The sequence below is a fragment of the Streptomyces sp. NPDC093795 genome (assembly GCF_044764665.1).
In the GTDB taxonomy this organism is placed as follows: domain Bacteria; phylum Actinomycetota; class Actinomycetes; order Streptomycetales; family Streptomycetaceae; genus Streptomyces.
The window spans coordinates 123,166-235,874 of the sequence record NZ_JBIWIO010000006.1 but is presented as its reverse complement, the minus strand read 5'-3'; the positions used below and the strand labels follow the sequence as shown (position 1 = coordinate 235,874).

Here is a 112,709-nt window from a genome sequence, read left to right as displayed (position 1 = left end):
CGCTGGAGCTGTCGAACCTCGCCACCCTGCCGATCAAGCTCTGGCCGGGCATGAAGATCGGGCAGCTCTGCATGTTCCGGCTGAGCTCGCCCGCCGAGTTCCCGTACGGGAGCGAGCGGTACGGCTCCCGGTACCAGGGCCAGCGGGGGCCGACGGCCTCCCGGTCGTTCCTGAACTTCCATCGGACCCAGGTGTGAGGCGGTCGCAGTCATGAGTGAAGTACGCGAGAACCTGACGTACGAGGGTTTCGGGCGCGCGATCCGCGAGCTGGCGCAGACCGTCGCCGACGACGGCTACGAGCCCGACGTCGTGCTGTCCATCGCCCGCGGCGGCGTCTTCGTCGCCGGTGGACTTGCCTACGCCCTCGACTGCAAGAACATCCACCTGGTGAATGTGGAGTTCTACACCGGGGTCGGCACCACGCTGGAAATGCCGGTCATGCTCGCGCCCGTCCCGAACGCGATCGACTTCAGCGACAAGAAGGTCCTCATCGCCGACGACGTCGCCGACACCGGCAAGACCCTCAAGCTCGTCCACGACTTCTGTGTCGACCACGTCGCCGAGGTCCGCTCGGCCGTCATCTACGAGAAGTCGCACTCCCTCGTGAAGTGCGAGTACGTGTGGAAGAAGACCGACGAGTGGATCAACTTCCCCTGGTCCGTCGAGCCGCCCGTCGTCAAGCGCGAGGGTCAGGTCCTCGACGCCTGAGCCGAGCCGAGCTGATCGGTGCGCGTACGGAGAAGGCCCCCACCTTGTGCGGTGGGGGCCTTCCTCGTGTCTCTCTCCCGCTACAGCGTGCCCAGCTTGATCAGGCTAAGGAGTGCCACCAGCTGGATCGCCGACGCGCCCAGGGCCTTCGGCCACGGCAGGTCGTGCGAGCGGCTCACCATGACGGTGAAGAGCGCTCCCGCCGCCAGCCAGGTCAGCCAGCCGATCACCTGCACGAGGCCGTTCTCGCCGCCCAGGAACAGCGCGAAGATCAGCCGGGGCGCGTCCGTGATCGACATGATCAGCATCGAGAGGCCCACGGTCGGCTGCCAGGACCCGTCGCCGCCCAGCTGGCGCGCCAGGGTGTGGGTGACCGCGCCCAGGATGAGTCCGCCGACGACGAAGCCGAGAGCGGTCATCAGGACGTACGGGATCGCCGTCGACAGGGTCGCGTTGATCGCCTCTTCGCGCGCCTTGTCGAAGCCGAAGATCGCGAGCAGCCCGTAGAGGAAGGTCACGATCAGCGCCGGGCCCCAGACCGCGTGGTCCCGCATCCGCAGGAACGTGTCCGCCGGGCGCAGCACGATGCCGCTCAGGAGGGCCTTCCAGGGCAGCCGGGGGCCGATGGGGGCGGGCGGTGCGGCCTGGTGGCCCGCGCCCGGGCCGCCCTGGCCGTACGGGTCGTCGATGCTGAACATCTGGGTGTGGCCCGGGTTGTTCGCCGTCGCCGCGTGCTGCTGCTGGTGCGGGTCGCCGAAGTACTCCGGCTCGCCGTACGGCTGCTGCTGTTGCCCCTGCTGCCCGTACGACTGCCCCTGCTGGCCGTACTGCTGCTGTCCCTGCCGCCCGTACGGCTGGCCCTGCTGCCCGTACTGCTGTCCCTGCGGTGGCTGCTGTTGCCACTGCTGCTGCGGGTACGGCGGCGGGGCCGCGCCCGGCCCGTACGGCGCCTGCTGCGGTTGTTGTTGCGGGGGGCGGTTGTCCCGGCCGCGTCCGTTCCTGAATCCAGCCACGTCGTCGAACGTACCCGCTTTCGCCGTGCCGGCGCTCCTCCGGCGGATGCTTGCCACTGAGCTGTGACATCCCCTAGGGGGCGGACGACCTCCTGAGGCGCATGCGGGCGTACGGGAAAGGGCCGCCCCGCGGTCATCGCGGGGCGGCCCTCTCTCACGTACCGGTCTCTACTGCGCCGGCTCCGGTTCCGGCTCCCCCGCCGGCTGCGGCTCCGGGTCCACCGGGGTCTTCACCGAGTCGAGGAGCAGCTGGGCCACGTCCACGACCGTGACGGACTCCTTGGCCTTGCCGTCGTTCTTCTTGCCGTTGACCGAGTCGGTCAGCATGACCAGGCAGAACGGGCAGGCGGTGGAGACGATGTCCGGGTTGAGGGACAGGGCTTCCTCGACGCGCTCGTTGTTGATGCGCTTGCCGATCCGCTCCTCCATCCACATCCGGGCACCACCGGCGCCGCAGCAGAAGCCGCGCTCCTTGTGGCGGTGCATCTCCTGCTGGCGCAGGCCGGGGACGGCGGACATGATCTCGCGCGGCGGCGTGTAGACCTTGTTGTGACGGCCCAGGTAGCAGGGGTCGTGGTACGTGATCAGACCGTCGACCGGGGTCACCGGGACCAGCTTGCCCTCGTCGATGAGGTGCTGGAGCAGCTGCGTGTGGTGGATGACCTCGAACTCGCCGCCCAGCTGCGGGTACTCGTTCGCGATCGTGTTGAAGCAGTGCGGGCAGGTCGCGACGATCTTCTTCGCCGACTTCGGCTTCTTCGTCGACTCGTCCTCGTCATCCTCGCCGAACGCCATGTTCAGCATCGCGACGTTCTCCTGGCCGAGCTGCTGGAACAGCGGCTCGTTGCCCAGGCGGCGCGGGGAGTCACCCGTGCACTTCTCCTCGCCGCCCATGATCGCGAACTTGACGCCCGCCATGTGGAGGAGTTCGGCGAAGGCCTTGGTGGTCTTCTTGGCCCGGTCCTCCAGGGCGCCGGCGCAGCCGACCCAGTAGAGGTAGTCGACCTCGGTGAGGTCCTCGACGTCCTTGCCGACGATCGGGACCTCGAAGTCGACCTCCTTGGTCCACTCGACGCGCTGCTTCTTCGCCAGGCCCCAGGGGTTGCCCTTCTTCTCCAGGTTCTTGAGCATCGTGCCCGCCTCGGACGGGAACGCGCTCTCGATCATCACCTGGTAGCGGCGCATGTCGACGATGTGGTCGATGTGCTCGATGTCGACCGGGCACTGCTCGACGCAGGCGCCGCAGGTGGTGCAGGACCACAGGACGTCCGGGTCGATGACGCCGTTCTCCTCGGCGGTGCCGATCAGCGGGCGCTCGGCCTCCGCGATCGCCGACGCGGGCACGTCCTTGAGCTGCTCCGCCGTCGCCTTCTCGTTGCCTTCCATGTCCTTGCCGCCGCCCGCGAGCAGGTACGGCGCCTTGGCGTGCGCGTGGTCGCGCAGCGACATGATGAGGAGCTTCGGGGAGAGCGGCTTGCCGGTGTTCCAGGCGGGGCACTGCGACTGGCAGCGGCCGCACTCGGTGCAGGTGGAGAAGTCGAGGATGCCCTTCCAGGAGAACTGCTCGACCTGGGAGACACCGAAGACGGCGTCCTCGGCCGGGTCCTCCCAGTCGATCTCCTTGCCGGCCGTCGTCATCGGCTGGAGCGCGCCGAGGGCGGTGGAGCCGTCGGCCTCGCGCTTGAACCAGATGTTCGGGAAGCCGAGGAAGCGGTGCCAGGCGACACCCATGTTCGTGTTGAGCGAGACCGTGATCATCCAGGTGAAGGACGTGACGATCTTGAGCGCCGCGACGAAGTACGTGAGGTGCTGGATCGTGCTCAGGTCGAGGCCGTCCAGGAGCGCGATCAGCGGGTACGAGGCGAAGAACCCCGGCTCCCAGCTCGTCACGTGGTGCTGGACGCCTTCGAGGGCGCGCAGCGTCATGATGCAGAGGCCGACGATCAGGATGACGGCCTCGACGAAGTAGGCCTGGCCCGTCTTGGAGCCGGTGAAGCGGGACTTGCGGCCTGCTCCGGTCGGCCTGTTGAGCTGCCGGATCACGATGAGGGTCACGATGCCGAGGACCGTCATCAGGCCGAGGAACTCGGTGAAGATCTCGTACGGCAGCCAGTCGCCGATGATCGGGATCAGCCAGTCGGCCTGGAAGAGCTGGCCGAAGGCGTTGACGATCGTCAGGAGCAGCGAGAAGAAGCCCACCGCGACGAACCAGTGCGCGAAGCCGACGATGCCCCAGCGGTTCATCCGTGTATGGCCGAGGAACTCCTTGACCAGCGTGATGGTGCGCTGCGTGGGGTCACCGGTACGCGTGCCTGCGGGCACCGGCTGACCGAGCCGCACGAAGCGGTAGATCTGCACGGTGGCGCGGCCGAACAGCGCGACGGCCACCACCGTGATGGCGATCGACACGATGATCGCTGCGAGTTGCATGAAGGGCTCCTCGGGCGGGCCTACTAAGCGGTAACTTATCGAGTTCCTGCTGAGATTACCCGGTCACGGCCCCGCGCTGTAGCGGCGCTGGCGGTGATATGTGTCGCTCAGGCAAACCTTGCCGCGCGACGCCTGCGTACAGCTGGAAGCGTACGCGCCAGGATCCTCAGATCCATCCCCAGCCAGTGGTGGTCCACATAGTGGAGGTCGAGCAGCTCGCGCTCCTCCCACGGCAGGTCGGAGCGCCCGCTGATCTGCCACGGGCCGGTGAGGCCGGGGCGTACGGAGAGCCGGCGGCGTCCCTCGCCCGCGCACTCGCGGTGGGACGGGGCCAGCGGGCACGGCCCGACCAGCGACATCCGGCCGCCGACGACGTGCAGCAGCAGGGGCAGCGCGGCCAGCGGGCTCCGGGTGCGGAAGGTCAGCATCGTGAAGGGGCGACCGTCGAGGCCGGCCACCGTGCGGCGGCGCAGGAGGCCGTGGCCGGGGGGTGTGGCGGCGAGGGCGACGGAGACGGCGACGGCGGCGAGCAGCGGGGACAGCAGCACCAGGAGGGCGAGTCCGCCCACGATGTCGAACGTGCGCTTGGCCGTCATTCCCCACACCCTTCCGAGCGGCGACCGAGGGCCGGAGAAGCAGGGGGTGACCGAGAATCATGGGATATTCGTGGAATATGCCTGCTTTGCCCGGCAAGGAGCACCCGGACTCTCTCATGTCGCACCCGGCCCGGTCCTGGAACGACGCGCACGCCCGACCCCGAGCGACCTGCACGCCCGGCCCGAGCGACCCGCGCCCGACCCCGAGCGACCTGCGGGGCTGCCCGGCATGAGCGCGTCAGCGGGCGAAGAGTTGAGTCGGCTCCACTCAGGTCTGTTGACGCGATCCGGGTCGTCATGCATCCTTGAGTCAGATCCACTCAAGTACGTCAGCTGGAGGAATCGAAATGGCACGTGCGGTCGGCATCGACCTGGGCACGACTAACTCCGTCGTCAGCGTTCTGGAAGGCGGCGAGCCCACCGTCATCACCAACGCCGAGGGTGCCAGGACCACGCCGTCCGTCGTCGCCTTCGCGAAGAACGGCGAAGTGCTCGTCGGCGAGGTGGCCAAGCGTCAGGCCGTCACCAACGTCGACAGGACCATTCGGTCGGTCAAGCGCCACATGGGCACCGACTGGAAGATCGAGATCGACGGCAAGAACTTCAACCCGCAGCAGATGAGCGCCTTCATCCTGCAGAAGCTGAAGCGCGACGCCGAGGCGTACCTGGGCGAGAAGGTCGTCGACGCGGTCATCACCGTCCCGGCGTACTTCAACGACTCCGAGCGTCAGGCCACCAAGGAGGCCGGTGAGATCGCGGGCCTCAACGTCCTGCGCATCGTCAACGAGCCGACGGCCGCCGCTCTGGCGTACGGCCTCGACAAGGACGACCAGACGATCCTCGTCTTCGACCTCGGTGGCGGCACCTTCGACGTGTCCCTCCTGGAGATCGGCGACGGCGTCGTCGAGGTGAAGGCCACCAACGGTGACAACCACCTCGGTGGTGACGACTGGGACCAGCGCGTCGTCGACTACCTGGTGCAGCAGTTCCAGAACGGTCACGGCGTGGACCTGGCCAAGGACAAGATGGCTCTCCAGCGTCTCCGCGAGGCCGCGGAGAAGGCGAAGATCGAGCTGTCGTCCTCGACCGAGACCTCGATCAACCTGCCCTACATCACGGCGTCCGCCGAGGGCCCGCTGCACCTGGACGAGAAGCTCACGCGCGCCCAGTTCCAGCAGCTGACCTCGGACCTGCTCGACCGCTGCAAGGTGCCGTTCCACAACGTCATCAAGGACGCGGGCATCCAGCTCTCCGAGATCGACCACGTCGTCCTCGTCGGTGGCTCGACCCGTATGCCGGCCGTCGCCGAGCTCGTCAAGGAGCTGACCGGCGGTCAGGACGCCAACAAGGGCGTCAACCCGGACGAGGTCGTCGCCATCGGCGCCGCGCTCCAGGCCGGTGTCCTCAAGGGTGAGGTCAAGGACGTCCTGCTCCTCGACGTGACCCCGCTGTCCCTCGGTATCGAGACCAAGGGCGGCATCATGACCAAGCTGATCGAGCGCAACACCACGATCCCGACCAAGCGGTCCGAGATCTTCACGACGGCCGAGGACAACCAGCCGTCCGTGCAGATCCAGGTCTACCAGGGCGAGCGCGAGATCGCGGCGTACAACAAGAAGCTCGGCATGTTCGAGCTGACCGGTCTGCCGCCGGCCCCGCGTGGCGTCCCGCAGATCGAGGTCGCGTTCGACATCGACGCCAACGGCATCATGCACGTGACCGCGAAGGACCTGGGCACGGGCAAGGAGCAGAAGATGACCGTCACCGGTGGCTCCTCGCTGCCGAAGGACGAGGTCGACCGGATGCGCCAGGAGGCCGAGCAGTACGCGGACGAGGACCACCGTCGCCGCGAGGCCGCCGAGTCCCGCAACCAGGGCGAGCAGCTCGTCTACCAGACGGAGAAGTTCCTCAAGGACAACGAGGACAAGGTCCCCGGTGACGTCAAGACCGAGGTCGAGGCGGCGCTCGTCGAGCTGAAGGAGAAGCTCAAGGGCGAGGACACCGCGGAGATCCGTACGGCCACCGAGAAGGTCGCGGCCGTCTCCCAGAAGCTCGGCCAGGCGCTGTACGCCGACGCCCAGGGCGCCCAGGCCGCCGGCGGCGACGCTGGTCAGGCCCAGGCCGACGACGATGTCGTCGACGCCGAGATCATCGACGACGAGCCCAAGAAGGGTGGTCAGGCGTGACCGAGGAGACCCCGGGCTTCGAGGAGAAGCCCGACGTCCCCTCCGGCGCCACCCCTGACGACGCCGCCGAGACCGTCGAGTCCTCCGCCAAGGAGGACCCGACGGCCCCGGCCGGGGACGCAAGCAGCCAGAAGTCGGCCGGTACCGCGGGCCTCACCGCCCAGCTGGACCAGGTCCGTTCCGCGCTCGACGAGCGCACCGCGGACCTCCAGCGGCTCCAGGCCGAGTACCAGAACTACCGCCGCCGCGTGGAGCGGGACCGGGTCACGGTCAAGGAGATCGCCGTCGCGACCCTCCTGACCGAGCTCCTTCCCGTGCTCGACGACGTCGGCCGGGCCCGGGAACACGGCGAGCTCGTGGGCGGGTTCAAGTCGGTCGCCGAATCGATGGAGACCGTCGTCGCCAAGATGGGTCTGCAGCAGTTCGGCAAGGAGGGCGAGCCCTTCGACCCGACGATCCACGAGGCCCTGATGCACTCGTACGCGCCGGACGTCACCGAGACGACCTGCGTGGCGATCCTGCAGCCCGGGTATCGGATCGGCGAGCGGACCATCAGGCCCGCCCGCGTGGCCGTCGCCGAGCCCCAGCCGGGCGCGGCCCCGGCCAAGGAGGACGGTACGCCGGCCGACGAGGAGAGCGGTGCCCCCGAGGAGGGGTAGCGCGACGATCACCGGAGCAGTCCGGAAGGAGGGACGTCGATGAGCACGAAGGACTTCGTCGAGAAGGACTACTACAAGGTCCTCGGCGTCCCCAAGGACGCCACCGACGCCGAGATCAAGAAGGCGTACCGAAAGCTCGCCCGCGAGAACCACCCGGACGCCAACAAGGGCGACAGCAAGGCGGAAGCGCGCTTCAAGGAGATCTCCGAGGCGAACGACGTCCTCGGCGACCCCAAGAAGCGCAAGGAGTACGACGAGGCCCGTGCCCTCTTCGGGAACGGCGGCTTCCGGTCACCCGGTGGCCCCGGCGGCGGCTCGTTCAACTTCGACCTGGGCGACCTCTTCGGCGGCGCCCAGGGCGGCCACGCCGGAGCGGGTGGTTTCGGCGGCGGTGGCGGGATCGGGGACGTCTTCGGCGGCCTCTTCAACCGCGGCGGGGGTGCGGGGGCCCGTACCCAGCCGCGGCGCGGCCAGGACATCGAGTCCGAGGTGACGCTCAGCTTCACCGAGGCCATCGAGGGCGCGACCGTACCGCTGCGGATGTCGAGCCAGCAGCCGTGCACGGCGTGTTCGGGCACCGGCGACAAGAACGGCACCCCCCGGGTGTGCCCGACCTGCGTCGGCACCGGGCAGGTCTCGCGCGGCAGCGGCGGCGGCTTCTCGCTCACCGACCCGTGCGTGGACTGCAAGGGCCGCGGCCTGATCGCGGAGAACCCCTGCGAGATCTGCAAGGGCAGCGGCCGGGCCAAGTCCTCCCGCACCATGCAGGTCCGCATCCCGGCGGGCGTGAGCGACAACCAGAAGATCCGGCTGCGCGGCAAGGGAGCGCCGGGCGAGCGCGGCGGGCAGAACGGCGATCTGTACGTCGTCGTGCACGTCGACGTCCACCCGGTCTTCGGCCGCAAGGACGACAACCTCACCGTCACCGTGCCGGTCTCCTTCACGGAGGCGGCGCTCGGCGGCGAGATCAAGGTGCCGACCCTCGGCGGCCCCGCGGTCACCCTCAAGCTGCCCGCGGGCACCCCGAACGGCCGGACCATGCGCGCCCGCGGCAAGGGCGCGATCCGCAAGGACGGCACCCGCGGCGACCTCCTCGTGACGGTCGAGGTCGCGGTGCCGCAGGAGCTGGACGACAAGGCACGTGACGCCCTGGAGACCTACCGCGAGGCGACCGCCTCCGAGGACCCGCGGGCGGAGCTGTTCCAGGCCGCGAAGGGAGCGTGACCCGTGGACGGGCGCCGACGACAGCCGGGATTCGGCAGCAGGGCGTACGAACTGACCGACGAGTCGCCGGTGTACGTCATCTCGGTGGCGGCCCAGCTCTCGGGCCTGCACCCGCAGACCCTGCGGCAGTACGACCGGCTCGGCCTGGTCTCCCCGGACCGTACGGCCGGCCGGGGCAGGCGCTACTCGGCCCGTGACATCGAGCTGCTCCGTCAGGTGCAGCAGCTGTCGCAGGACGAGGGCATCAACCTGGCCGGGATCAAGCGGATCATCGAGCTGGAGAACCAGGTCGCGGCGCTGCAGAGCCGGATCGCCGAGCTGTCGGCCGCGGTCGACGGCGCGGCGGCGGCGATGCGGCAGCGCGAGGCCCAGGTGCACGCCTCGTACCGGCGCGACCTGGTGCCGTACCAGGACGTGCAGCAGGCGAGCGCCCTCGTGGTGTGGCGCCCCAACCGCGGCGAGTAGTGCGCAGTGCGTACGTGAGGCCCCTTCCGTTCCGGCGGAGGGGGCCTCAGGTGCTTGAGGCGTCGGGTCGAGGGACCCCTGTGGGTCAGGGGATCAGCTCGGACACGATGTCGCCCACCGTCTCCCACCAGGGCGCGGCGCCCGTCCCGAAGGCAGCGGCGAGCGCGGTGCCGAGGGCGATGTCGCGGGGTGTCGCGCCGGGTTCCCAGGTGTCGATGACCCGGCCGTCGCCCGAGCTCTGGAGGGTGCCGATCCGCCGCCTGCCCCGGGTCAGGCGGCTCTCGGCGTACCCGCAGGGGATCAGCCGGTAGCGCGTGCCGCCGGTCCGCACGTCGACCCGGTAGGAGCGCCGCAGGAGCCGTCCGCGGGCCGGCCGGATGGTGGCGGGGGCCCCGTCGACGGTGAGCGTGAGCAGGGCGGCTCTGCGGGTCCCGAGGGGGATGTGGGTGTCGGGGCGGGCCCCGGGGGCCCGTACGAGCTCCACGGTGGGCAGCCCGTGCCCGGAGACGCGCAGGGTTCCGGCGGGGCCGTCGAGGTCGATCTGTACGTACACGGTGGTCAGTCGTTCCGTCCGATGCCGGTCAGGTGTCTCGCCGGCCGGTTGTCCCCTTCGAGGATGCCCGACCGGGAGATGAGGTAGCCGAGCTGGGCCCGGCTGCCGCTGCCGAGGGCGGCGGCGAGTTTGGCGATGTGGGCGCGGCAGGTGCGCACGTTCATGCCGAGGCGGCGGGCGATGGCCTCGTCGACGTGGCCCTCGACGAGGAGCTTGGCGATGGAGCGCTGGACGCCCCCTATGCCGTCCACGGAGGGGCTGTACGGGATCTCCTCCTCCCAGGGCACGCCGTGCAGCCAGAACTGGTCGAAGACGCCGACGAGGTACTGGACGAGGCCTTCGTGGCGCAGTTCGAGGGCGACCTGGCGGTCGCTGCGCGCGGGCACGAAGGCGACCTTGCGGTCGACGATGATCAGCCGGTCGACGATCTCTTCCAGGGTGCGCAGTTCGAGCCCGTAGGGGGCGACCCGTTCGACGTAGGCGAGGGTGGCGGGGTGGTGCCGGGCGGTGTGCTGGTAGAGCGTCCGCATCCGGACACCGCGGTCGAGGAGCGGCTCCATGCGGCGCAGGGCCGCTTCGAGGGTCTCGGGGCGGCGGCCGCTGCCGGGCTGGATGGTGAGGAGTTCCTCGGTGCACTCGTTGATGGCGCGGTCGAGGGCGGCGTTGATGACGCTGAGGCCTTCGAGGACGGTGATCGCCTGGGTGCCGGAAGGATCCTGCGTGTGGAGGGCCATGAACGGCTCGAACGCGTCGGCGAGCGCGATGGCGTGCTGCCGGCGGGCCTGTATCTCCCGCTCGATGGGGTGCACGAGCTGGCTGAGGGCGATCGACGGCGGTACGGGACGCAGCCACTGGCTGTCGTCCGGGTCCGGGTGCAGGAGGGAGAGCGCCCTCAGACAGGGGGCGGCGTCGGCGTCGGCGCGGGCTATGCGGCCGGTGCGGAGAGCGTTCGCATAGAGCTCCTTGCCCACGTCGCATAGGTCACCGTGACTGTGCTTATGACCGGACTCGTCGCATTCTCGCCTCATTTGCACCCCCCTCAGGGTCATGAATTACAGGAACATGATGCCCGGCGTGGCTGGTGAAAGGGGGCGTGCGTGAGCCATCGTCTTACTCGCGGGGGGGAGGTAGTGATCAAAAGAGGTGGAGATCGGTCATGACCAGGATCGTTCGTGCACTTGGCGCCATAGCCGTCGCGGCGGCTGCTCTCGGCGCACTCGCCGTCGGCGAGCCCTCGTGGGAGGTCGCCCCGGCGCACTCCGTGGCGGGGCCGGACGAGCCCTCGTGGGAGATCGCTCCGGCGAGCTCCGTGGTGGCGGCCCCTGAGGAGCCCTCGTGGGAGAGCGCTCCCGCGGACATCGTCCTGGCGGCCCCCTACGAGCCGTCCTGGGAGATCCCTCCCCGGGGCGCGGGCGCGTGACCGTGCCGCCGGACGACCCCAGGTTCCGCCGGGAGATGGCTTCGGCCTACCGATCCGGATGGCACTTCGTCGACCTCGCCACGGCCATCCCCCACCGTGGCGACTCGCTGAAGGTCACCCTCTTCGGGGAGCCGATCGTCGTGGCACGGGAGCAGGACGAGGACGTCCGCGCCTACCGCTGCCTCCGTCGGCCCCGCGGCGCCCCACAGCCCATCCGCTGTGCCATCCGGTACGGCATGATCTTCGTCAATCTCGACCAGCGGGACCACCAGCTGATCGAGCCCGAGACCATCACCGCCACCCCCCGCAGTGCCTGAGCGATTCCCCCGTCGTTGTAGATCGCTCCGGCACTTCCCCCACACAGCGGCGCCATCGCGGACCTGAAACGCGATGGCGCCGCTGTGCTGCGTCCGGAACGGGCTTCCTCAGGCGCGGCCCACAGCCTGCGCCCGCCCGCCGGTCAGGCGCGGCCCATCGCCCGCGTGAGGGCGATCTCGATGACGACCCGGTCCGGGTTCGGGGCCGGCGTACGCCCGTAGCGGTCCGCGTAGCGGCCCACGGCGTCCGCGACGACCTCCGCCTCCGTACGGATGCGGGCGACGCCTTCCAGGGTGGCCCAGCGCCCCTTGTCGACCTGGCAGACCGCGACCCGCGCGCCGTCCGCGCCCGCCGCCAGGACGTTGGCGACCTTCCGGCTGTGCTTGTTGGTGATGACCCGCGCGTACCCGTTCTCGGGGTCGTACGTGACGCCGACCGCCACGACGTGCGGGGTGCCGTCCGGGCGCGGGGTGGTCAGGGTGCACATGTGGTACTCGCGCCAGAAGCTGAGGTACGAGTCGGAGGGGTTCCTCGGATCAGTCGCCATGCCCGGAAACTACCCGGGCCCCGGCACCCTCCGACACCTTGAGCGGAATAGGCTCAACTTTGTGTACCTTGGAAGGGTCATAGAACGAGAGAGTGACCACGACCCCGAGGAGGAGCACCGACCGTGGACGCCGAACTGACCAACCGGAGCCGGGACGCGATCAACGCGGCCAGCAGCCGTGCCGTGTCCGAGGGACACGCGGACATGACACCGGCCCACCTTCTCCTGGCGCTGCTCACGGGTCAGGAGAACGAGAACATCACCGACCTGCTCGCCGCCGTCGAGGCCGACCAGGCGGTCGTCCGCGCCGCCGCGGAGCGGCTGATCGCCGCCCTGCCGAGCGTCACGGGGTCCACGGTCGCGCCCCCGCAGCCCAGCCGCGACCTGCTCGCGGTCATCGCCGACGCCGACCGGCGGGCGAAGGAGCTCGGCGACGACTACCTGTCCACCGAGCACCTCCTCATCGCGCTCGCGGCCAAGGGCGGCCAGGCCGGTGAGATCCTCGACCGGCAGGGCGCGAGCGCATCGAAGCTGCTCGACGCCTTCGAGAAGAGCAGGGGAGGACGCCGGGTGACCACACCCGACCCGGAGGGTCAGTACAAGGCGCTGGAGAAGTTCGGTACGGACTTCACGGCCGCCGCACGCGAGGGCAAGCTGGACCCGGTCATCGGCCGCGACCACGAGATCCGGCGGGTCGTGCAGGTGCTGTCCCGCCGCACCAAGAACAACCCGGTCCTCATCGGTGAGCCCGGCGTCGGCAAGACCGCCGTCGTCGAGGGCCTCGCCCAGCGGATCGTGAAGGGCGACGTGCCCGAGTCGCTGAAGAACAAGCGGCTGGTCTCGCTCGACCTCGGCGCGATGGTCGCCGGGGCCAAGTACCGGGGCGAGTTCGAGGAGCGACTGAAGACCGTCCTCTCCGAGATCAAGGCGAGCGACGGCCAGATCATCACCTTCATCGACGAGCTGCACACGGTCGTCGGCGCGGGCGCCGGCGGCGACTCCGCCATGGACGCGGGCAACATGCTGAAGCCCATGCTGGCCCGGGGCGAGCTCCGCATGGTCGGCGCGACCACGCTCGACGAGTACCGCGAGCGGATCGAGAAGGACCCCGCCCTGGAGCGCCGCTTCCAGCAGGTCCTGGTCGCCGAGCCGACGGTCGAGGACACCATCGCGATCCTCCGCGGCCTCAAGGGCCGGTACGAGGCCCACCACAAGGTGCAGATCAACGACTCCGCCCTGGTGGCCGCCGCGACCCTCTCCGACCGGTACATCACCTCCCGCTTCCTCCCCGACAAGGCCATCGACCTCGTCGACGAGGCCGCCTCCCGGCTCCGGATGGAGATCGACTCGTCCCCGGTCGAGATCGACGAGCTCCAGCGGTCCGTCGACCGGCTCCGGATGGAGGAGCTGGCCCTCAAGAACGAGACGGACGCGGCGAGCAAGCAACGCCTGGAGAAGCTGCGCCGCGACCTCGCCGACCGGGAGGAGGAGCTGCGCGGCCTCACCGCCCGCTGGGAGAAGGAGAAGCAGTCCCTCAACCGGGTCGGTGAGCTGAAGGAGCGCCTCGACGAGACCCGCGGCCGGGCCGAGCGCGCCCAGCGCGACGGCGACTTCGACACCGCGTCCAAGCTGCTGTACGGGGAGATCCCGGCCCTGGAGCGGGAGCTGGAGGAGGCGAGCGAGGCCGAGGCCCAGCAGGAGTCGTCCAAGGACACCATGGTCAAGGAGGAGGTCGGCCCCGACGACATCGCGGACGTCGTCGGCGCCTGGACCGGAATCCCCGCCGGGAGGCTCCTGGAGGGCGAGACGCAGAAGCTGCTGCGGATGGAGGACGAGCTCGGCAGGCGGCTCATCGGCCAGTCCGAGGCCGTCCAGGCGGTGTCCGACGCCGTGCGCCGCACCCGCGCCGGCATCGCCGACCCCGACCGGCCGACCGGCTCGTTCCTGTTCCTCGGCCCGACGGGCGTCGGCAAGACCGAGCTGGCGAAGGCGCTCGCCGACTTCCTCTTCGACGACGAGCGGGCCATGATCCGCATCGACATGTCGGAGTACGGCGAGAAGCACAGCGTCGCCCGCCTGGTCGGCGCGCCTCCCGGCTACGTCGGCTACGAGGAGGGCGGCCAGCTCACGGAGGCGGTCCGCCGCCGCCCGTACAGCGTGGTCCTGCTCGACGAGGTGGAGAAGGCGCACCCGGAGGTCTTCGACGTCCTGCTCCAGGTCCTGGACGACGGGCGGCTCACCGACGGCCAGGGCCGGACGGTGGATTTCCGCAACACCATCCTGGTCCTGACCTCGAACCTCGGCAGCCAGTACCTCGTCGACCCCCTGACCTCGGAGGAGGTCAAGAAGCAGCAGGTCATGGACGTGGTCCGGGCCAGCTTCAAGCCGGAGTTCCTCAACCGGCTCGACGACCTGGTGGTCTTCTCCGCCCTCGACCGGGCCGAGCTGGGCCGGATCGCGCGGCTCCAGATCGACCGCCTCGCGAAGCGGCTCGCCGAGCGCCGGCTCACGCTCGACGTCACCCCGGAGGCCCTGGAGTGGCTCGCCGAGGAGGGCAACGACCCGGCGTACGGCGCCCGCCCGCTGCGCCGCCTGATCCAGACGGCGATCGGCGACCGGCTCGCCAAGGAGATCCTCGCCGGCGAGGTCCAGGACGGCGACACGGTCCGCGTGGACCGCTTCGAGGACGGCCTGATCGTGGGGCCCGCGGGACGCTGACCATCACGCTCGGCTCATCCGACCGGCCCGGGGTTGCCACAACCCGCCCGGCATGGGGGAGGATGGCGAGCATCCGTACGAAGGGAAATACACGGTGAGCATCGACCCGTCCTCGATTCCGAATTTCGGGGGCCAGCCCCAGCCTCAGGCCGCAGGACCGGCGGGCCCCGTCGTCCCCGACCAGGACCTCGTCAAGCAGCTCCTCGAGCAGATGGAGCTGAAGTACGTCGTCGACGACGAGGGTGACCTCGCGGCGCCGTGGGAGGAATTCCGCACGTACTTCATGTTCCGCGGTGAGGACGAGCAGCAGGTCTTCTCGGTGCGGACGTTCTACGACCGCCCGCACTCCGCCGACGACCGCGCGCGGATCCTCGACGCGATCGACGACTGGAACCGCCGCACCCTGTGGCCCAAGGTCTACACGCACCTGCACGAGGAGGAGGACGGCTCCGCCACCCTCCGTCTCATCGGTGAGGCCCAGATGCTGATCGGCACCGGCGTCGCCCTGGAGCACTTCGTGTCCTCCACGGTCAGCTGGGTCCGCGCCTCCATCGAGTTCGACAAGTGGATCGTCGAGCAGTTCGGTCTGGAGACCCCCGAGCAGAAGGCGGGCGACGAGGAGGCCTGAGCCTCCCCGCCCTCCCGATCGTCACGAGAGCCCGGCCCCCCTTCCGAGGGAGGTCGGGCTCTCGTACGCGTGTCAGCCCAGCCGCTTGAGCCGCGAGACGGCCTCCTCCAGGACCTCGGTCTTCTTGCAGAACGCGAAGCGGACGAAGGGGGCGCCGGCCTCGCGGTGGTCGTAGAAGACGGCGTTGGGGATGGCGACGACCCCGGCGCGCTCCGGCAGCGAGCGGCAGAAGGCGAAGCCGTCGTCGGCGCCGAGCGGGCGGATGTCGGTGGTGACGAAGTAGGTGCCCGCCGGCCGGTAGACCTCGAAGCCCGCCTGCGCGAGCCCCTCGCTCAGCAGGTCCCGCTTGGCCTGGAGGTCGGCGCGGAGGGTGTCGAAGTACGTGGCCGGGAGCCGGAGCGCCTCGGCGATCGCGTACTGGAACGGGCCCGAGGAGACGTACGTCAGGAACTGCTTGGCCGAGCGGACGGCGGAGGTCAGCGCGGGGTCCGCGGTGATCCAGCCGACCTTCCAGCCGGTGAACGAGAAGGTCTTGCCGGCCGAGCCGATGGTCACCGTGCGCTCGCGCATGCCGGGGAGGGTCGCGATCGGGATGTGCTCGGCGCCGTCGAAGACCAGGTGCTCGTACACCTCGTCGGTGACGACGAGCAGGTCCCGTTCGACCGCGAGCTCCGCGACGGCGGTCAGTTCGGCCCGGGTGAGCACGGTGCCGGTCGGGTTGTGCGGGGTGTTGAGGAGGATCAGCCGGGTCCGGTCGGTGACGGCGGCCCGCAGCTCGTCCAGGTCGAGGACGTAGGACCCCTCGTGCGGGCGGAGGGTGACGGGGACCCTCGTCCCGCCGGCCATCGCGACACAGGCGGCGTACGAGTCGTAGTACGGCTCCAGGGCGATCACCTCGTCACCCGGCTCGACGAGCGCGAGCAGCGCCGCCGCGATGGCCTCGGTGGCACCGGCGGTGACGAGCACCTCCGTGTCGGGGTTGTAGTCGAGGCCGTACCGCTCCCGCTGGTGGTCGGCGATCGCCGAGCGCAGCTCGGGGACACCGGGGCCGGGCGGGTACTGGTTGCCGCGGCCGTCCCGCAGCGCGCGGACCGCGGCCTCCCGGATCTCCTCGGGGCCGTCGGTGTCGGGGAAGCCCTGGCCGAGGTTGATCGCCCCGGTCCTGGCGGCGAGCGCGGACATCTCGGCGAAGATCGTCGTCCCGAACTCGGCGAGGCGGCGGTTGAGCGGCGGTCGTGTCATGACGGCCATCCTGGAGCCAAGCTCTGGACTTGCTCAAGTGCGCTTTGACGCAAGGACGGAGTGGGAATCTCCCTCGCACAGAAGAACGGGGGTAGTACAGATGGAATTCTTCATCGTGACCGGCATCGCTCTCTTCGTGATCGCGGTCGTCTTCGGAGTGGCGGCCGCCGTCCACAGCACGCGGGGCGCCGTCCGGCCGCGTGGCGGCCGGTCGAGGCACAGCACCTGGGCCGACGGGGGCGGGGGCGGCGGCTGTGGCGGGAGCAGCTCGTGCGGTTCCGGCGGGTCGAGCTCCGGCGGGTCGAGTTGTGGGGGTGGCGGCGGTTGCGGCGGAGGCAGCTGAAGCACAGGACGTGGGCGGTCCGCACGGACCGGGCGATCGAGTCGGATTGAACAATTGAACTGTGGGGTCCCCGAAGGGGTTGGAAAACACAGCAAGTTGGGTAAAACCGCTGCGAGTCGCTCGGCGTCCGTGGTTCTCTCGCTCCTGACAGAGACAGCCCTCGGACCGTGTGTGGACCCGAGTCGGCGATTCCCCACTGCCGTTGAACCCTCTCCGGGGCGCCCCCGGCCCACCCGTCAAACCGTGTTTGCGGAGCCGACCCATGCTCACCACCCTGAATACCTCCTACACCGACACACGCGCGGCCGATCTGGCCTGGGCCCTCGGGCGTGAGCCGCTGCCCGCCCTCGCCGTGCTCGACGTCCAACTCGACGGTGCCGAGATCCAGTTGCGGCTGCTCGGCGCCTCCCATCAGGTCCTCCTCGAAGAGGAGGGCCGCAGCTGCTCGGAGACCGTCGCCTGTATGCCGGGCAGCAGCACCCCGCTCCCGCTCGGCGTCTCCAAGCGCGTCGGCGAATGGGAGTACGAATTCGCCGCCCGCGTCGAGACGCTCTCGCACGGCTCCTTCGCGGGCCGCGCACAGGAGTTGCTCGCACTCGTCGCGGACCATCCCAACGGACTCGCGGGGACCTTCCCCGGCTCCCCGCACGCCTTCACGGCGATGCTGGCGCAGCGCCACGAAGGCCAGGTGCGCTGGCGCACCTGGCACGCCTACCCGCAGGAGGGGCAGTTGGTGGTGACCAGGACCCGTATCGGCGCACGTATGCCCGCAACGCTCTAATGCGCCCTCCAGGAGCCCCAGGTGCACTCGTGTGGGTGACAAGGGGTGTGAGAATCGTGACGTAGCGTTACGGCCATGATCGAGCCGACCGTGACCATGCCACCCAAGAGGGTGCGGCGGGCGCCCGTGCGGCGGCCCGAGCCGCCGCGCGGGACGGCCGGCGAGGTCAGGGCGGTACGGTTCCCGGTCCTCGCGGTGGTCTTCGTCTGCGCCGCCTGCGGTCTGGTCTACGAGCTCGAACTGGTCGCGCTCGCCTCCTACTTGATCGGCGACTCGGTCACCCAGGCCTCCGTCGTGCTCTCCGTGATGGTCTTCGCCATGGGCGTGGGCTCGCTCCTCGCCAAGCGGCTGCGCTGCCGCGCCGCCGTCGGCTTCGGCCTGGTCGAGGCCGGGCTCGCGCTCGTCGGCGGCTGCTCGGCGATGGTGCTGTACGCGGCCTTCGCCTGGCTCGGCGAATCGCGGTACGTGGTGGTGGCGTTCTCGCTCGCCATCGGGGTGCTCATCGGCGCGGAGATCCCGCTCCTGATGTCGCTGATACAGCGGTCCGCCGGGCAGCCGTCCGGACGCCCCGGGCGCTCCGGGCGGCAGGCCCCGACCGGTGAGCAGGACGACGCCGCCGGGACGGTCGCCGACCTCTTCGCCGCCGACTACGTCGGCGCGCTGGTCGGCGGCCTCGCCTTCCCCTTCCTGCTGCTGCCCTGGCTCGGCCAGCTCACCGGCGCCCTCGTCACCGGCGCGGTCAACGCGGTGGCGGGCGGCGGCCTCGTCCTGTGGGTGTTCCGCCGCGACCTCACCGCCCGCTCCCGAGCCCTCCTCGTCGCCGTGAACATGTCGGTCCTCGCCGTCCTCGCCACGGCGACCGTCCTCGTCGACGACTTCGAACAGGCGGCGCGCCGGGCCGTGTACGGCGAGCGGGTCCGGGTCGCCGTCCAGACCGAGCTCCAGGAAGTGGTCGTCACGGGAGGCCTCGACGGACCGCCCGACCTCTTCCTCGACGGACGCCTCCGGGTCTCCGGGGAGGACGAGTACCGCTACCACGAGGCGCTCGTCCACCCCGCGATGAACGGCACGCACGCGCGCGTGCTCATCGTCGGCGGCGGGGACGGCATGGCCGCCCGCGAGGTGCTGCGCTACCCCGGGGCCCGCTCGGTCACCGTCGTCGAACTCGACCCGGGCGTCGTCCGCCTCGCCCGTACGGACCCGGCGCTCGCCCGGCTGAACGCACAGGCGTTCCGTGACCCCCGGGTCCAGGTGGTCCACGCGGACGCCTTCCACTGGCTCCGGGGCGCCACCGCGCTTGTGCAGGAACGGTACGACGTGGTGATCTCCGACCTGCCCGACCCCGGGATCACCCCCAGCACCAAGTTGTACGCGCAGGAGTTCTACGGCCTCGTGGCCCGGGTCCTCACCCGCACCGGACGCTTCGTCGTCCACGCCGGGTCCGTCACCGACCGCCCCCGCGCCTATTGGACCGTGGACGCCACCCTGCACGCGGCCGGCTTCGCGACCCGCCCGTACAGCGCGAGCGGCCGCACCCCCGGCTTCGCCGCGGGCCCCGACCGCGCCGACCGCGCCGGCGATACGGGGCGGGGGCCCCACGACTGGGGCTTCCTCCTGGCCGTCCCCGGCAGCCGCCCGCCCGCCCTCGGTCTCGCCGCCGACGCGCCCCGGCTGCGTTCGCTCGGCGAGGACACCCTGGACGCGGCGGCCCGCCGCGCCGAGCGGGGGCGGGGCGCGGAGCTGGCCCCGTCGACCCTGGTGCATCCGAGGTACGGCGGCTGACGGAGGCGACGGCGCGGCCCGGCCTGAGTAGGCTCGGTTTCCATGGAGCATGAGGTGTTCGTCCCGGTCCCGGCCGAGGTTCTGCGCGCGACGCTCACGGACCCGGGCCGGGTGGTGCGCTGCGTACCCGGCTTCCAGCGCGACGCCGACGCGGAGGCGGGTCCCCTCACGGGCCGGCTCAAGGTGCGGGTCGGCGGCCACACCATCACCTACCGGGGCGCCCTGGAGGTGGTCGAGCGCGACGGCGCCCTCACCTACGAGGGCCAGGGCGCCGAGGCCCGGGGCAACGGCACGGCGGAACTGACCCTCGCCGTCGTCCTCACCCCGGTGGCCGAGGGCACGAGGCTGAGCTTCACCGGCGCCCTGACGGCGACCGGCCGGCTCGCCGAGGCGACGGACGAGGCACGATCCACGGCCGGCACACGGCTGCTCGACCGCTTCGCGGAGGCTTTGGCGGCCCTGGCGGGGCAGCCGGAGCCGGAGGAGCCGACCCCCGGAGCGCCCGAAGAGGCCGCCGCCTCCGAGCCGGACGCCGAGGCCGAGCCTGTCGCCGCCGCCTCCGAGGCCGCCGACACCGAGTCCGCCTCTGGGCCCGCCACCCAGCCCGACGACGACACAGACGCCGACCCCGACACCGACACCGAGCCCGACACCGACGACGACGGTGTCGACGACGGGGTCGAGGAGCCCCGTCGGGATTCAGGTCTCGACGGGCCCGTCCCCCCGCCCCCCCTCGACCCCCTCCTCGGCGAGGACTTCGGCGACACCCCCCTCGCCTTCCCCGTCCCGCAGCCCGCCGCCGAGGCCGCCCACGCCCGCCGGACGATGATCGGGCGGAGCGCCGAGGAGGTCGACCACGCCCCGCCGCGCGGCCGGTACGCCCCCATGCCCGCCCCCGAGGCGTCGAGCGCCGGTGCCACGCTGCGCTGGATCGCGCCGGCCGCGGCCCTCGCGCTCGCCTCCGCCGTCGTCGTCGGCAGGGCACTGCGCCGACGCCGCTGAAACCTGCCCGGAAAGGGTCGGTCACGTTCGAGGTCTCGCACGATTAGGGTCGGGGCGTGAGCATGCAGACGCGACTGACGGCGGGCGACGCCGAGTTGACCATCAGCCCCGAGAACGGCTGCCGGATCGAGAGCCTGCGCCTCGGCGGCACCGAGGTGCTGCGCCAGGGCGAGCGGTACGGGAGCTTCCCGATGGTGCCCTGGTGCGGGCGGACCGAGAACGGCCGCTTCCGCAACGGTGCGACGACCCATGAACTGCCGGTCAACGCGGCCCCGCACGCCATCCACGGCACCGTCCGCGACCTCGCCTGGAAGACCGCCAGGACCTCCGCCACCGAGGCCGTCTTCACCTGCGAGCTCGGGGACCCGTGGCCGTACACGGGCACGGTGACGCAGGTGTTCGAGCTGGCCGAGGACTCCCTCACCCTGCGCTTCGGGGTGGAGACCTACGACGCCTCCTTCCCGGCGCAGGCCGGCTGGCACCCCTGGTTCCTGCGCAACCTCGGCGGAGGCGGTCAGGACGTGCGGATCGGCTTCACCGCCGCCTGGCAGGAGGAGCGCGGCGACAACCACCTCCCCACCGGGCGCAGGATCGATCCCCTGCCCGGCCCCTGGGACGACTGCTTCGGCATGCCCGACGGTGTCGACGTCACCCTCACCTGGCCGGAGGAGCTGGAGCTCAAGGTCACCAGCCGTGCCGAGTGGGTCGTGATCTACGACGAGCCCGAGGAAGCCGTCTGCGTCGAGCCGCAGTCCGGTCCGCCGAACGGCCTCAACACCCACCCGCGCCTGGTCACCCCGATCGACCCGCTGGAGGTCGAGAGCACCTGGAGCTGGCGGCGCCTCTGACCAGTGCCCTCTAAGCTCAGGGGCATGACTGACGTACGCGCTGAGCTGCTCCAGCAGATCAAGGACAAGGCCGTGGTGCACGGCAAGGTGACCCTCTCCTCGGGTCTGGAAGCCGACTACTACATCGACCTGCGCCGGATCACGCTGGACGGCGAGGCCGCGCCGATGGTGGGTCAGGTCATGCTCGACCTCACGGCCGACCTGGACTTCGACTGTGTCGGCGGTCTGACCCTGGGCGCCGACCCGGTCGCGACCTCGATGCTGCACGCCTCCGCCGCGCGCGGGCAGCGCCTGGACGCCTTCGTCGTACGGAAGGCGCAGAAGGCGCACGGGATGCAGCGCCGGATCGAGGGCACGGACGTCAAGGGCCGTCGCTGCCTCGTGGTCGAGGACACCTCGACCACCGGCGGTTCGCCGCTGACCGCGGTCGAGGCCGTCCGTGAGGCCGGCGGCGAGGTCGTCGCCGTGGCCACGATCGTCGACCGGGGCGCCGCCGACGCCATCGCGGGGGCGGGTCTGACGTACCTCACCGGCTTCCAGCTGGCCGATCTCGACCTGGCGTAACCGGCGCGAAGTCGTGACCTAGGTCCCGGACCCCGGTGGTAACTGTCTTGACCTGCGTTTTTGCCTAGCGGCGGAGTGTTTCACGTGAAACACTCCGCCCCTTCGTCTGCCATGCCCGTGGGAGCCCGGACGAGAGTCTGGAAGGATGGGCGTCGACGATGACGTCGCCCCCAGGTCAGGGACAGCAACGCACACACCCCGCACATCACAAGGAGCGGACGAATGCCCATCGCAACCCCCGAGGTCTACAACGAGATGCTCGACCGGGCGAAGGCAGGCAAGTTCGCCTACCCGGCCATCAACGTGACCTCGTCCCAGACCCTGCACGCTGCTCTGCGCGGCTTCGCGGAGGCCGAGAGCGACGGCATCATCCAGATCTCGACCGGCGGAGCCGAGTTCCTGGGCGGTCAGTACAACAAGGACATGGTCACGGGCGCCGTTGCCCTGGCCGAGTTCGCGCACATCGTCGCCGCGAAGTACGACATCACGGTCGCGCTGCACACCGACCACTGCCCGAAGGACAAGCTGGACAGCTACGTCCGTCCGCTGATCGAGGTCTCCGCCGAGCGCGTCGCCCGTGGCGACAACCCGCTGTTCCAGTCGCACATGTGGGACGGCTCCGCCGAGACCCTGGCCGACAACCTGGCCATCGGCCAGGAGCTGCTCGCCAAGGCCGCCGCCGCCAAGATCATCCTTGAGGTCGAGATCACCCCGACCGGCGGCGAGGAGGACGGTGTCAGCCACGAGATCAACGACGAGCTGTACACCACCGTCGACGACGCTCTCCGCACCGCCGAGGCCCTCGGCCTGGGCGAGAAGGGCCGCTACCTGCTCGCCGCCTCCTTCGGCAACGTGCACGGCGTCTACAAGCCGGGCAACGTCGTGCTCCGCCCCGAGCTCCTCAAGGACCTCCAGGCGGGCGTGGCCGAGAAGTACGGCAAGGCCTCCCCGTTCGACTTCGTCTTCCACGGCGGCTCGGGCTCCACGGCCGAGGAGATCGCGACCGCGCTCGAGAACGGCGTCGTGAAGATGAACCTCGACACCGACACGCAGTACGCGTTCACGCGTCCGGTGGCGAACCACATGTTCAAGAACTACGACGGTGTCCTGAAGGTCGACGGCGAGGTCGGCGTCAAGTCGACCTACGACCCGCGCACCTGGGGCAAGCTGGCCGAGGCCGGCATGGCCGTCCGCGTGACCGAGGCGTGCGCGGCGCTGCGCTCGACCGGCACCAAGCTGAAGTAGTTCACGAGTGGCGTGAGCGCAGGGCCCGGCACCTTTCGAGGTGCCGGGCCCTCGTGCGTGGCCCCCAGCGGGGCGAATGCCCACAACGGATGCACCCGGCCGCCCCCGCGAGGACCATGGCAGGCATGGACATCCGGATGAGCTCGGGGACCGGGCGGTGGATCGTCTTCACGACCGTCCTCGGGTCCGGGATGGCGCTGCTCGACTCCACCGTCGTCAATGTCGCCCTGCCGCACATCGGCGAGGACCTCGACGCCGACCTCGGCGCGCTGCAATGGACGGTCAACGCCTACATGCTGACGCTTGCCGGGCTGATCCTGCTCGGCGGGGCGCTCGGTGACCGGTACGGGCGGCGTCGTGTCTTCGTCATCGGGGTGGTGTGGTTCGCGCTCGCCTCGCTGCTGTGCGGGCTCGCGCCGAACGCCGAAGTGCTGATCGCCGCCCGCGCCCTCCAGGGCGTGGGCGGGGCGCTGCTCACGCCCGGGTCGCTCGCGCTGATCCAGGCCAGTTTCCACGAGGACGACCGGGCGAAGGCGGTCGGGCTCTGGTCGGGTTTCGGCGGGGTGGGCGCGGCGATCGGGCCGTTCGTGGGCGGCTGGCTGGTGGACGGGCCCGGCTGGCGGTGGGTGTTCCTGCTGAACGTGCCGCTCGCCGTCCTCTGCGTGCCCGTCGCGCTGCGGCACGTGCCGGAGTCGCGGGACGAGACCGCGCGCGGCCGGTTCGACGTCCTCGGCGCGGTCCTGGGTGCGGCGGCGCTCGCGTTCGTGACGTACGCGCTGATCGGAGCGGCCTGGTGGGCGGGGGCGGTCGGGGTCGTCATCGGGGCCGGGTTCGTGGTGGTGGAGCGGCGGCGCGGCGGGTCCGCGATGGTGCCGCCGTCGATCTTCGCGTCCCGGATCTTCACGGCGGTCAACCTGGTCACGCTCTGTGTGTACGCGGCTTTCGGCGGCTTCTTCTTCCTGGCGGCCCTCCAGCTCCAGGTGGTCTCCGGCTACTCGGCCCTCGGCGCCGGTACGGCCCTGCTGCCGACGACCGTCCTGATGCTGCTGCTCTCGGCGAAGTCCGGGGAGCTGGGGGAGCGGATCGGGCCCCGGATCCCGCTCACGGTCGGGCCGCTGCTGTGCGCCGCGGGCATGCTCCTGATGCTGCGGGTCGGTGCGGACGCCTCGTACGTACGGGACGTGCTGCCGGCCCTGCTTGTGCTCGGGCTCGGTATGACGGCCCTGGTCGCCCCGCTGACCGCGACCGTGCTCGCCTCGGTGGACGTGTCGAGGGCGGGTCTCGCGAGCGGCATCAACAACGCGGCGGCGCGCGCGGCCGGGCTGCTCGCGGTGGCGGCGCTGCCGATGCTCGCGGGGATGGGCCCGGAGGCGTACCGCTCGGCGGAGGAGTTCGGGGAGACGTTCCGGCGGGCGATGCCGATGTGCGCGGGGATCCTGGTGGTGGGCGCGGTGCTCGCCTGGACGACCCTGCGCACCCCGGCGACACGGGCGGACTGCCACCCGGGGTGCAAGGTGCACTGCGGAGTGACGTCACCGCCGCTCGAACCGGGGGAGCGGGAGCCGCGTGCGGGGGCTCCCGACTGAGGCAGACTGGGGCCCATGGCCATGCATGAGAACCTCCTGGGGGGACCCGCCCCCACCCACCTGCCCGACGACCCGGGTCCGCGCGAGCTGCTCGCGAACGGTACGGCTCCGGCGGACGTCGCCGCGAAGTACCCGACCTCCTCGCTCGCCTGGGCCCAGCTCGCCGACGACGCGTACGAGCGCGGCTCGGTCGTCGAGTCGTACGCCTACGCCCGTACCGGCTACCACCGCGGCCTCGACGCGCTGCGCCGCAACGGCTGGAAGGGCCACGGCCCGGTGCCGTGGGAGCACGAGCCGAACCGCGGCTTCCTGCGCGCGCTGCACTCGCTCGCCCGCGCGGCCGGCGAGATCGGCGAGAAGGACGAGTACGAGCGCTGCACGACCTTCCTGCGGGACTCCTCGGAGACCGCGGCGGAGACGCTCGGCTGACCTTTCCCCCCTGCCCGCCGGACACTCTTTTCCCCGTTGCGGGGAAAGGGTGTTCGACCGGATCGGTACGATCCCCTGGGGGACCGCAGTACTCAATGGGGGGAAGTCTGACGTGGGCAACCGTGCCGCATCCGCAGGACGGCGACGAACGCCGAGCCGGCGGAGGGGCAGAGACAGACGCGGCCCCGTGCGCCGGCTCGCGCTGCCGACCCTGGTCCTGATGACGGTCGCGCTCGGCGCGGGCGTCGCCCTCGCCCACTTCAACGGCCCGGGGACGGACGACTCGGCGGCTCCGGCCCCCGCCCCCGCCAGCGCCCTGGACCCGGCGACGGGCGCCCCGGCCCCGACGACGGCATCCCCGGCCCCCAAGGCCACGACGGCGAAGCCGAAGCCCAGGCCGACGCCGTCGGCGAAGCCGAAGCCCACCCCGAAGAAGACCACGGTGCCGAAGTCCGGCGCCGGGACCTTCACCACCGCGCAGGCCTCGGGCGACGCGGTCGGTGACAGCGGCGTCCTGCGCCGCTACCGGGTGCAGGTCGAGGACGGCGTCGACCTCTCGGCGCGCGAGACGGCCGCCGAGATCCAGCGGATCCTGGCGCATCCGCGCGGCTGGGCCGCGCACGGCCGGGGCCGCTTCCAGCTGGTCTCGGAGAACGCCGACTTCGTCATCCGGATCGCCACCCCGGACACGGCCGACGCCCTCTGCGCCCGGCAGGGCCTCAACACCCGCGGCGAGCTGAACTGCGAGACCACCGACGGTGTCGTCGTGAACCTCAAACGCTGGATGCTCGGCTCGCCCACCTTCGCCGGGCCGCCCGCCGAGTACCGGCATCTGATCATCAACCACGAGGTCGGGCACGAGATAGGCATCCGGCAGCACATGGGCTGCGGCGGCCCGGGCAAGCTCGCACCGGCGATGATGCAGCAGATCAAGGGCCTGGACGGCTGTCGGTCGAACGCTTTTCCGTATGACGAAGACGGGAACTACATCACCGGCCCGATCGTGTCATGATGCGGTTGGGACGACGCGCGTCGCAGCGCGCCTCCCGAGGGGACCGGGGCTCCCGTGCCGCACGGAACGACGCGGACACGGTGGAGCAGACCGCTACCCGGTAGTTCGTATCGAGGAGACAGAAATGTCACTCTTCCCGGGTTCTCCCGATTCCGGAGCCGGTTCGGTCGCCGACGACCCGAATCTCGACTTCGCCGGCACGACGCCGTACGAGGACTACGTCCAGGCGGACGTCCTCACCCACCTCCAGCACCTCCGCTCGGACGACCCGGGCGAGATGGTCTTCCTGGTCACCACCCAGGTCATGGAGCTGTGGTTCACGGTCATCGTCCACGAGTGGGAGACCGCGAGCCGCGCCCTGCGCGAGGACCGCGTCCCCGTCGCGATGGACGCGCTCAAGCGCTCCGTGCGCGAGCTCGAGGCCCTCAACCACTCCTGGCGGCCCCTCGCGCAGCTCACCCCCGCCCAGTTCAACGCCTACCGGTCCGCGCTCGGCGAGGGCTCCGGCTTCCAGTCCGCGATGTACCGGCGGATGGAGTTCCTGCTCGGCGAGAAGTCCGCGTCCATGCTCGTCCCGCACCGGGGCGCGCCCCGCGTGCACGCCGAGCTGGAGAAGGCGCTCCAGGAGCCGAGCCTGTACGACGAGGTGCTCGCGTTCCTGGGCCGCCGCGGCCTGCCCGTGCCGGCCGCGGTCCTCGGACGTGACCTGTCGCAGCGGTACGAGCCGTCCCCCGAGGTCGAGGCGGTCTGGGCCGGGATCTACGCGGACGCCGACCAGAACGGCGAGCTCGTCCGGCTCGGCGAGGCCCTGAGCGACGTCGCGGAACTGGTCTGGCGCTGGCGCAACGACCACCTGGTGGCGACCCGCCGGGCGATGGGCGCGAAGACCGGCACCGGCGGTTCGGCGGGCGTGGCCTGGCTGGAGAAGCGGGCGCAGAAGAACGTGTTCCCGGAGCTCTGGACGGCCCGCAGCCATGTCTGACGACCTGCGACAGGCGACGCTGCCCGACGACTCGCGACAGACGACGTTCTCCGACGACCTGCGACGCAGGGCTCTGGAGCTCGACGCCGCCGACGAGCTGGCCAAGCACCGCGAGAAGTTCGCCCTCGACGCGGACACCGTCTACCTCGACGGCAACTCCCTCGGCGCGCTGCCCGCCCACGTCCCCGCCCGCATGGCCGACGTCATCACCCGTGAGTGGGGCGAGCTGCGGATCCGTTCCTGGGACGAGTCAGGCTGGTGGACCGCGCCCGAGCGGATCGGTGACCGGATCGCGCCGATCGTCGGCGCCGCGCGGGGACAGATCGTGGTCGGCGACTCGACCAGCGTGAACGTCTTCAAGGCGGTCGTCGCGGCGGCCCGCCTGAGCGGTGACGGCCGGGACGAGATCCTCGTCGACGCGACGACCTTTCCCACGGACGGGTACATCGCCCAGTCGGCCGCCCGGATGACGGGTCACCGGATCGTGGCGTGCGACCCGACCGCGATGGCGGACGCGGTGAGCGAGCGCACGGCCCTCGCGCTCGTCAACCACGTCGACTTCCGCACCGGCCGCCTCCAGGACCTGCCCGGCATCACGGCCGCGCTGCACGCGGCGGGCGCGCTCGCCGTCTGGGACCTGTGCCACAGCGCGGGCGCCCTGCCCGTCGGCCTGGACGCGCACGGGGTCGACCTGGCCGTCGGCTGCACGTACAAGTACCTGAACGGCGGGCCCGGTTCGCCGGCCTACCTGTACGTCGCCGAACGTCACCAGGGCGGCTTCGACTCGCCGCTCCCCGGCTGGAACTCGCACGCCGACCCGTTCGCCATGACCCCCGGGTACGAGGCGGCCGCGGGCGCCGTACGGGGCCGGGTCGGCACGCCCGACATCCTCTCCCTGCTGGCCCTCGAAGCGTCGCTCGACGTCTGGGACGGGGTCGCGATCGAGGACGTACGGGCCAAGTCCCTCGCGCTCACGGACTTCTTCCTGGAGTGCGTGCGGGCGTACGTGCCGGAGGGCCGCGTCCGCTCCGTGACGCCGGAGGCGCACGGGGAGCGCGGCAGCCAGACCGCGCTGAGCTGTGAGGACGCGCCGGCCGTCATGGCGGAGCTGATCCGGCGCGGAGTCGTGGGCGACCTGCGCAGGCCGGACGTGCTGCGGTTCGGCTTCACGCCGCTGTACGTCGGGTTCGAGGACGCGGAACGAGCGGCCCGGACCCTCGCGGAAGTCCTGGCCGACCTCCCCGCCCGAGGTCGTACGGTCTGATCATCGCCTGATCGGCGGGGGCCGTACGCCTGGTACGGTCCCCGCAGGTCAGGCCAATTCGGCCTCGTATCCGAGAGGTTGGAACAACATGCCGGACCCCGCCGCGCGCGGTGCCGCCGAAGAGGCGTCCGCGTTCTCGCACCCGGCCGTCGCCCCCGACGCCTCCGCCGCGTACGGCGAGCACCCGGACCAGGTGATCGACTTCTACGCGCCGCGCGGCGGAGCGACCCGGGCACCGCTCGTCGTCGCCCTGCACGGCGGCGCCTGGCGGGCCCCGTACGACCGCCGGCACCTGACGCCGTTCGTGGACTTCCTGGCCCGCCGGGGCTTCGCCGTGGCGAACGTAGAGTACCGGCGCGGCAGCGACATCCCCCGGCAGGGCGGCGCGGCCCCGGCCGCCGGGCGCTGGCCGGAGACCTTCGACGACGTGGCCGCCGCGCTCGACGCGGTCCCGGCCCTGGCCGCCGCGCACCTGCCGGGGGCCGACACCGGCCGGATCGTGCTCACCGGGCACTCGGCGGGCGGCCAGCTCGCCCTCTGGGCCGCCGCCCGGCACGTGCTGCCGCCCGGCTCCCCGTGGCGCCTGCCCGCCCCGCCCCCGCTGCGCGGGGTCGTCGCCCTCGCCCCCATCGCCCACTTCGGACGGGCCGTCGAACTGGGCGTCTGCGGCGGCGCGGTCACCGAACTGCTCGGCGGCCCGTCCACGTACGAGGAGCGGGCCGCGTACACCGACCCCTCGGCCCTGCTCCCGACCGGGATCGCGACGACGGTCGTGCAGGGGCGCGAGGACCTGGACGTGCCGTACGGCGTGGCGGACGCGTACGCGGAGGCGGCGGCGTGCGCGGGCGAGACGGTGGGCCTGACGCTCCTCGAAGGGGTCGGCCACTTCCCCCTGATCGACCCGTCGGCGGACGCGTGCGCGGTCGTCGCGGAGGAACTCACGCAACTGGCCTGGTGAGGTCGGACATCCCGTACAACCCTTCGAACCGGTCACGGGTCTCATCGGGCACGGCACTCCCGTGTCCGGTTCCTTTCGTGGGGGTTCACCTTGCAGTTCCGCTCCACCCGTCTCGCCCTGGCCGTCACCGCCGTCCTCACGGTCACGGCCGTCGGCGCCGGCACACTGGCCACCGCGCCGGCGGCCTTCGCGGCCACCGCGGCCCCGGCCGGCCAGGTCGCCGCCGCCCTTCCCGTCTTCCCCGAGGGCTCCCAGCTCGCGGGCGTGGGCGCCACCGGTTTCCTCACCTTCTCCTTCGACCGGTCCGGGAACAAGACCCTGCTCTGGACCCCGTTCGACGGGGGGACCGCCACGCGGCTCCAGGCGCCCGAGGGCGGCGGCGTCACCGTGGTGGGCAGCGACGTGGCCGTCATCCGTGAGGCCGGCGGGACCGCCGGGACACGGTCGTTCGCCCTGCGGAACATGGCCGACCCGTCCGCCCCGGTCGTGGACATCGACCTCGGCGCGCTGAACGGGAACTACGTCGTCGCACTGAGCCCGACGAGCGTGCTCGCGCAGGTGACGAAGGAGGACGGCACGGCGGAACTGCACGTCGTGACCAAGAACGGCACCACGACGACCAGCCGCGAGGTCTCGGGCCTGCCGGCGGACGCCACCGAGTTCACCGGCTCGACGGTGCGCGACGGCTCCGTCCTCGTGGGGTACGCGACGGGTCCGGAGTCCGCGCGGACCGGCGGCCGGGCCCTGATCGACGTCGCGGCCGGGACGGTCTCCGAGACGTACTCCGCCGCCGAATCCGGGTACGACTTCACCAGCCTGATGTTCTCCGGTTCGCACGTGGCCTGGCTCGACTACACGGTCGGCACCGGGCTGTACGTCACATCCGTCGACCGTGGCACGGGTGAGGAGAGGAAGAGCGTCCTGGGCAGCCGCTCCCACGAGTGGTACGCCCAGCTCGTGGGCGGCTGGCTGGTGTACGGCGGTTCCGAGACGCCCCTCAGGGCCGTCTCCCTGGCCACCGGCGAGACCCGCCACCTCCTCGACCACGTGTCCGGCACGGCCGGCTCGGGCGACGGCACCGCGGTGGTGAGCGGCGGCCGGGCCACCGACGGCGAAGGACTGTTCCGCGTCGCGGCCGGGGCGGACGGCACCCCGACGGTCACCAAGGTGGCGGAGACGGGCACGGTGGTCATCCCGCTGGAGATCGACCAGACGCACGTCCCCGAGGTGGCGGAACTCGGTAAGACGAGTGCCGGCGTCACCCTGGGCTGGAAGCTGTCGCGCGCCGACGCCTCCGTGGACGTCACGCTCACCCACATCGCCACCGGCGCGGAGTTCACGAAGCGCCTGACGGACCCCGAGAGCGGCACCCTGTTCTCCTTCACGTGGGACGGCGTCATCGAGGAGGTGGACGCCGCGGGCGTGGTCCGGTCCGTGGACGCGCCCAACGGCAAGTACGCCGTCGAGGCCGAGGCGACGCTGCGCGACGGCTCCGGCGAGCCCGCCTACCAGGGCGCGTTCATGAACATCGTCCGCGCGTACAACCCGCACGACTTCAACGACAACGGCTCCACCGACGTCCTGGCCCGGGACGCCGGAGGCGTGCTGTGGCGCGACGACCTGCGGAACCATCCGTACGAAGGCCGGATCGTGACCTCCAAGTCCACCCGTATCGGCGGGGGCTGGGGGGCGTACAAGCAGATCGAGGCCGTCGGCAACGTCGGCGGCGCCGCCCACGGCGATGTGGTCGCGGTCGACGGCTCCGGCGTGCAGTGGCTCTACCTGGGCAAGGGCGACGGCACGTTCGCCCCCCGGTTGAACGTCGGCACCGGATGGCAGGCCTACAACAAGACCGCCGCGGGCTCGGACCTCGACGGCGACGGCCGTCCCGACCTGGTGGCCACGGACGCCGCCGGCTCCTTGTGGTTCTACAAGGGCACCGGCAGCTACGCGAAGCCGTTCGCTCCCCGCGTCCGGGTCGGCGGCGGCTGGCAGGCCTACAACCACCTCACCGCCGTCGGGAACATCGCCGGCATGGCCGCCGGGGACCTGGTCGCGCGCGACACCGCCGGCATTCTCTGGCTGTACCAGGGCGACGGCCGCGGCGGCTTCGCGCCCCGGATGCCGATCGGCGGCGGCTGGAACGCGTTCACCCAGCTGGTCGGCGCCGGTGACCTCGACGGCGACGGACGCCCGGACATGATCGCGTACGGGCCGGGCGGCACGTACGTCTACCGCTCGACGGGCTCCGTCTCCGGCCCCTTCACCCGGCAGGCGACGGACCTGTACGCGCTCCAGGGCACCCGCTACAACAGCGTCGCCTGAGGACCGGCTAGTCCTCAAGAGGGACCCGGAAGGATCCGCATCCAGCGGGACGACCGGGTCCCCCACCCCCCGTACCGTGGTCGGCGTGACCCAGACACAGCCCACCGAGACGAGCCGCAGCCCCGAGTTCCGCCTGGTGCAGGTGGCCCTCGGGGGGCTGCGCCAGGAACTCTTCCACGACGCCTTCGCCTACCGCCCGCTGCCGCGCATGGATGTGAACGGCGGCGTCGGCCGCCGCCTTCCGAAGCGGATACGCCCGTACGTCGGCCTGCTCCCGCACGCGATCGTCGCCTTCTGCGCCTTCGTGATCTTCCTGATCGGGTACGACCGGGTCGACGGCGCCATCGGGCCCGCCGACTTCGTGTTCGCCTCGATCCCGTTCCTGATCGTGCTCGCCACCCTCATCAGGCCCGTCTTCGCCTTCTGGGCCTCGCTCGTCTCGACGCCCTTCCTCGCGTTCCTCGGCGGCTACTGGGGCGGCTGGCCGTGGACGGACAACGCGTTCGCCGCCCACGTGGTCGTCCTCACCGTCGTCGCCGCCCGCACCGGCCCCCGTACCGCCGGATGGATGTGGGCCGGGACGGCGGGCTACGCCCTCTTCGCCGAGATGTTCCTCGGCGTGGGGCACGGCTCCGACTCGATGCCGCTCCTGTTCGTCGCCGCCCTCGCGCTGCTCGCCGTCACCGTGGTCCAGGTCCGCCGCCAGGCCACCCGCGAGGTGACCGCGCAGCAGACCGTCACCGCCGAGGAGCGTTCCAAGCGGACCGTCCTGGAGGAGCGCACCACCATCGCCCGTGAGCTGCACGACGTCGTCGCCCACCACATGTCGGTGGTCGCGATCCAGGCGGAGGCCGCCCCGTACCGGGTGGAGAACCCGCCGCCCGAGCTCGAACAGGCCTTCCTCACGATCCGCGAGAACGCCGTCGCCGCGCTGACCGAGCTGCGCCGCATCCTCGGTGTCGTACGCGCCGAGGACTACGAGGCCCCCGACGCCCCGCAGCCGACCCTCGGCGACCTGGACACCCTCGTCCGCAACGTCACCGAGGCCGGGCTCGTCGTCGAGAAGACGGTCACCGGCGCGGTGCGTGAGCTGCCGCAGGGCGTGGAGCTGTCCGCGTACCGCATCGTCCAGGAGGCCCTGTCGAACGTGCTGCGGCACGCGCCGGGCGCGGCGGCGAAGGTCGAGGTCAGCTATGTCCTCGGCGGTCTCGGGCTGCGGATCGCCAACGGCCCCGCGCGCGGGCTCGTCAAGCCGTCGCCGGGCGCCGGGCACGGCATCACCGGCATGCGGGAGCGGGTGACGATGCTGGGCGGCGAGATGACCGCGGAGGAGACCGCGGACGGCGGCTACGAGGTGGCCGCGTTCGTCCCCGTGAGCCGTGAGGAGAGCGTGGAATGAGCATCAAGGTGCTGATCGTCGACGACCAGATCATGGTCCGCGAGGGCTTCTCGGTGCTGCTCGGCGCGATGCCGGACATCGAGGTCGTCGGAGAGGCCGTCAACGGCCGGGAGGCCGTCGCGCAGGTCGCGGCCCTCCACCCGGACGTGGTCCTCATGGACATCCGCATGCCGGAGCTGAACGGCATCGACGCCACCCGGGAGATCGTCGCCGCCGACGCGGACGCGAAGGTGCTCGTCCTGACCACCTTCGACCTGGACGAGTACGTGTACCAGGCGCTGCGCGCAGGCGCCTCCGGCTTCCTGCTCAAGGACGCCTCGGCCCGGCAGCTCGCGGAGGGCGTACGGGTCGTCGCGGCCGGCGAGGCGCTGCTCGCGCCGACCGTCACGAGGCGGCTGATCACCGAGTTCGCGAAGGCGCCGGGGAGCTCCCCGCGTCCGCCGGCGATGGCGCGGATCGGGGAGCTGACGGAGCGGGAGACGGAGGTGCTCGTCCTGATCGCCCAGGGCCTGTCGAACGCCGAGATCGCCGAGCATCTGGTCGTCGCCGAGTCCACGATCAAGACGCATGTGAGCCGGATCCTGGTGAAGCTGGCCCTGCGGGACCGGACGCAGGCGGCGGTGTTCGCGTACGAGGCGGGTCTGGTGCGGGTCGGGGGCCAGGACCGATCCAAGGGGTAGCGTCCGTTCATGGACGCCACCGAGGCCGCCGCCGCCTTCGACCCCTGGTCCGCCGATTTCGTCGCCGATCCGTACCCCGCGTACGCCCGGCTCCGTGCCACGGGCCGGGCGCACTGGTTCGCCCCCACCCGCCAGTGGCTGATCCCGCACCACGAGGACGTGTCGGCGCTCCTGCGGGACCGGCGGCTCGGGCGTACGTACACCCACCGCTTCACCCACGAGCAGTTCGGGCAGGAGCCGCCGGCGGCCGCGCACGAGCCGTTCCACACGCTCAACGACCACGGACTCCTCGATCTGGAGGCGGCCGACCACACCCGGATCCGGCGGCTCGTGTCGAAGGCGTTCACGCCGAGGACGGTGGAGAACCTGGCGCCGACGGTACGGCGGCTCGCCGCCGGTCTCGTCGGGGACCTGGTCGCGGCGGGCGGCGGCGATCTGCTCGCCTCGGTCGCCGAGCCCCTCCCCGTGGCGGTGATCGCCGAGATGCTCGGAGTGCCGGAGGACGACGAGGAGCGGGGGCGGCTGCGGCCCTGGTCGGCGGCGATCTGCGGGATGTTCGAGCTGAATCCGTCGGAGGAGGCGGCCAGGCGGGCGGTCGGGGCCTCGATCGAGTTCTCGGACTACCTGCGGGAGTTGATCGCGCGGCGGCGCCGGGAGCCGGGGGACGATCTGATCTCGTCCCTGATCGCGGTGGAGGAGCTGACCGAACAGGAGATGATCTCCACCTGTGTGCTCCTCCTGAACGCGGGCCACGAGGCGACGGTGAACACCACGGTCAACGGCTGGTGGACGCTCCTGAAAGAGGGCGTCCGTCCGGATCCCGAAAAGTTGTCCACAGCTGTGGACGAACTTCTGCGTTACGACACCCCGCTCCAGATGTTCGAGCGCTGGGTCCTCGACGACATCGAGCTCGACGGCGTGACGATCCCGCGCGGCTCCGAGGTCGCCCTGCTCTTCGGCTCCGCCAACCGCGACCCGGCCCGCTTCGGTCCCACCGCCGACACCCTCGACCTCACCCGCGCCGACAACCCGCACGTCACCTTCGGCGCCGGGATCCACTACTGCCTGGGCGCCCCGCTCGCCCGCCTCGAACTGACCGCTGTCTTCGGCGAGTTGCTGAGGCAGGCGCCGGGGATGAGGCTCGCGGCCGAACCGGTGTGGAAGCCGGGGTACGTGATCCGGGGCTTCGAGGAGCTGCGGGTGGAGGTGTGAGGGAGGCGCCCGCAAGGCGGCTCAGGGCACCCAGATCTCCTCCTGACGGACCCGGGGGCTCAGAGGCGGGGCGAGCCGGGCGAGCAGCGCGGTGCTCTCGGCCCCGCCCGTCGGCCGGTACGGCTCCGCCGGCCACAGCGCGCGTCCCTCGAACCACGGCACGACGACCGGCAGGCCGTCGGCGGAGTGATCGCGCCAACCGCGCAGCTCGACGGTGCCGGTGGGCTCCGGCGGCAGCCCGAGCCACGGGTGCTTCCGCGTGCCGGGGGACAGCAGCACGAGCAGCCCCTCCGGCAGGGCGTCCGGCCCGCCGTGGGCGTGGAAGAGGACCAGGACGGGCGCCCCGCCGCGCGGATCGTGGAGCAGCACGTACCGCCGGGGGGCGGGTACGGGGGAGCGCGCCGCCCGGGCCATCACCCGGACCGCGGGGAGGCCGGCGGTCAGCATCCGGTGGCCGGAGTGGACGAGCGCCACGAGGGCCAGGATCGCCGCGACGTACAGGTGCATCAGGGTGCCGCCCTCCGGCCGGACGAGCGCGGCCGCGCCCATGGCGACGCAGCCGGCCAGCGTGACGATCACCTGGCCGATCCCGGCGGTCCGCCGCAGGCTCCGCACCCGCCACCACGGCACCTCGCGGGCGTCCGCCTCCGGGCGCCGGACCCGGGTCTGCGGAACGGCCTGCCGCTCGGCGTGCGCCGCGAGCCGCGCGTACGTCGGGGCGCTGCCGGTGTCGGACCGCCGCTTGACCGGACTCACGCGCGGGGCGGGGACCGGGACCGGCTCCGGCACCGGTGTCGGCGTGACCGGCACCGGCGGCACGACCCTCGGCACCTGTCCCAGCGGCTGGGCGAGGGCCGCGCGGTCGAGGATCCCCGACCGTTCGGCCTGCTCCACGATCCGGTGCCGTGCCCGTCGGTGCCGTACCGGCCTGGCCCAGATCAGCGCCCCGCCGCCGGGCGGTGCGAGCACCCCTCCCCGGGCCGGGTCCCCGCACCACCACATCACCCCGTCGGGCCCCGGCCGCAGCAGCTCGTACCGCTGCCGCATCGCCACCGCCTCCAGCGGCCACAGCCCGTCCCCGTCCAGGGACCGCAGGACGACGGCCTCGGTGGTCCGCATGCTCCGTACCGACACCGCCGCGTGGGCCGACCAGCCCCCGGAGCCGAGGGCGCGCCGCATCCGCCGCGCCAGGGCCCAGGCCCCGGCGCCGGTACCGGACGCGAGCACGCCCAGGACGACGAGCGCGCCGATCAGGTCGCCCGTCCACGTCTCTCCCGGCGCCACGAGCGCGACTCCGGCGGCGAGGGCGAACAGGAGGCCACCGGTCACCATCACGTCGCCCGCTCGCCGCCCGTACCGGCGCAGCGCCTCCGCCGTCTCCGGCAGATCCAGCGCACGTGCCATCACGACCCCCCGCCCCGTTACGAAACCCCACCTGCCCCGCCCGCGACGGTAGACCCCAGCGGGGGCGGGCACCAGGCGGATGCGGGGGGGGCAGGGCGTCCCGGGCCCAGGGCGTCCCGGGCCAGGGCCAGCCGGGACCAGGATCAGCTCCGCAGCGAGGCCGGCCCCGCAGCGAGGCCGGCCCCGGGCAAGGCCGGCCCCGGGCAGGGCCAGCCCCGGCCCAGCCCCCGGACAAGGCCCCCCGCCGCCCGATCAACCCCGCGGCAGAACCAACCCCCACGCCCCCGCCCGCACCGTCCACGTCCGGCGGCGGACCGGGCCCGTCAGGCGGCCGTCCGCGCGGTAGCGGAAGGCCGGGCCCGAGACCGTGAGGATGTCGGCGGTGGTGTGCCGGGGCGGGGCGGACACGGGGTGGACGGTCACCTCGGCCGCCCCGGCGACCGAGCGGACCGTCAGGCTCTCCAGCGGGGTGTCCATGTCCGTGAGCAGCACCCCGTCCGCCTCCACCCGCAGCCGGTGGGTGCGGGTGGCGAGGGCCGCGGGGGCGGGGCGGACCAGGGTGCGGACCAGGGAGCGGCAGGTGCCCCAGACGGACGGGGCCGCCGAGGACAGGGCCGCGGTGGCGGGCACCTGGAGGTCGCCGAGGACGACCCCGTCACTGTCGTCGACCAGCAGGTCCAGGCGCCGCTCCGCCCCGCCGAGGACCGCCCGGGCCGCCGCCGGGACGGAGTGCGGCACGCCGAGGGCGTGGGCGACTTCCAGGGCGTCGGGAGGACCGATCGGGACGACGGAGATCACGGCCCCGGCGAGCTCCCGATCCCGGTGGAGCAGCGCCACCGTACGCAGCAGCGCGCGGTCGTCCCCGAGCACCACGGGGCGCCGCGAACCGCGCCTGGCCAGGGCTCGGGAGAATTCCTCCGGAGTGTCCGGCAGGCAGATCTTCGCTTCCGCGCCGGCGGACAGGACATCTTTCGCGATCCGTACGGACTCGCCGTCACTTCGGCGGGCGACCGGGTCGACAATGACCAGCAGCTGGTCGTGATCCGACACCTCGGTCCTTCCTCGGGTAGCATCTTTGTGCAAGAGCCCCTTGCGCTATTGCGCCAGGGGCTTCGTCTATTCCGGGGCACACCGGTGAGGCGGCGTATGCCCCTGACCTTGGACATGCCCCACCCGGAAGGGGTGTACGCCTGTGCCCGCACTTGTGCTGCTCGGTGCTCAGTGGGGTGACGAGGGCAAGGGAAAGGCCACCGATCTCCTCGGTGGATCCGTTGACTATGTAGTGCGCTACCAGGGCGGCAACAACGCCGGCCACACCGTCGTCGTGGGCGACCAGAAGTACGCGCTGCATCTTCTCCCTTCCGGAATCCTCTCGCCGGGGTGTACCCCGGTGATCGGAAACGGTGTCGTCGTCGACCCGGCGGTCCTGCTCTCCGAGCTGAGCGGACTGAACGACCGCGGCGTCGACACGTCGAAGCTCCTGATCAGCGGCAACGCTCATTTGATCACCCCGTACAACGTCACCCTCGACAAGGTGACGGAACGGTTCCTCGGCAAGCGCAAGATCGGCACCACGGGCCGTGGCATCGGCCCGACGTACGCCGACAAGATCAACCGCGTCGGCATCCGGGTCCAGGACCTGTACGACGAGTCGATCCTCGTCCAGAAGGTCGAGGCGGCGCTCGAGGGCAAGAACCAGCTGCTCGCCAAGCTGTACAACCGCCGCGCGATCGACGCCGCGCAGATCGTCGAGGAGATGCTCCAGTACGCGGAGCAGATCAAGCCGTTCGTCGCGGACACCACCCTGATCCTCAACAACGCGCTCGACGAGGACAAGGTCGTCCTGTTCGAGGGCGGCCAGGGAACGCTCCTGGACGTCGACCACGGCACGTACCCCTTCGTCACCTCCTCGAACCCGACCGCGGGCGGTGCCTGCACCGGCGCCGGCGTGGGCCCGACGAAGATCAGCCGGGTCATCGGCATCCTCAAGGCGTACACGACCCGTGTCGGCGCCGGCCCGTTCCCGACGGAGCTGTTCGACGAGGACGGCGAGGCGCTGCGCCGCATCGGCGGCGAGCGGGGTGTCACCACCGGCCGTGACCGTCGCTGCGGCTGGTTCGACGCGGTCATCGCGCGGTACGCGACCCGGGTCAACGGCCTGACCGACTTCTTCCTCACCAAGCTCGACGTGCTGACGGGCTGGGAGCAGATCCCGGTCTGTGTCGCGTACGAGATCGACGGCAAGCGCGTCGAGGAGCTGCCGTACTCGCAGACCGACTTCCACCACGCGAAGCCGATCTACGAGATGCTGCCGGGCTGGTCCGAGGACATCACGAAGGCGAAGACGTTCGCGGACCTGCCGAAGAACGCGCAGGCGTACGTGAAGGCGCTGGAGGAGATGTCGGGCGCGCCGATCTCCGCGATCGGCGTCGGCCCCGGCCGCACCGAGACGATCGAGATCAACTCGTTCCTGTAAGCGGTACGAGAGAAGGGCCCGCACCCCGGCGAACCGGGGGGCGGGCCCTTCGCCGTGTCCGTCAGTCGTCTTGAACTCGCCTTGTGGGCAAGAGGTGTTGGGCGCCTAATGGATCCCCACTGCGCAGGCTCCACGCGCGCGTTGCTCCATCACGGGGGGAAACCATGGGAACGCCAGGTACGCCAGGACCACCGCCCACACCGCCCACGCCGCCACCGCCCTCCCGCCCGCCCCAGGGCGGGTTCGGCACGATGCAGAGACTTCCGCTGGTCATCAGCAAGAGGGTGCTCTGGGTGAACGGGGCGGCCTATCCGCTGGAGAACATCGTCCGCGTCTACACCTTCGTCCTCCGGCCCCGCCGGGCCGAGGCCGTCCTCACGTTCGTGAAACGTGCCGGGCTCACGCTGCTCGCGGCTCTCGGCATCGGCTTCTTCGCCTTCCTGGCCGATGCCTTCGGCCGAGGGGACGAGCCGGGCGGCTTCCTGAGCTTCCTGTACGAGTTCTCCTTCCTGGCTGTCGCCGGTGCCCTGATCTGGTTCGTGGTCGACATGCTGACCGTGCTCACCGCCTCCTCGCACGACGTGCTGGCGATCGAGACGAACGGCCGGTCGACCGCGATGGTCTCCGGTGAACGCGGCTACCTGAACAGCCTCGTCGAGAAGATCGCGGCCACGATCGACGAACCGGACGCGGAACTCACGGTCACGGTGGGCGCGCTCACGATCAGCAGCCCCAGCAACTACTACTTCGGGGATTCCGTGAACATCTACGGCGGCAGTGGCAACACAGGGGTGGCGAAGTGACGACCGGGGACCACTACCACGGCGACGTGGTGCACATGAACCAGCCCACGAACAGCGTCGGCATCGACAAACGGCAGATGACCGCGGCGCCCACGCCCGCGGCCGCCGCCGACCTGGAGCGCGCCGTCCGCCAGCTGCTGCCGCTCCTCCAGGAGCTGCGGGAGCAACTGCCGCCGCTCGCGGCGCGGACCGTCGAGGCCGCGGAGGGGGAGCTCGACGGCTCCGCCGGCCCCGAGGCCCGGCGGACCGCCCTGGAGCGGGTCGGCGGCATCGCCGAGACGGCGGGCACGGTCGGCGCGCCCGCGCTCGCCGTGATCCTCCAGATCCTGGCGCTGCTCGGCGGCTGAGGCGCTTCCGGGCCGGACGCCTCTCAGGACGAGCGGTAGTACTCGTTCGGTTCGCCGTCGAGCATCGGGTAGATCAGGAGCCGGTCCTTGCCCTTCAGTCTGTCGACGACCAGGTAGCGGGAGAGGCCCTCCTGGCATTCGCGGTCCCAGGCGGTGGTGTCCCGCGTGGACGGGCCGATGACCAGCATGTTGCCGACGCCCGCGAGGACGGACGTGGTCCCGCAGGACCAGTCCTCCGTGGTGGTCACGCCGTCGATGGTGCGCGGATACCCGTCGATGACGCTGACCACCGGGGCGCCGACCGGGCCCTGGGTGATCGTCACCTCCGAGGTGTAGCGGTCGTCGTTCTCGCCGTAGATCTCGGGGGCGGGGATGCGCGACCAGTGCCCGAGGAAGCGGGCGGGCACCACCTCGGTGCCGGTGGGGGCCTTGCGGAAGGTGGACTTCGCGGCGCCCGAGGTCCATTCCAGGACGTCGGGCGAGCGCAGGGTGAGGGTCTGGTGCGCGGCGGGGGTGCAGCGCTGCGCGGGCACGCTGGTCGTCACGTCGGACTCGCCGAGGACGACCTTGTCCTCGTCGGCCGAGACGAGCCGGGAGCGGCCCATGCACAGCTCGTTCTCCCTGACCTGGACGTAGACGGCGTTCTTGGCGCCGGCCGCGCCCTGGGCGATCTCGATCCTGGTGGTCTCCCTCGGATGGTCGGGGGAGCCCTGGAGGACGCCCTCCCAGGCGCCGAGGAAGGCGCCCGGGACGATCCCGGCGGGCCGGGCGGAGATGCTGCCCGTGTCGCCCTTCCCCTTGTTCTTCTGCTCGTCGCCGCCGGTGCCCGGGTCGGGCCAGAAGGTGTACGTGACGGTGGCGGCGGCCGCGACCGCGAGGGCCGCGAGGCCGGCGATCAGGGCCGTACGGCGGGGGCGGCGGCCGGGAGACGGGGCCTGGGGCGCGGTGGAGCCCCTGGGGTCCCTGGAGCCCCCGGAGCCGCTCGACCCCGTCGACGGCAGGGGAGTGGACGGCGTCGGGTCCCCGACGGCGACGACGGGAACGGCGCCCCCCGTCCCCGTCTCCGCCGCCGTCTCCGCCTCGAGCAACCGCGCCGCGTGCCGCCCCAGCCGCGCGAGCACGTCCGCCGGCAGCCACGGGTCCGGCACCGGCAGCGTCTCCGCGATCTCGGCGGCCGACGGGCGGGCCGCCGCGTCCTTCGCGAGGCAGGCCCGGATCAGACCGGACAGCTCGGGCGCGAGATCCGTCAGGTCGGGCTCGTCGTGGGCGATGCGGAACATGGTGGCGTGGACGCCGCTGTCCGCCGTACCGAACGGGGAGCGGCCGGTCGCCGCGTACGCGAGGACCGAGCCGAGACAGAAGATGTCCGAGGCCGGGGTGAGGTGCTCGCCGCGCACCTGCTCCGGCGACATGAAGCCGGGCGAGCCGACGACCGCGCCCGTGGTGGTGAGGTTGCCGCCGTCGGCGACCGTGTCGACGGCCCGGGCGATGCCGAAGTCGATGATCCGGGGCCCGTCGACGGTGAGCAGCACGTTCGACGGCTTGAGGTCGCGGTGGACGAGCCCGGCGGTGTGGATGTGGACGAGGGCGCGGGCGAGCCCGCCGGCCAGGGCCTTCACGGTCGCGGGCGGCAGCGGCCCGTACTCGTCGCCGACCACGACCCGCAGCGAAGGCCCCGGTACGTAGCCGATGGCGACCCACGGCGACCCGGCGGCGGTGTCCGAGCCGAGTACGGGCGCCGTGCCCGTCCCGCCGACCCGCTCCAGGGCGGCGACCTCGCGGGCGAACCGGCGCCGGAACTCGTCCTGGGCGGCCAGCTCGGCGTGCACCACCTTCACGGCGACCGTCCGCCCCCCGGCCGAACGCGCCAGGAACACCCGGCCCATCCCGCCGACCCCGAGGCGGCCGAGCAGACGGAACGGGCCGATGCTGACCGGGTCTTCCGCGTTCAATGGCTCCACGTCGAAAGAGGATGCCAGACCCGGCGTCAGCCGTCTCCGCAGATCCGCAGCCCCTTCGGGGTGGCGCAGGGCAGGTGGCCGTGGGTGCGGATGACGTCCTGGCCGCCGCCCCGGCTCAGATAGGTGAGGAAGCTGGAGGTCAGCGAGTCGGCCGGGGGGTCGCCCCAGGTGTAGGCGTACTCGATCTCCCGGTACGGGTAGGTCGACTCGCCGATCTCGTCGAGGACGGCCGTGCGCCCGTCGACGGCCACCCGGTGCAGGCCCTTCAGGCCGCTGCCGGCGCGGAGTTCGGTGTAGCCGATGGCCCCGGGCAGCCGGGCGACGGTCGACAGGACCTGTTCGGTGGAGTCGAGTTCGCAGCGGATGACCTTCGCCTCGGGGTCGTCGAGGTTCTCGCAGTCGCGGGAGGAGTTGGCCGGTTCGTTACGGCCGAGGACCCGGCGCTGGAAGACCTCGCGCGTACCGGAGTTGGCGTCGCGGCTGACGAGCAGGACGGGCTGGTCGACGCTGGGGACGAGCTCGTTCCAGTTGGTGATGTCGCCCCGGTAGAGACGGCGGATCTGGTCCAGGGTGAGGTCGTCGACGGGTATCCCGTCGTTGAGGACGAGGGTGAAGAGGGAGACGGCGACCATGCTCTCGCGCAGCTGCGGGTAGCCGCCGGGCTTGCGCCCGTCGGAGAGCGCGATGACGGCGGGGGAGCCCTTGGGCGTCTTCGCCCCGGCGTCGGCCAGCTTCCGGATCCCGGAGGTCGAGCCGTGCGCGTCGACGATCACCGTCGAGCCCTCGCAGTCCTTCTCGTACGCCGTGGCGACCTTGCGCAGGGCGGGCGCGAAGGCCGTCGAGCCGGTGACGGTGAGCGTGCCCTCGGCGCAGCCGATCGGCGGCGGGGTCCGCTCGCGGACGATGATCGTGGCCAGGACGATCACGCAGGCGGTGAGGATGATCGTGACGTTGCGGGCCGTGGGGCTGAACCTGGCCGCCTTCTCGTCGGGGGTGGTGCTCCTGTTGCGCCAGATCGAGCCGCCCTGGAGGGTGCCCTCGATCTTGATGTCCTTGTCGGCGACCCGGCCGGAGAGCTGCACGAGCAGCTTGTAGTACTGCCCGCGTTCCAGGGCCACCTTGGGGACGAGGACCGCGCTGCCGTTCCGGCCCAGCTTGGGGTCGCGCTCCAGGTCGTCCCGGATCGACACCCCGCCGGCCGGGACGGTCGCGACGACACCCTCGACGTCCCGCCGGCCGAAGGTGATCCTCAGCCCGTGGGGCTGGGCGGAGGGCCCGTAGTCGTCGAGGCTGATGTCGAGGTCCCGGTCGTTCTCGATGCGGAGGAGGACGAGCGTGGACTCGTTGGCGGGCGGGGCGATCCCCACCACCTGGCCCTCCCGCACCGTCATGACCTCGCCGTCCCGGTTCTCCTCCCGGTGGAGCGGGGTGTTGAGCTGCACGCGGTAGCCGAGCCGCTTGCGCGGCGGCGAGATCCGGTCGATCCAGACGACCGCGACCGAGACGAGGACACCGAGGAGCGCCGTCCCCAGGGCGATGACGTTCTCGGCGGTTATCCACTCCATGGCCGGGACGGTACGGACGTCTGTACGAACGCGGGGGTGGCGTAGCGGGCGGTCACCTGGACTTCTCCGTTCGTTCAGGTGGCCGGACAGGGGTTGCCGGGGGTGGGGAGCGTGGGTGTAATGGCGACGAGGGGGCCTTCCGTCTGAGGAGTACCCCATGCGTGTCGTCGAAGTGACCGCCTACGGCGGACCCGAGGTCCTCAGGATGGCCCGCCGGCCCGAGCCGGAGGCCGGGGACGTCCCCGGGCGGGTACGGGTGCGCCTGAAGGCGGCGGGTGTGAACCAGGCGGATCTGCGGATCCGCGCCGGTCTGTACGCGAACGCGGTCGGCGACCTCAGGCCCCCCTTCGTCATCGGTACGGACTTCGCGGGCAGGCTGCTCGATCCCGTGCCCGGGATGGCGGAGGGCACCCGCGTGGCCGGTTACATCCCCTGGTACGAGGAGCTGACGGGCGAGGGCACGTACGCGGAGGTCGTACGGGTCGCCCCCGAGTGGCTGGCCCCGATCCCGGACGACGTGGAGTTCACCGTGGCCGCGTCCGTTCCGCTGGCCTCGGCGACCGCGCTGGAGGGCCTCGACCGGCTCAGGCTCCAGCCGGGCGCGACGCTGCTCGTGACCGGTGCGAGCGCGGTGGTGGGCCGGCTCGCGGTGCAGTACGCCCATGCGGCGGGGCTGCGCGTGGTGGCCGTCGCCCACGAGGGCGACGAGCAGGAGCTGCGGGTCCTCGGCGCGGACCACGTCGTCACGCGTGGCACACCGGAGGAGGTTGTCGCGCGGGTGATCGAGGGCGACCCGTACCGGGTGGACGGGGTCTTCGACGGGGCGCTCGTGGGCGAGGGGCTCCTCCCGGTCCTGAAGGACGGCGGCGTCTTCGTGGCGATCGCCCCCGACCGGGTGCCGACCGGAGAGCGGAACATCCGCGTGGAGGCGGTCCGCGCACGGCCGGACGCGGCGCGGCTCAAGGAGACCCTGGAGAAGGTGGAGGCCCGGGAGCTGATCACCCGGGTGGCGGACGTCATGCCGTTGGAGGAGGTCGCGGAGGCGCACCGCAGGGCGGAGGCGGGGCACCGGCCGGGCCGGATCGTGCTGCTGATCTGACCTCTCCCCTCTGAAGAGGGAGCCGCGCGTGGTCGTCGGAGGACGACCCGCGCGGCTCACCCATGCCGTGCCCTGTTCCGCCCTGCCCTGCCCCGCCCGGCCTCCGCCCTGTCACAAGTCCTGGTCTAGACCTTGACAGGTTCAGACCAATCACGCTTCGCTGTGCTTCCCACCCGGCCCCCCCACCCGGAAGGAAGCACGCATGCTGCGTAAGTTGGTCACCCTGTTGGCCGCGCTCTGTACGGCCGTCGGGCTCGCCGTACTCCTCCCCACCGCCTCGGCGGGCGCCGCCCCCGCCTGCGTGGGCGCCTGGAACTCCGGCAGCGTCTACACCGGCGGCATGACCGCCTCGTACAACGGCCACAACTGGTACGCGAAGTGGTGGACGCAGAACGAGCGCCCCGGCAGCTCGGACGTCTGGCGCGACGAGGGCACCTGCGGCGGCGGTACGACCCCGCCGCCCACCACCGGATTCGTGGTCTCCGAGGCCCAGTTCAACCAGATGTTCCCGAACCGGAACCCGTTCTACACGTACGCGGGCCTCACCGCGGCCCTCAAGTCGTACCCCGCCTTCGCCACCACCGGCGGCGAGACGGTCAAGCGCCAGGAGGCCGCGGCCTTCCTCGCGAACGTCTCCCACGAGACCGGCGGCCTCGTCCACATCGTGGAGCAGAACACCGCCAACTACCCGCACTACTGCGACCGCAACCAGTCCTACGGCTGCCCCGCGGGACAGGCCGCCTACTACGGCCGCGGCCCCATCCAGCTCTCCTGGAACTTCAACTACAAGGCCGCCGGTGACGCCCTCGGCATCGACCTGCTCAACAACCCGTACCGGGTCGAGCGCGAGCCGGCCGTCGCCATGATGACGGGCCTCTGGTACTGGAACACCCAGAACGGCCCCGGCACCATGACCGCCCACAACGCCATGGTCAACGGCGCCGGCTTCGGCCACACCATCCGCGCGATCAACGGCACCCTGGAGTGCAACGGGGCGAACCCGGCCCAGGTCCAGAGCCGGGTCACCAAGTACCAGCAGTTCACCCAGATCCTGGGCGTCCCGACCGGGGCGAACCTGTACTGCTGATCAGTCCTGCCGGCGCTGACGGGCCACACCTGGCCGCCGACGTGGCGCTGCCCGCCGACCGGACCCGACAGGTTCGTCCATCCGCCTCTCCTGCGGAGCGCGGTGCCGGAGCTGCCTGGCCGGTCGGTCGAACATACATCAACCTGGTACATGGAGTACTGTTGGTACATGTCCATGAAGCGCACGAACGTGTACGCCGATCCCGAAGATCTCGCGATCATCAAGGAGGCCGCCAAGCGGCGCGGGGTGAGCGAGGCGGAGATCATCCGGCAGGGGATCCACCTCGCGGCCATGGCCAATCGCCGCTGGGACGAGCCCTTGTTCTCGCGTACGTTCGAGGGCCGTGGGCGGACGCCGGGCAAGACGGAGGTCCGTGCGGTCGTGGCCGACTCCGTCCGACGCGAGAGCGATGTCGAAGAGACAGGCGAACCGCGCGCCACGGGGACGGGCACGGCGGCGTGATCATCGTCGTGGCCGACACCTCGGGGCTGCTGGCCGCCCTGGACTCCACTCACCCCGAGTGTGCGGCGGCCGGCGAGGCCATCCAGGCCGCCGGGCTGCTCGTCATGTCCCCGCTCCTCCTGACCGAGCTCGATCATGTGGCCACACGTGAGCTCGGCCGCGGGGCCGCGATGAGCGCGATGGACGACATCCTGCTCTGGATGCGTCGCGGACGGGTCTCCGTGCCGGAGGTGACCGAGGACCAGCTGAGTGTCGCCCAGGCGGTCCGCCGCCGATACGAGGCGCTCGATCTCGACCTTGCCGACGCCGTCAGCGTGGCCCTGGCGGCCGAGTACGACACGGACGCGATCCTCACGGTCGACCGGCGCGACTTCCGTGCCGTGCGTCCGCTCGGCAGGCACAAGGCGTTCCGGTTGCTGCCCGACGACCTTCCGCTCTGAACAGCACGGCCCGTCCGAATCCCAGGCATCGAGGTCACGAACTGACCTATACGCGACCTAGGTTCGCCCCATGAGCGACAACGAAGCGGTCAAGGCCGTCCCGGACGGCTACACCACCGTCACGCCCTGGGTCATCGGACACGACACGGCAGGGCTCATCGACTATCTGGAGCGGGCGTTCGGCGCCGAGGAGCTGGGTCGGTTCGTCATGGAGGACGGCACGATCGGGCACGCGGAACTGCGGATCGGCACCGGACACATCATGGCCTTCGACAGCCCGCCGGGCTGGGAGCCGACGCCCGCCTTCGTACGGCTGTACGTGGAGGACGCGGAGGCCGCGCACCGGCGGGCGGTCGAGGCGGGCGGCACCTCGGTGACCGAGGTGACGCACCTGTTCTTCGGCGACAAGGTCGGCCGGGTCCGCGACCCGTACGGGAACCTGTGGTGGGTCCAGACCCACATCGAGGACGTCGACGAGGAGGAGGCGGCCCGCCGGCTCACCGACCCGGAGTTCACCCGCGCGATGGAGTACGTGACGGGGGCGCTGCGGAAGGGCCCTGCGGGTCCCGCCCGCTCGCGCTGATCGCCTCCAGGGCCGTCGAGAGGCGGTCCAGGACCCGTACGGTCTCGTCGAAGGCCTCCTGGCCGCCCAGCTCCCGCTGGAGCAGGGCGGCCAGCTCCGCGTGGCCGGGATCGATGCGCTCGACCGCCGCCCGGCCCGCCTCCGTCGGGGCGAGGAGCTTGGCGCGGCGGTGGGCCGGGTTCTGCTCGTACGCCGCCAGGCCCTCCCGTACCAGCAGGTCCGCGATCCGCTGGACGCTCTGGCGGGTGATGCCCATGACGCGGGCGATCCCGGCGACCGGCAGGGGCTCCGGGAGTACGGCTCCGAGGACCTGCCACCAGGCGGCGGTCAGGCCCGCCGGTTCGGCCAGTTTCTCCGAGACGGCGAGGAACTGGCCGTTGAGCCGGAAGACGCCGAGGGCCGTGCGGGACAGGGCGTCCTGCTGCTCGCGGCTCACGCGTTCAGCTCCTCGAAGGCCGCCGGGTCCGAGTCGTGGAAGAGGCGGAACCAGGCGTCCCGCTTGCCCTCGTAGGCGCCGAGCCGGGCGAAGATCTCGCGGGCGAACGCGACCGGCTCCGTCGGACCCGCCGTGATCAGGTCGCCGTCCCGCACCGCGTCCGCGTCGACGTAGTGCTCGCCGCCCTTGTAGCCGGTGGCGGCCAGGTAGAAGGAGACCGCGCTGGTGTGCGGGCGGTCGTCGAGCAGGCCCTCCTTGGCCAGTCCCGCCGTGGCCCCGCAGATCGCGGCGACCGGGACCCCGGCGCCGAGGAAGGCGCGGGCCGTGGCGGTGAACGGGGCGAGTTCGTCGCCCTCGTCGTACTTCTCGGCGCCCGGGAGGATCAGCAGCGCGCTGTCCTCGGGGCGGAGGTCGGCGAGCGCGAGGTCGGGGACGATCCGGATGCCGGCGATGGTCGTGACGGGCTCTCCGGCGACCGGGCCGACGGTCCTGATCGTGTAGCCGGCGCGGGCGAGCCAGGCCGTGGCGTGGCCGGTCTCCCAGTCGGCGAGGGTGTCGTAGACGGCGAGGTGGACGGTCTTGGTCTCAGTCTCGGTTGCCATGACAGAAGACTGTCATGGTGACAGCAAGCTGTCAATGTCGGGAGTGGGTGGAACAACGTGTCGCGTCCGCCCCGGTCTCGGTGGACAAGATGGCCATGGCCCGCCCCACCTGCGGTTCCTTACCCTCGACCCCATGACCCCTCATGTCATCGAACCCGATCCCCAGGCCGGGGCCGCCGTCAAGGCCGCCGACCGCGCGCATGTGTTCCACTCCTGGTCCGCCCAGGGCCTGATCGACCCGCTCGCCGTCGCCGGCGCCGAGGGTTCGTACTTCTGGGACTACGACGGAAACCGCTACCTCGACTTCACCAGCGGCCTCGTCTACACCAACATCGGCTACCAGCACCCGCGCGTGGTCGCCGCCATCCAGGAGCAGGCCGGGAAGCTCGCCACCTTCGCGCCCGCCTTCGCCGTCGACGTCCGCTCGGAGGCCGCACGCCTCATCGCCGAGCGCACCCCGGGTGACCTGGACAAGATCTTCTTCACCAACGGCGGCGCCGAGGCCGTCGAGAACGCCGTCCGCATGGCCCGGCTGCACACCGGCCGTACGAAGGTGCTCTCCGCCTACCGCTCGTACCACGGCGCCACCTCCACCGCGATCAACCTCACCGGCGACCCGCGCCGCTGGGCCTCCGACAACGGCTCCGCCGGTGTCGTCCGCTTCTGGGCGCCCTTCCTCTACCGCTCGCCCTTCTACGCCACCACCGAGGCGGAGGAGAGCGCGCGGGCCCTCCAGCACCTGGAGGACACGATCGCCTTCGAGGGTCCGGCGACGATCGCCGCGATCATCCTGGAGACCGTGCCCGGCACCGCCGGCATCATGACCCCGCCGCCCGGCTACCTCGCCGGCGTCCGCGAGATCTGCGACAGGTACGGCATCGTCTTCGTCCTGGACGAGGTCATGGCGGGCTTCGGCCGCACCGGCAAGTGGTTCGCCGCCGAGCACTTCGACGTCGTCCCCGACCTGCTGACCTTCGCCAAGGGCGTCAACTCGGGCTACGTGCCGCTCGGCGGCGTCGCCATCAACGCCGAGATCGCCGCCACCTTCGACAAGCGCCCCTACCCGGGCGGACTGACCTACTCCGGTCACCCGCTCGCCTGCGCCGCCGCCGTCGCCACCATCCAGGTGATGGAGGACGAGAAGGTCGTCGAGAACGCCGCCCACATCGGCGAGACCGTCCTCGGCCCCGGCCTGCGCGAACTCGCCGAGCGCCACCCGTCCGTCGGCGAGGTCCGCGGCATGGGCGTCTTCTGGGCGCTCGACCTGGTCAAGGACCGCGAGACGCGCGAACCGCTCGTCCCGTACAACGCGGCCGGCGAGGCCAACGCGCCGATGGCCGCCTTCGGCGCGGCGGCGAAGAAGAACGGCCTGTGGCCCTTCGTCAACATGAACCGCACCCACGCCGTTCCCGCCTGCAACGTCTCCGAGGCCGAGGCCAAGGAGGGCCTCGCGGCCCTCGACGTGGCCCTCTCGGTGGCCGACGAGCACACGGTGTAACCGCAGTACGGGGACGTTCCCTCCGTCTGGACTAGGGTGTCCGGAGCCGGACGGAGGGGACCGACCAAGATGCCCGCGAGCGGAGCTGTCACCCGCAACACCTTGCGACAGCAGATCGCGGACGCGCTGCGTGACGAAGTGCTCGCGGGCCGTCTCCAGCCGGGCGAGGAATTCACCGTCAAGCAGATCGCCGAGCAGTACGGCGTGTCCGCGACCCCCGTACGGGAAGCGCTCGTCGACCTCTGCGCGCAGGGCCTCCTCGACTCCGACCAGCACCGCGGCTTCCGCGTCCACGAGTACTCGGTCGACGACTACCGGGGCATGGTCGAGGCCCGGATGCTCGTCGTCGACGGCATCTTCCGCCGCCACGCGCCCGCGATGCCCCCGCCGCCCGCCCCGGCCCCGGCACCCGCCCAGGGACCCGACCTCGGGATCGGGGTCGCGCTCGTCTCCGTACGGCGCCGCGGCGAGGCGGCCGCCCGCGCGGCCCGCGCCGGGGACCTCGACATCCTCGTCGGGTACGACATCCGCTACTGGCGCGAACTGGGCCGCCTGGTCTCCGCCAACGACTACATCGCCGACTTCCTGCACCGCCTCCGCGTCCAGGCATGGGTCTTCTCCGTGCCCTACCTGCGCTCCGAACGGGACATGCTGGGCTGGCTGTGGAGTGGTCACGTGGACCTGGTCGACGCCATCACGCGCGGGGACGCGGACGCGGCCGTCTCGGTCGTACGGGAGTACAACGCGCACTCGATGGAGTGGGCGGACCGGCTGGAACGGCGGGACCCGACGGAGCGCAGGGGCGGTTGAGGGCGGGACTCCGGGGGCAGGTCCACAGCGGGTGGACGGTGCCCGTGGGGCGCCGACTAACCTGGCCGTCGTCCCTGCAAACGCCCGCGAGCGTCCCCCGCAACTGACGGAGAGCGAGCCTCCCTTGGCCTGTGACCTGTGGCTGGTCCCCCTCGTCGACGTGCTGTGCCACAGCCCCGACAACCCCTTCGCCGAAGAGATCGCCGCGTACGACGCCGTGCTCACCGCGTCCGGTCTGCCGACCGTGCCCGTCTACGCGTACATGCCGGGGCTCTCCGGCGACGTCGCCCCGGTCGCCGGCTTCGACTACGAGGCCCTGCACTTCCTGCGGCGCGCCTACCTCCTCCAGATGTGCGGACTGCCGGTCGAACCGGTCGGCGAGCTCGGCGGGGACTACGAACAGCTCCTGGAGATGTTCGAGGCGACCGCGCAGCAGTCGCACCTGGTCTGGCACTACGACCACGCGGGCGCGTACGTGCCGGTCGACTTCCCGGTGCCGCTCGCCAGCGACGAGCTCCTGGAGGGCGGCGGACCGCTCGGCTCCTCGTACGGACTCCTCCGGGAGCTCCAGTACGTGGCCCCCTCGATCGGCATCGACCCGGCGAACCCGCCGGCCGCCCCCGTACCGCCGGAGCGGCCGACCAGCCTGGAGGAACCGGCCGTACCGATTCAGCTGGACGGGAGCCCCTTCGCGCGGGAGCGCCATGTGTGGCTGGGCCTGCACGCGGCGGCGACCCGGAGCCTCGCCCAGGGCTCGATGATCATCCTGAGCTGAGAAGCCGCCCGGTCCGGGCCCCCGGCGTGCCCCCCGGCCAGGCCCTAGCGGGCCTCCGGGGGCCGCTGGCGCGGCATGTTGGGCCGGGTGCCGGGCGGCAGCGGGAAGCGGCCCGAGGGGTGGGAGCTCTCCGCCCTCGCGGGCAGCACGCCGACCGACTGGAGCGCGAGCGGCGCCGGGCCCGAGCGGAACTCGACCATCCAGTCCGCCGTCTCCGCCCGTACGAGCTCCGTCACGTCCTCCGAGAAGCGGCGCAGCACGCCGAGACAGCGCTCGGCCGCCTCGCTCGCGGTGCCCTCCGTGGGCCCGAGCACCTCCCGGACGCTCTCCGAGGCCCAGTCGAACTGCAACGCCTGGAGCCTGCGCTGCACGGCCTGCGCGGTCGCCACGTCCCTCATCCAGCCGGACGTCAGGCCGAAGTACCGGTCGCAGGCCAGGCAGGCGGCACCGAGCAGCAGCGAGAGGTAGCCGAGGCCCGCGGCGCCCTCCGCGACCCGCGTCAGGTCGAGCAGGGGCAGCGCGGCGCCGGCGATCACCCCGGTGGCCGTGCCGATCCGCAGCACGCGGGCGCAGAGACGCTTCCGGTCGCGGTCGGAGAGGTACCACTCGGCGGTGCGCAGGGCGTTGGACTCCACCCAGCGGTACAGCTCGTCGAGCCGCTCGGCGGGCTCGCCCCAGTCGCCCAGGGGGAACGGCGTACCGGTCAGATCGCGGTGGACGTCTCCCCCGGGGGGTCCCGGTGGCTGCATCTCCGGCTGCTGGCTCACCGGGGGACTCCTCTGTTCAGCTCAGCGCGCGTGTACTGCTGTGACGTGCGGTGCACGTGGTGCCTGCCCTTCCTACCGCCGAATGGTGGGCGATGGGCCCGGAATCCCGAGATTTCCGCCCGCAAGAGGGTCTTGATCAGGTAGAGGAGCCCGCAGTTTCTCACTCGAAAGAGTGGTGGGGCAGGGCGGCCGGGGACCACGTAGGCTCGGCGTACCGACATACGGACGTACCGAACCTCAGGAGTGACCGTGATTCCCGGTGGTGGTCAGCCCAACATGCAGCAGCTTCTCCAGCAGGCCCAGAAGATGCAGCAGGACCTCGCGCGCGCCCAGGAGGAGCTCGCCGCGACCGAGGTCGACGGCCAGGCCGGCGGCGGTCTGGTGAAGGCGACCGTGACGGGCTCCGGCGAGCTGCGCGGTCTGGTGATCGACCCCAAGGCGGTCGACCCGGAGGACACCGAGACGCTCGCCGACCTGATCGTGGCCGCCGTCCAGGCCGCCAACGACAACGCGCAGCAGCTCCAGCAGGCCAAGCTCGGCCCGCTGGCGCAGGGCATGGGCGGCATGCCGGGCCTGGGCTTCTGAGCCCCGGCCCCTTCCCGGGCCCCTTTACGGCTCCCGTGGGCTATTAAGGCCCGCCCCCAGCTACTACCGTAAGAATCAAGCACTCCCTCGGAAGGGCGTTCCGTGTACGAAGGCGTTGTTCAGGACCTCATCGACGAACTGGGCAGGCTGCCCGGCGTCGGTCCCAAGAGCGCGCAGCGGATCGCCTTCCACATCCTCCAGGCCGAGCCCACGGACGTCCGGCGGCTCGCGCACGCGCTCCTGGAGGTCAAGGAGAAGGTCAGGTTCTGCGCGATCTGCGGGAACGTGGCCCAGCAGGAGCAGTGCAACATCTGCCGGGACCCGCGCCGCGACCTGACCGTCATCTGCGTGGTCGAGGAGCCGAAGGACGTCGTGGCGATCGAGCGGACGCGCGAGTTCCGGGGGCGGTACCACGTCCTCGGCGGCGCGATCAGCCCGATCGAGGGCGTCGGCCCGGACGACCTGCGCATCCGCGAACTGCTCGCGCGGCTCGCCGACGGCACCGTCACCGAGCTGATCCTCGCGACCGACCCGAACCTGGAGGGCGAGGCCACCGCGACGTACCTGGCGCGGATGATCAAGCCCATGGGGCTCAAGGTCACCCGGCTCGCCAGCGGCCTCCCGGTCGGCGGCGACCTGGAGTACGCCGACGAGGTGACCCTCGGCCGTGCCTTCGAGGGGCGGAGGCTGCTAGATGTATGACGACCTGGCCGGCGCGCTCTCAGGGAGGCTCCTCGATGTCTGACCCCACGCTGCACGCGATCACGCAGAACCCCGACGACTTCGCCGTCCAGATCGCCGACTCCATCGAGAGCTTCATCGTCGCGACCACCGAGGTCGCCAAGGGCGACGAGCCGGACAGCGCGGTCCCCTTCATGCTCCTGGAGATCTCGCAGCTGCTCCTCGCGGGCGGCCGGCTCGGCGCGCACGAGGACATCGTCCCGGACGAGCGGTACGAGACGGACACGGGCCCCGAGCCCGACGTGGACGACCTGCGCGAGCGGTTCGCCGTGCTCCTCGACCCGGTCGACGTCTTCTCCGAGGTCTTCGACCCGTACGAGCCCCGCAAGGCGCCGGTCCCGGCCCGGATCTCCGACAACCTCGCCGACATCGTCAGCGACCTGCGGCACGGCCTCGCCCACTACCGGGCCGGCCGGACCAGCGAGGCCCTGTGGTGGTGGCAGTTCTCGTACTTCTCCAACTGGGGCCCCACGGCCTCGGCCACCCTCCGCGCCCTCCAGTCCCTCGTCGCCCACGTCCGCCTCGACCAGCCGCTCGCGCCCCTGGACGGCCTCGACATCGACGAGGACCTCACCGAGGACGACCTCGCGGAGGAGGCGGGCCGCGTGATGGTGGAGGAGATCGGCGCTCCCCTGGGGATGCGCCCGCTCAGGAAGTGACCACAGGGACCACAAAGGACCACGGTGATCACCCTGTGAGCGCTCTATCTCAGCATCCGGGATCACATGGGCGTTCACGGGTCGCTCGTTAGACTGAGCCGATCGCAGCGCCGGCTGCGGCACACACTGAGCGAGGAGCGCACGTGGGCCTTGTCGTGCAGAAGTACGGAGGCTCCTCCGTTGCCGATGCCGAAGGCATCAAGCGCGTCGCCAAGCGGATCGTGGACGCCAAGAAGAACGGCCACCAGGTGGTCGTCGTGGTTTCCGCGATGGGCGACACGACGGACGAGCTGATCGATCTCGCCGAGCAGGTATCCCCGATCCCTGCCGGGCGTGAGTTCGACATGCTGCTGACCGCCGGAGAGCGGATCTCCATGGCCCTGCTGGCCATGGCGATCAAAAACCTGGGCCACGAGGCCCAGTCGTTCACCGGCAGCCAGGCAGGTGTCATCACCGACTCCGTCCACAACAAAGCGCGCATCATCGATGTCACGCCGGGCCGGATCCGCACCGCCCTCGACGAGGGCAACATCGCCATCGTCGCGGGCTTCCAGGGTGTCTCCCAGGACAAGAAGGACATCACCACGCTGGGCCGTGGCGGTTCCGACACGACCGCCGTGGCGCTCGCCGCGGCGCTCGACGCCGAGGTCTGCGAGATCTACACCGACGTCGACGGTGTGTTCACGGCCGACCCGCGCGTCGTGAAGAAGGCGAAGAAGATCGACTGGATCTCCTTCGAGGACATGCTGGAGCTCGCCGCCTCCGGCTCCAAGGTGCTGCTGCACCGGTGCGTCGAGTACGCGCGTCGCTACAACATCCCGATCCACGTCCGCTCGTCCTTCTCGGGCTTGCAGGGCACGTGGGTCAGCAACGAGCCACACTCCGAAGAAAAGAGCCCCAAGGTGGAGCAGGCCATCATCTCGGGCGTCGCCCACGACACCTCCGAGGCGAAGATCACCGTCGTCGGCGTGCCGGACAAGCCGGGCGAGGCCGCGGCCATCTTCCGTGCCGTCGCGGACGCCGAGATCAACATCGACATGATCGTGCAGAACGTGTCGGCGGCGTCGACCGGTCTGACGGACATCTCCTTCACCCTCCCCAAGGCCGAGGGCCGCAAGGCCATCGACGCCCTGGAGAAGGCGAAGGGCGCGATCGGCTTCGACTCGCTGCGCTACGACGACCAGATCGGCAAGATCTCCCTGGTCGGCGCCGGGATGAAGACCAACCCGGGCGTCACCGCGGACTTCTTCCGCGCGCTCTCCGACGCGGGCGTCAACATCGAGCTGATCTCGACGTCCGAGATCCGCATCTCCGTCGTCACCCGCGCCGACGACGTCAACGAGGCCGTGCGCGCCGTCCACTCCGCCTTCGGTCTGGACAGCGACTCGGACGAGGCCGTCGTCTACGGAGGCACCGGCCGATGACGTCGAAGCCGACGCTCGCGGTCGTCGGTGCGACCGGAGCCGTCGGCTCGGTGATGCTCCAGATGCTCACGCACCACGCGGACGTCTGGGGCGAGATACGTCTCCTCTCCTCCCCGCGCTCGGCCGGCCGCAAGGCCTCCGTGCGCGGGGTGGAGTGCGAGATCCTCGCGCTGAGCGAGGAGGCCCTCGACGGCGTCGACCTGGCGCTCTTCCTGGTGCCCGAGCCGGTGGCCGCCCGCTGGGCGCCCCTCGCCGCCACCAAGGGCGCCGTCGTCGTGGACACCTCCGCCGCCTTCCGCGCGGACCCCGACGTCCCCCTCGTGGTCCCCGAGACCAACCCCCACGCGGCGCGCGTACGGCCCCGGGGCATCATCGCGAGCCCCGGCTGCACCACCCTCGCGCTGATCGTCGCCGTGGGCGCCCTGCACGCCGAGTTCGGGCTCACCGAACTGGTCGTCACCGCCCAGCAGGCCGCCAGCGGCGCCGGCGCCGGACAGGCGGGCGTCGACGCGCTCCGGGGGCAGCTCGGCCTTGTGGCCGCCGACGGCGACCTGGGCACCCACCCCGGCGACGTACGGCGGGCCGTCGGCGAGAACACCGGCCCCTTCCCCGGGCCCCTCGCGTCCAACGTCCTGCCCTGGTCGGGCACGGCGGGCGCCGACGGTGCCTCGTCGGAGGAGGAGCGCGTACGGGACGAGACCCGCCGGGTCCTCGGGCTGCCCGCGCTGCGGGTCGCCGCCACCTGTGTGCGCGTGCCCGTCCTCACCGGGCACTCCGTCTCCGTGCACGCCCGCTTCGAGCGGCCCGTGCCGGTCGACCGGGCACACGAGATCCTGGCGACCTCACCGGGAGTCGTGCTGTACGACGACCCCGAGGCGGGCGACTTCCCCACCCCGGCCGACGTCGTCGGCACCGATCCGGCCTGGGTCGGGCGGGTGCGGCGCTCCCTGGACGACGAGCGGGCGCTCGATTTCTTCGTCTGTGTCGACAATCTCCGCAAGGGCGCGGCGCTCAACGCCCTGCAGATCGCGGAATCGGTTGTCCCAGCTTTGTAGGATCTGTGAACGTCCTGTGAGCAAATAGGCGTCAGATACCTCTTGAACTGCGGTGATGCCGTGGTCGACGATGCTCTTTCCCCTTGCTGCAACCAGTAGTTGGGTGGAGGCGTCTCTGCGTTCACCCACGGCCGTGGGCTGTGGACACGCTGTGAGGGCGGGGCATCGGGGGAGAACGGTTACGCATGAGGACAGAGAAGTCACCGTCGAAAAGGGTGGCGCACGCGTACAACCCTGCCGGGGGGAAGCGTGTCCAACATGCGTGGCAGAGCTACTCGACATCGCGACCATCGGTCCGCCGCGCGGCGCGGGCACCGCGGTGCTCCCCGCGCGGAGCGTCGCCGTCGTCCCCGTACGCGGCACCGCGGTCGGCCCCTATCGCCGTCCGCGTCCTCTCGGCGGCATGCCGGTGATCGCCCCCGTGCCCACATCCCGCGCCGGCTCGGTGGACGGCATCCCGTCGCCCCGGGCGAGCGCCGAGAGCGTGACGGCCGCCGGCACCACCGTCGACCACCTCACCGAGACCTACCGCGCCCACTACCGGTCGCTGCTCGGTCTCGCCGCGCTGCTCCTCGACGACACGGCCTCCTGCGAGGACGTCGTCCAGGAGGCGTTCATCCGCGTCCACTCGGCCCGCAAGCGGGTGCGCGAGCCCGAGAAGACGCTCGCCTACCTGCGCCAGACCGTCGTGAACCTCTCCCGGTCCGCGCTGCGGCGCCGCATCCTCGGCCTCAAGCTGCTGTCCAAGCCGATGCCGGACATGGCCAGCGCGGAGGAGGGCGCGTACGACCTGCTGGAGCGCGAGGACCTGATCAAGGCCATGCGCGGACTCCAGCGGCGCCAGCGCGAGGTGCTCGCCCTGCGGTACTTCTCCGACATGACCGAGGCGCAGGTCGCCGAGGCGCTCGGGATATCGCTGGGTTCGGTGAAGGCGTACGGTTCGCGGGGCATCGCGGCGCTGCGCGTCGCGATGGGAGCGACGTCATGAGTGAGGCGCTCGGCGACAAGGACGACGCCCGAGAAGAACGTGACGACCCGAGTGGACAGCGCATGGTGAACATCGAGCCCGGTGACGGCGACGGCGACGAGGAACTGGCGCTGCGGCGGCTCTTCCAGAGCGCCGTGTCCGGCCTCGAACCGTCCCAGGGATCGCTCGAACACCTCCACCGCGCCGTGCCCGCCCGCCGGGCCCGCAAGCGGCAGGCCATCGTGGGCGCGGCGGCCGCCGCGGTCCTCATCGGCACGGCCGTACCCGCCTTCGTGCACGTCGCCGCCTCGGGTGGCGTCTCCGCCGCCGGCAGCCCGGTGAACGCGGGCCACGGCGAGGAGGCCCAGGGCGGCACCGGTGCCGAGACCGGCATCGAGGGCGGCCGGAGCGCGACGGCCCCCGCGAGCACCGTGTCCCCGACCCAGAGCGCGGCGGAAGGTTCCTCCGGCAAGCCGCAGCGGCCCGGCCCCGGCGTGACCGGCGGCGGCCCCCGGCAGACGCAGGGCGCCGACACCGGCTCCGTGCCGCGCTGCGACGCCGGCCAGCTCGGCGTCAGCTCGGCGGGCGCGGGCGGACCCGACGGCGAGGGCAAGGTGTACGGCTCCTTCCGCATCGCCAACGTCTCGGGCCAGGCCTGTGTCGTGGACGGCAGCGGAGTCGTCAGCTTCGAGGCCCGCGGCGCGGCCGACCCCTCGCGGATCTCGGTGACCCGGCACACCTCGGGCGACGGCAGCGGGCTGCCCGACCCCTCGCAGGAGTCGTCCTCGCTGGTCCTGAGGCCGAGCGGCTCCTACGAGGTGAAGTTCGTCTGGGTGCCGAGCGAGACCTGCCCGACGACCGGGACCACGCCCACCCCGACGGAGCCGACCGAGCCGACCGAGCCGCCGACCACGCCGCCTCCGACGGACACGCCGCCGACCGACCCCACCGTCGACCCCAGCCCCAGCGAGGGCTCGGGCGCCGGCGGCACCGGCACCGGACCGGAGACCGGCGGCGAGGCCGGCTCGGGCGCGGACGCCGGCACGGCACCGCAGCTGCTCCGTGCGGACGGGCCGGCGGACGGCAGCGTCCTGGTCAGCCATGTCGCCGAACCGGGCGGCCCGGCGGCCTCGGCGACCATCCCCAACGCCTGCGCGGGCACCGTCTACCGGACCGGGGTCCTGGCGTCCTGAGGCCCCGGAGAGGGCCCTGAGGGCTGCTACAGCCCCAGGGCCTCGTCGCGGGACGCCTCCGCCTCGCGGCGGACCAGGCGGAACCACATGAAGAGCACGAAGCCCGCGAAGACGAACCACTCCGCCGTGTAGCCGAGGTTCTGGAAGGCCTTCACGTCCAGACCCGTGCCCGCCGCGGCCGTCGCCGGGACCGGGACCAGGCCGGTGGGGGCGTCGGCGAGGGTGATCCACGCGTCGTAGACGTCGTCCGTCACCACGTTCACCAGGGCCGCCGAGCTGATCATGCCGAGCTGCCCCTCGGGCAGCCCGCCGGCCGCGTGGACGCCCTTCGTGCCCGCGGTCTCCGAGGCCTGGAGGGCGCCCACCACCGCCACCTCACCGGACGGCGGGGCGGGCACCTCCGCGCCCGTGGGGAGCCAGCCCCTGACCACCGGCAGGGACCGTCCGTCGTCCGTCCGCAGCATCGTCAGGACGTACGAGCCGGTCCGGCCGTCCAGCTCACGGTCCGGTACGAGGAACTGCTCCCCGTACCGCCCGCGCGCCTCGGCCGACCGGCCCGAGGTCTCCTTGTCCACCGGAAGCAGCGACTCCAGCGGCTCCGCCTTCAGGGAGCTCGGGGCGGGCCGGTCCTCGGCCTCCCGGTGGGAGTCGACGCGATCCTCGAACTTGCCCAGCTGCCAGGTCCCCATGAAGACGCAGAACGGGATCGCGAGCAGGACGAAGACGTTGATCCCCCACCAGCGGGGCGTTCTCAGGAACCGGTACACGCCCCCCACGGTACGCAAGCCGCCTCAGCCGCCCGCCGGCCGGGTCCCCAGGTGCTTCGCGGCGAACGCGAGGTCCAGGGCGACCTGCTTGATCCGCTCCTCCACCACCAGCGAGCCGTGGCCCGCGTCGTACCGGTACACCTCGTGGACCGCGCCCCGGGCCTTCAACCGGTCGACGTAGTTGTCGATCTGCCGGATCGGGCAGCGCGGGTCGTTGACGCCCGCCGAGATGTGCACCGGGGCCTTCACCGCGTCCACGTACGTCAGCGGCGACGAGGCCGCGTACCGCTCGGGCACCTCATCGGGCGAACCGCCGAGCAGCGTCCGGTCCAGCGCCTTGAGCGCCTCCATCTCGTCCTCGTACGCCGTGACGTAGTCCGCGACCGGGACCGCCGCGAGACCCACCGCCCAGGCGTCCGGCTGGGTGCCGAGGCCGAGGAGCGTCAGATAGCCGCCCCAGGAGCCGCCGGACAGCACGAGCCGCGCCGGGTCGGCGAGGCCGCTCGCCACCGCCCACGCGCGGACCGCCTCCACGTCCTCCAGCTCGATCAGACCGACCCGGTGCTTGAGCGCGTCCGTCCACTCCCGGCCGTACCCCGTCGAACCCCGGTAGTTGACCCGCACCACCGCGTACCCGTGGTCCACCCAGGCCGCCGGGCCCGAGGCGAAGGCGTCGCTGTCGTGCCAGGTGGGACCGCCGTGCACCTCGAAGACCGTCGGGAACGGGCCCTCACCCTCCGGGCGCTGCACGAGCGCGTGGACCCTGCCCCCGGGGCCCTCCACCCACACGTCCTCCACCGGCACCGACGGCGGCGCCTTCGGGCCGGGCGGGTCGAGGACGACCCGGCCGTCCGTGGACCGCACCACCGGCGGCTCGGCGGCCGACGACCACAGGTACTCCACGCTGCCGTCAGGACGGGCCGTCGCGCTCGACACCGAACCGGCCGGGGTCTCCACCCGCACCAGGGCGCCCGTCGCGATCTCGTACCGCCACAGCTCACTGCGGGCCTCGAAGCTGTGCACGATCAGCAGCCCGGTGCCGTCCGGATACCACTCGGCCGACACATCGCCCGGCAGGTCGAGCGCCAGGTCCGTCTCCGTGCCCGCCGCCACGTCCCAGAGCATCGGCTCCCAGCGGCCGCGCCGCTGGTGCCCCACGAGCAGTCGGCTGTCCCCGGCCACCGGCGCGAAACCGAGGACCGCGAGGCCCAGCTCCTCCGTACCGCCCTTGGTGTCGTCGAGCTCGGCGACCACGCTCGCGTCCGAGGCGCGCAGCACCCGCAGCGCCGAGTGCATCGCGTCCCCGTGCTCGGTGTGCTCGATCGCGATCAGCGCCCCGTCGTACGACAGGTCCCCGACCCCGGCCGACTCCCGGTGCCGGTAGATCTCGACGGGGTCGCCCGCCCCGGGCCGTACGAGATGGACCGTCGAGCCCTCCTCGTCCGTGGAGCGGCCCACCACGAGCGTGCCCTCCCGGCCGATGGCGAGACCCGCCGGATAGGAGGCGCCGAGGCCGGGCACGGCCGGCTCGTCCGCGCCGCCGCCGAACGGCTGGCGCATCCACACCCCGAACTCGTCCCCGTCGGTGTCCTTGAACCACCAGATCCAGGCGCCGTCCGGGGACAGCGTGCCGTCCGTCGTGCCGTTCGGCCGGTCCGTGACCTGCCGCTGCTCCCCGCTCGCCCGGTCCCAGGCGTACAGCTCGTACGTCCCCGTCGCGTTGGACACGAAGAGGGAGCGGTCCGGGGCCTCCTCGGCCCACTCGGGAAGGGAGACGCGCGGCGCCCGGAAGCGCTGCTCCCAGACAGGGGTGTCGATTGCCTTGCTCTCAGTCATGGCACCCATGATGCTCCGCGCCACGAACGGCCGTGTCAGAACACCGACGCGGGCCGTACGTGGTGCATGCGGCGCCCGTCCGGGCCGAGGACCTGCGCCCCTATCTTGTGGGTGCGCAGCGAGAGCGCGGTGCCCGCGATCCGCAGCGTCGGGGCGGCCCGTACCAGCGCCGCCGTCACGTCGTGCAGTTCGTCGACCGTACGGAGCCACAGCGCGACGGACAGGTTGTGCGGGCCCGTGACCGAGGTGACGAGCCGGGTCTCACGGACCCGGCCGAGCGCCGCCACCGTCGCCGGCACTTCAAGGGGCGGTACGTCGGTCGTGACCATCGCCCACACCGGGCGCCCGGAGAACCTCGGGGCCGGCAGGCAGTGGTGGTGGAGGGCGCCGCCCGCCGCGAGGACGTCAAGCCTCCGCCGTACGGTCGACTCGCTCGTACCGCACTGCCGGGCCAGCTCGGCGGCGCTGCGGCGGGCGTCCCCCGCCAGCTCCGCGACGAGCCGGTGGTCGAGCTCCGTGAGGTTCGGCCCGGTGCCCCCGCGCGCGCGTGGCCGCCGGTCGCCGCCCGTGATCCCCGTGAGGAGCTGGACCTGCCCCGGGGTGAGCTGCTCGATCCGCGACCGGTACGGGCGGTTGTGCAGCCGGGTGACGACCTGGGTGCGGGAGCGGATGACCCCGGGCAGCCGCCGCACCCGCCCGGCGAGGTACGCGTCGAGGGCGAACAGGTCGGGGCAGACCACGAGCAGGACCAGATCGGCGTCGCCGGTCACCTGGTGCACCCCGAGGGTGCAGGGATCGCCCGAGACCTCGATCGCGGTGGCCTCGGTGTCGCCCGCGACGCACTCCAGCTCGATCCACGCGTAGAGCATGGCGTCCGTGCCGCGGCGGGCGGCGAGCAGCGAACTCCAGGCGTATCCGCCGGCCGTGAGGTGCTCCCAGCGCCGGGCGAGGGTGTCCGGGCTCGACCCGAGCACGACCGAGAGCTGGGTCCAGCTGGCGCGCGGGGCTATCTGCAGTGCGTGGATCAGCGAAAGATCCGCTTCTCCCAGGACGGATTCCCCGGTACGCATTTTCCTCCTTGGCCGATACCTGGGAATCCGTGGGTGTGGGTCCCGGAGCGCCCCAGGATGTTGACCAGGGCCTCTGCATTCAAGCCGCAACGGCGATGGTCCGCGATCGACTCCGCCACACGGTACGGATTCCGGCGCGGAACGAAAAGGAACGAACGGGCACGAACGGGGGACGGGGGTACATGGTGACAAGGCAACGACCGAGGACGGAACCGAGGGCGGAACCGAGGACGGGAGCCGGCAGAGGGCCGTGGACGCAACCGTGGACGGACCCGGGGACGGAGCTGCTGTGGGGCGAGCCGGTGAGCCCCGAACAGCTCGCCGCCGCGGAGCGCGGATACGCCCGCTGCGGACTCGCCGAGCAGCTCCTGTGGGAGCGGCTCTCCGTCTTCGAGGGGGCCTTCGGCGGGGACGCCGTCCGTGAGGTGTGCGCCTCCGACGCCCTGCCCCCGGCGGTCGTCCTGGCGGTCCTCGACCGGCTGGCCCCCGCCGCCCTCCTCCCCGTCGACGACCTGTTCGACGGCGAGGACGACAGCCCCCGCTACTGGATGCCGCACCCCATGCGGGCCGTCGGCGCCCGCCGCCTCACCGCACGCGGCGACCGCTGGGCCGTCGTCCTGCGCCACCGCAGGTGGTGCGTGAAGCTCGCCCGGCGGGCCGCCGACTGGTGGCAGAGCGGCCGGCAGATGGACGCCCGTGATCTCGCCCTGCGCGAACTCCCCGACCTGGCCGCCGCCATGGACCCGACGACCGCGCCCCTCTCGCCGAGCGCCGAGGCCGACACGGCGGTCGAGATCGCCGTCTCCCTGTGGTTCCTGTGGGTCGCCTGCGGGCGGGTCGGAGAGGGCAGGACCCGGCTGCGCCACGCCCTCTCCCTGTACACCGGGGAGCCGCCGTCCCGCGCCCTGTGGCTCGGGGCCTTCCTGGAGCTGGAGTCCGGCCGCCCCGAGGACGCCGACCCGCTCCTCGTCCAGGCCTGGGCGGCCGCCGTACGGGAGAGGGACGACCGCACCCTGGGCCTGCTGTCCCATCTGCGCGGCGCGACCGCCCTCTACCAGGGGCGTACGCGCGCGGCGGCGGCCGAGTTCAGGGACGCGCTCGCCCTGATGGGGGACTGCCCGGAGTTCGGGCCCACCCGGGAGCTGTGCTGGGCCGCGCTCGCGCTCAGCCTGACCCGCACCGACCCGGAGGCCGCCCAGGAGGCCCTGGACCAGCTGGTGCTCGACCCGTCGTCGCGGCGGGCCTGGGCGGGGCGCGACCTGTGGGCCGAGGCGTGGACGCACCACGCGCGCGCGGAGCTGCTCGCCTGGGACGGGGAGCGGGAACGCGCCGTCGACCACGCCCGCCGGGCGCTGCGCGGCCACTTGGCGCTCGGGTCGGCGGTCGGAGCGGCCTGCGCGGCGGAACTCCTCGCCCAGCTACGGCTCATGACCGGCCGGGCCGCCTCGGCCGCCCATCTCCTCGGCGCCGTGAACCTGTTGCGGACGTCCGCCTTCGACGCCTCGTACAAGCCGGCGGCGTACTGCGCGCCCACCCGGGACCGCAGCGAGACGGCCCTGCGGGACATGCTCGACGACCCGGAGCTGCGCCGGGCGTACGAAGAGGGTGCGAGGATCGGCCTGTTCGCCCTGGCGGAGACGGCGTAACGGTCGCGCGGGCGGTGGAGCGGCGCGAGTGGCGTTCCGTACCTACTCTTGAGGTACGGAGGTGACCCATGAGCCGACGGCACCACTTCCACATCGACCACCTCGGGCACTCGGTCTCCGTGACCGTCCAGACCGGGCACACCGCCGTCGTCGAGGTCCTCGTCGACGGCAAGGAGACCGGCTACGCCAGGACCCAGGGTGACCGGCCGGTCACCGTACCGGTCGAGCTGCCGACCGACCCGCCGACGACGGTGACCGTACGGGCGACCCCGGGGCCCGGCGAACCGCGCTGCCTGCTGACCACGGAGGCGGACGGGGAGCCGCAGATGATGGCGCCGAGAGCGTACTGAGGGCCCCCGACCGAGGTCAGGGTGAGAGCCAGGCCATCCCGATGATCAGGAAGACGACGAAGGCGATGGCCCCGGCGACCGCGGCCGTCTTACGGGGCCGGCGCCGGGAGAGCTCCGCGAGCCCGCTGCCCGTGGGCGCGGGCCGTTCACGCCGCCGGGGCGAGGTGGGCGCCCCGGCGGACACGGGTCTGTGGGCCTGTCCGGCCGGGGGTCTGTGGGCCTGCCCGGGCCTGGCCGTCGGCATGGCGGCGGGCGCGGGCATGGGGCCGGACATGGACCCGGAGGCGGGCCCGGAGCCGTGCCCTGACATCGGCCCTGACATGGGTCCGGACATCTGCCCCGACATGGGCGTGCCCCGGGTGGCGGCGACCCCCTGCGGCGGGCCCGCGTGGTGGTGCGCCTGGCCCGGCCGGGGCTGCGCCGGGATACCGGGGGCGTAGGTGACGCGCCAGGCGCCGGAGGAGAACCAGTCCGCGATGGCCTGCGCCGAGGGCCGCTGCTCCGGCTGCTTGGCCAGCAGGCTCAGCAGGTACGACTCGAACTCGGGCGGCAGCGCCACCCCGAGGCGGCCGGGGGGCACCGGCGCGGTGTCGATGTGCTGGTACAGCAGGGCCGTCGCCGTGTCCGCGCGGAACGGGGGGCGGCCGGTGAGGAGTTGGTAGAGCACGCAGCCGAGCGAGTACACGTCGGAGGCGGACGAGGCGGGCTGCCCCAGGGCCCGCTCGGGCGCCAGATAGAGCCCCGTACCCACGATCTGCCCCGTCGTCGTCAGCGCCGCCGAGGGGTCGTCGACGAACCGGGCGATGCCGAAGTCGGCCAGCTTCACCGTCCCGTCCCCGTCGATCAGCAGGTTCCCCGGCTTGATGTCCCGGTGCACGACCCCCTGCCGGTGCGCGGCGGCGAGCCCGGCGGCGGCGTGCGCGGCGACCACGGCGACCCGCTCGGGGGGCAGGATCAGCGGATCGGAAGGGCTCCCGGCGAGGCTGTCGCCCTCCACCAGCTCCATGACGAGGAACAGCTTCCCGTCCCACGTACCGAAGTCGAAGACGCCGACCACGTGCGGGTGGCTGAGCCGGGCGGCGGTCTGCGCCTCCAGCCGGAAGCGGTCACCGGCGGAGGGGTCCGTCGACTGCGCCAGCATCAGCTTGACGGCCACGGACCGGCCGAGCACCTCGTCGGTGGCCTGCCACACCTCGCCCATGCCGCCCCGGCCGATACACACGTGAAGCCGATATCGGTCCGCGACCAGCACCTGGAGACCACCCTTTCGACGATCGATCAACTTGACGGAAGGGAACCAGCGTAGAGCCGTACGACCGTGCTCTTCGCCGCGCTCCCCCCGGGGCCCGCCCCGGCCTCCGCGCGGACGCCCGCGGCCGGCCCCTCCGAGGCCGCGATCCCGCGCTCCGCGGCCCTCCCGTATGGACATGGTCTGTGATGCGGGTGAACGAAGGATGGCGCCGTCCGGTTAGCATCGCGGCCCGGAGTGAGTGCCGGCGGTGGCCGGTGAGCGTGGAACGGAGTGGGTCGTGGCACGACCTCGTGTAGGTGTGGCGGTACTGACGATGGGCACGCGACCGGTCGAGCTGCGGGCCCTGCTCGACGCCGTGGCCCGGCAGGACGAACCCGCCGCCCGGATCGTCGTCGTCGGCAACGGTACCGGGACGCTCCCGGAGCTCCCCGAAGGCGTCACCGGAGTCGAACTGCCCGAGAACCGGGGCGTGTCGGGCGGCCGGAACGTCGCCATCGAGACGCTGCGCGCGTTCGGTGACGTCGATGTGCTCGTGGACCTGGACGACGACGGGCTGCTCGTCGACACGGACGTCTTCCGGCGCCTGGCCGACCTGTACGAGGAGGACCCGGCCCTGGGCGTCGTGTCGTTCCGCATCGCCGACGAGACGGGCGAGACGCAGCGGCGCCACATCCCGCGCCTCGGCGCGAAGGACCCGATGCGCGGCGGGGAGGTCACGACCTTCCTGGGCGGCGGACACGGCCTGTCGATGGCGATGCTCGACGAGATCGGCGGCTGGCCGGAGGACTTCTTCTTCACCCACGAGGAGACCGACATGGCCTGGCGCGCACTCGACGCGGGCTGGAAGGTCATCTACGAGCCCGCGCTGCTCCTCCAGCACCCGAAGACCAGCCCGGCCCGGCACGCCGTCTACCACCGGATGACCGCCCGCAACCGCGTCTGGCTGGCCAAGCGCAACCTGCCCGCGCTGCTCGTCCCCGTCTACCTGGGCGTGTGGACCCTGCTCACCCTGGCCCGCACCCGCTCCCTGCCGGGCCTCGCGTCCTGGTTCGCCGGCTTCGCGGAGGGCGTACGGCGCTCGGGCGGGCCCCGCCACCCCATGCGCTGGTCCACGGTCCGCCACATGACCCGCCTGGGCCGCCCGCCGGTGATCTAGGGCGGCCGCGATCCCTTTACCGGGGACGCCAGGCGGGTGATGCCGACCCGGCGTCGAAGGGATGATGATCAACATCATCGGGGCCGGTCGGGGGTGACCGGTCCGTAGGGGGAGGGCCGCCGTGGTGCGCGTAGAGCTGCTGGGACCGATACAGGTGTACGCCGACGAGGAGACGCCGGTCGATGTCGGAGGCGTCCGGCTGCGGATGCTCCTCGCCAGGCTCGCCCTCGAAGAGGGCCGGACGGTCTCCGCCGACTCCCTCGTCGACGGCCTGTGGGGAGAGGAACCGCCCGCCGACGCGGCCAACGCGCTCCAGGCCCTGGTCTCCCGGCTGCGCAGGGCACTGCGCGGGTCCGCGACGGTGGAGACCGCGTCCGGCGGCTACCGGCTCCCGGTACGGCCCGAGGACGTGGACGTCCACCGCTTCGAGGAGCTGACCGGCCGGGGCAGACGGGAACTCGCGGCCGGCCGGGCCGCCGAGGCGTCCGCACTCTTCGGGACGGCGCTCGGGCTCTGGCGGGGCGGGGCGCTCGCCGACGTCCTCGACGCGCCGTTCGCCGGGCCCGTCGCGACCCGGCTCGACGACCTGCGGACCGCGGCGACCGAGGACCACTGGGATGCGGAACTGCGCCTCGGACGGTACGGAGCGGTGCTTGCCGACCTCGAAGCGGCCGGAACCGAGCGCCCGTTGAGCGAGCGGGTCGCGGGACTGCGGATGAGGGCGCTGGCAGCGGCCGGACGGCAGTCCGACGCGCTCGCGGTGTACGAGGCGGTACGGGAGCGGCTCGGCGACGAACTCGGCGTCGATCCGTCGGCCGAGCTGCGCGAGATCCACCTGTCCCTGCTGCGGGGCGAGCTGGAGACGCCCGTCGAGCGGGCGCAGGCGGCGGCCCCGAGCCGCCTCCCGGCCAGGCTGACCAGCTTCATCGGCCGCGACGCCGAACTGGACCGACTGGCAAGGCAGCTGGTCCGCAACCGCCTCGTCACCATCGTCGGCCCCGGCGGCGCGGGCAAGACCCGGCTCTCCCTCGAAGCGGCCACCAGGGACCGCGCCCACGCGCGCGGCCGGGCCTGGTTCGTGCCGCTGGCCGGCGTGAGCGCACCGGACCAGCTGGCCGACGCGGTACTCGGCGCCCTCAGCTCCACCGACGGCGGCCTCTACGACGCCGGCCAGGGGCAGCGGGCCACCCCGGTCGAGCGCATGGCCGGGCTCCTCGGCAGCGGCGACGCCCTGCTCCTGCTCGACAACTGCGAGCACCTCGTCGATGCGGCGGCGGAACTCACGGCCGAACTCCTGGACCAGCTGCCCGAGTTGCGTATCCTCACCACGAGCCGCGAGGCCCTCGCCATCACCGGCGAGTCACTGTGCCACCTCGGCCCCCTCGCCGTACCGACGGGAACACCGGAGCCCGCCGAAGCCGCGCAGTCGCCCGCCGTCCGCCTCTTCGTCGACCGGGCCGCCGGAATCCGGCCGGACTTCACACTCGACGACAGGAGCCTCGACGCGGCGACCCGCAGCGCGGAGTCCGTCGGCACCGAGCCGGCCGGCACCGGACCGGCCGGCACCGGACCGGCCGGGCCCGGGCCCGCAGGCAGCCCGCCCCTCAACCCCCCTTCCCTCAACCCCCCTCCCCTCGACGTCTCGACCCTCGACGCCGTGGTCGAGATCTGCCGGCGACTCGACGGCGTCCCGCTCGCACTCGAACTGGCGGCGGCGAAGCTCCGTTCGATGAGCGTCGAGCAGATCGCGCGCCGCCTGGACGACCGCTTCCGCCTCCTCGCCTCGGGCAGCCGCACCGCCCTGCCCCGCCAGCGCACCCTGCTCGCGCTCGTCGAGTGGAGCTGGGACCTCCTGGACGAACCCGAGCGGACCCTCGCCCGCAGACTGTCGGTGTTCCCGGGCGGCGCGACCGTCCCCGCGCTCGAAGCGGTCTGCGCGGACCCGACGCTCCCGGCCGACGACATCCCGTACGTCCTGGACGCCCTGGTGGAGAAGTCGCTGGTCGGCGTCGTCGACGAAGGGGCGGGCGAGCCGCGCTACCGGATGCTGGAGACGGTACGCGCGTACGCGGCGCGGCAACTCGCCACCGCCGAGCCCGGGGACACCGTCACGCGCCGCTACGCCGCGTACTTCCTGGCGCTCGCGGAGGAGTACGAACCCCGCCTCCGCACCGGCGAACAGCTGCGCGCGATCGAGGTCTTCGACGCCGAACACGACAACCTCGTCCACGCGCTCCGCACGGTCGCCGACGCGGGGGCCGGGGACCTGGCCGCACGCTTCGCCGGGGCGATGTTCTGGTACTGGGGGATCAGGGGCCTGAGCACGCGCCTGGACACGTACCTGCCGAAGGCCGCGGCCGGTGGTGGTGGCGGTGACCGCCCGACGGCCGAGGGCGAGTCGGCGACGGCGCGCGAGTTCCACCCGGCGGCGCTGCTCCTACGGATGTCCCAGGTCTCGCTCCCCGCGGGCTCAGGGCAGCCCGCGGCAGCGAACCAGGAGGACCCGCTGAACTCACCCGACCCCTGGGTGCGGGCCGGCGCCCACCTGGCACGGGACTTCGCGCTCACCGAACAGGGCGACCTGGTCACCGGCGCCGAGTCCCGGATCGAGGCCCTGCGCGGCTTCGAGGAGGTGGGCGACCGCTGGGGGCTCGTGATGAGCCTGCTCCCGATCGGCCGTGACCACTCGCTGCGGGGCGAGTACGCCCAGGCCATCGCCACCTTCGAACGGACGGTGGTGCTCAGCTCCGAACTCGGCACCGAGGACTACCTCTACCTCAGCAAGGCCCGGCTCGCCCGCGAACGCCGGCGCAGCGGCGACCTGGCAGGCGCCTTCCGCGACCTGCACGCCGCACACCGCCAGGCCCGCGAGCAGGGACAGCTCCGCCTGGAGGTCAACATCCTGGTGGGCCTCGCCAATGTGCACCGCAGGGCCGGTGACCTGGCGCAGTCCGACGCGACGCTCGACCGCCTCGAAGCGCTGAGCGCCCGGCGGCCCTCCCTCCGGGGCCTTGCCCGCGACCTGATCGTCAGCACCCGCGTCGAGAACCGTCTCGCGGAGGGGGACGCGGTGCGGGCCCGAGCCCTGCTGCCCGAGGCGGCCGGCTCCCTGTTCGGCCAGGGGGCGGGCGCCGCGCTGGCCTGGGTGGCGGAACTCCTCGGCGGACTGAGGACCTTGGAGGGCGCCCCGGAGGAGGGCGCGAGGGCGCTGGGCATGAGCCAGGTGATGCGCGGCGCCTTCGACTGGGGCGAGCCGGAGTGGCGCGAGCTGGTCGACCGCATCGTGGCGACGCTGGGCGAGGAGGGCTTCCGGAGCGCGTACGACGAGGGGGCCGCGTACTCCCGTACGGACGCGCTGAGGTGGCTGGAGACGGAGACGCTGCGGGGCTGACGGGAGCGGGGGGAACGCCGAAAGCCGGGCGGGCCCCGCACCAAGGGTGCGGACCCGCCCGGCTTTCGGCGTCACATGAGGATCATCCGGCATTCTTCCGATAGGCGCGCATGGCCAGCGGGAAGAAGACCACGATCACACCGGCCATCCAGGCGAAGGTGCCGGCCAGGGAGCCGGCGACGGGGCCGCCGTTGAGCAGACCGCGGACCGCGTCGGCCACCAGGGAGACGGGGTTGACGTCGGACCAGGCCTGGAGCCAGCCGGCCATGTCCTCGCGGGGCACGAAGACGTTGCTGGCGAAGGTGAGCGGCAGGATCAGGATGGTCATGAGGCCCTGCACGGAGGCGGGGTTCTTGATCAGCATGCCGAGGTAGACGGAGATCCACGAGAAACTGAGGGCGAAGCCGACGAGAAGGGCGAGCGCGGCGAGCGAGGCGACCGGGCCGGTCTCGACGCGGTAGCCCATGACCAGGGCGAGGACGACCAGGGTGGCCAGGCAGACGACGTAGCGGACGATGTCGGCGAGGACGGCGCCGATCAGCGGGCCGGAGCGGGCGATCGGCATGCTGCGGAACCGGTCGAAGATTCCTGTACTGGCGTCCGCGCAGAGCGAGGCGCCGATGCCGACGCTGGCCTGGAAGACGGCCATGACCATGACGCCCGGGGTGACGAGCTGCAGGTAGCGGTCGGTGTCGCCGCCGGACATGGCCTCCCCGAAGAGGTACACGAACATCAGGAGGCTGATGATCGGGGTGAGGATCACGTCGACCAGCTGGATCGGCGACTTCATGAACTTGGTGACGCCGCGGCCGGCGAGGGCGAAGCTGTGCTGGGCGGTCTGGGCGAGGCTGATACGGCTGGGAAGCTCGGCGTGGCTCATGACGGGGTCCTCTCGGAAGTCCTGGGGGCGAAGCGGGGAAGCGGCGGTCTCAGACGGCCACGGACTGCGCAGCGGCGTCGGCGGGGGCGACGGTGGGCGCGTGTCCGGTCAGGGCGAGGAAGACCTCGTCGAGGCTGGGCAGCCGCAGGCCGAGTTCGTCGGCGGTGATACCGGCGCCGTCCAGGCGGCGGGCGACGGCCGCGACGATCAGCGGTTCGTCGGCGGGGACGGTGAGCACGCCGGAGTCCTGGGCGGGGGTGTGCCCGGTCAGCTCGGCGAGCATCCCGGCGACGTGCGGCACATCGGCGGCGACGGTGGGCCGGACCTGGAGGATCTGGCCGCCGACGCGGCGCTTGAGCTCACCGGGCCGGCCTTCGGCGACCTTGCGGCCCTTGTCGAAGACGGTGATGGAGTCGGCGAGCTGGTCGGCCTCCTCCAGGTACTGGGTGGTGAGCAGCACCGTGGAACCGTCGGCGACCAACTGCCGCACCACGTCCCAGACTTCCTGCCGGGCGTGCGGGTCGAGACCGGTGGTGGGCTCGTCGAGGAAGAGTACCTGCGGCCGGCCGACCAGGGAGGCGGCCAGGTCGAGCCGCCGCCGCATACCGCCGGAGAAGGTGGCGATCGGCTTGCGGGCCGCCTCGGTGAGGGAGAACTTCTCCAGGAGCTCGGCCCCCCGCGCCTTCGCGTCGCGCCGCGACAGACCGAGCAGCCGCCCGATGAGCACCAGGTTCTCGGCACCGGAGAGGGTCTCGTCCACGGAGGCGTACTGCCCGGTGAGCCCGATCAGCTGCCGCACCTTGACCGGGTCCTTGACGACGTCGTGCCCGCCGATGGTGGCGTGCCCGCCGTCGGGGCGCATCAGCGTGGCAAGAATGCGCACGGTGGTGGTCTTGCCGGCCCCGTTGGGCCCCAGCACCCCGACGACCTTCCCGGCCGGCACCTCCAGATCGACACCGTCCAGGGCGGTGAAGTCCCCGTACTTCTTGACCAGTCCCTCGGCCCGGATCGCGTACCCCATGTCCACCATCTCCTTGTCAGTTCCTCGCCGCTCTCGACGCCCCTGACAATGCCGCCCCCACCTGACACCCCCCGGCCAACCACCTGACAGCCGCCGCAGCCGGCTGTCAGCCCCTGTTAGCGCAGGACGCAACGGGGGGCGGGGGTGGGGAAAACAAAACAGGTGAGCCACCGACCGAAACCGGCAGGTGGCTCACCTGGTGATACAGCTGTCGGGGTGGCGGGATTTGACCCCACGAACTCTTCGCCCCGAAGCAACCCGGGTGGAGGCTCTGCCTTGGGCTGGTGCATCTCTCACCTGCGCTGATGGTTCGCAGCCGTCCGCGCTTGTCCGCCGCTGTTCGGCGGCGTTGTCACGTAGTTGGACACGCACCCGGACGCCCGGGACAGCAACTATGCTCCGCACATGCGCCACTTGGTCGAGTCGTTCGCTGTCAGTGCCCTCAGGCGCGGTCAGGGCATTGAGCAGTTCCTCGGAGCGGCCGGCACCCCATCGACCCCGGGTGTTCGGTGGGTCGGAATCGAGCCGACCAAGAGTGGGTACGTGGTGACACTCCACGAGGCAGAGGACGTAGGTCACGAGCAGTTTTGCGATCTGCTGGAGTTTCCGCCCCTCGACCCCGACGACGAATTCGGTCTGGAACTGACTGTCTGCGATGACGAGGTCGCGGCGATGGCTGAAGCGGAAGCTCAGACGGGTGCACGTCGTAATCGCTGGGTGAACGCTGGCGTCGCTGGTGATGAGTATCTCGACTTCGTCCGCGCGGGCCGCGCCACACCGTGAGGTCGCTGGGGTCGTGAGTGGAGGGCGTTCCATGTCGGCCTCGACCTTGAAAACCGTCGGGGCAGCGATGTCACCGTGGGTTCAAATCCCGCACCCACCGCAGGTAAACGGCCCCTGACCAGGCAGATCGGTCGGGGGCCGTCCTTGCGTGCGTTGCCCGTCAACCACCGTGGTGCCCCGTCAGCTCCCGGCCGCACGGGCATGCCAAGGGCACGGATGCCACCTCGGCAGCAGGCAGGAGTCCTTAGGATGGCGGGCGGGGCGGAGCTGTAGCGCAGAGGTCGTCGCGCGCGGTCTCCAAAATCGCGAGGACGCCGGTTCGAATCCGGCTGGTTCTGCCCTCTGTCCCGCTGGAAGTGATCTCCCGCCTCGTCGGGCACTCGGGGACGGCCGTGACCGAGGAGGTCTACCGGAAGCAGATCCGGCCCGTGATTCAGACCGGGGCTGTGGTCATGGACGGGATCTTCGGCGCCGACCCGCAGCGGCCGTAGACACGCGGGGAGCGGTAGTCACGCAGGTAGACACGCAGAAAGAAACAGGTGAGGCACCTACTCTTGAGAGTAGGTGCCTCACCTGCTGTTTTGGCTGTCGGGGTGGCGGGATTTGAACCCACGACCTCTTCGTCCCGAACGAAGCGCGCTGCCAAGCTGCGCTACACCCCGATGTCGCTGCTCTGCTCTACGCGTCGCGGCGACATCGCTTACTTTAGCCCACGCGCGCGCTGAGGCGAAATCCGGTTTTCGGGGGGTCGCGGCGCAGGTCGGATGCGGTCCAGGCCGACGATCGCCAGGCCCAGGGCGCGGAAGGCCGCCGCGTACGGCCGGCGGGCGGTGGGGACCACGGCGGCGGCCGGAGCGGTCGGTACTCCTCGCACGGTCAGGCGCGGGCCGTCAGGGTGAGCAGGGTGACCTCGGGCGGGCAGGCGAAGCGGACCGGGGTGTAGCGGTTGGTGCCGCAGCCCGCAGAGACGTGCAGGTAGGAGGTGTGGTCGCCCGCCGTGTGGGTGGAGAGGCCCTTGACCCGGTCGGTGTCCAGGTCGCAGTTGGTGACGAGCGCCCCGTAGAAGGGGACGCACAGCTGTCCGCCGTGGGTGTGCCCCGCGAGGATCAGCTCGTACCCGTCGGCCGTGAACGCGTCGAGCGAGCGCAGGTACGGGGCGTGCACCACGGCAAGGGTGAAGTCGGCCGTGGCGTCGGGCCCGCCGGCCACCTGGTCGTACCGGTCGCGCTTGATGTGCGGGTCGTCGAGGCCGGTGAACGCGAGGTCCGCCTGCGGCAGCTTGAGCCGGCCGCGGGTGTTGGTGAGGTTCACCCAGCCCGCCGCGTCGAACGCGTCCCGCAACCCCTCCCAGGGGTTGTGGACGGCGCCGACGGCGGGCTTGTTGCCGTTGAGGCCGTGCCTGCCCTGCGCCTTCTCCAGGAGATAGCGGGCGGGGTTGCGGAGCTTGGGCCCGTAGTAGTCGTTGGACCCGAAGACGTACACCCCCGGGAACTCCATCAGCGGGCCGAGCGCGTCGAGCACCTCCGGCACCGCCTCCGGGTCGGAGAGGTTGTCGCCGGTGTTGACGACGAGGTCCGGGCGGAGCCCCGCGAGGGAGTGGAGCCAGGCCCGCTTCTTGCGCTGGCCGCTCACCATGTGGATGTCGGAGACCTGGAGGACCCGCAGGTCGTTCATGCCCGGTGGCAGCACCGGGACCGTCACGCGGCGGAGCCGGAACGAGCGGGCCTCGAAGCCTGCCGCGTAGACGATTCCGGCGGCGGCCGTCGCCGTGAGGCCTGCCGTGATCTTCAGGGGGATCCCGTAGCGTGCGCGCATCCCCCCATCGTCGCAGACCCGCGGAGCGTAAATGTGCGGGCGGGTGAGGCGGCCCACCTGCCACACTTGACCCCATGACCACGCTCAAGGAGAAGCTCAAGGCCGACCTCAACGCCGCGATCAGGGGACGCGACGAACTGCGTTCCTCGACCCTGCGGCTGACCATCACCGCGATCACCAAGGAGGAGGTCGCGGGCAAGACCAAGCGCGAACTCTCCGACGACGAGGTGCAGAAGGTGATCGCCAAGGAGGCGAAGAAGCGCCGTGAGGCCGCGGACGCCTTCGCCCAGGGCGGCCGTCTCGAGTCCGCCGAGCGGGAGAAGGCGGAGGGCGTCATCCTCGACGCGTACCTGCCGAAGCAGCTCAGCGACGAGGAGCTCGACGGGATCGTCGCCGAGGCCGTCGAGGAGGCGAAGACGGCGGGCGCCGAGGGGCCGCGTGCCATGGGCGCCGTCATGAAGATCGTGAACCCGAAGGTGGCCGGCCAGGCCGACGGCGGGCGTGTCGCCGCCTCCGTGAAGAAGCTGCTCGCGGGCTGATCCGCGGAAGCGGTAGCGGTAGCGGTAGCGGTACGTCCCGCAGAAGTACGAGAGAGGGGGCCCCCCCCCGGGGGGGGCCCCCCTCTCTCGTATCGGTACCGGTACCGGTGTCAGTACGTCAGCGGTTTCCGCCGCGGCCGTTCCCGTTGCCGTTTCCGCCGTCGCCGATCCCGCCGATCAACCCGGGGAACGGGTTGGTCGGGGGCTTCGTGTCGCCAGGCTTGGCGTCGCCCGGCTTACCCGGCTTCCCCGGCTTGTTCGGGCCGGCGCCGCCCTCCTTGTCCTTGGGCTTCTCGGCCCGCGGTACGGCGATGGGGGCGAAGCGCGGCGTCTCGGCGGCGTCCAGGGCGCCCGTCATCGCGATCTTCCAGATCGGCCCGGGGAGGCAGCCACCGCAGACCTTGTCGTAGACCTCGCCGCCGATGGTGATGTTGTACATCGACTGCTTCTCGCCGACGTCGTCACCGACCCAGACGGCGGTGGACAGGTTCGGGGTGTAGCCGACGAACCAGGCGTCCTTGCGGTCGTTCGTCGTACCGGTCTTGCCCGCGTTGTCGCGGTCGCTGAGACCGGCCTTCGTACCCGTGCCGTCCTCGACGACGCCCTTCAGCATCTGGTTGATCAGGTCGGCGGTGCGCTCGCTCATCGCCCGCGTGCACTTGGTCTGCGGCACGTTCAGCTTGTCGCCGTTGGCGGCCTTGACCGAGTCGATGGCGACCGGGGTGCAGTAGATGCCGCGGTTGGCGAAGGTCGAGTAGACGGCCGCCATGTCGAGCGGGGTGCTCTCCTGGGCGCCGAGGGTGACGGACGGCAGCTGCTGGAGCCGCTTGCCGAGCTCGCGCTCGTATCCGACGTTCTTCGCCATCGTCAGCGTCTCGCAGAGGCCGGCCATCTGCTCCAGCTTGGCGAAGTACGTGTTGATGGACTTGCCGAGGGCGCTGGTCATGTCATAGGCGCCCTTCTCCGACTCGACCTCGTTGCCGATCTCCCAGTTGGCGTACCCCGCCGGCTTGCCGTCGCAGCGGGTGTAGTCCTTCTCCGGGATGTTGATCTTCCACGGGGTGTCGAAGCTCGTCGCCGGGCTGATGCCCTTCTCCAGGGCAGCCGCCGCCGTGATCGGCTTGAAGGTCGAGCCGACCTGGAAGCCGTACGTCGTGCCGCCCATCTTGCTGCCGACGGCGAGGTTCAGCGTCGTCTGGTTCTGCTTCTGGTCCAGGCCGTACGGGCGGGACTGGCCCATCGAGAGGATCTTGCCGGTGCGGGGCTGGACCTGCACCACCGAGGCGGCGACCGGGTCGTCCTTGTTGATCTTCGCGACGGCGGCCTCGTTGGCGGCGGCCTGGGCGCGCGGGTCGAGCGTGGTCTTGACGGTGAGGCCGCCCAGGTTCCACAGCTTCTGGCGCTCCTCGGCCGTCTTCCCGAAGACCGGGTCGGTGAGGATCGTCTTGCGGACGTAGTCGCAGAAGAAGCCGGCGCCGTCGACGGCGGTGATGCAGCCGTTCTTCGGGGACTTGACCTTCAGCTTGAGCGGGGCGGCCATCGCCTTCTCCGCCTCGGCCTGGCTGATGTCCTTCACGTCGGCCATCCGCTGGAGGACCACGTTCCGCCGCTTGGTGGCTTCCTGGATGTCGTTGATCGGGTCGTAGCGGCTCGGCGACTGGACGAGACCGGCCATCATCGCCGCCTCGCCCAGGTTCAGGTCGGCGGCGGGCTTGGAGAAGTACCGCTGGGAGGCGGCCTCGATGCCGTACGCCTGCTGCCCGAAGAAGGTGATGTTGAGGTAGTTCTCCAGGATCTTCTTCTTGCCCAGCTCCTCCTCGACCTGGATCGCGAACTTCAGCTCGCGGATCTTGCGGCCGATGGTCTGCTGGGTGGCCTGCGCGACCTTCTCGGGGTCGTCACCGGCCTCCTCGACGAAGACGTTCTTCACGTACTGCTGGGTGAGGGTGGACGCGCCCTGCGCGACCCCGCCCTCCTGCGCGTTGCGGTTGATCGCGCGCAGCACGCCCTTGAGGTCGATCGCCCCGTGCTCGTAGAAGCGGCCGTCCTCGATCGCGACGATCGCCTTCTGCATGTACGGGGAGATCTTCTCCAGCGGCACGACCTTGCGGTCCCGCGAGTACACCGTGGCGAGGAGACCACCCTCGGAGTCGAGGATCGTGGTGCGCTGACTCAGCGGTGGGGTCTTCAGGTTGGAGGGGATCTCGTCGAACCCCTCGACCGTCCCCTTCGCGGCCAGCCCGAGTGCACCGGCGGCGGGCAGGGCGATGCCCGCCAGCACGGCTCCGGAGAGCACACTGACACCAAGGAACTTGGCGGCCTGCTGGGTCCCGGTCAGACCACCGCCCGAGCGCTTCTTTGCCATGGGGGCAGCCTAATCCGTAGTGATGAGCGAACCGCAGGAGCATGGGCTGTTCGGAGCGTTCGAGTACCAGACCGTGACATCCAGAGGCAGCCGGGCCGTCGAGGCCTCCTGTCAGTGGGGAGTGAGACAGGCTTCGAGAGCGGCTCGCTGGTGCGGGGGGAGGTGGTCACCGAGGGGGACCTTGCGGGGGCTGTGATCGCCTTCGCAGATCCAGCTCCGCTCGTCCTCGTCGAACCACCACTCCTCGGCACCCCACATGGGGTGCCCCTGGAGCAGACGCCGGGCCAATGCCTCGCTCCCCTCGCTCGCCTCGGGAGCGCCCTGGGCGACGAGCGCCCGGGCCACGGCCGTCATGGCCTCCGCCGGAACCGCGGCGTCCCCGAGAACCGGCAGTAGGAGAAGGAGGCGGGCGTGAGGGTCGGTGACGCCCGCGGCGCCCGGCGGCGCCTCTATCAGGGCGGCGAGCTCGGGCCAGCACAGTCCGGGGCCGATGCGGTCCTGATCGTCGCCGGCCAGGACGAGATCCTGGCTCCAGTCGGGATGCGTGAGGAAGTAGTCCCTGGTCGTGAACTCCTCGCCGCTGTTGGAGTGCACGACGATCGTGAACCCGCCGGCCAGGGGCACCGTGAACATCGGCCACTCCGATGGTGCGTGGAGCCGGTCCAGCATGGCGTCGGCATCGCCCGCGTCCGAACCGAAGACCTCCGGCCCGAAGCCCTCGGTCAGGTCCGCCAGGTACGCCGGCCAGAAGCCGGGCTCATCCAGGAGCGAATGCCCGTCCACGACGGGCGCCGAGGCGTACGAGTGCCGTGCCATCACCATGCCGGGATTCTCTCCGAGCGGTCGGAACTGTTCGAAGACCCCGGCCCTCGCGGCCGACCGGTTTGACGGCACAGCGACGCGAGGTGTCTACGTTCTCATTCGCCGGACACACGTAGATGCCTTGGCCTAAGCTGCTCCCAACTGTCACAGCAGTGTGGTCTGGCATCAAGACCCGGGTGTGACATCGGCATGAATTCCCGTGACCCCGAATCATGGGGACCTCGTGTCCGATTCCGGCTCATGCGTCACACGGTGTCCGAAGTGACCCCGTCGAGGAAGCGCGTATCCGCTCGGGTATGTCCGCTATCACACGCATGTCCTTCGATCACTCCCCTGGGTGATCTGACGCGCACGCATAGTCCGTTCGGGCCATCCAAGATTGGGCCCGAAGGGGGTGTTGCGCTGTGCCCACCTTCCGTAACGTCCCAACTGGCAGCGGTGAATATGCCGCTGCCGCCGTGGGGGAGCCTCGATTCGGGAGAGGACGGCGCCGGTATGGGCTGGGTAGCTGACTGGAGTGCGCAGGCGGCCTGCCGCACTACCGATCCGGATGAACTTTTCGTGCAGGGAGCGGCACAGAACAGGGCAAAGGCGGTGTGCACCGGATGCCCGGTGCGGACCGAGTGCCTCGCCGACGCCCTCGACAACCGCGTGGAGTTCGGCGTGTGGGGCGGCATGACGGAGCGCGAGCGCCGTGCCCTGCTGCGCCGCAGGCCGACCGTCACCTCGTGGCGGCGGCTCCTGGAGACCGCGCGCACGGAGTACGAGCGGGGAGCGGGCCTGCTGCCCGTGGCGATGGAGGACGACGCGACGTACGAGGCGTACGCCGCGGTGGGCTAGGCCCCGTCAGACCGATGGCCTACGTCAGACCGAGGGTCTTGGTCGAGCCGTCCGTCAGGCCGACGGTGTTCGTCGAACCGTCCGTCAGGCCGACGGTCTTCGTCGAACCGTCCGTCAGACCGACGGTCTTCGTCCGGCCGTGAGCCGGTCACCGATGGTCCGCAGCCCGGCGAGGTCGTGCACATCGCCGGGCAGGGCCGCCACCTCGGTCACCGCCACCTCGGGGTGGAGCGCGGTGAAGCGGTCACGCGTGCGCTGCTCACGCGTGAGCACCCGCATGCGCTCGGCATGCAGGCGCAGAAGTCCCGCGGTGAGATGACGTACGTCCCTATCGGTCGTGCTGTCTGCCGTGCTGTCTGCCGTGTCGTCGGTCGGACTGTCAGCCGTGCTGTCTTGCGGCGTGCCCTGGTCGGCTGTGGGGGCAGCCTCGGGCACGGGATTTGCGGCGGCGGTGGCGAGGTCGGACGGCTCGGGCTCCGTGGTCGGGGAGCCACTCCGCTCAGTCTTCCCGCCCCCCTGATCCACAATCCGCCCCTCGTCAAGATTTTCCGCGGCGGCCCGCGCCCGCTCGGCCGACAGCCGGGCGGCCCCACTGCCGTGGACCCGGTTGAGGACGAGACCGGCCAGCGGCATCTCCTCGGCGGCCAGCCGCTCCACGAAGTACGCGGCCTCGCGCAGCGCGTCCCGCTCCGGCGTGGCCACCACGAGGAAGGCCGTGCCCGGGGCCTGGAGCAGCTTGTACGTGGCGTCGGCGCGGGTCCGGAAGCCGCCGAACATCGTGTCCATCGCCGCGACGAACGTCTGCACGTCCTTCAGGAACTGACCCCCGAGCAGCTTCCCCAGGGTCCCCGTCATCATCGACATGCCGACGTTGAGGAACTTCATCCCGGCCCGGCCGCCCACCTTCGCCGGTGCCATCAGGAGCTTGATGAACTTCCCGTCGAGGAACGACCCGAGCCGCTTCGGCGCGTCCAGGAAGTCCAGGGCGGACCGGGACGGCGGGGTGTCCACGACGATCAGGTCCCACTCGTCGCGCGCCCGGAGCTGGCCCAGCTTCTCCATCGCCATGTACTCCTGCGTACCGGCGAACCCGGCGGACAGGGACTGGTAGAAGGGGTTCTCCAGGATCGCCCGGGCCCGCTCGGGGTCCGCGTGCGCCTCGACGATCTCGTCGAAGGTCCGCTTCATGTCCAGCATCATGGCGTGCAGTTGACCGCCGTCGGAGCCCTTGATGCCGGCGACCTCGCGCGGGGTGTTGTCGAGGGAGTCGATCCCCATCGACTGGGCGAGACGACGGGCCGGGTCGATGGTGAGGACGACGACCCGCCGGCCCCGCTCCGCCGCCCGTACGCCGAGGGCCGCGGCCGTGGTCGTCTTGCCGACCCCGCCGGCTCCGCAGCAGACGATGATGCGGGTGCCCCGGTCGTCGAGGATCGGGTCGAGGTCGAGGACCGGAACCGGGTCGAGGGCCGGAGCCGGAACGTCGAGCTCCAGGTCCGGAACCATGTCGGGCCCGCCCTCGGCGGAGCCCGCAGCCTTCTCCGTCACGCGCCCACCCCTTGCTTCCGCAGTTCCTTCGCCAGCCGGTAGAGCCCCGCGATGTCCGCCCCGTCCCCCAGGTAGGGGAGCTCGTACGAAGGGACGCCGATGTCGTCCAGGACCGCGCGCTGTGTCCGCTCCAGCTCCACCCGCCGGGCGTGCTCGGCCGCCTGGTCGAGCAGCGGCTCGACGAGCGTCGTGCCGCCGGTGACGCCGGCGGAGACCAGGGTCCTGGCGATCGCGTCCCGGTGGTCGCCGGAGGCGGCCCGTACCGCTGCCTCGTCGAGGACGTGCGGCCGGACCATGTTCACCACGACCCGCCCCACCGGCAGTTCGGCCGCGCGGAGCTCCGCGACGCCGTCCGCGGTCTCCTGGACCGGCATCTCCTCCAGGAGGGTCACCAGATGGACCGCCGTCTCCGGGGACTTGAGGACCCGCATGACGGCCTGCGCCTGGTTGTGTATCGGACCGATCCTCGCCAGGCCCGCCACCTCGTCGTTGACGTTGAGGAAGCGGGTGATGCGGCCCGTGGGCGGCGCGTCCATGACCACGTGGTCGTACGTGTGGCCGCCGTGCTTCTCGCGCCGCCGGACGGCCTCGCAGGCCTTGCCGGTCAGCAGGACGTCCCGTACGCCCGGCGCTATCGTCGTCGCGAAGTCGATCGCGCCGAGCTTCTTCAGGGCCCGCCCCGCGCTGCCCAGTTTGTAGAACATCTGGAGGTAGTCGAGGAGCGCGCGCTCGGCGTCGATCGCCAGCGCGTACACCTCCCCGCCGCCCGGGGCGACGGCGATCTTGCGCTCCTCGTACGGAAGGGCTTCCGTCTCGAAGAGCTGTGCGATGCCCTGCCTGCCTTCGACCTCGACGAGGAGGGTGCGCTTGCCCTCCGTCGCGAGGGCGAGGGCGAGGGCGGCGGCGACCGTCGTCTTACCGGTACCACCCTTGCCGCTGACGACCTGGAGCCTGCTCACGTAGTCGAGCCTAACCACTGGCGGCGGCGCCCAATCAGGTGGCCGCCCCGGAGAAGCTCCCTAGGGGGAGCTTCGGGGTGGGCCTCGGTGAGGACTTCGGGGTGAGCCTCGGAGGGGAGCTTCCGGGGCCGCCTCGAAGAGCTGCCCGGCGGCCAGCGGATACAGTCGGGCCCATGACCAAGTGGGAGTACGTCACGGTGCCGCTTCTGGTGCACGCGACCAAGCAGATTCTGGACACCTGGGGCGAGGACGGCTGGGAGCTCGTCCAGGTCGTGCCCGGGCCGAACAACCCCGAGCAGCTCGTGGCCTACCTGAAGCGGGCCAAGTCGTGAGCGGGGCCGTCGAGGCGAAGCTCGCCGAGCTGGGCCTGACCCTGCCGGCGGTCGTGCCGCCCCTGGCCGCCTACCAGCCGGCCGTGCAGTCCGGCGTGTACGTCTACACCTCGGGCCAGCTCCCGATGGTGGACGGCAAGCTCCAGCTGACCGGCAAGGTCGGCGGCGAGGTCACCGCCGAGGAGGCCAAGCAGCTCGCGGCCACCTGCGCGCTGAACGCGCTCGCGGCCGTGAAGTCGGTCGCCGGTGACCTGGACCGGATCAAGCGGGTCGTGAAGGTCGTCGGGTTCGTCGCCTCCGCCCCCGACTTCACCGGACAGCCCGGCGTCATCAACGGCGCCAGCGAGCTGCTCGGCGCGGTCCTCGGCGACAAGGGCGTGCACGCGCGCAGCGCCGTCGGCGTGGCCGTGCTGCCGCTCGACGCCCCGGTCGAGGTCGAGGTCCAGGTGGAGCTCGTCGAGGCCTGACCTCCCGTCGTACGTCAATACGTCACGCAGAGCCGGTTCACCCGTCAGGGAGGATCGGCTCTCGTGCATTCCGGTGCTTGCGCATAGCATCCGGCCATGTCGAATGGTCAGCCGAAGCAGCCGAGCGAGCCGAACGATCGGCCGGAGCGGGCGGGTCAGCCGCCGCGGTCGAGCGCGCCGAGTCCGTCGGAGCCGTCCGGCGAACCCGGTCCGACGGAGCCGTCCGGCGAACCCGGCCCGACGGAGCCGTCGGTCCGGCCCCAGCGGGCGAACGGTCAGTGGTACCCGCCCGAGTGGCCCGACCGCATCCGCGCCCTCGCCGCCGGTGAGCTCACCCCGGTGACGCCCCGGCGCGCCGCGACCGTCCTGCTCCTGCGCGACGGGTCGGCCGGGCCCGACGTCCACATGCTGCGCCGCCGTACCTCCATGGCCTTCGCGGGCGGCGCGTACGCCTACCCCGGCGGCGGTGTCGACCCGCGCGACGAGCACCCGGTGCGCTGGGCGGGGCCCTCCCGTGAGACCTGGGCGGCCCGGCTCGGCCTCGACGACCCCGCGCAGGCCCAGGCCGTGGTCTGCGCCGCCGTACGCGAGACGTACGAGGAGGCGGGCGTCCTGCTCGCCGGCGAGACCGAGGAGGGGGTCGTCGGCGACACGACCGGCGAGGAGTGGGAGCGGGACCGGGAGGCGCTCGTCGCCCGGGAGCTGTCCTTCGCCGATTTCCTGGACCGGCGCGGGCTCGTGCTCCGCTCCGACCTGCTCGGCGCGTGGGCCCGCTGGATCACGCCGGAGTTCGAACAGCGCCGGTACGACACGTGGTTCTTCGTGGCCGTGCTGCCGGCCGGGCAGCGCACCCGGAACGCCTCCACGGAGGCCGACCGCACCGTCTGGATCCGCCCGGCGGAGGCCGCCGCAGGCTACGACCGGGGTGAGCTGACGATGATGCCGCCGACGATCTCGACCCTGCGCGCCCTGGAGGGGTACGGCACGGCGGCCGAGGCCCTCGCGGCGGCGGAGGGGCGGGATCTGACCCCCGTGCTCGCCCACGCGCGCGTGGAGGGCGAGGAACTGGTCCTGAGCTGGCCGGGGCACGAGGAGTTCACGAAGATCATCCCCGTGGAGGGCGAGCGATGAGCGACGCCGCCGCCCTGCCGGGACAGCCGCGCGGACTCGTGGTCACCGGGCCCGCGACCGACCGTGCCGTGAACGTCCTGGCGCCGAACCCCTCCGCGATGACCCTCGACGGCACCAACACCTGGCTCCTGTCCGAGCCCGGCTCCGACCTCGCCGTCGTCGTCGATCCGGGCCCGCTCGACGAGGCCCATCTGCGCCGGGTGATCGAGACGGCCGAGAAGCTCGGCAAGCGGATCGCGCTCACCCTGCTGACCCACGGCCACTGGGACCACGCGGAGGGCGCCGGCCGCTTCGCGGAGCTGACGAGGACGGCCGTACGGGCCCTGGACCCGGCGCTGCGGCTCGGCGACGAGGGGCTCGGAGCGGGGGACGTGGTGACGGTCGGCGGCCTGGAGCTGCGGGTCGTCCCGACGCCCGGCCACACCTCGGACTCGCTCTCCTTCCACCTGCCCGCCGACCGTGCGGTGCTCACGGGCGACACGATCCTGGGGCGCGGGACGGCGATGGTGGCGCATCCGGACGGGCGGCTCGGCGACTACCTGGACTCGCTGCGACGGCTCCGCTCGCTCACCGTCGACGACGGGGTGCGGACGGTCCTGCCGGGGCACGGGCCGGTCCTGGAGGACGCGCAGGGGGCCGTGGAGTTCTATCTGGCGCACCGGGCGAGCCGGCTCGCGCAGGTCGAGACGGCGGTCGCGAGCGGTCACCGGACGGCGGCGGAGGTCGTCGCCCATGTGTACGCGGACGTGGACCGCTCGCTGTGGCCGGCGGCCGAGCTGTCCGTACGGGCGCAGCTGGAGTTCCTGGGGGAGCGGGGCCCCGTGTAGCGAGACGTCACGATCCTGTCCCGAGGCGGCCCCCGGCCCTGCGGCGTTCTTGACCCGTGTTTTACGCTCCGCTTACTTCTGGCCGTAGCTTTCGGGGGGAACGCCCGTGTTCGTCATCGCCATCCTGCTGCTCATCGCCGCAGTGGTGCTCTACTTCGTCGCCCGCTCGAACGACTCGCAGGGGCTGAAGCTCGGCGCCTTCGGCGCCGTGGCCGCCGGCCTCTTCTCGCTGGTCTTCAGCATGACGTACGTGATCAGCGCGTACGAGGTCGGTGTGCCGGTCGCCTTCGGCAAGGTCGGCTCGCCCATGACCTCGGGCATGCACGTGAAGTCGCCCTTCACCGACGTCACGACCTTCTCCACCCGCCCTGTCGACCTCAACCTCTCCGACAAGGACGTCGTCGAGGTCCGCTCCTCGCAGGGCGGCGTCATGTACGTCGAGGTCACCGTCAAGTGGGCCGTCGTCCCGACCAAGTCCGTCGAGCTGTACAAGCTCGCGGGCAGCGAGGACGCCATCCAGCAGCGGCTCGTCTACCCCGACAGCCGGGAGATCGTCCGTAACGTCTTCGCCCGCTACACGAGCGAGCAGGGGTACGCCACCGACCGCGAGAAGATCAACGCCGAGATCGGCGACCTGATCAAGGAGCGCCTGGCCCCGCGCGGTATCGACGTGACCACGGTCAACCTGCGCAATGTGAAGCCCTCGGACGCCCTCCAGGGCCAGATCGACCGCAAGATCCAGCAGCAGCAGGCCACCGAGCGGGCCACCGAGGCCGCCCGTACCGCCAAGGCCGAGTCCGACCGGCGCCGGATCGAGGCGGAGGGCATCGCCCGCGCCAACAAGATCCTCAACGACTCGCTGACGGACAGGGTCCTCATGAACCAGTGCATCGACGCGTTCAAGGAGGCCGCGGCGAAGAACCCGATCTACACCGTGCCCTGCGCGAACGGCGCCTCCGCCCCGGTGATCGTGGACGGTTCGAAGCGCTGACCCGCCCCGCAGGCGGATGTAGCTGGATGTAGGTGGATGCGGAAAGGCCGCCCCGGTCGTCGGACCGGGGCGGCCTTTTCCGTACGTACGCGCGTGCGTACCTCGTGTACGTACGCGCGTGCTTACCGCGAGCGCTTCGCGAGGCGCTCCACGTCGAGGAGGATCACGGCGCGGGCCTCCAGGCGCAGCCAGCCGCGCTGGGCGAAGTCGGCGAGCGCCTTGTTGACCGTCTCGCGGGAGGCGCCGACCAGCTGGGCCAGCTCCTCCTGGGTGAGGTCGTGGACGACGTGGATGCCCTCCTCCGACTGCACGCCGAAGCGGCGCGACAGGTCGAGGAGCGCGCGGGCCACACGGCCCGGGACGTCGGAGAAGACCAGGTCGGACATCTGGTCGTTGGTCTTGCGCAGGCGGCGGGCGACGGCGCGCAGCAGCGCGGTGGCCACCTCCGGGCGGGCGTTCAGCCAGGGCTGGAGGTCGCCGTGGCCCAGGCCGAGCAGCTTGACCTCGGTCAGCGCGGTCGCGGTCGCGGTGCGCGGGCCCGGGTCGAACAGCGACAGCTCGCCGATGAGCTCGCCGGGGCCGAGGACGGCCAGCATGTTCTCCCGGCCGTCGGGCGAGGTGCGGTGCAGCTTCACCTTGCCCTCGGTGACCACGTACAGGCGGTCGCCGGGGTCGCCCTCGTGGAAGAGCGCGTCGCCACGGGCGAGCGTCGCCTCACTCATCGAGGCGCGCAGCTCGGCTGCCTGCTCGTCATCGAGCGCCGCGAAGAGCGGGGCGCGCCGCAGAACGTCGTCCACGAGTTCTCTCCATACTGTCGACCTGCTCAGGGAACCTGTCCCATGATGCCGGACGTACACAACAGTGCGATCAATCACAACAAGTCTGACGCACCGAGTCGCCCGTCCGTACGTCAGGGGCCCGATTGGGGGCTGATCGGCCACGCCCGGGGCGGATGTCGGTGGTGGCCCCTAGGCTGGTCGGGTGTCCAACTCGCCGGTGACAGCGCAGGCCAAGGGGGCTGGAAGAGTGTCGGCCGAAGGTAATTCCGCCGTGGGCGAACACGGTGTGTCGAAGCGGGCAAAAGTGACGAATCGGAAGCCCGGGGAGTCCGTGAAGCCCGTGAGGGCCGTGAAGCCCGCCAAGTCCGCCAAGCCCGAGTCGCGGCTCGCGATGGTCCGCAGAGCGCGCAAGATCAACCGGGAGTTGGCCGAGGTCTACCCGTACGCCCATCCGGAGCTCGACTTCCGCAACCCCTTCGAGCTGCTCGTCGCGACGGTGCTCTCGGCGCAGACCACCGATCTGCGGGTCAACCAGACCACGCCCGCGCTCTTCGCCACGTACCCCACGCCCGAGGACCTCGCCGCCGCCGTCCCCGAGGAGGTCGAGGAGCTCATCCGCCCCACCGGCTTCTTCCGCGCCAAGACGAAGTCGATCATGGGCCTCGCCACCGCCCTCAGGGACGACTTCGGGGGTGAGGTCCCGGGCCGCCTCGACGACCTCGTCAAGCTCCCCGGCGTCGGCCGCAAGACCGCCTTCGTCGTCCTCGGCAACGCCTTCGGGGTCCCCGGCATCACCGTGGACACCCACTTCATGCGGCTGGTCCGGCGCTGGAAGTGGACCGAGCAGGAGGACCCGGTGAAGATCGAGGCGGAGATCGCCGAGATCTTCCCGAAGAGCGAGTGGACCATGCTCTCGCACCGGGTGATCTTCCACGGCCGCCGGATCTGCCACGCCCGCAAGCCGGCCTGCGGCGCCTGCCCCATCACCCACCTCTGCCCCTCGTACGGAGAGGGCGAGACCGACCCCGAGAAGGCGAGGAAGCTGCTCAAGTACGAGAAGGGCGGCTTCCCGGGCCAGCGGCTCAACCCGCCGCCCGGCTACCCGGGCCTCCCGGCGCCGCCGCTGGGCGCGGGCGACTGAGCCCGGCCCGCCCGGCGTGCCCGGCCCCGCCCACCCGGGCCGCCCCGCCCGGCTCGCCCGACCCCGGGAGCCCGGGGAACGAACCCGTCCATCGATGGCGTTGTGAAACACGGGGGTGCCTATGACGCGCACTGACGAAGAGATCCACGACGAGGACGTCCACGAAGGACGGATCCTGCCCGGCACCGGCGGGCTGGTCAGCCGGGACGGTCTGCCCGACTGGCTCGCGACCGTCGACCGGGCCGCCCGCACGGTCGCGCCCGAGCAGCTCAGCCGCTTCCTGCCGCCCGCGAGCGGCGCGGGGCGCCAGTCCGCCGTCCTCGTCCTCTTCGGCGAGGGGGAGCACGGCCCCGAGCTGCTCCTGATGGAGCGGGCCGGCAGCCTGCGCTCGCACGCAGGACAGCCCTCCTTCCCCGGCGGCGCCCTCGACCCCGAAGACGGCGACCCGGCGGACGGCGGTCTCCTGCGCGCGGCCCTGCGCGAGGCCCAGGAGGAGACGGGGCTCGACCCGGCGGGCGTCCAGATCTTCGGGGTACTGCCCCAGCTCTACATCCCGGTCAGCGGCTTCGTCGTCACCCCGGTCCTCGGCTGGTGGCGCTCCCCGAGCCCGGTCGGGGTCGTGGACCCCGGGGAGACCGCCCGGGTCTTCACCGTCCCCGTGGCGGATCTCACGGATCCCGCGAACCGCGCGACGGCGGTCCATCCGAGCGGCCACCAGGGCCCCGCGTTCCTGGTCGCGTCCGCTCTGGTCTGGGGTTTCACGGCCGGTGTGATCGACCGGCTGCTGCACTTCTCCGGCTGGGAGCGCCCCTGGGACCGCGCCAAGCAGGTCCCGCTCGACTGGCGGTCATGACAGGCTGAACCCCGGCGACCGGAAACGAATCTGCGAGGCAATAGACGGTGAACGTGCTGGACATCTTGTTGCTGCTCGCCGCCGTGTGGTTCGCGATCATCGGTTACCGCCAGGGATTCGTGGTCGGCATCCTGTCGGTGATCGGCTTCCTGGGCGGCGGTCTCGCCGCCGTTCTGCTGCTGCCGGTCATCTGGAACCAGCTGACCGACCACAGCGAGGTCTCGACCACGGCCACGGTCGTCTTCGTCATGATCGTCATCGTCTGCGCCTCCGTCGGCCAGGCCTTCACGACCCATCTCGGCAACAAGCTGCGCCGTCACATCACCTGGTCTCCCGCGCGCGCCCTCGACGCCACGGGCGGCGCCCTCGTCAACGTCGTCGCGATGCTGCTCGTGGCCTGGCTCCTCGGCTCACTCCTCGCCGAGACCTCCATGCCCACCGTGGGCAAGGAGGTGCGGAGCTCCAAGGTCCTGCGCGGCGTGGACGTGGTGGTACCGGATCAGGCGGACCGCTGGTTCGACGACGTCAGCTCCACCCTGGCCCGCAGCGGCTTCCCGCCGGTCTTCAACTCCTTCGCCAACGAGCCGATCACCCCCGTCCTGCCGCCCGACCCGGCGCTCGCCGACAGCCCTGTCGCCGCCCGCGCGCAGCGCTCCATCGTGAAGGTCGTCGGCACCGCGCAGAGCTGCGGCAAGGTCCTCGAAGGCACCGGTTTCGTCTTCGCCGACCGCCGCATCATGACCAACGCCCATGTCGTCGGCGGCGTCGACGAGCCGACCGTCCAGATCGGCGGCGAGGGCAAGCTCTACGACGCCAAGGTCGTCCTCTACGACTGGCAGCGCGACATCGCCGTCCTGGACGTCCCGGACCTCAAGGCCCCGCCGCTCACCTTCACCGACGAGGACGCCAGGAGCGGCGACGGCGCGATCGTCGCCGGATTCCCGGAGAACGGCTCGTACGACGTGCGCTCGGCCCGCGTCCGGGGCCGTATCAACGCGGACGGGCCCGACATCTACCGCCGTGGTGATGTGCGCAGGGACGTGTACTCGCTGTACACGACGGTCCGTCAGGGCAACTCCGGCGGCCCGCTGCTAACCGAGGACGGCGAGGTGTCCGGCGTGATCTTCGCCCGGTCCCTCGACGACGCGAACACCGGTTACGCCCTGACGGTCGACGAGATCCGTGGGGACATCGAGCGCGGCCGGACCGCCGGCCAGCAGGTCGACACCCAGGCCTGTGCTCTCTAGAACCTCAGGGGGTGTCGCGGGGGTGCCTGAGCCGGGCCGAGACCCAGCGGGCCCGGCGGCGCAGGATGCGCGAGATGCCCACCTCCTGCATGCCCGAGATCTGCACCTCGCGCATGCCTGACCTCCCTGCCTCCCGCACCGTGTGCGAGGCCTCCTGCACGGCGTGCGAGCCGCCGGAGTCCGGCGGGCCACCCCCTTCGCGGGGACCCGGCCCGGAGGCCGAGCGGCGGTTGCGTGCGGTCGTGTCAGCGTAGTCGTGCGTCCAGCCCATACCTCGACGTCTGCCCGTGGCCCAAGGTCGGTAACCGCCTGAGGGCCCGCCAATCGGAGTATGCGCGAGGCACATGGCCGTTCGGGGAATGCCTGTACGCCCCCGGAGCGGAGGGACCGTCAGCGGTCGGGCTCGGGGTCCTTCAGCCAGTTGACGAGCTCCGTCGAGAAGGCCACCGGGTCCTCCTCGTGCGGGAAGTGACCGAGACCGTCGAACAGCCGCCAGCGGTACGGCGCCTCCACGTACTCGCCCGAGCCCGCCGCGCTCCGGGTCCTCATCACCGGGTCCAGGGACCCGTGCAGATGGAGCGTCGGCACCCGCACCGGCCGCTTCATGCGCCGGTTGAACTGGATGCCGTCGGGGCGCGCCAGGGAGCGCACCATCCAGCGGTACGGCTCGATCGCGCAGTGCGCCGTCGAAGGGACCAGCATCGCCCGCCGGTACACCTCGATCGCCTCGTCGTCCGAGGCACGCCGGGGCTGCGGCCCCGACCAGTCCCGGATCAGTTCGCCGACGAGTTCGGCGTCGTCCGCGACGAGCTGACGCTCCGGCAGCCACGGCCGCTGGAAGCCCCAGACGTGCGAGCCGGCCCGCGACTGCGCGAAGTCGGAGAGCATCGCCGAGCGCCAGCGGCGCGGGTGCGGCATCGAGGAGACCACGAGCCGGCGCACCAGCTTGGGCCGCATCACGGCCGCCGTCCAGGCGAGGTACCCGCCGAGGTCGTGCCCGACGAGCGCCGCGTCCGGCTCGCCCAGGGACCGGATGACGCCGGTGATGTCGAGGGCGAGGTTGGCGGGGTCGTAACCCCGGGGTGTGCGGTCGCTGCCGCCGACGCCCCGCAGGTCCATCGCGACGGCCCGGAATCCGGCCTCCGCCAGGACGGGCAGCTGATGGCGCCAGGTCCACCAGAACTGCGGGAAGCCGTGCAGGAGCAGCACCAGCGGGCCGTCGCCCATCTCGGCGATGTGGAAGCGGGCGCCGTTGGCGGCCACGTCACGATGGGTCCACGGCCCGTCGAGCCGTACGGGCCCGCCGTTGCTGCTCTCGGGGAGGGTCATACGGACGAGCGTGCCACAGCGGCGGGCCTGTCCAGCGCCTTGTCGAGGGCCTTGTCGTACTCGGGGCGCGGGTGGGGCTTGACGTTCTGCATGATCGCGGCCGTCTGCTTGGCGGACGCGATGGTCTTCTCCGGCGGCTTGACCTTCTTGAACTTGGCCACGGCGATCGCCCCGAGGAGGCTCGCGACCAGCACGTTGAAGGCGAACGACAGCAGGAAGCACCAGACGAGGTTCCAGCCCCCGTTGCCGTTGTGCCCGCCGGTCCAGGTGTTGATGGCGTACGCCAGCGCGAAGCTCAGCATCGGCAGCGAGAACAGCAGCACCACGAGGGCGCCAGTTCCCATGATGCTGCCGAGCGCGCCGCGCTTGACGTCCTGTCGCAGTTCGGCCTTGGCCAGGGCGATCTCATCGTGCACCAGCGCGGACATCTCGGCTGTCGCCGAGGCGACCAGCTGGCCGAGGCTGCGCTCGGTTCCGTCGAACGGGTCGCTCATCGGTGCTCCCTCTTCTCTTCTGCGGTCCGACTCAGATCATGCCGGACGGTCGGCGTCGTCGCGCGGTGCCCCCGCCGCTCGGGCGCGCTCCCGGTGTTCGGCGGCCCTTCTCTCGTGGATCGCGGCCATGCGCAGGTGGTACTCCGGATTGTCCTCCTCGTAGATGTCGGGGATGCCGTCCTCGTCGTCGTCGCGGTTCTCCGCCTCGTAGATCGCCTGGTACCTGCGGACCCGCAGCTTCAGCAGAACGGAGGCCAGGACGGCCGCGATCAGCGAGCCGATGAGGACGGAGGCCTTGACCTCGTCGGTGAGGGCGGCGTCCCCGGCGAAGGCGAGTTCGCCGATGAGGAGCGAGACGGTGAAGCCGATGCCGGCGAGGGAGGCGACGGCGAACACGTCCGGCCAGGCCAGGTCCGGGTTGAGTTCGGCCTTGGTGAAGCGGGCGGCGAGCCAGGTGCCGCCGAAGATGCCGACGGCCTTCCCGACGACCAGGCCGAGGACCACGCCGAGGGTGACCGGCTGGGTGAAGACATCGCCGATCGCCTTGCCGGAGACGCTCACCCCGGCCGAGAAGAGCGCGAACAGGGGTACGGCGAGGCCGGCCGAGAGCGGGCGTACGAGGTGCTCGATGTGCTCGCCGGGGGAGTGCCGCTCGCCTTCGCGGGTGGTGCAGCGCAGCATGAGGCCCATGGCCACGCCGGCGATGGTGGCGTGGACGCCGCTGTTGTACATCAGGGCCCAGATGGCCAGGGCGAGCGGCACGTACACGTACCAGCCGCGGACGCCCTTGCGGAGCAGCAGCCAGAAGAGGACGAGTCCGGCGAAGGCGCCGCCGAGGGCGGCGAAGTCCAGGTCGCTGGTGAAGAAGATCGCGATGATCAGGATCGCGAAGAGGTCGTCGACGACGGCGAGGGTGAGCAGGAAGGCGCGCAGCGCGGACGGCAGTGAGGTGCCGATGACGGCGAGGACGGCGAGCGCGAAGGCGATGTCGGTGGCGGTGGGGACGGCCCAGCCGTCCATCGAGCCGTTGCCGGCGGCGTTGACCAGGACGTAGACGAGGGCGGGCGCGGCCATGCCGCAGAGCGCGGCGACGACGGGGAGTGCGGCGGCCCTGGGGTCGCGGAGCTCGCCCGCGACGAGCTCGCGCTTGAGCTCGATGCCGGCGACGAAGAAGAAGATCGCGAGGAGGCCGTCGGCGGCCCAGTGCTGGATCGACAGGTCGAGTCCGAGGGCGGCGGGCCCGAGATGGTAGTCGCTGACGGACTCGTAGCTGCCGCTGAGCGGGGTGTTGGCCCAGGCGAGGGCGGCGGCGGTGGCGACGAGGAGCAGGACGCCGCCCACGGTCTCGGTGCGCAGGGCGTCGGCGAGGTAGCGCCGCTCGGGCAGGGGAAGACGGCCGAGGAACTTGCGGTCGGTCGATGAGGGCGCGGCCACGGGGGAGAACCTCCGGTCGGGTGGGCAGCACAGAGCACATTGCCGACCAGACTTCCCGGCGCACCTAGGTCTTCTTGTCACGTCACTGACGCGATTCTTACTTTACCTAAAGAGCGTGGGTGGTGTCCGGCGAGATTCACTTTAGAAAGCTTTGCCCGGTTCGTCCCGCCGGAGGGGCGCACGGGAAACGGAGACGCCCGCCCCGAGCTGCTCGGGGCGGGCGATCACGTCGTACGGCCGGGCCGCCGCTCAGTCCTCGCTGGAGGCGGCCGGCAGCTGGGTCTGGATGAGCGACATGACCGAGGAGTCGGTCAGCGTGGTGACATCGCCCAGCTCCCGGTTCTCGGCGACATCGCGCAGCAGCCGGCGCATGATCTTGCCCGAGCGGGTCTTCGGCAGCTCCGCCACCGGCAGGACCCGCTTCGGCTTGGCGATCGGGCCGAGGGTCGCGCCGACGTGGTTGCGCAGCTCGGCGACCAGGCCCTCGTCCTCGCTCGCCGTACCGCGCAGGATGACGAAGGCGACGATCGCCTGACCGGTGGTCTCGTCGGCGGCGCCGACGACGGCCGCCTCGGCCACCGACGGGTGCGAGACGAGGGCGGACTCGACCTCGGTGGTCGAGATGTTGTGGCCCGAGACGAGCATGACGTCGTCGACCCGGCCGAGCAGCCAGATGTCGCCGTCCTCGTCCTTCTTGGCGCCGTCACCCGCGAAGTACTTGCCCTCGAAGCGGGACCAGTACGTGTCGATGTAGCGCTGGTCGTCGCCCCAGATGGTGCGGAGCATCGACGGCCACGGCTCGGTGAGGACCAGGTAACCGCCGCCGCCGTTCGGCACCTCGTTGGCCTCGTCGTCGACGACGGTCGCCGCGATGCCGGGCAGCGGGCGCTGGGCGGAGCCCGGCTTGGTCTCGGTGACGCCCGGCAGCGGCGAGATCATCATCGCGCCGGTCTCGGTCTGCCACCAGGTGTCCACGATCGGGGTCTTGCCGGCGCCGATGTGCTCGCGGTACCAGACCCAGGCCTCGGGGTTGATCGGCTCGCCGACCGAGCCGAGGACGCGGAGGCTGGAGAGGTCGAACTTGGCGGGGATGTCGTCTCCCCACTTCATGAACGTGCGGATCGCGGTCGGCGCCGTGTAGAGGATCGTGACGCCGTATTTCTGCACGATCTCCCAGAACCGGCCCTGGTGCGGGGTGTCCGGGGTGCCCTCGTACATGACCTGCGTCGCGCCGTTGGCCAGCGGGCCGTAGACGATGTACGAGTGTCCGGTGACCCAGCCGATGTCGGCGGTGCACCAGTAGACGTCGGTCTCCGGCTTCAGGTCGAAGACGGCGTGGTGGGTGTACGCGGCCTGGGTGAGGTAGCCGCCGGAGGTGTGCAGGATGCCCTTCGGCTTCCCCGTGGTGCCCGAGGTGTAGAGGATGAAGAGCGGGTGCTCCGCCTCGAAGGCCTCCGGGGTGTGCTCGGCGGACTGGCGGGCGACGATGTCGTCCCACCACACGTCGCGGCCCTCGGTGAACGCGGTCTCCTGGCCCGTACGGCGGACCACGAGGACGTGCTCGACCTGCGGGCACTTGGCGACGGCCTCGTCGATGGCCGGCTTGAGGGCGCTCGGCTTGCCCCGGCGGTATCCGCCGTCGGCGGTGACGACCAGCTTGGCGTCGGCGTCCTGGATACGGGAGGCCACGGCATCGGCCGAGAAGCCGCCGAAGACCACCGAGTGGGCGGCGCCGACGCGGGCGCAGGCCAGCATCGTGATGGCCGCCTCGGGGATCATCGGCAGGTAGACGGCGACCCGGTCGCCCTTGCGGACACCCAGCTCGGTCAGGGCGTTGGCCGCCTTGGAGACCTCGTCCTTGAGCTCGGCGTAGGTGATCGCGCGGCTGTCGCCCGGCTCGCCCTCGAAGTGGATGGCGACCCGGTCGCCGTGGCCGGCCTCGACGTGCCGGTCGACGCAGTTGTACGCCACGTTCAGCTCGCCGTCCGCGAACCACTTGGCGAACGGCGGGTTCGACCAGTCGAGGGTCTCGGTCGGCTCGGTGGCCCAGGTCAGGCGCTTGGCCTGCTCGGCCCAGAAGCCCAGCCTGTCCGCCTTGGCCTGCTCGTACGCCTCCGCCGTCACGTTGGCGTGCGCGGCCAGCTCGGCGGGCGGCGAAAATCGACGCTCTTCCCGAAGCAGATTGGCCAGGCTTTCGTTGCTCACGACATCTCCCTTTCCCAGGGCGTCCTCTGTGCGTATGTGTCCCGCGTCATACCTCATCAGTCAGATGCCCGGGTGACAAGAGTCTCCGGACAATTGGTTTAGACCTGTTGGGTGAGGGGTGCGCGCGGAGGCCCCTTCCTCCGGGGCCCGGAGGGTGTTCCTGAGCGCTGGGAGAAGGGGCCACACAGTCTCACGGACGGGAGGGACGGAAGGTTCAGGACGCGCGGGCCGGCTCCAGGGGGCCCGGCGCCGGCAGGCCCCGCTCCAGGGGGCCCGGCGCCGGCGGACTCGGCTCCAGTGGGCCCGTCGGCATGACCTGGGTGAACACGTCGTCGTAGCTGTGCACCTCGTCCGCCCCGGCCAGCAGGTACGCCTGCGCCTCGCCCACGTGGAAGTACATGCCGTGCAGCGTGAGCGTGCCCTCGGCGAGCCGCCGCGCCACCGACTCGTACGCCCGCAGGTGCTCCAGCTGCTGGACCACGTTGGTCAGGCAGAGCTGCTCGACCGCGTCGGCCGGAAGCCGCCCGGAGATCCGGGCCCAGGCGTGTCTCCGGCTCGCCATCCGCTCCAGGCTGGGCCGGCCGTGGCGCAGCCAGCGGCGGAGCGGGGTCGGCGGGTCGTCGGGCCCGCCGCTGAGAAGGGCCTGCATCGCGCCGCAGCCGGAGTGACCGCAGACGGTGATCGACTCGACCCGCAGCACCTCCACCGCGTACTCGATCGCCGCCGCCACCGAGTCGTCGCCGCTCTCCTCGCCGGGCAGCGGGACGAGGTTGCCGACGTTGCGCACGGTGAACAGGTCACCGGGGCCGCTCGACGTGATCATGCTGGTGACGAGTCGGGAGTCGGCGCAGGTCAGGAAGAGCTGCGAGGGGCGTTGGCCCTCCCGCGCGAGTCGCGCCAGCTCCTCCCGTACGAGCGGGGCCGTGTTCCGCTGGAACTTGCCGATGCCGCTCGCCAGGTGCAGACCGGGTGAACGCCGGGGCTCGGCGGGCTCCGTGGCCTCGTCGGGCCGCTCGGCCGGCTGCTCCCCGCACTGGTGGTTGTGCCACGGCGTCCACGGGCGGCAGCAGGTGTGCCCGGCGGGGGAGGCGGTGGCGGTGGCGGGGGTCGGCTCGGCGATCCGGGTTCCGGGCGGGCCGGTCGTCTCGACCGTACCGCCGTGGGCGAGGTGCCCCGCCATCCAGTCGCTCAGCGTCTCGTACGCCGCGTGGTCCATGAAGGACCCGTCCAGCTCGACCACCACGTCGGAGCCGTGCGGCAGTTGGTGCAGGGCGCGGCTCAGCCGGGGGACGGCGAGGAAGGTCAACTGGCCCCGTACGTGCAGCAGGTGGCGTCCGTCCCGCTCCTCGCGGGTGATCCGGGTGCGGGCGAGCCGGTGCAGGGAGACCGCGATCGCCACGGCGATGCCGAGGGCGACGCCCTCCAGGATGCCGACGAGGACGACACCGGACAGCGTCACCACGTAGACGACGACCTCGCGGTGCCGGGTGACGGTACGGATGTGGGTGATGCTGACCATCTGCACGCCGACCACCATGACCAGGGCGGCGAGCGCGGGCAGCGGGATCAGGTCGAGCACGGGGACGAGCACCAGGGCCGCGAGCACGATCCACAGGCCGTGGAGCATCGTGGAGGCACGACTCACCGCGCCCGCCGACACGTTGGCGACGCTGCGGACCGCGACCCCCGCGACCGGCAGCCCGCCGAGCGCCCCCGAGACCATGTTGGCCGCGCCCTGACCGGCGAGTTCGCGGTCGAGGGCCGCGCGCGGCACGCCCCGGCCGCCGTCCGGGCGCGCGGCGACCAGCTTGTCGACCGCGACGGCCGAGAGCAGCGACTGCACGCTCGTGACCAGGGTGATCGTCAGCACCCCCGCCGCGATGCCGAGCACCGGACCCTCGGGAAGTCCGGGCAGCGCGTGGCTGCTCCAGGACGGCAGGTCGACCCGGGGCACGGCGAGCCCGGCGAGCGCCGCCACCGCCGTCGCCCCCGCCACCGCGACGAGCGCGGCCGGGACCTTCCGTACGAGCCGGCCGGCGCGGCCCGGCAGGCGGGGCCAGCACAGCAGCACGACCACGGTGAGGGCGCTGATGGCGAGCCCCGCCGCGTGGATGTCGGCCAACTGGGCGGGAAGGCCAAGGACGTTGTCGACGGCGGAGCTCTGCGGGTTGCCGCCGAGCACGATGTGGAGCTGGGCGAGAGCGATGGTCGTGCCGATGCCGGCCACCATGCCGTGCACGATCGCGGGCGACACGGCGAGCGCCGAGCGGGCCACCCGGAGCACGGAGAGGCCGAGCTGGGCGAGCCCCGCGAGCACGGTGATGGCGCAGGTGGTGCGCCAGCCGTACAGCTGGATGAGCTCGGCGGTCACGACGGTGAGGCCGGCGGCGGGGCCGCTCACCTGGAGCGGGGAGCCGCCGAAGCGGCCGGCCACCAGACCGCCGACGGCGGCGGCGACCAGGCCGGACTGGAGCGGGGCTCCGGTGGCCAGCGCGATGCCGAGTGAGAGGGGCAGCGCGATCAGGAAGACGGCGACGGATGCGGAGAGGTCGGCGCCGGCGATACGGAAGCGGCGGGGCCCCTCCGGCGGGCTGTGGGGCCGCTGGACTCGGGGCCGGGTGGTGGTGCGGGCGGGGGTGCAGAGGGTCATTCCCGTCTCCTCCGGGGCAGCGCGGTCGCGGTTCGTGCGGGACGAACGTGGGGGCTCGCGGCCGTGGGTCACGGCGTGCAGCGGCGGGATCCGAGCGGGGGCCCCGCCTGGACGAGGATCAACGCTCGGTAAATGGATCGTAATGGAGAGTAAAGACTCCGGCATTATTTTCGGGGCAAACAGGGCAATGATTCACCGGTTCCGGTGATAGGTGCGCGGATTGCCGCTTGTCGTTTCATCTCTCCGGTCGTGGTGGTGCGACGTTGACGCCGCTCGTACGGAACCGAGGAGAGGTGGGCGGATGACAGCCGCCGGGAGAAGGACCACTGCCCAGAGGAAGGCGCTCGCCGCCGGTGCCCTCGCCGTCGCCCTGATCACCGGCCTCGCCGGCTGCTCGGGCTCCGACGGCACCGCCACGAAGGGCATGCCGGGTGGCGCGGGCTCCAAGAAGGGACCGAACGCGGCCCCGCCGAACGCCGTCCGCCTGATCGGCGACGGCTCCACGGCCTCCACCGGCGCCCAGCCCCACCAGCCGGTCTGGCAGCGACTCAAGCCGGGCGAGACCCCGCCGCAGTTCGTCGTCTTCTCGTGGGACGGCGCCGGCGAGGACAGCCAGAAGCTGTTCTCGCACTTCCGCTCCGTGGGCAGGAAGTACGACGCCACCATGACGTACTTCCTCAGCGGCGTGTACCTGCTGCCCGAGGAGAAGCGGAATCTCTACGACCCGCCGCAGCACAGCCCCGGACGCTCCGACATCGGTTTCAACGACACCGAGGGCATCCGCGCCACCGTCCGCGAGCTGCGGGCGGCGTGGCAGGAGGGCAACGAGATCGGCACCCACTTCAACGGGCACTTCTGCGGGAAGGAGGCGGGCGTCGGCAACTGGTCGGTCGAGGAGTGGAAGAGCGAGATCAACCAGGCCAAGTCCTTCGTCAAGAACTGGAAGACCAACGCCGGCCTGCGCGCGGAACAGCCGCTGCCCTTCGACTACGACAAGGAACTCGTCGGCGCCCGCACCCCCTGCCTCGAAGGCCGGAAGAACTTCGTCCGGGCGGCGGCGCAGATGGGCTTCCGCTACGACACGAGCGGCGTGAACGACCAGATCTGGCCCAAGAAGGACCTGGGCCTCTGGGACCTGTCGATGCAGCTCGTACCCGTCCCCGGCCGCTCCTTCCAGACGCTGGCCATGGACTACAACTTCTTGGTCAACCAGTCACCCGGCACCACCCAGGGCGACCCGTCCCAGCACCGGTACTGGGGCGACCAGATGCGGGACGGCCTGGTGGAGGCCTTCGAGCGCTCCTACCGGGGCAACCGCGCGCCGCTCATCATCGGCAACCACTTCGAGTCCTGGAACGGCGGCACGTACATGCGGGCCATCGAGGAGACCATCGCCACGGTGTGCGTGCAGAAGGACGTCAAGTGCGTGTCCTTCCGCCAGCTCGCCGACTGGCTCGACGCCCAGGACCCGGACGTCATCGCCAAGATGCGCACCCTGAAGGTCGGCGAGGCCCCGCCGGCCGGCTGGAAGGCCTTCCTCGCCCCCCAGCCGGCGGCCCCGGCCGCGCCGCCCGCTCCGGCCGGCCCGGCCGCCCCGGCCGCCGCTCCGGCTGAGCAGGCTGCACAGCGCTGAGTCCTTCGGACAGGTGTGAACCCGGGGTCGACCTGCGCCGCCAGGTCGGCCCCCGGCCCCTCTTTCTTTGCCCCTCTCGCGCCGGTCGGCGCCTGGGGCGCCTGCCGGGCTTCGCGGTGCTGCGCCGGACTCCGTCCGCCGTGGGACTGCGGGTGTCGTCAGCCGAGCTGCGGCACGGCCATGGGTTCGCCCAGCACGAACCCGGGGTCGACCTGCGCCGCCAGGTCGGCCCCGGTCTTGGCGTTGCCCCAGCTCTCCGCGTTGCGCAGGTGGAAGTGGACCATCTGGCGCGTGTAGCGCTCCCAGTCGCGGTCGGCGTACGAGTCGTCCGCCGCGTCCTGGAGGGCCTGGAGCGACATCCGGTTCTCCGCCTCAAGGAGCTCGAAGCGCGGCGGGCGGCCCTTCTCCATCGCGCGGACCCAGTCCGAGTGGCCCACCGTCACGAGCAGGTCGTCGCCGACCTCCGCGCGCAGGAAGTCGAGGTCGTCCGCGCCCTGCACCTTGTTGCCGACGACCTTGAGCGCGACGCCGAAGTCCCGGGCGTACTCCTTGTACTGGCGGTAGACCGAGACACCCTTGCGGGTCGGCTCCGCGACGAGGAAGGTCATGTCGAAGCGGGTGAAGAGGCCGGAGGCGAAGGAGTCCGAGCCCGCGGTCATGTCGACGACCACGTACTCGTCGGCGCCGTCGACCAGGTGGTTGAGGCACAGCTCCACCGCGCCGACCTTCGAGTGGTAGCAGGCCACCCCGAGGTCCGACTCCGTGAAGGGGCCGGTCGCCATCAGGCGGATATCGCCGTCGTCGAGCCGGACCGGCCGTGCGCACGCCTCGTACACCGGGTTCTCCTCGCGGACCCGCAGCAGCCGTGAACCCTCCCCGGGCGGCGTCGTCTTGATCATCGTGTCCGCGGAGACGATCCGCGGGTTGGAGCCCCGCAGGTACTCCTTGATGAGCGGCAGGTGCGCGCCCATGGCGGGCAGCGCGGCGGCCTCCGCGTCGGGCAGCCCGAGCGCGGCGCCCAGATGCTGGTTGATGTCGGCGTCGACGGCTACGACCGGGGCTTCGTTGGCGGCGAGGTGGCGGATGAAGAGCGAGGACAGCGTGGTCTTACCGCTGCCGCCCTTCCCCACGAAAGCGATCTTCATGTTCACCTAGCGTAGTGGCACGGACGCGGGCCGTGGTCAAGGTGCGTGAAGAAGACCACTCCATCGTGGGGCGGGGCGCCGGGCCGCGTAGCCTCCCTACTTATGAGTACGCACGCCTCTGACCCCTTGGCCGCCCTCGGCTCCCTGCCGGGCGTCGCCGACGCGGTGGACTCCGTACGCAAAGCCGTCGACCGGGTCTACGGCCACCGTGTGATGCGCCGCCGCAGCAACGAGATCTCGTCCGAGGCGGCCCTGCGCGGCGCCCGCGGCTCGGCCGCGCTGTCCGGCGCCGACTGGGCCCTGGAAGAGGTCCGACGACGCACCGATTTCGGCTCCGAGCCCGAGGCCCGCGCGGTCGGAGCCGCCCTGCGGCTCGGCGCCGAGGCCGGGCAGCTCCTCTCCATCTGGCGCCAGTCGCCGCTGCGGGTGCTCGCCCGGCTCCACCTGGTCGCCGCGGGCGAGCCGGGCGAATCGGTGGGGCGGCCCCGGCTGGACGGCGAGGCGGTCGACGAACCGCTGATCGAGGCTCCGGCGCCGTCTCCCACCGAGGTCGCCGGCCGGCTCGACGGGCTCGCGGAGCTGATCGTCGCGGGCGGCGATGCCCCCGCGCTCGTGACGGCCGCCGTGGTGCACGGCGAGCTGCTCGCGCTGCGGCCCTTCACCTCGTACAACGGCCTGGTCGCGCGGGCGGCCGAGCGGATCGTCCTGGTCGGCAGCGGTCTCGACCCGAAGGCGATCTGTCCGGCGGAGGTCGGCCACGCGGAGCAGGGCCGGGCCGCCTACCTCGCCGCGTTCGAGGGGTACCTGGCGGGGACGCCCGAGGGCGTGGGGGGCTGGATCGCTCACTGCGGGCGTTCGGTCGAGCTGGGCGTCCGGGAGTCGACGGCCGTCTGCGAGGCGCTTCAGCGCGGCGCGGCCTGACGCGAGGGTCGGGCTGACGCAGGGGCGGCCTGGCGGGAGGGTCGGCCGGACAAAGGGTTGCGGCGGTACCAACTTTCGGTACCGCCGCTGGCACGTCCACCCAGTTACCAAGCGTCCTCGATATGTGCCCATCAGGCCGGGAACTTTGCCCGTGGCCTGGTGCGGCTGGCCCGTAATCGACGGGTCGACGTCGCGTGGGTGCCCGGTTTCGGTGCTAGGTCCGTGGGGCCTTCATGCTCAACAGGTGATCCTCTCGGATGTCCTCGGTCTCGCGGGCCTGATTCCTTTCTACTCCTCTCGGAGTAGAAGCGAAAGTGCTGGCTCCACTTCTCTGCTCATTGCTCAAATTCGGGCAAAGTCATCCGCGAGCAAAGTCATCCGCGAGCCGATAGGGCGAGGGCGGCCTGCCGCCGCCGTGAGGCGTACCAGACGAGTCCGGCGCCCACTGCGGCCGCACCGACGGCCGCCGCCGCGACGAGCGTGGGCCGGGGCGGCATCCGGAACTCGGGCAGGCGCTGCTTGAGCCGTACCGGCTTCTCGAAGGCGAGAACCGGCCATTCCCGGGCCGCGGCTTCACGGCGCAGCGCCCGGTCGGGGTTGACCGCGTACGGGTGGCCCACGGCCTCCAGCATGGGGATGTCGGTCGCCGAATCGCTGTAGGCGTAGCAGCGCGAGAGGTCGTACCCCTCCGACTCCGCCAGCTCCCGTACCGCCTCGGCCTTCGTCGGCCCGTACGCGTAGTACTCCACCTCACCGGTGAAGCAGCCGTCCTCGCCGACCACCATGCGGGTGGCGACGACCCGGTCGGCCCCGAGCATCTCGCCGATCGGCTCGACGACCTCGGCGCCGGAGGTCGAGACGATCACGACGTCCCGGCCGGCGGCGTGATGGTCCTCGATGAGGGAGGCCGCCTCGTCGTAGATGATCGGGTCGATCAGGTCATGAAGGGTCTCGGCGACGAGTTCCTTCACCTGGGCGACGTTCCAGCCTTTGCAGAGCGCGGAGAGATATTCGCGCATCCGCTCCATCTGGTCGTGGTCGGCCCCGCCCGCCAGGAAGACGAACTGGATGTAGGCCGTCCGCAGGGCGGCGCGGCGGCTGATCAGTCCGCCCCGGTAGAAGGACTTGCTGAAGGTGAGCGTCGAGGACTTCGCAATGACCGTCTTGTCCAGGTCAAAGAAGGCGGCTGTGCGCGGCAAGGAGTGGTTTTCCACAAGCCTGAGCATAGGTGGCGGCCATTCGGCGTACGCTGGGGCGCGTGGGTTTGCCTGAGAAGGCTCTCGGGTACACCATGGAAGTCACGGATCGTTCGCGACCGTGCTAACCCGGCCCGGCTCCTCCCCCCCCGAGTCGGCCGGAAAGACGACCCCCGCTCTCCCCCCCGGCGGGGGTCGTCGCATGTCCGGAGCCGTTTCGGCGCTGTGGGACATCGTCCGCTCCCTTCCTTCCGGCCGTCGGCCGCGATTCGACCGAGGCCCGACCGGACCCTCGATTCATCACTCACAGTAACCGGCAGGCTGCGTTCCGGGCAGTCCCCGGGACGGGTGACGAAGTTATTCACAGGGCTTCGGATATCCCCAGTTTTTCGGCAAGATCCCCAGGATTCTCGGCACGGCCCCACGGTGATTCCTGTCGCGAAGTTCGCGAACGGAAGGAATCACGAGAGGGGTGTGCGGCATGGAGGCAACCAGGACTTCGGGGGCCGGTGGGAGGGCCCGGACTGCGCCGCAGAGCGGACCGGAGGCGGCCGGCGGCGGAGAGCCGCGCCGGACAGGGCCGCTGATCGTCACGGAGGATCTCGGGCTGCTCGACGACCTCCTCCGGCTCTGCGCCGCCGCCGGGGTCGAGCCCGAGGTCCACCATCGGGTGCCGGAGCGGCGGGCGAGCTGGACCGACCCCCCGCTCGTCCTGGTCGGCGATGACGCCGCGGCCCGCTGCCGGGGAGCGGCGCGCCGCCCGGGGACCGTCCTCGTCAGCCGTGACCGGGACGACCCGGGAGTGTGGCGGCTTGCCGTCGAGATCGGCGCCGAGTGCGTGCTGCGGCTGCCGGACGCCGAAAGTCTGCTCGTCGACCGTATCGCCGACGCGGCCGAGGGTGTGGGCCGGCAGGCGCTGACCGTCGGCGTCGTCGGCGGGCGAGGAGGCGCGGGCGCCTCCACCCTGGCCTGCGGGCTCGCGCTCGCCGCCGGGCGGACCGGGCGGCGGACCCTGCTCGTCGACGGCGACCCGCTCGGCGGGGGACTCGACGTGTTGCTCGGCGGCGAACGCGAGGAGGGCAGACGATGGCCCGACTTCGCCGCGTCCAAGGGCCGCCTCGCCGGCGGCGCCCTGGAGGAGTCCCTGCCGTCCGTGCGGGGGGTCCGGGTGCTCAGCTGGGGCAGGGAGCCCGCGGCCCCTGTGCCGTCCGAAGCCGTCCGGTCCGTGCTCGCCGCGGCCCGCCGCCGTGGTGGGGTCGTGGTGGTCGACCTGCCGCGCGGAGCCGACGCGGCGGCCACCGAGGCCCACGCCCAGCTCGACCTCGGACTGCTCGTCGTTCCCGGCGAGCTGAGGGCCGTCGCGGCCGCCCACCGGGTGGCCTCGACGCTCTCCACGCACGTGCGTGACCTGCGGGCCGTGGTCCGGGGGCCGTACGCGGCGGGGCTCGACGAGCGATGGGTCGCCGACGCGCTGCGGCTGCCGCTCGCCGGTGAACTCCCGTACGACCCGGGGATCGTGGCGGACCAGGACGCGGGCGTGCCGCCGGGCGCGGAGGCCCGTGGACCGCTCGGCCGGTTCTGCGACGCCTTCTGGGCGTGCGCCCTCGGCCCCGGTGGTGCGGCATGACAGGGGCAGGAGTCACGGGTGGCGGCGCGGGGCTGCTCGACGCCGTACGGCAGCGTCTCGCGGCCAGCGGATCCGAGCCCACCCCGGCGCGGGTCGCGGCGGCCCTGCGAGCCCAGGGGCGGCTGCTCGGCGACGCGGAAGTGCTCGGAGCCGCAGAGGCGTTGCGGTGCGAGCTGATCGGCACCGGACCGCTCGAACCGCTGCTCGCCGACCCGGCCGTCACCGACGTCCTGGTCTCGGCGCCCGACCGGGTGTGGGTCGACCGCGGAGCCGGACTCGAACGGGCCCCGGTGTCCTTTCCCGACACCGCGGCGGTACGGAGGCTCGCCCAGCGGCTCGCGGCGGTGGCCGGACGCAGGCTCGACGACGCCCGGCCCTGGGTGGACGCACGCCTGCCCGACGGCACCCGGATGCACGCCGTGCTGCCGCCGGTGGCGGTCGGCTCGACCTGCCTGTCGCTGCGGGTGGTGCGGCCCCGCGCCTTCACGCTCGAGGAGCTGGCGGCGGCGGGCACGGTGCCGCCGGGCGGTGCCCCGATCCTGCGCGCCCTGATCGACGCCCGGGTGTCGTACCTGGTCAGCGGGGGCACGGGGAGCGGGAAGACGACGCTGCTCGCCTCCTTGCTCGGCCTGGTGGGAGAGCGGGAGCGGATCGTGCTCGCCGAGGACTCGGCGGAGCTGCGGCCGGACCACCCGCACGTGGTGCGCCTTGAGGCGCGGCCCGCGAACCAGGAGGGCGCCGGGCTCGTGACCCTCCGGGACCTGGTCCGTCAGGCGCTGCGGATGCGGCCCGACCGGCTGGTGGTCGGCGAGGTCCGGGGCGGCGAGGCCGTGGACCTCCTCGCCGCCCTCAACACAGGCCATGAAGGCGGCTCGGGAACTGTTCACGCCAACACCGCGGCTGACGTACCGGCGCGGCTCGAAGCCCTGGGGACGGCCGCGGGGCTCGACCGGGCCGCCCTGCACAGCCAGTTGGGAGCCGGCCTTTCGGTCGTGCTGCACCTGGCCAGGGACCGGGACGGGCGGCGGCGGATCGCGGAGGTGCACGTCCTGGAGCGGGACCGGGACGGCCTCGTACGGACGGTTCCCGCGCTGCGGTGGGGCGCGGCCGGGTTCGAGCGGGACCGGGGCTGGGAGCGGCTGCGGTCGCTGATCGGAGGGGGAGCGTGGTGACGGCGGAACCGGTACCGGTGCGGGCCCTGGCCCACGGGCTGGCGGCGCTCTGCGCGGCGCTCGCGCTGTGGGGCGCGGTCGAGCGGCGGCGCGCGGTGAGCAGGGCGAGGGCCGTGCTCGTACGGGGCGGACCTCATGAGCGTGGCGTTCCCGGCGGCCCCGGGGTGGTGTGGCGGGCCGTGGTCGCGCGCTGGTGGGCGGTGGCCCGCGGTCGGCGTGCGTGGCTGTGCCTGCCCGTGGCGGGGGTCCTCGCGCTGCTCGGTGAGTCGCCGCTGCCGCTTGTGGCGGGGGCGGTCGCGGTGCCGCTGGTGGGGCGGCGGCTGCGGGCGTCCGAGCGCCGGAAGGGGCGTGAGGCGCGGGCCGAGCGGGTGGCGGCCCTGTGCGGGGCGGTCGTCGGGGAGCTGAGAGCCGGGTGGCAGCCCGCGCAGGCGTTGGCCTTCGCGGCCCGGGAGACGGGCGCGCTGGACGGTGAGGAGGTGGCGGTGCTCGCGGCGGCCCGCTTCGGCGGGGACGTGCCGGACGCGCTGCGGAAGGCCGCGGGACAGGACGGCACCGAGGGACTCGCGGGCATGGCGGCCTGCTGGCAGGTGGCCGTGGACGGGGGCGCTGGCCTGGCCGCCGGGCTCGACCGGCTCGAAGCGGCCCTGCGGGACCACCGTGAGCAGCGGGAGCGGCTGCGGGCCGAACTGGCCGGTGCCTGGGCGACGGTGGCGGTGCTCGCGCTGCTCCCGGTGGCCGGTGTCGCCCTCGGCGCCGCGCTGGGTGCCGACCCGCTGCGGGTGCTGCTGCACACGCCGGCGGGCCTTGGCTGCCTGGTCGTGGGCGGGGCTCTGGAGGCGGTCGGGCTGTGGTGGGCCGCGCGGATCGTACGAGGAGGGGAGCGGGCGTGATCGGGGCGTTTCAGGTGGCGGGACTCGTGGTCCTGGCATTGGTCTGCGGTGTGCAGGCCGCCCGGGAGGTGGTCGGCGGGCGCCGGGCGAGAGGGATGCGGCGGCGGTTGGGAGGCCTTCTCCCGGCGCCGGTCTCACGGGCCCCGAAGGGCCGGTCCGGGTTGCCTTCGTGGGTGGGGCGCTGGGTGGCGCCGCTCGGGGCGGTCGGCCTCGGGTGGGTGATGTTCGGATGGTTCGGTGGCCTGTTCGCCGGTGTTTTGGTGATGGCCGGGGTGCGGCAGGGCGCGGTGAGGAGAGCCTCACGACCGGTCGACGGCGAGGAGCTCGCACGCCATCTTCCGCTCGCCGCCGATCTGTTGGCGGCCTGCGCCTCGGCGGGAGCCGGGCCCGGGGAGGCGGCGGAGGCCGTCGGCCGGTCCCTGGGCGGCCCGCTGGGCGAGCGCCTGACCCGAACGGCGGCCGAGCTTCGGCTCGGTGGTGAACCGGCCGAGGTGTGGCGGAGGTTCGGCGCGTTACCGGGCGCCGCGGCGCTGGCCCGCTGCATGGAACGGGCCGGTTCCTCGGGGGCGCCCGCCGCTGAGGCCGTCGCCCGGCACGCGGCGGCGCTGCGGTCGGCGCGTGCCCGGGCGGCGGAGGCCCGAGCGCGCCGGGCGCAGGTGCTGATCAGTGCACCCGTGGGGCTCTGTTTCCTGCCCGCCTTCCTGGCGGTGGGGGTGGCCCCGGTGGTGATCGGCCTCGCGACGGGACTCCTGGACGGATGAACGGCGAGGCAGGACGAGATGCGGAAGACACACGACGATTCGAGGAGGTCGGCATGACAGGCAGGGCGACGGTACGCGGTTGGTGGCGGGTGCGACGGGAGGCCGCGCGTCGCGACGCGGGGATGACCACGTCCGAGTACGCGGTGGGAACCATCGCGGCGGCGGGGTTCGCCGCGGTGCTGTACAAGATCGTGACGAGTGGGGCGGTCTCGGGCGCGCTGGAGTCGGTGATCGGTAAGGCTCTCGATGCGCCGTTCTGACCGGGGGTTCGTGACCGTGGAGGCGGCGATGGTGTTGCCGGTCCTCGCGCTGTTCACGGTGACGCTGCTCTGGGCGCTCGCGGCGGCCGCCGCGCAGATCCGGTGCGTGGACGCGGCACGGGCCGGGGCGCGAGCCGCGGCCCGCTCCGAGCCGGCGCCCGCCGCCGAGGCGGCGGCCCGGACCGCGGCGCCCGAGGGCGCCCGGGTGTCGGTGACGCGGTCGGGGGAGCTGTGGCGGGTGACGGTGGAGGCCGCCGCCCCGGGCCCCGGCGGCATGGGGCTCACCCTGAGGGCGGACGCGGCGGCCCTCGCCGAGGACACGGCGTTCGGTGGCGGGGCGGCCGGGGGCCCGGAGCCAGGGGGCCCGCCGTGACGACCGACCGTCGCACTGGCTCTCCCGGCCGGTGGCCCGGAGCCAGGGGGCCCACCGTGACGGCCGACCGTCGTGCCGGCCTTCCCGGCCGGGGGCCCGAAGCCAGGGGGCCCGCGGTGACGGCCGACCGTCGTGCCGGCCCTCGCACCCGCCGTCCCACCCGCCTTCGGGCCGACCGGGGTGCGGCGACGATATGGGTGGCGTTCGCCGCCTGTGCGCTCTGTGTGGTGTTCGGGGTGGTGCTCGCGCTCGGGCAGGCCGTGGCGGCCCGGCACCGGGCCGGCGGGGCCGCCGACCTGGCCGCCCTCGCCGCCGCCGACCGTGCCCTGTGGGGCGAGGCCGAGGCGTGCGCCGCCGCATCCCGGGTGGCCGCCGCGCAGCGCGCCGAGGTGGTGCGGTGCGCGGTGCGGGGCGAGATCGCGGAGGTGACCGCCCGGGTCGCCGCCGGCCCCTACCGGCCCGAGGTCAGATCGCGGGCGGGGCCTCAGGGGTCTCAGGGGCCACAGGGGCCCCGGCAGCCTCCGGGCCCCCCGGGGCCTCCCGCAGGATCTCCGTGAGGAGGCGCACCGCGCCCCGCTTGTGGAGCGGATCGTTGCCGTTGCCGCACTTCGGGGACTGGATGCAGGAGGGGCAGCCCGCCTCGCACTCGCAGGAGGCGATGGCCTCCCGGGTGGCTGCCAGCCAGGCGCGGGCCGTGTGGAAGGCACGCTCGGCGAAGCCCGCGCCGCCGGGGTGGCCGTCGTACACGAAGACGGTGGGCAGCAGGGTGTCGGGGTGGAGCGGTACGGAGACGCCGCCGATGTCCCAGCGGTCGCAGGTGGCGAACAGCGGCAGCATGCCGATGGAGGCGTGCTCGGCGGCGTGCAGGGCGCCGCCGAGGATCTCCGGAGTGATCCGGGCGGCGTCGAGCTGGTCCTCGGTGACCGTCCACCAGACCGCCCGGGTGCGCAGTGTGCGGGGCGGCAGGTCGAGCTTGGTCTCGCCGAGGACCTCGCCCGTGATCAGGCGGCGGCGCAGGAAGGAGACGACCTGGTTGGTGACCTCGACGGAGCCGAAGCAGAGACGGCCGGCCCCCCAGGGGATCTCGGTCTCGGTGTCCAGGACGGTGATGGAGGTGGTGTCGCGGGCGGTGGTCGAGTACGGCGGGACGGCCTCTTCCACGAGGGCCACGGAGTCCTTGAGGTCGAGCTCCCGCACCAGGTAGGTGCGGCCTTGGTGGAGGTGGACGGCGCCCTCGTGGACGGCGGTGTGGGAGGCGGCCTCGTCGACGGTGCCGAGCAGTCGGCCGGTGCCTGCCTCGACGATCCGGACGGGGCTGCCGCCGCCGCCCCTGATGTCGGTGAGGTCGGCGGCCCGCTCGCGGCGGGTCCAGTACCAGCCGGTGGAGCGGCGGCGCAGCAGACCGGCGGCCTCCAGCTGCGGCAGCAGTCCCGGGACGGCCGGGCCGAAGAGGGCCAGGTCCGGCTCGGTCAGCGGGAGCTCGGCGGCGGCGGCGCACAGATGGGGGGCGAGGACGTACGGGTTGTCGGGGTCCAGGACGGTCGACTCGACCGGCTGGTCGAAGATCGCCTCCGGGTGGTGGACCAGGAAGGTGTCCAGCGGGTCGTCGCGGGCGATGAGGATCGCGAGGGCGCCCTCGCCCGAACGGCCGGCGCGGCCCGCCTGCTGCCACAGGGACGCCCGGGTGCCCGGGTAGCCGGCGATCAGGACCGCGTCCAGGCCGGAGACGTCCACGCCCAGCTCCAGGGCGGTCGTGGCGGCAAGGCCGAGGAGCTCGCCGGAGTGCAGGGCCCGCTCCAGGGCCCGGCGCTCCTCGGGCAGGTAGCCGCCCCGGTAAGCGGCGACACGCCGGGCGAGGGAGCGGTCGGTCTCGGCGAGCCGTTCCTGGGCGATCACCGAGATCAGTTCGGCGCCGCGCCGGGAGCGGACGAAGGCGACCGAGCGGACGCCCTGCCGGGTCAGGTCGGTCAGCAGATCCGCGGTCTCGGCGGTGGCGGTGCGGCGCACGGGCGCGCCGCGCTCGCCGTGCAGCTCGGTCAGCGGCGGCTCCCACAGGGCGAAGACCAGCTCGCCGCGCGGGGAGGCGTCGTCGGAGACCTCGGTGATCGGGAGCCCCGTGAGGCGCCCGGCGGCCAGGGCGGGTTCGGCGGAGGTGGCGGAGGCGAGGAGGAAGACCGGATCGGAGCCGTACCGGGCGCAGATCCGGCGCAGTCGCCGCAGCACCTGGGCGACGTGGGAGCCGAAGACGCCCCGGTAGGTGTGGCACTCGTCGATCACGACGTAGCGCAGGGAGCGCAGGAAGGAGGACCACCTGGAGTGGGACGGGAGTATGCCCCGGTGCAGCATGTCGGGGTTGGTCAGCACGTAGTTCGCGTACTGCCGGACCCATTCGCGCTCCTCGACCGGGGTGTCGCCGTCGTAGACGGCGGGGCGGATCCGGTTGCCGAGCGGGGCGGCCAGCTCCCGCACGGCGCGCCGCTGGTCGGCGGCGAGGGCCTTGGTGGGCGAGAGGTACAGGGCGGTGGCGCCGCGCCCGTTCGGGGCCTCGGCGCCGTCCAGGAGGGTGCTGAGGACCGGGGCGAGGTAGGCGAGCGACTTGCCCGAGGCGGTACCGGTGGCGATCACCACGGACTCGCCGTCCAGGGCGTGCTCCGCCGCCTCCGCCTGATGCGCCCAGGGGTGCTCGATCCCGGCCGCCTCGATGGCCGCGATCACCTCCGGACGGATGCGGTGCGGCCAGACTGCATGACGGCCCGCCCGGGCGGGCATGTGCTCCGTATGAGTGATGCGCGCGGCCCGGCTCTCGCCCGACGAGAGCCGGTCGAGGACCATGCCGGGGGAGGGTCGGTTGCCCGTGTTCCCGGCTGGACGACTGGGGCGGTGATTCTTGGCCATCGGCACCGAGTGTGTCACTGCCATGACGGACAATGCTTCCAAGGCGTCGTGCATGGCTGCTGGTAAGTGATTGAATGCCATCGCGGCTGACGATCAGTTCCCTGACTCCGTCCGGGAGACCCCGGGGGACGATCGTTCGATAGCAAGGTGCTGGAGGATCCGTGGACCTGTCCCTGTCGACTCGCAATGTGTCCGGCGCTGGTGGCGACCGTACGGTCGTCGAGGTCGGTGGCGAGATTGATGTGTATACCGCGCCCAAGCTGCGCGAGCAGTTGGTCGAGTTGGTGAACGACGGCAGCTACCACCTGGTCGTCGACATGGAGGGCGTGGACTTCCTCGACTCCACCGGCCTCGGCGTGCTCGTCGGCGGGCTGAAGCGCGTCCGCGCGCATGAGGGCTCGCTGCGTCTGGTCTGCAACCAGGAGCGCATTCTGAAGATTTTCCGGATCACGGGTCTCACCAAGGTGTTCCCGATCCACACCTCGGTCGACGAGGCCGTCAACGCCGTCGACTGAGCCCAGGGGGTTCGCATGGCCACCGTTGAACTCCGCTTCAGCGCTCAGCCCGAGCACGTCCGCACGGCCCGCCTGGTGGCGGCCGCGGTGGCGCGCCGGGCCGGTGTCGACGAGGCGGTCCTCGACGAGGTGCGTCTCGCCGTGGGTGAGGCCTGTTCCCGTGCGGTCGGGCTGCACCGCAGCAACGACGTCGCGACGCCCATCCGGGTCGTGCTGACCGAGGAGGAGAAGACGTTCTCCATCGAGGTCGGCGACGAGGTGCCCGGTGCGGGGGTCGCGGCGGCCGATGCCGCCGGTGTCCCCGGCGCGCGGTCCGCGGCTCCGGTCGAGGACTTCGACGACGCCGACGGCGAGGACGAGATGGGGCTCGCGGTGATCCGCGGGCTCGTCGACGATGTCGAGGTGAGCGCCGGCGAGGACGGCGGGACGATCCGGATGACCTGGCCGGTGAGTTCGGCGGACATCCTGTCCTGACCCGAACAGAGGAACGAAGCGCGACGAGAAGAGGCCCTGCTCCCGCAGGGCCTCTTCTCGTTCTGTCGCAAACCCCCGGGATTGGTGCATCCGCGCGCGGGGTCCACAGGGTCCCCGTCTGTACTGGTTCGTCTCCCTATGATCCGTCCCCATGTACCCCACTTCTCTCGCCGCGGCGGTGCTCACGAGCGGGAACCGGACGATCGTGTACGTCGTCGGCGCCGTCGCCCTCGCCGCGCTGGTCGTCGCCCGGCTCCTCGTCCACCAGGTGCTCAGGGCCGGTGAGGGCACCGAGAAGATGAGGGAGATCGCCGCGGCCGTGCAGGAGGGGGCCAACGCCTACCTCGCGCGGCAGCTGCGGACCGTCGCCGTCTTCGCGGCCGCCGTGTTCTTCCTGCTGATGCTGCTGCCCGCCGACAACTGGTCGCAGCGCGCCGGACGATCCCTGTTCTTCCTGGTCGGAGCGCTGTTCTCGGCGGTCACCGGGTACATCGGCATGCGGCTCGCCGTACGGGCCAACGTGCGGGTCGCCGCGGCGGCCAGGGAGGCCACTCCCGCGCCGGGCGAACCGGAGAAGGGCCTGACGGAGGTCGCGCACCGGGCCATGCGGATCGCGTTCCGTACCGGAGGCGTCGTCGGCATGTGCACGGTCGGCCTCGGGCTGCTCGGCGTCGCCTGTGTCGTCCTCGTCTACGCCGCCGACGCGCCCAAGGTCCTTGAGGGATTCGGCCTCGGCGCCGCGCTCATCGCCATGTTCATGCGGGTGGGCGGCGGCATCTTCACCAAGGCCGCCGACGTCGGCGCCGACCTCGTCGGCAAGGTCGAGCAGGGCATCCCGGAGGACGATCCGCGCAACGCCGCCACGATCGCCGACAACGTGGGCGACAACGTAGGCGACTGCGCGGGCATGGCCGCCGACCTCTTCGAGTCGTACGCCGTGACCCTGGTCGCCGCGCTCATCCTCGGCAAGGCGGCCTTCGGCGACCACGGCCTCGCGTTTCCCCTGATCGTGCCGGCCATCGGCGTGGTCACCGCCGTCATCGGCATCTTCGCGGTCTCCCCGCGCCGC

General features: G+C 71.9%; 105 protein-coding genes and 2 tRNA genes (2 of these 107 only partly in view). 72 read left to right on the top strand and 35 right to left on the bottom strand.

The window, feature by feature from the left end:
• A protein-coding gene (dcd, locus tag ACIRB7_RS18475) for a dCTP deaminase (RefSeq protein WP_403599379.1) crosses the window boundary here: on the top strand, nt 1-197 show its end. It extends 379 nt beyond the left edge of the window; the window shows 197 of its 576 coding nt (coding positions 380-576); its start codon lies off the left edge, out of view; the stop codon is at nt 195-197.
• Nucleotides 198-210: 13 nt separating this feature from the next.
• The gene (locus ACIRB7_RS18470) at nt 211-708 is read left to right on the top strand and encodes a phosphoribosyltransferase (RefSeq protein WP_351895097.1); all 498 of its coding nucleotides are present in this window, start codon (nt 211-213) and stop codon (nt 706-708) included.
• Between the two features lie 80 nt (nt 709-788).
• Here ACIRB7_RS18470 and ACIRB7_RS18465 read toward each other — a convergent pair whose 3' ends face one another.
• The 3 genes from ACIRB7_RS18465 to ACIRB7_RS18455 form a co-directional block, all read right to left on the bottom strand.
• Nucleotides 789-1,721 carry a Yip1 family protein gene (locus ACIRB7_RS18465; protein WP_403599376.1) on the bottom strand — a complete coding sequence of 311 codons (933 nt, stop codon included), beginning with the start codon at nt 1,719-1,721 and terminating at the stop codon, nt 789-791.
• Nucleotides 1,722-1,889: 168 nt separating this feature from the next.
• The gene (locus ACIRB7_RS18460; RefSeq protein WP_403599372.1) at nt 1,890-4,151 is read right to left on the bottom strand and encodes a (Fe-S)-binding protein; all 2,262 of its coding nucleotides are present in this window, start codon (nt 4,149-4,151) and stop codon (nt 1,890-1,892) included.
• A 107-nt stretch (nt 4,152-4,258) separates the two neighbouring features.
• Nucleotides 4,259-4,747 carry a sugar transferase gene (locus ACIRB7_RS18455; RefSeq protein WP_403599369.1) on the bottom strand — a complete coding sequence of 163 codons (489 nt, stop codon included), beginning with the start codon at nt 4,745-4,747 and terminating at the stop codon, nt 4,259-4,261.
• A 347-nt stretch (nt 4,748-5,094) separates the two neighbouring features.
• On the opposite strand from ACIRB7_RS18455, the gene dnaK reads away from it, so the two are divergent.
• From dnaK to ACIRB7_RS18435, 4 genes are read left to right on the top strand one after another with little or no spacing between them, the layout of a single operon-like run.
• The gene (dnaK, locus tag ACIRB7_RS18450) at nt 5,095-6,933 is read left to right on the top strand and encodes a molecular chaperone DnaK (protein WP_403599366.1); all 1,839 of its coding nucleotides are present in this window, start codon (nt 5,095-5,097) and stop codon (nt 6,931-6,933) included.
• Complete coding sequence (gene grpE / locus ACIRB7_RS18445; protein WP_403599363.1) at nt 6,930-7,592, top strand: nucleotide exchange factor GrpE; 663 nt, start codon at nt 6,930-6,932, stop codon at nt 7,590-7,592. The genes dnaK and grpE overlap by 4 nt, the downstream gene beginning before the upstream one ends.
• A 39-nt stretch (nt 7,593-7,631) precedes the next feature.
• Nucleotides 7,632-8,816 carry a molecular chaperone DnaJ gene (gene dnaJ / locus ACIRB7_RS18440; protein ID WP_351210568.1) on the top strand — a complete coding sequence of 395 codons (1,185 nt, stop codon included), beginning with the start codon at nt 7,632-7,634 and terminating at the stop codon, nt 8,814-8,816.
• Nucleotides 8,817-8,819: 3 nt separating this feature from the next.
• The gene (locus tag ACIRB7_RS18435) at nt 8,820-9,281 is read left to right on the top strand and encodes a heat shock protein transcriptional repressor HspR (protein ID WP_351210566.1); all 462 of its coding nucleotides are present in this window, start codon (nt 8,820-8,822) and stop codon (nt 9,279-9,281) included.
• An 85-nt stretch (nt 9,282-9,366) separates the two neighbouring features.
• On the opposite strand, the gene ACIRB7_RS18430 is transcribed toward ACIRB7_RS18435, so the two are convergent.
• Both ACIRB7_RS18430 and ACIRB7_RS18425 read right to left on the bottom strand, forming a co-directional pair.
• On the bottom strand, nt 9,367-9,834 hold the full coding sequence (locus tag ACIRB7_RS18430; protein ID WP_403599359.1) for a hypothetical protein: 468 nt from the start codon (nt 9,832-9,834) through the stop codon (nt 9,367-9,369).
• Nucleotides 9,835-9,839: 5 nt separating this feature from the next.
• The gene (locus ACIRB7_RS18425; RefSeq protein WP_403599357.1) at nt 9,840-10,883 is read right to left on the bottom strand and encodes a helix-turn-helix transcriptional regulator; all 1,044 of its coding nucleotides are present in this window, start codon (nt 10,881-10,883) and stop codon (nt 9,840-9,842) included.
• A gap of 107 nt (nt 10,884-10,990) precedes the next feature.
• Here ACIRB7_RS18425 and ACIRB7_RS18420 point away from each other — a divergent pair, with 107 nt between their 5' ends.
• The gene (locus tag ACIRB7_RS18420; RefSeq protein ID WP_403599354.1) at nt 10,991-11,254 is read left to right on the top strand and encodes a hypothetical protein; all 264 of its coding nucleotides are present in this window, start codon (nt 10,991-10,993) and stop codon (nt 11,252-11,254) included.
• Nucleotides 11,251-11,571 (top strand): (2Fe-2S)-binding protein, encoded by a 321-nt coding sequence (locus tag ACIRB7_RS18415; protein ID WP_073811266.1) that lies wholly within the window; start codon nt 11,251-11,253, stop codon nt 11,569-11,571. Before ACIRB7_RS18420 ends, ACIRB7_RS18415 begins: the two co-directional genes overlap by 4 nt.
• Before the next feature lie 143 nt (nt 11,572-11,714).
• Here ACIRB7_RS18415 and ACIRB7_RS18410 read toward each other — a convergent pair whose 3' ends face one another.
• Complete coding sequence (locus ACIRB7_RS18410) at nt 11,715-12,119, bottom strand: pyridoxamine 5'-phosphate oxidase family protein (RefSeq protein ID WP_403599350.1); 405 nt, start codon at nt 12,117-12,119, stop codon at nt 11,715-11,717.
• Between the two features lie 123 nt (nt 12,120-12,242).
• Here ACIRB7_RS18410 and clpB point away from each other — a divergent pair, with 123 nt between their 5' ends.
• Nucleotides 12,243-14,837: an ATP-dependent chaperone ClpB gene (gene clpB / locus ACIRB7_RS18405; RefSeq protein WP_403599347.1), complete on the top strand. Its 2,595-nt coding sequence runs from the start codon at nt 12,243-12,245 to the stop codon at nt 14,835-14,837.
• A 94-nt stretch (nt 14,838-14,931) separates the two neighbouring features.
• Entirely contained in the window at nt 14,932-15,465 is a 534-nt protein-coding gene (locus ACIRB7_RS18400) for a YbjN domain-containing protein (RefSeq protein WP_351210553.1), read from the top strand.
• 72 nt (nt 15,466-15,537) lie between these two features.
• On the opposite strand, the gene ACIRB7_RS18395 is transcribed toward ACIRB7_RS18400, so the two are convergent.
• Nucleotides 15,538-16,707, bottom strand: coding sequence for a pyridoxal phosphate-dependent aminotransferase (locus ACIRB7_RS18395; RefSeq protein WP_403599344.1), 1,170 nt, complete (start codon nt 16,705-16,707; stop codon nt 15,538-15,540).
• Nucleotides 16,708-17,312: 605 nt separating this feature from the next.
• Between ACIRB7_RS18395 and ACIRB7_RS18390 the strand changes: the two genes are divergently transcribed.
• The 16 genes from ACIRB7_RS18390 to ACIRB7_RS18315 all read left to right on the top strand — a co-directional run bounded on the left by ACIRB7_RS18390 (nt 17,313) and on the right by ACIRB7_RS18315 (nt 35,119).
• Nucleotides 17,313-17,831 carry a DUF2617 family protein gene (locus tag ACIRB7_RS18390; protein WP_403599341.1) on the top strand — a complete coding sequence of 173 codons (519 nt, stop codon included), beginning with the start codon at nt 17,313-17,315 and terminating at the stop codon, nt 17,829-17,831.
• A gap of 75 nt (nt 17,832-17,906) precedes the next feature.
• On the top strand, nt 17,907-19,613 hold the full coding sequence (locus ACIRB7_RS18385) for a polyamine aminopropyltransferase (protein WP_403599338.1): 1,707 nt from the start codon (nt 17,907-17,909) through the stop codon (nt 19,611-19,613).
• A 42-nt stretch (nt 19,614-19,655) separates the two neighbouring features.
• Nucleotides 19,656-20,615, top strand: a complete 960-nt coding sequence (locus tag ACIRB7_RS18380; protein WP_403599335.1) for an SRPBCC family protein — start codon at nt 19,656-19,658, stop codon at nt 20,613-20,615.
• 62 nt (nt 20,616-20,677) lie between these two features.
• Entirely contained in the window at nt 20,678-21,463 is a 786-nt protein-coding gene (locus tag ACIRB7_RS18375) for an aldose 1-epimerase (protein ID WP_403599971.1), read from the top strand.
• Nucleotides 21,464-21,487: 24 nt separating this feature from the next.
• Nucleotides 21,488-22,027, top strand: coding sequence for an orotate phosphoribosyltransferase (pyrE, locus tag ACIRB7_RS18370; protein WP_403599333.1), 540 nt, complete (start codon nt 21,488-21,490; stop codon nt 22,025-22,027).
• Between the two features lie 222 nt (nt 22,028-22,249).
• Nucleotides 22,250-23,272 carry a class II fructose-bisphosphate aldolase gene (gene fbaA, locus ACIRB7_RS18365; RefSeq protein ID WP_403599330.1) on the top strand — a complete coding sequence of 341 codons (1,023 nt, stop codon included), beginning with the start codon at nt 22,250-22,252 and terminating at the stop codon, nt 23,270-23,272.
• Between the two features lie 125 nt (nt 23,273-23,397).
• A complete protein-coding gene (locus tag ACIRB7_RS18360; protein ID WP_403599327.1) occupies nt 23,398-24,858 on the top strand; it encodes an MFS transporter in 1,461 nt (486 codons plus the stop codon).
• A 15-nt stretch (nt 24,859-24,873) separates the two neighbouring features.
• On the top strand, nt 24,874-25,287 hold the full coding sequence (locus ACIRB7_RS18355) for a DUF3151 domain-containing protein (protein WP_266893592.1): 414 nt from the start codon (nt 24,874-24,876) through the stop codon (nt 25,285-25,287).
• A 112-nt stretch (nt 25,288-25,399) separates the two neighbouring features.
• Nucleotides 25,400-26,299, top strand: a complete 900-nt coding sequence (locus ACIRB7_RS18350) for a DUF3152 domain-containing protein (RefSeq protein ID WP_403599324.1) — start codon at nt 25,400-25,402, stop codon at nt 26,297-26,299.
• Nucleotides 26,300-26,423: 124 nt separating this feature from the next.
• A complete protein-coding gene (locus tag ACIRB7_RS18345; RefSeq protein ID WP_403599321.1) occupies nt 26,424-27,281 on the top strand; it encodes a tryptophan 2,3-dioxygenase in 858 nt (285 codons plus the stop codon).
• On the top strand, nt 27,274-28,545 hold the full coding sequence (kynU, locus tag ACIRB7_RS18340) for a kynureninase (protein WP_403599318.1): 1,272 nt from the start codon (nt 27,274-27,276) through the stop codon (nt 28,543-28,545). The genes ACIRB7_RS18345 and kynU overlap by 8 nt, the downstream gene beginning before the upstream one ends.
• Nucleotides 28,546-28,633: 88 nt before the next feature.
• A complete protein-coding gene (locus tag ACIRB7_RS18335) occupies nt 28,634-29,503 on the top strand; it encodes an alpha/beta hydrolase (RefSeq protein WP_403599314.1) in 870 nt (289 codons plus the stop codon).
• Nucleotides 29,504-29,593: 90 nt separating this feature from the next.
• Entirely contained in the window at nt 29,594-31,828 is a 2,235-nt protein-coding gene (locus ACIRB7_RS18330) for an FG-GAP repeat domain-containing protein (protein ID WP_403599311.1), read from the top strand.
• Between the two features lie 85 nt (nt 31,829-31,913).
• On the top strand, nt 31,914-33,227 hold the full coding sequence (locus tag ACIRB7_RS18325) for a sensor histidine kinase (protein ID WP_403599309.1): 1,314 nt from the start codon (nt 31,914-31,916) through the stop codon (nt 33,225-33,227).
• Complete coding sequence (locus ACIRB7_RS18320) at nt 33,224-33,907, top strand: response regulator (protein WP_403599306.1); 684 nt, start codon at nt 33,224-33,226, stop codon at nt 33,905-33,907. The genes ACIRB7_RS18325 and ACIRB7_RS18320 overlap by 4 nt, the downstream gene beginning before the upstream one ends.
• A 9-nt stretch (nt 33,908-33,916) precedes the next feature.
• On the top strand, nt 33,917-35,119 hold the full coding sequence (locus ACIRB7_RS18315; protein WP_403599303.1) for a cytochrome P450: 1,203 nt from the start codon (nt 33,917-33,919) through the stop codon (nt 35,117-35,119).
• A 21-nt stretch (nt 35,120-35,140) separates the two neighbouring features.
• On the opposite strand, the gene ACIRB7_RS18310 is transcribed toward ACIRB7_RS18315, so the two are convergent.
• Both ACIRB7_RS18310 and ACIRB7_RS18305 read right to left on the bottom strand, forming a co-directional pair.
• Nucleotides 35,141-36,523, bottom strand: a complete 1,383-nt coding sequence (locus ACIRB7_RS18310; protein ID WP_403599300.1) for a hypothetical protein — start codon at nt 36,521-36,523, stop codon at nt 35,141-35,143.
• A gap of 252 nt (nt 36,524-36,775) precedes the next feature.
• Nucleotides 36,776-37,573, bottom strand: coding sequence for a diacylglycerol kinase (locus ACIRB7_RS18305; protein WP_403599297.1), 798 nt, complete (start codon nt 37,571-37,573; stop codon nt 36,776-36,778).
• A gap of 142 nt (nt 37,574-37,715) precedes the next feature.
• On the opposite strand from ACIRB7_RS18305, the gene ACIRB7_RS18300 reads away from it, so the two are divergent.
• The 3 genes from ACIRB7_RS18300 (at nt 37,716) to ACIRB7_RS18290 (ending at nt 40,149) form a co-directional block, all read left to right on the top strand.
• Nucleotides 37,716-38,999, top strand: a complete 1,284-nt coding sequence (locus ACIRB7_RS18300) for an adenylosuccinate synthase (protein WP_351210520.1) — start codon at nt 37,716-37,718, stop codon at nt 38,997-38,999.
• 251 nt (nt 39,000-39,250) lie between these two features.
• A complete protein-coding gene (locus ACIRB7_RS18295) occupies nt 39,251-39,802 on the top strand; it encodes a DUF6232 family protein (RefSeq protein ID WP_403599294.1) in 552 nt (183 codons plus the stop codon).
• Nucleotides 39,799-40,149 carry a hypothetical protein gene (locus tag ACIRB7_RS18290; protein WP_403599291.1) on the top strand — a complete coding sequence of 117 codons (351 nt, stop codon included), beginning with the start codon at nt 39,799-39,801 and terminating at the stop codon, nt 40,147-40,149. The genes ACIRB7_RS18295 and ACIRB7_RS18290 overlap by 4 nt, the downstream gene beginning before the upstream one ends.
• 23 nt (nt 40,150-40,172) lie before the next feature.
• Here ACIRB7_RS18290 and ACIRB7_RS18285 read toward each other — a convergent pair whose 3' ends face one another.
• Nucleotides 40,173-42,110 carry a serine/threonine-protein kinase gene (locus ACIRB7_RS18285; protein ID WP_403599288.1) on the bottom strand — a complete coding sequence of 646 codons (1,938 nt, stop codon included), beginning with the start codon at nt 42,108-42,110 and terminating at the stop codon, nt 40,173-40,175.
• A 26-nt stretch (nt 42,111-42,136) separates the two neighbouring features.
• The gene (locus tag ACIRB7_RS18280) at nt 42,137-43,675 is read right to left on the bottom strand and encodes a PstS family phosphate ABC transporter substrate-binding protein (protein ID WP_403599285.1); all 1,539 of its coding nucleotides are present in this window, start codon (nt 43,673-43,675) and stop codon (nt 42,137-42,139) included.
• Nucleotides 43,676-43,832: 157 nt separating this feature from the next.
• Between ACIRB7_RS18280 and ACIRB7_RS18275 the strand changes: the two genes are divergently transcribed.
• The 5 genes from ACIRB7_RS18275 to ACIRB7_RS18255 all read left to right on the top strand — a co-directional run bounded on the left by ACIRB7_RS18275 (nt 43,833) and on the right by ACIRB7_RS18255 (nt 47,346).
• Nucleotides 43,833-44,774 carry an NADP-dependent oxidoreductase gene (locus ACIRB7_RS18275; RefSeq protein ID WP_403599283.1) on the top strand — a complete coding sequence of 314 codons (942 nt, stop codon included), beginning with the start codon at nt 43,833-43,835 and terminating at the stop codon, nt 44,772-44,774.
• 202 nt (nt 44,775-44,976) lie between these two features.
• On the top strand, nt 44,977-45,861 hold the full coding sequence (locus tag ACIRB7_RS18270; protein WP_403599280.1) for a glycoside hydrolase family 19 protein: 885 nt from the start codon (nt 44,977-44,979) through the stop codon (nt 45,859-45,861).
• 168 nt (nt 45,862-46,029) lie between these two features.
• Nucleotides 46,030-46,323: a CopG family transcriptional regulator gene (locus ACIRB7_RS18265; RefSeq protein ID WP_403599277.1), complete on the top strand. Its 294-nt coding sequence runs from the start codon at nt 46,030-46,032 to the stop codon at nt 46,321-46,323.
• Complete coding sequence (locus tag ACIRB7_RS18260; RefSeq protein ID WP_403599274.1) at nt 46,320-46,763, top strand: PIN domain-containing protein; 444 nt, start codon at nt 46,320-46,322, stop codon at nt 46,761-46,763. Before ACIRB7_RS18265 ends, ACIRB7_RS18260 begins: the two co-directional genes overlap by 4 nt.
• 70 nt (nt 46,764-46,833) lie before the next feature.
• Complete coding sequence (locus ACIRB7_RS18255; RefSeq protein ID WP_403599271.1) at nt 46,834-47,346, top strand: VOC family protein; 513 nt, start codon at nt 46,834-46,836, stop codon at nt 47,344-47,346.
• On the opposite strand, the gene ACIRB7_RS18250 is transcribed toward ACIRB7_RS18255, so the two are convergent.
• Together ACIRB7_RS18250 and ACIRB7_RS18245 are read right to left on the bottom strand one after the other, a co-directional pair.
• Nucleotides 47,276-47,782, bottom strand: a complete 507-nt coding sequence (locus ACIRB7_RS18250; RefSeq protein WP_403599268.1) for a MarR family winged helix-turn-helix transcriptional regulator — start codon at nt 47,780-47,782, stop codon at nt 47,276-47,278. The genes ACIRB7_RS18255 and ACIRB7_RS18250 overlap by 71 nt on opposite strands.
• Nucleotides 47,779-48,384, bottom strand: a complete 606-nt coding sequence (locus ACIRB7_RS18245; protein ID WP_403599265.1) for a DJ-1/PfpI family protein — start codon at nt 48,382-48,384, stop codon at nt 47,779-47,781. The genes ACIRB7_RS18250 and ACIRB7_RS18245 overlap by 4 nt, the downstream gene beginning before the upstream one ends.
• A 133-nt stretch (nt 48,385-48,517) precedes the next feature.
• Between ACIRB7_RS18245 and ACIRB7_RS18240 the strand changes: the two genes are divergently transcribed.
• From ACIRB7_RS18240 to ACIRB7_RS18230, 3 genes are all read left to right on the top strand, one after another.
• A complete protein-coding gene (locus ACIRB7_RS18240) occupies nt 48,518-49,882 on the top strand; it encodes an aspartate aminotransferase family protein (protein ID WP_403599262.1) in 1,365 nt (454 codons plus the stop codon).
• A gap of 69 nt (nt 49,883-49,951) precedes the next feature.
• Entirely contained in the window at nt 49,952-50,692 is a 741-nt protein-coding gene (locus ACIRB7_RS18235; RefSeq protein ID WP_403599259.1) for a GntR family transcriptional regulator, read from the top strand.
• Between the two features lie 124 nt (nt 50,693-50,816).
• Nucleotides 50,817-51,467 (top strand): hypothetical protein, encoded by a 651-nt coding sequence (locus ACIRB7_RS18230; protein WP_403599256.1) that lies wholly within the window; start codon nt 50,817-50,819, stop codon nt 51,465-51,467.
• A gap of 44 nt (nt 51,468-51,511) precedes the next feature.
• On the opposite strand, the gene ACIRB7_RS18225 is transcribed toward ACIRB7_RS18230, so the two are convergent.
• Nucleotides 51,512-52,216, bottom strand: a complete 705-nt coding sequence (locus ACIRB7_RS18225; protein WP_403599968.1) for an SLATT domain-containing protein — start codon at nt 52,214-52,216, stop codon at nt 51,512-51,514.
• Between the two features lie 267 nt (nt 52,217-52,483).
• Here ACIRB7_RS18225 and ACIRB7_RS18220 point away from each other — a divergent pair, with 267 nt between their 5' ends.
• From ACIRB7_RS18220 to ACIRB7_RS18190, 7 genes are all read left to right on the top strand, one after another.
• Entirely contained in the window at nt 52,484-52,819 is a 336-nt protein-coding gene (locus ACIRB7_RS18220) for a YbaB/EbfC family nucleoid-associated protein (RefSeq protein ID WP_148003706.1), read from the top strand.
• 102 nt (nt 52,820-52,921) lie between these two features.
• On the top strand, nt 52,922-53,521 hold the full coding sequence (recR, locus tag ACIRB7_RS18215) for a recombination mediator RecR (protein WP_030323509.1): 600 nt from the start codon (nt 52,922-52,924) through the stop codon (nt 53,519-53,521).
• Between the two features lie 35 nt (nt 53,522-53,556).
• Nucleotides 53,557-54,219 carry a DUF5063 domain-containing protein gene (locus ACIRB7_RS18210; RefSeq protein ID WP_351210486.1) on the top strand — a complete coding sequence of 221 codons (663 nt, stop codon included), beginning with the start codon at nt 53,557-53,559 and terminating at the stop codon, nt 54,217-54,219.
• Nucleotides 54,220-54,362: 143 nt separating this feature from the next.
• Nucleotides 54,363-55,643 (top strand): aspartate kinase, encoded by a 1,281-nt coding sequence (locus ACIRB7_RS18205; protein ID WP_351210484.1) that lies wholly within the window; start codon nt 54,363-54,365, stop codon nt 55,641-55,643.
• On the top strand, nt 55,640-56,698 hold the full coding sequence (locus ACIRB7_RS18200) for an aspartate-semialdehyde dehydrogenase (RefSeq protein WP_403599252.1): 1,059 nt from the start codon (nt 55,640-55,642) through the stop codon (nt 56,696-56,698). Before ACIRB7_RS18205 ends, ACIRB7_RS18200 begins: the two co-directional genes overlap by 4 nt.
• Before the next feature lie 262 nt (nt 56,699-56,960).
• Nucleotides 56,961-57,686: a SigE family RNA polymerase sigma factor gene (locus ACIRB7_RS18195; RefSeq protein ID WP_403599249.1), complete on the top strand. Its 726-nt coding sequence runs from the start codon at nt 56,961-56,963 to the stop codon at nt 57,684-57,686.
• Nucleotides 57,683-58,858, top strand: a complete 1,176-nt coding sequence (locus tag ACIRB7_RS18190; protein ID WP_403599246.1) for a hypothetical protein — start codon at nt 57,683-57,685, stop codon at nt 58,856-58,858. The genes ACIRB7_RS18195 and ACIRB7_RS18190 overlap by 4 nt, the downstream gene beginning before the upstream one ends.
• Before the next feature lie 26 nt (nt 58,859-58,884).
• On the opposite strand, the gene ACIRB7_RS18185 is transcribed toward ACIRB7_RS18190, so the two are convergent.
• From ACIRB7_RS18185 to ACIRB7_RS18175, 3 genes are read right to left on the bottom strand one after another with little or no spacing between them, the layout of a single operon-like run.
• Entirely contained in the window at nt 58,885-59,625 is a 741-nt protein-coding gene (locus tag ACIRB7_RS18185) for an SURF1 family protein (protein WP_403599244.1), read from the bottom strand.
• A 24-nt stretch (nt 59,626-59,649) separates the two neighbouring features.
• On the bottom strand, nt 59,650-61,470 hold the full coding sequence (locus tag ACIRB7_RS18180) for a prolyl oligopeptidase family serine peptidase (RefSeq protein WP_403599241.1): 1,821 nt from the start codon (nt 61,468-61,470) through the stop codon (nt 59,650-59,652).
• Between the two features lie 26 nt (nt 61,471-61,496).
• Nucleotides 61,497-62,531 carry an Lrp/AsnC family transcriptional regulator gene (locus ACIRB7_RS18175; RefSeq protein ID WP_403599238.1) on the bottom strand — a complete coding sequence of 345 codons (1,035 nt, stop codon included), beginning with the start codon at nt 62,529-62,531 and terminating at the stop codon, nt 61,497-61,499.
• Between the two features lie 302 nt (nt 62,532-62,833).
• Here ACIRB7_RS18175 and ACIRB7_RS18170 point away from each other — a divergent pair, with 302 nt between their 5' ends.
• Nucleotides 62,834-64,177 (top strand): tetratricopeptide repeat protein, encoded by a 1,344-nt coding sequence (locus tag ACIRB7_RS18170; RefSeq protein ID WP_403599235.1) that lies wholly within the window; start codon nt 62,834-62,836, stop codon nt 64,175-64,177.
• Between the two features lie 68 nt (nt 64,178-64,245).
• Nucleotides 64,246-64,527 (top strand): hypothetical protein, encoded by a 282-nt coding sequence (locus tag ACIRB7_RS18165; RefSeq protein ID WP_403599232.1) that lies wholly within the window; start codon nt 64,246-64,248, stop codon nt 64,525-64,527.
• A 16-nt stretch (nt 64,528-64,543) separates the two neighbouring features.
• On the opposite strand, the gene ACIRB7_RS18160 is transcribed toward ACIRB7_RS18165, so the two are convergent.
• A complete protein-coding gene (locus tag ACIRB7_RS18160; protein ID WP_403599229.1) occupies nt 64,544-65,749 on the bottom strand; it encodes a protein kinase in 1,206 nt (401 codons plus the stop codon).
• Between the two features lie 307 nt (nt 65,750-66,056).
• Between ACIRB7_RS18160 and ACIRB7_RS18155 the strand changes: the two genes are divergently transcribed.
• Together ACIRB7_RS18155 and ACIRB7_RS18150 are read left to right on the top strand one after the other, a co-directional pair.
• A complete protein-coding gene (locus tag ACIRB7_RS18155; protein WP_351210466.1) occupies nt 66,057-66,935 on the top strand; it encodes a glycosyltransferase family 2 protein in 879 nt (292 codons plus the stop codon).
• 205 nt (nt 66,936-67,140) lie between these two features.
• Nucleotides 67,141-70,326 carry a BTAD domain-containing putative transcriptional regulator gene (locus ACIRB7_RS18150; RefSeq protein ID WP_403599965.1) on the top strand — a complete coding sequence of 1,062 codons (3,186 nt, stop codon included), beginning with the start codon at nt 67,141-67,143 and terminating at the stop codon, nt 70,324-70,326.
• Nucleotides 70,327-70,408: 82 nt separating this feature from the next.
• Here ACIRB7_RS18150 and ACIRB7_RS18145 read toward each other — a convergent pair whose 3' ends face one another.
• A complete protein-coding gene (locus ACIRB7_RS18145; protein ID WP_351210462.1) occupies nt 70,409-71,206 on the bottom strand; it encodes an ABC transporter permease in 798 nt (265 codons plus the stop codon).
• Nucleotides 71,207-71,255: 49 nt separating this feature from the next.
• Nucleotides 71,256-72,227 carry an ATP-binding cassette domain-containing protein gene (locus tag ACIRB7_RS18140; protein WP_403599226.1) on the bottom strand — a complete coding sequence of 324 codons (972 nt, stop codon included), beginning with the start codon at nt 72,225-72,227 and terminating at the stop codon, nt 71,256-71,258.
• Nucleotides 72,228-72,632: 405 nt separating this feature from the next.
• Between ACIRB7_RS18140 and ACIRB7_RS18135 the strand changes: the two genes are divergently transcribed.
• Entirely contained in the window at nt 72,633-73,010 is a 378-nt protein-coding gene (locus tag ACIRB7_RS18135; RefSeq protein ID WP_403599223.1) for a hypothetical protein, read from the top strand.
• 263 nt (nt 73,011-73,273) lie between these two features.
• A tRNA-Trp gene (locus ACIRB7_RS18130) sits at nt 73,274-73,348 on the top strand.
• Between the two features lie 250 nt (nt 73,349-73,598).
• Here the strand turns inward: ACIRB7_RS18130 and ACIRB7_RS18125 are convergent.
• Nucleotides 73,599-73,672: transfer RNA gene (locus tag ACIRB7_RS18125), tRNA-Pro, on the bottom strand.
• 214 nt (nt 73,673-73,886) lie between these two features.
• On the bottom strand, nt 73,887-74,825 hold the full coding sequence (locus tag ACIRB7_RS18120; protein WP_403599220.1) for a metallophosphoesterase: 939 nt from the start codon (nt 74,823-74,825) through the stop codon (nt 73,887-73,889).
• 74 nt (nt 74,826-74,899) lie between these two features.
• Here ACIRB7_RS18120 and ACIRB7_RS18115 point away from each other — a divergent pair, with 74 nt between their 5' ends.
• Nucleotides 74,900-75,364 carry a GatB/YqeY domain-containing protein gene (locus ACIRB7_RS18115; protein WP_403599218.1) on the top strand — a complete coding sequence of 155 codons (465 nt, stop codon included), beginning with the start codon at nt 74,900-74,902 and terminating at the stop codon, nt 75,362-75,364.
• 118 nt (nt 75,365-75,482) lie between these two features.
• On the opposite strand, the gene ACIRB7_RS18110 is transcribed toward ACIRB7_RS18115, so the two are convergent.
• On the bottom strand, nt 75,483-77,729 hold the full coding sequence (locus ACIRB7_RS18110; protein WP_403599215.1) for a transglycosylase domain-containing protein: 2,247 nt from the start codon (nt 77,727-77,729) through the stop codon (nt 75,483-75,485).
• 111 nt (nt 77,730-77,840) lie between these two features.
• Nucleotides 77,841-78,551, bottom strand: a complete 711-nt coding sequence (locus ACIRB7_RS18105; RefSeq protein ID WP_403599212.1) for a hypothetical protein — start codon at nt 78,549-78,551, stop codon at nt 77,841-77,843.
• Nucleotides 78,552-79,046: 495 nt separating this feature from the next.
• On the opposite strand from ACIRB7_RS18105, the gene ACIRB7_RS18100 reads away from it, so the two are divergent.
• Nucleotides 79,047-79,391, top strand: coding sequence for a WhiB family transcriptional regulator (locus ACIRB7_RS18100; RefSeq protein ID WP_026058363.1), 345 nt, complete (start codon nt 79,047-79,049; stop codon nt 79,389-79,391).
• A gap of 114 nt (nt 79,392-79,505) precedes the next feature.
• Here the strand turns inward: ACIRB7_RS18100 and ACIRB7_RS18095 are convergent, their stop codons facing one another.
• Both ACIRB7_RS18095 and ACIRB7_RS18090 read right to left on the bottom strand, forming a co-directional pair.
• Nucleotides 79,506-80,897, bottom strand: a complete 1,392-nt coding sequence (locus ACIRB7_RS18095; RefSeq protein WP_403599962.1) for an ArsA family ATPase — start codon at nt 80,895-80,897, stop codon at nt 79,506-79,508.
• A 38-nt stretch (nt 80,898-80,935) separates the two neighbouring features.
• Entirely contained in the window at nt 80,936-81,898 is a 963-nt protein-coding gene (locus tag ACIRB7_RS18090) for an ArsA family ATPase (protein ID WP_403599209.1), read from the bottom strand.
• A 173-nt stretch (nt 81,899-82,071) separates the two neighbouring features.
• Here ACIRB7_RS18090 and ACIRB7_RS18085 point away from each other — a divergent pair, with 173 nt between their 5' ends.
• From ACIRB7_RS18085 to ACIRB7_RS18065, 5 genes are all read left to right on the top strand, one after another.
• Entirely contained in the window at nt 82,072-82,230 is a 159-nt protein-coding gene (locus ACIRB7_RS18085; protein WP_015034547.1) for a DUF4177 domain-containing protein, read from the top strand.
• Entirely contained in the window at nt 82,227-82,697 is a 471-nt protein-coding gene (locus tag ACIRB7_RS18080) for a RidA family protein (protein ID WP_403599206.1), read from the top strand. Before ACIRB7_RS18085 ends, ACIRB7_RS18080 begins: the two co-directional genes overlap by 4 nt.
• A 96-nt stretch (nt 82,698-82,793) precedes the next feature.
• A complete protein-coding gene (locus ACIRB7_RS18075) occupies nt 82,794-83,828 on the top strand; it encodes an NUDIX hydrolase (RefSeq protein WP_403599203.1) in 1,035 nt (344 codons plus the stop codon).
• Complete coding sequence (locus ACIRB7_RS18070; protein ID WP_403599200.1) at nt 83,825-84,655, top strand: MBL fold metallo-hydrolase; 831 nt, start codon at nt 83,825-83,827, stop codon at nt 84,653-84,655. Before ACIRB7_RS18075 ends, ACIRB7_RS18070 begins: the two co-directional genes overlap by 4 nt.
• Before the next feature lie 106 nt (nt 84,656-84,761).
• The gene (locus tag ACIRB7_RS18065; RefSeq protein WP_403599198.1) at nt 84,762-85,646 is read left to right on the top strand and encodes a prohibitin family protein; all 885 of its coding nucleotides are present in this window, start codon (nt 84,762-84,764) and stop codon (nt 85,644-85,646) included.
• A gap of 122 nt (nt 85,647-85,768) precedes the next feature.
• On the opposite strand, the gene ACIRB7_RS18060 is transcribed toward ACIRB7_RS18065, so the two are convergent.
• On the bottom strand, nt 85,769-86,443 hold the full coding sequence (locus tag ACIRB7_RS18060; protein ID WP_015034542.1) for a Crp/Fnr family transcriptional regulator: 675 nt from the start codon (nt 86,441-86,443) through the stop codon (nt 85,769-85,771).
• Nucleotides 86,444-86,672: 229 nt separating this feature from the next.
• On the opposite strand from ACIRB7_RS18060, the gene nth reads away from it, so the two are divergent.
• The 3 genes from nth to ACIRB7_RS18045 all read left to right on the top strand — a co-directional run bounded on the left by nth (nt 86,673) and on the right by ACIRB7_RS18045 (nt 89,666).
• On the top strand, nt 86,673-87,566 hold the full coding sequence (gene nth / locus ACIRB7_RS18055) for an endonuclease III (RefSeq protein ID WP_403599194.1): 894 nt from the start codon (nt 86,673-86,675) through the stop codon (nt 87,564-87,566).
• A 121-nt stretch (nt 87,567-87,687) separates the two neighbouring features.
• Nucleotides 87,688-88,419 (top strand): NUDIX hydrolase, encoded by a 732-nt coding sequence (locus tag ACIRB7_RS18050; protein ID WP_403599192.1) that lies wholly within the window; start codon nt 87,688-87,690, stop codon nt 88,417-88,419.
• A 47-nt stretch (nt 88,420-88,466) separates the two neighbouring features.
• The gene (locus tag ACIRB7_RS18045; RefSeq protein WP_403599189.1) at nt 88,467-89,666 is read left to right on the top strand and encodes a MarP family serine protease; all 1,200 of its coding nucleotides are present in this window, start codon (nt 88,467-88,469) and stop codon (nt 89,664-89,666) included.
• Between the two features lie 390 nt (nt 89,667-90,056).
• On the opposite strand, the gene ACIRB7_RS18040 is transcribed toward ACIRB7_RS18045, so the two are convergent.
• From ACIRB7_RS18040 to ACIRB7_RS18020, 5 genes are all read right to left on the bottom strand, one after another.
• Nucleotides 90,057-90,995 carry an alpha/beta fold hydrolase gene (locus tag ACIRB7_RS18040; RefSeq protein ID WP_403599186.1) on the bottom strand — a complete coding sequence of 313 codons (939 nt, stop codon included), beginning with the start codon at nt 90,993-90,995 and terminating at the stop codon, nt 90,057-90,059.
• A complete protein-coding gene (locus ACIRB7_RS18035) occupies nt 90,992-91,489 on the bottom strand; it encodes a phage holin family protein (protein ID WP_403599184.1) in 498 nt (165 codons plus the stop codon). The genes ACIRB7_RS18040 and ACIRB7_RS18035 overlap by 4 nt, the downstream gene beginning before the upstream one ends.
• 36 nt (nt 91,490-91,525) lie before the next feature.
• Complete coding sequence (nhaA, locus tag ACIRB7_RS18030; RefSeq protein WP_403599181.1) at nt 91,526-92,923, bottom strand: Na+/H+ antiporter NhaA; 1,398 nt, start codon at nt 92,921-92,923, stop codon at nt 91,526-91,528.
• 249 nt (nt 92,924-93,172) lie between these two features.
• Complete coding sequence (gene acs, locus ACIRB7_RS18025; RefSeq protein WP_403599178.1) at nt 93,173-95,128, bottom strand: acetate--CoA ligase; 1,956 nt, start codon at nt 95,126-95,128, stop codon at nt 93,173-93,175.
• A 214-nt stretch (nt 95,129-95,342) separates the two neighbouring features.
• On the bottom strand, nt 95,343-97,778 hold the full coding sequence (locus ACIRB7_RS18020) for a bifunctional SulP family inorganic anion transporter/carbonic anhydrase (protein WP_403599176.1): 2,436 nt from the start codon (nt 97,776-97,778) through the stop codon (nt 95,343-95,345).
• A 301-nt stretch (nt 97,779-98,079) separates the two neighbouring features.
• Here ACIRB7_RS18020 and ACIRB7_RS18015 point away from each other — a divergent pair, with 301 nt between their 5' ends.
• Nucleotides 98,080-99,411 carry a hypothetical protein gene (locus ACIRB7_RS18015; RefSeq protein WP_403599173.1) on the top strand — a complete coding sequence of 444 codons (1,332 nt, stop codon included), beginning with the start codon at nt 98,080-98,082 and terminating at the stop codon, nt 99,409-99,411.
• Nucleotides 99,412-99,569: 158 nt separating this feature from the next.
• Here the strand turns inward: ACIRB7_RS18015 and ACIRB7_RS18010 are convergent, their stop codons facing one another.
• Entirely contained in the window at nt 99,570-100,556 is a 987-nt protein-coding gene (locus ACIRB7_RS18010) for an ATP-binding protein (protein ID WP_403599170.1), read from the bottom strand.
• Nucleotides 100,557-100,658: 102 nt separating this feature from the next.
• On the opposite strand from ACIRB7_RS18010, the gene ACIRB7_RS18005 reads away from it, so the two are divergent.
• Complete coding sequence (locus ACIRB7_RS18005) at nt 100,659-101,477, top strand: oxidoreductase (RefSeq protein WP_403599167.1); 819 nt, start codon at nt 100,659-100,661, stop codon at nt 101,475-101,477.
• A 374-nt stretch (nt 101,478-101,851) separates the two neighbouring features.
• Here the strand turns inward: ACIRB7_RS18005 and ACIRB7_RS18000 are convergent, their stop codons facing one another.
• Nucleotides 101,852-102,703, bottom strand: a complete 852-nt coding sequence (locus ACIRB7_RS18000) for an HAD-IB family hydrolase (protein WP_403599164.1) — start codon at nt 102,701-102,703, stop codon at nt 101,852-101,854.
• A 451-nt stretch (nt 102,704-103,154) separates the two neighbouring features.
• On the opposite strand from ACIRB7_RS18000, the gene ssd reads away from it, so the two are divergent.
• The 7 genes from ssd to ACIRB7_RS17965 are packed head-to-tail and all read left to right on the top strand — an operon-like array spanning nt 103,155 to nt 108,313.
• Nucleotides 103,155-104,300 carry a septum site-determining protein Ssd gene (gene ssd / locus ACIRB7_RS17995; RefSeq protein ID WP_403599161.1) on the top strand — a complete coding sequence of 382 codons (1,146 nt, stop codon included), beginning with the start codon at nt 103,155-103,157 and terminating at the stop codon, nt 104,298-104,300.
• The gene (locus ACIRB7_RS17990; protein ID WP_403599158.1) at nt 104,297-105,472 is read left to right on the top strand and encodes a TadA family conjugal transfer-associated ATPase; all 1,176 of its coding nucleotides are present in this window, start codon (nt 104,297-104,299) and stop codon (nt 105,470-105,472) included. Before ssd ends, ACIRB7_RS17990 begins: the two co-directional genes overlap by 4 nt.
• Nucleotides 105,469-106,362: a type II secretion system F family protein gene (locus tag ACIRB7_RS17985; protein WP_403599155.1), complete on the top strand. Its 894-nt coding sequence runs from the start codon at nt 105,469-105,471 to the stop codon at nt 106,360-106,362. The genes ACIRB7_RS17990 and ACIRB7_RS17985 overlap by 4 nt, the downstream gene beginning before the upstream one ends.
• A gap of 14 nt (nt 106,363-106,376) precedes the next feature.
• Nucleotides 106,377-107,123, top strand: a complete 747-nt coding sequence (locus ACIRB7_RS17980) for a type II secretion system F family protein (protein WP_403599959.1) — start codon at nt 106,377-106,379, stop codon at nt 107,121-107,123.
• A 53-nt stretch (nt 107,124-107,176) separates the two neighbouring features.
• Complete coding sequence (locus ACIRB7_RS17975) at nt 107,177-107,383, top strand: DUF4244 domain-containing protein (protein ID WP_403599152.1); 207 nt, start codon at nt 107,177-107,179, stop codon at nt 107,381-107,383.
• Nucleotides 107,370-107,756, top strand: a complete 387-nt coding sequence (locus ACIRB7_RS17970; RefSeq protein WP_403599150.1) for a TadE family type IV pilus minor pilin — start codon at nt 107,370-107,372, stop codon at nt 107,754-107,756. Before ACIRB7_RS17975 ends, ACIRB7_RS17970 begins: the two co-directional genes overlap by 14 nt.
• Nucleotides 107,753-108,313 carry an Rv3654c family TadE-like protein gene (locus ACIRB7_RS17965; RefSeq protein WP_403599147.1) on the top strand — a complete coding sequence of 187 codons (561 nt, stop codon included), beginning with the start codon at nt 107,753-107,755 and terminating at the stop codon, nt 108,311-108,313. Before ACIRB7_RS17970 ends, ACIRB7_RS17965 begins: the two co-directional genes overlap by 4 nt.
• Here ACIRB7_RS17965 and ACIRB7_RS17960 read toward each other — a convergent pair.
• The gene (locus ACIRB7_RS17960; RefSeq protein WP_403599144.1) at nt 108,222-110,732 is read right to left on the bottom strand and encodes a DEAD/DEAH box helicase; all 2,511 of its coding nucleotides are present in this window, start codon (nt 110,730-110,732) and stop codon (nt 108,222-108,224) included. The two genes, ACIRB7_RS17965 and ACIRB7_RS17960, sit on opposite strands and share 92 nt — an antisense overlap.
• Nucleotides 110,733-110,812: 80 nt before the next feature.
• Between ACIRB7_RS17960 and ACIRB7_RS17955 the strand changes: the two genes are divergently transcribed.
• The 3 genes from ACIRB7_RS17955 to ACIRB7_RS17945 form a co-directional block, all read left to right on the top strand.
• Entirely contained in the window at nt 110,813-111,166 is a 354-nt protein-coding gene (locus ACIRB7_RS17955) for an STAS domain-containing protein (RefSeq protein WP_015034520.1), read from the top strand.
• Between the two features lie 15 nt (nt 111,167-111,181).
• On the top strand, nt 111,182-111,640 hold the full coding sequence (locus tag ACIRB7_RS17950; protein WP_403599141.1) for an ATP-binding protein: 459 nt from the start codon (nt 111,182-111,184) through the stop codon (nt 111,638-111,640).
• Between the two features lie 151 nt (nt 111,641-111,791).
• Nucleotides 111,792-112,709, top strand: partial view of a sodium-translocating pyrophosphatase gene (locus ACIRB7_RS17945; RefSeq protein WP_403599139.1) — the start only. 1,392 nt of this gene lie beyond the right edge of the window; only the first 918 of its 2,310 coding nucleotides appear in the window; the start codon lies at nt 111,792-111,794; the stop codon falls past the right edge of the window.

Coding starts and splice junctions, on each gene's coding strand:
- ACIRB7_RS18470 (WP_351895097.1), top strand. CDS start 211: ATGAGTGAAGTACGCGAGAACCTGACGTACGAGGGTTTCGGGCGCGCG.
- ACIRB7_RS18460 (WP_403599372.1), bottom strand. CDS start 4,151: ATGCAACTCGCAGCGATCATCGTGTCGATCGCCATCACGGTGGTGGCC.
- ACIRB7_RS18455 (WP_403599369.1), bottom strand. CDS start 4,747: ATGACGGCCAAGCGCACGTTCGACATCGTGGGCGGACTCGCCCTCCTG.
- dnaK (WP_403599366.1), top strand. CDS start 5,095: ATGGCACGTGCGGTCGGCATCGACCTGGGCACGACTAACTCCGTCGTC.
- dnaJ (WP_351210568.1), top strand. CDS start 7,632: ATGAGCACGAAGGACTTCGTCGAGAAGGACTACTACAAGGTCCTCGGC.
- ACIRB7_RS18425 (WP_403599357.1), bottom strand. CDS start 10,883: ATGACCCTGAGGGGGGTGCAAATGAGGCGAGAATGCGACGAGTCCGGT.
- ACIRB7_RS18420 (WP_403599354.1), top strand. CDS start 10,991: ATGACCAGGATCGTTCGTGCACTTGGCGCCATAGCCGTCGCGGCGGCT.
- ACIRB7_RS18410 (WP_403599350.1), bottom strand. CDS start 12,119: ATGGCGACTGATCCGAGGAACCCCTCCGACTCGTACCTCAGCTTCTGG.
- ACIRB7_RS18395 (WP_403599344.1), bottom strand. CDS start 16,707: ATGACACGACCGCCGCTCAACCGCCGCCTCGCCGAGTTCGGGACGACG.
- ACIRB7_RS18390 (WP_403599341.1), top strand. CDS start 17,313: ATGCTCACCACCCTGAATACCTCCTACACCGACACACGCGCGGCCGAT.
- ACIRB7_RS18385 (WP_403599338.1), top strand. CDS start 17,907: ATGATCGAGCCGACCGTGACCATGCCACCCAAGAGGGTGCGGCGGGCG.
- ACIRB7_RS18380 (WP_403599335.1), top strand. CDS start 19,656: ATGGAGCATGAGGTGTTCGTCCCGGTCCCGGCCGAGGTTCTGCGCGCG.
- ACIRB7_RS18375 (WP_403599971.1), top strand. CDS start 20,678: ATGCAGACGCGACTGACGGCGGGCGACGCCGAGTTGACCATCAGCCCC.
- pyrE (WP_403599333.1), top strand. CDS start 21,488: ATGACTGACGTACGCGCTGAGCTGCTCCAGCAGATCAAGGACAAGGCC.
- fbaA (WP_403599330.1), top strand. CDS start 22,250: ATGCCCATCGCAACCCCCGAGGTCTACAACGAGATGCTCGACCGGGCG.
- ACIRB7_RS18360 (WP_403599327.1), top strand. CDS start 23,398: ATGGACATCCGGATGAGCTCGGGGACCGGGCGGTGGATCGTCTTCACG.
- ACIRB7_RS18355 (WP_266893592.1), top strand. CDS start 24,874: ATGGCCATGCATGAGAACCTCCTGGGGGGACCCGCCCCCACCCACCTG.
- ACIRB7_RS18345 (WP_403599321.1), top strand. CDS start 26,424: ATGTCACTCTTCCCGGGTTCTCCCGATTCCGGAGCCGGTTCGGTCGCC.
- kynU (WP_403599318.1), top strand. CDS start 27,274: ATGTCTGACGACCTGCGACAGGCGACGCTGCCCGACGACTCGCGACAG.
- ACIRB7_RS18335 (WP_403599314.1), top strand. CDS start 28,634: ATGCCGGACCCCGCCGCGCGCGGTGCCGCCGAAGAGGCGTCCGCGTTC.
- ACIRB7_RS18320 (WP_403599306.1), top strand. CDS start 33,224: ATGAGCATCAAGGTGCTGATCGTCGACGACCAGATCATGGTCCGCGAG.
- ACIRB7_RS18315 (WP_403599303.1), top strand. CDS start 33,917: ATGGACGCCACCGAGGCCGCCGCCGCCTTCGACCCCTGGTCCGCCGAT.
- ACIRB7_RS18310 (WP_403599300.1), bottom strand. CDS start 36,523: ATGGCACGTGCGCTGGATCTGCCGGAGACGGCGGAGGCGCTGCGCCGG.
- ACIRB7_RS18295 (WP_403599294.1), top strand. CDS start 39,251: ATGCAGAGACTTCCGCTGGTCATCAGCAAGAGGGTGCTCTGGGTGAAC.
- ACIRB7_RS18280 (WP_403599285.1), bottom strand. CDS start 43,675: ATGGAGTGGATAACCGCCGAGAACGTCATCGCCCTGGGGACGGCGCTC.
- ACIRB7_RS18275 (WP_403599283.1), top strand. CDS start 43,833: ATGCGTGTCGTCGAAGTGACCGCCTACGGCGGACCCGAGGTCCTCAGG.
- ACIRB7_RS18270 (WP_403599280.1), top strand. CDS start 44,977: ATGCTGCGTAAGTTGGTCACCCTGTTGGCCGCGCTCTGTACGGCCGTC.
- ACIRB7_RS18265 (WP_403599277.1), top strand. CDS start 46,030: ATGTCCATGAAGCGCACGAACGTGTACGCCGATCCCGAAGATCTCGCG.
- ACIRB7_RS18255 (WP_403599271.1), top strand. CDS start 46,834: ATGAGCGACAACGAAGCGGTCAAGGCCGTCCCGGACGGCTACACCACC.
- ACIRB7_RS18245 (WP_403599265.1), bottom strand. CDS start 48,384: ATGGCAACCGAGACTGAGACCAAGACCGTCCACCTCGCCGTCTACGAC.
- ACIRB7_RS18240 (WP_403599262.1), top strand. CDS start 48,518: ATGACCCCTCATGTCATCGAACCCGATCCCCAGGCCGGGGCCGCCGTC.
- ACIRB7_RS18235 (WP_403599259.1), top strand. CDS start 49,952: ATGCCCGCGAGCGGAGCTGTCACCCGCAACACCTTGCGACAGCAGATC.
- ACIRB7_RS18225 (WP_403599968.1), bottom strand. CDS start 52,216: ATGCAGCCACCGGGACCCCCCGGGGGAGACGTCCACCGCGATCTGACC.
- ACIRB7_RS18210 (WP_351210486.1), top strand. CDS start 53,557: ATGTCTGACCCCACGCTGCACGCGATCACGCAGAACCCCGACGACTTC.
- ACIRB7_RS18200 (WP_403599252.1), top strand. CDS start 55,640: ATGACGTCGAAGCCGACGCTCGCGGTCGTCGGTGCGACCGGAGCCGTC.
- ACIRB7_RS18190 (WP_403599246.1), top strand. CDS start 57,683: ATGAGTGAGGCGCTCGGCGACAAGGACGACGCCCGAGAAGAACGTGAC.
- ACIRB7_RS18180 (WP_403599241.1), bottom strand. CDS start 61,470: ATGGGTGCCATGACTGAGAGCAAGGCAATCGACACCCCTGTCTGGGAG.
- ACIRB7_RS18175 (WP_403599238.1), bottom strand. CDS start 62,531: ATGCGTACCGGGGAATCCGTCCTGGGAGAAGCGGATCTTTCGCTGATC.
- ACIRB7_RS18165 (WP_403599232.1), top strand. CDS start 64,246: ATGAGCCGACGGCACCACTTCCACATCGACCACCTCGGGCACTCGGTC.
- ACIRB7_RS18150 (WP_403599965.1), top strand. CDS start 67,141: ATGCTCCTCGCCAGGCTCGCCCTCGAAGAGGGCCGGACGGTCTCCGCC.
- ACIRB7_RS18145 (WP_351210462.1), bottom strand. CDS start 71,206: ATGAGCCACGCCGAGCTTCCCAGCCGTATCAGCCTCGCCCAGACCGCC.
- ACIRB7_RS18140 (WP_403599226.1), bottom strand. CDS start 72,227: ATGGGGTACGCGATCCGGGCCGAGGGACTGGTCAAGAAGTACGGGGAC.
- ACIRB7_RS18135 (WP_403599223.1), top strand. CDS start 72,633: ATGCGCCACTTGGTCGAGTCGTTCGCTGTCAGTGCCCTCAGGCGCGGT.
- ACIRB7_RS18120 (WP_403599220.1), bottom strand. CDS start 74,825: ATGCGCGCACGCTACGGGATCCCCCTGAAGATCACGGCAGGCCTCACG.
- ACIRB7_RS18115 (WP_403599218.1), top strand. CDS start 74,900: ATGACCACGCTCAAGGAGAAGCTCAAGGCCGACCTCAACGCCGCGATC.
- ACIRB7_RS18110 (WP_403599215.1), bottom strand. CDS start 77,729: ATGGCAAAGAAGCGCTCGGGCGGTGGTCTGACCGGGACCCAGCAGGCC.
- ACIRB7_RS18105 (WP_403599212.1), bottom strand. CDS start 78,551: ATGGTGATGGCACGGCACTCGTACGCCTCGGCGCCCGTCGTGGACGGG.
- ACIRB7_RS18100 (WP_026058363.1), top strand. CDS start 79,047: ATGGGCTGGGTAGCTGACTGGAGTGCGCAGGCGGCCTGCCGCACTACC.
- ACIRB7_RS18095 (WP_403599962.1), bottom strand. CDS start 80,897: ATGGTTCCGGACCTGGAGCTCGACGTTCCGGCTCCGGCCCTCGACCCG.
- ACIRB7_RS18085 (WP_015034547.1), top strand. CDS start 82,072: ATGACCAAGTGGGAGTACGTCACGGTGCCGCTTCTGGTGCACGCGACC.
- ACIRB7_RS18075 (WP_403599203.1), top strand. CDS start 82,794: ATGTCGAATGGTCAGCCGAAGCAGCCGAGCGAGCCGAACGATCGGCCG.
- ACIRB7_RS18070 (WP_403599200.1), top strand. CDS start 83,825: ATGAGCGACGCCGCCGCCCTGCCGGGACAGCCGCGCGGACTCGTGGTC.
- ACIRB7_RS18050 (WP_403599192.1), top strand. CDS start 87,688: ATGACGCGCACTGACGAAGAGATCCACGACGAGGACGTCCACGAAGGA.
- ACIRB7_RS18040 (WP_403599186.1), bottom strand. CDS start 90,995: ATGACCCTCCCCGAGAGCAGCAACGGCGGGCCCGTACGGCTCGACGGG.
- ACIRB7_RS18035 (WP_403599184.1), bottom strand. CDS start 91,489: ATGAGCGACCCGTTCGACGGAACCGAGCGCAGCCTCGGCCAGCTGGTC.
- ACIRB7_RS18020 (WP_403599176.1), bottom strand. CDS start 97,778: ATGACCCTCTGCACCCCCGCCCGCACCACCACCCGGCCCCGAGTCCAG.
- ACIRB7_RS18015 (WP_403599173.1), top strand. CDS start 98,080: ATGACAGCCGCCGGGAGAAGGACCACTGCCCAGAGGAAGGCGCTCGCC.
- ACIRB7_RS18010 (WP_403599170.1), bottom strand. CDS start 100,556: ATGAAGATCGCTTTCGTGGGGAAGGGCGGCAGCGGTAAGACCACGCTG.
- ACIRB7_RS18005 (WP_403599167.1), top strand. CDS start 100,659: ATGAGTACGCACGCCTCTGACCCCTTGGCCGCCCTCGGCTCCCTGCCG.
- ACIRB7_RS18000 (WP_403599164.1), bottom strand. CDS start 102,703: ATGCTCAGGCTTGTGGAAAACCACTCCTTGCCGCGCACAGCCGCCTTC.
- ssd (WP_403599161.1), top strand. CDS start 103,155: ATGGAGGCAACCAGGACTTCGGGGGCCGGTGGGAGGGCCCGGACTGCG.
- ACIRB7_RS17990 (WP_403599158.1), top strand. CDS start 104,297: ATGACAGGGGCAGGAGTCACGGGTGGCGGCGCGGGGCTGCTCGACGCC.
- ACIRB7_RS17975 (WP_403599152.1), top strand. CDS start 107,177: ATGACAGGCAGGGCGACGGTACGCGGTTGGTGGCGGGTGCGACGGGAG.
- ACIRB7_RS17970 (WP_403599150.1), top strand. CDS start 107,370: ATGCGCCGTTCTGACCGGGGGTTCGTGACCGTGGAGGCGGCGATGGTG.
- ACIRB7_RS17960 (WP_403599144.1), bottom strand. CDS start 110,732: ATGGCATTCAATCACTTACCAGCAGCCATGCACGACGCCTTGGAAGCA.
- ACIRB7_RS17950 (WP_403599141.1), top strand. CDS start 111,182: ATGGCCACCGTTGAACTCCGCTTCAGCGCTCAGCCCGAGCACGTCCGC.